Consider the following 114779-nt stretch of genomic DNA (forward strand, 5'->3'; position numbering starts at 1 on the left):
TCCCAAACATGGCCATCCGATGTTGAGAGCGAGGCATCTCCCCTTTCAGATTGGATTGCAAGAGCGCAATCAATGGCTAGCCTGCATGTACCAGGCAATCAAAGACTGCGGCATTGAGGGTTCGCTTGCAGCGCACCTAGAGGAGTCTTTTTTTAAGACTGCCGACTGGATGAGAAACCAAGCAAATTAGTTTTCACCATCTGTCGGTGGATCATTAATCCAGTTTCGCCCCGGCCTGCTTTACGGCTTTTGCCCAACGTGGCATTTCTCCCGCTAAAAACTGAGTAAATTGGCTGGCGTTGAGATAGGCTGGATCGGCACCTTGCTCAATCATTCGCTTTTGAACCTCGGAAGATTCAAGGGTCTCCTTAAATGCCTGGCTTAATTTATTGACAACCTCAGAAGAAGTTCCTTTAGGGGCTAAAACTCCATAAAAGCCCACCACCTCTAAATTGGCTATTCCAGTCTCTATCACTGTGGGCGTATTTGGCAAGGCAGGATTCCGCTTTGCGCTAGTGACGGCCAATGCCCTCACCTTACCTTGCTTTGCATAGCTGGCGGCCTGAGGCACAGACTCTGCCATAAACTGGACATGGCCAGCAATCAAGTCAGTGAAGGCTGGCGCGCTTCCTTTAAAGGGAATGTGAACCATAAATATTCCAGTCTCGTTTTTTAACATCTCGGGGACTAAATGAGAAATGCCACCGTTACCAGCGGAACCATAATTTAACTTGCCTGGGTTCGCTTTTGCATAAGCAATAAACTCTTTTAGGGTTTGCGCCGGTACATCGCGATTAACTATCAAAGCCAAAGGCTGTTGCGCTGTTCGGGCTATGGGCTGAAATTCTTTTAGAGTGTCGTATGAGGTCTTGGTATACACGGCGGGATTAATCACCATAGTGCCAGTATTAGCAAGCAATAAGGTGTAACCATCTGCCGGTGATTGCGCGACAAACTGCGCCCCTACAGTCCCGCCTGCACCAGACTTGTAATCTACGATAACCGTTTGACCTAGGGAGGTTTGCAGCTTGTCGACCAAAAGTCGCATGTGAGCATCAAGAGGCCCGCCGGCAGGAAAACCGATAATTACCTTAATGGGCTTATCTGGATAGACGGCATGGGCGCTATTGAGCCCTAAAAATAAAATTAGAGCTTCTAATAATTTGCGTAAGGTCATGAGTTTTGCCATTGATAGGCTAGGGTTAATTAAGTACACTTTACTTTAACTTGATTGATACGAGACGTCTATGTTTGAAAGTTTTTTTCAGCTCCTTAGCGACCCAAATGCCTGGATCGCCTTCCTCACGCTATCAGCCCTAGAAATTATTCTTGGTATAGATAACATTATCTTTATCAGCGTTATTGCCAATAGATTGCCCTTAGAAATTCGAGAAAAAGTACGTCGTTTTGGCCTAATGTTTGCGCTAGTAACACGCATACTTTTATTACTAAGCCTATCTTGGGTTATGACTCTGACTGAACCTATTTTTGCTATTGCCAGTCATGCAATTAGTGGACGAGATCTTATTTTATTGCTAGGTGGCTTCTTTTTAATATGGAAGGCATCAAAAGAAATTTATATTGAAGTCGAGGCTGGAGAATCTGCAAGCGAAGATTTAAGCGATGAAGGGGCAGTTGTGAAAAAATCTCTGGCATCGCTATTTTTAGCATCTGTAATTCAGATCGGCATTCTAGACATCATCTTTTCACTCGATAGCGTGATTACCGCGGTCGGTATGGTTGATGAAATTGGCGTCATGATTGCGGCCGTGCTAGCCTCTGTAATAATCATGTTGTTTGCAGCCAAGTCTATTGGTGACTTTGTGCATCACCACCCCTCTATCAAGGTACTAGCACTTTCTTTCTTAACGGTTGTTGGCGTAGTACTGATTGCCGAAGGGATGGGGGTGCATATACCCAAGGGATATGTCTACGTAGCGATGGGCTTCTCATTAGTAGTCGAACTGCTTAATATTCGCTCTAGAGGAAAGAAGAAGTAAAGGCATTAGGCTGATGAGGCCTAGTACAAGACATACACTACAGAGAGTGTGCGCAGGCAAATCCACTGGCCCACGCCCATTGAAAATTGTGGCCGCCTAGGTGGCCTGTAACATCTACACACTCTCCAATAAAATATAAGCCAGGATGATTGCGTGCCATCATAGTTTGACTATCTAGCGCTTTAGTATCAACACCACCTAACATCACCTCTGCCTTTTTCCAGCCCAGAGTTCCAGCCGGCTTGACTGACCAATTACTAATCAGTTCTTTTAGAGTTTGACGATCTTTTTTGGAGACTTCTGCCCATTTACGCCCTAGAAGATTTTTTTGCTCGGCAAACGCCTTAGCAAGTCGCATTGGCATTACTGAGGCCAGAATATTTTCAGTAAGCTTAAGGCGATTGTCTTCATCATTAAATAAATCATCGCAATCAAATTGACCATTAGCCTCAACGGCCCCCAACCAGTCAATATGAATTTGCTCACCTTCAGTCCAATAGCTACTGGCCTGAAGTACTGCGGGCCCAGACAAACCTTTGTGGGTCAGGAGTAAATCCTCGTTAAAGCGACATGCGCCATAACGGCTTCCCTTCGATCCAGAAGCAATGCGGACAGGCAGACTTAAACCTGCTAACTCAATTAAGTTCTCAAACTCACCTGAAGTAAAAGAGAGGGGAACTAGTGCAGGTCTTGGCTCTACAACCTGCAAACCAAATTGCTTGGCAATATCCAAGGAGTAAGCTGTAGCCCCAATAGCGGGAACAGGCAGTCCTCCAGTGGCCATAACCACTGACTTGGTACGCTCTATGCCAACATTAGTCTTCACTATCCATTCATCAGCCTCTTTCTCGATAGTCTGAATAGTTTCTGGATAACGGATTTTTACGTTGCCCTTAGCGCACTCACTAAAGAGCATTTCAATAATTTGCTTAGCTGAATCATCGCAGAATAATTGCCCTTGATGTTTCTCATGATGGGCAATACGGTAAGACTGAACTAACTTAATAAATTCAGAGGATGGATAGCGAGCCAATGCGCTTTTGACAAAATGGGGATTGAGGGATAAAAAATGGCTTGGATTGCTGTGGATGTTGGTGAAGTTGCATCTACCGCCACCACTAATGCGTATTTTTTCACCCAGTACATCAGCATGATCTAGTACTAGCACCCTCTTTCCCAACTGACTAGCAACACCGGCACAAAAAAGTCCAGCTGCGCCCCCACCAATGACGATGGCATCCCATGTTTTATGCGCCATTTATTTAAAGCGCTCCATCACTTCTGCTGGTAACTTCAGTTTAAGCATGTGCATGTGGGTATAGGCCTGACGGAAATTTCGTGTCATTGAAATCATCACGGATGCAGTCCATGCAAAAGCAAACATGCCTGAAAATGCGATGATGATAGCTAGCATTTTCCAACCATTGGGCAGTAGATCATCCATAAATCCCATGGCCGTATAAGTACTACCGCTAAATAAAATACTCTGCCCTAAATCTGGTAATAAATTAAATAGCCAAAGTGAAATGCCCCAGAGCATAATTTCGAAAAGATGCACTAGAAATAAGCACGTGACGCTGACATAAAAAATCAATGCCACAGAGGAATATCGGTGCTCTGACAAATGAAGAAAAGACTTCACTTCGTAACGTTTTGCAATTTGCAGTAATGCAATACCGTGAATAAGCATTACCAGCATCAGCATGGCAAAGCCCAGAAGATAGGCGGGGAAATCGAATTCGGTAGCAAGTGAAATAGTATTAGTAATGGTCATAGTGGGTCACAGAAAGTCCGTGCGATCATTTTACAGGCTCATAGAAACGGCATACTCAAACCAATTGATACCAGTTGCAAATGACAGCCCAAGCTGCCTCAGCAGTTTCGACAAAGTGAATTAACTCAAGATCTTTACGATCAATAACGCCCATCTCCAGCATCTTCTCAAAATGAATTATTTCACCCCAAAAAGCGCGGCCTACCAAAATAACTGGAAAGCGATCTACTTTTTTAGTTTGCATTAAGGTCAGGACCTCAAAAAGCTCATCCAAGGAACCAAATCCACCTGGATAAGCAACAATTGCCCTCGCTCTCAGCATGAAGTGCATCTTGCGAATTGCAAAATAATGAAAGCGAAAACTTAATCCTGGCGTAATGTACTCATTGGGATGCTGCTCTCGCGGCAAGCTAATGTTAAATCCAATCGTCTCATCTCCCGCTTCGAAGGCGCCTCGGTTGACAGCCTCCATGATTCCAGGCCCTCCACCTGTAGCAATATGCAATTTATTGCTACTATCAGATTGAGTGTGGTTATAGTTCGCAACGATGACTCCAAACTCTCTAGCGGAATCATAATATTGAGAATGTAGTAGCGCCTTATTCGCGTCTACAATTGCGGCTGACGTTTTAGCGTTTATCTCCATTGCTTTTGCTGTTTCCGAGCTAACAAAACGAGTAGAGCCAAAAACGGTAATGGTGTGATCAATCCCCCGTTCATGCAGCAAAATTTCTGGCTTTAGCAGTTCCAACTGAAACCGTAAACCGAGCGTTTCTCTACGCAGTAAAAAAGCCTCATCCTCAAAAGCAAACTGATAAGAATCTTCAGATTGATCCTCCTGAGTCAGACTTTTCTGCATACTTAAGAATTCTGTAATCGTTTGGGAATTGTGTAGGGGCAGCTTTGAGCTCATAAACGACCTTTAAAAATCAGTATTACTACCTATAATTTTGCATTATTTCAACATCTGATGCTGTTTCAGATTTACTGAATGCCTACCAAGCGTTAGTATTGAGAAATATTAACTAAATCCAAGGAAAAGCAATGAGCAACCGTTCAATCATCATTATGGTACTGGTATTAATCGGTGCCACAGCCTATTTACTCCTAAAAGGTGATGGCGACATTGATATGGGTGGCGAAAAACATGGTGCCGAAGCAGCGCATATGGAAGAAGCGAAAAAAGACATGCCAGCAACGCCTGTAGCACCTGTAGCAGATCCAAAGAAATAATCTTTACTCAAATAGATTAACCGCGGTTTACCGCGGTTTTTTTATAACTTTATATGTGACCTGATCATGATGAAGACTCTACTTACTGCGGCATCACTTTTATTTTGTCAGCTGACATTTGCACAGGTCACCACTCCATCTAAACCTATACCGAATATTTCTATGGCCAAATCTTTAGCTCCTACAGGGATCTTACGTGTTGGAATTAATTTAGGGAATCCAGTAGTCGCCGGCTCCTCGGACAAAACAGAGCCCCAACCCAAGGGTATCTCTATTGACATTGCAAGAGAGATTGGAAAGCGGGTGGAGCTACCCATTGAGCTCATTCCTTTTAAAAGTGCCGGGGAAACTGTAGAGGCTCTTAAGCTAGGACAGCTTGATCTGATCTTTGTAGCAATTGATCCAGTTCGGGGTGCCGATATTATGTATACGCCCGCCTATATTCAAATCGAGGGGAGCTACTTAGTTCGAAGCTCATCCCCCATTACTCGAAATGAACAGGTGGACAGTGTAGAGAGCGCAATCGTGGTCGGCAAAGGAAGTGCTTATGACTTATTTTTAAGTCGTGAAATTAGAGCTGCAAGTCTTGTGCGTGCGGCTAACTCTCAAAGTGTTGTAGATGATTTTATGTCTGGTAAAGGAAACGTGGCGGCAGGGGTAAGGCAGCAGTTAGAGAATGATGCTAAACGGTATACAGATTTGCGAATCCTTCCAGGCCGATTCATGGTGATTAATCAAGCTATCGGAATTCCTAAATCAAATAAAGATGCCGAAAAAAATAGTGCCTACTTAGGCGTATTAATTCAAGAACTGAAAGCCTCAGGATTTATTGCTCAGGCTATGCAGCGCCATGGTATCGCCGGCGCTAAGGTAGCCGAATAATTTTAGGCGCCAGGGACGATACTCAGTACATGATTGATTCGATTGCACCACTAGATGCGCTTGGGCTAGTAGCCCACTTACATCGTTTGCCCTCAGAGCATAAGGGCATGGCTGGCAAGGTTTTACTGATTGGTGGTGCGCCGGGTATGGCTGGAGCACTTCTACTTGCTGGTAACGCTGCACTCCATCTTGGTGCTGGCTGGACTATTTTGGAAATGTTCGATCCTGCTTCCGCTCATGCTTATTCCGAACAGGCTGAGTTAATGGTGCGATTGGCCAGCTTTGAGGCGACTAATCAGCTTGCTGCTTCAAAGCCTGATCTCATTGCCATTGGCCCTGGATTAGGATTCTCTGATCTCGCTAAAGAATGGCTAAGTGCAGTACTGCGTTATCCCCAAATTCCCCTAGTGATTGATGCTGATGCACTTCATCTAATTGCAGACACACCTGAGTTTTTAACGCTCCTAAGACAGCGTAACGAATCATTTCCCAATCAAGTTGTATTAACTCCGCATCCTGGTGAGGCAGCTCATCTACTTGGGAATACCGCCCAAGCAATTCAGGCAGATCGTCCCGGATCATTAGCTAAGCTCGTACAGCTCACTAGGTCAATCGTAGTATTAAAAGGTCAACACACCCTACTCGCCTCACCAACGAACCAAGCATTGCTATGCCAACAAGGTAATCCAGGTATGGCAATCGGTGGAATGGGTGATGTCTTAACGGGAAGCATTGCGGCTATCGCAGCACAAGGGCTTCGTCACCACATCAACTTATGGCAAGCAAGCTGCATTGGTGTTCAGCTCCATGCGACTGCGGCAGATAAGCTAGTAAAGCAAAATATAGGCCCAATTGGGCTTACCCCTTCCGAGGTCACTCTAGAGATGCGGAATCAGGTCAATAAGCTGTTATAAATTGTCATGCATTCCACAAGTAGAAAATTTCAACGTCGCAGCTACCTTTTCGGCATCAGCATGGCTGGCCTGGGATCTATTCTCTTTTCCGGAAAAGCGATATTAGTCAAACTAGCATTTACTCAGGGAGCCAATGCTGAAACGCTTATTGCATTGCGGATGCTCATGGCGCTGCCACTCTTTTGGGTTATTTTTTGGTGGAGCACCCGCAAAAAAATACTATCGACCCTAAGCCTGCGTGACCAACTTAAAATATTCGCCCTAGGCTTTATGGGCTATTTTTTATCAAGCTACTTAGATTTTCTTGGGCTCCAATATATATCCGTTGGATTAGAGCGAATTGTCTTGTATCTGACCCCAACGCTTGTCTTATTAATTTCTTATTTTGTTTTAAAAAAATCCATCAGCCACCTTCAATGGTATGCCTTAATTGTGGGATATCTTGGTGTCATAGTGGTGTTCATACAGGATGCCAGCTCGACTGGCTCGATGGCCTTGATTGGTATGCTGCTGGTATTTGCGAGCGCCTGCGCATACGCAATGTACATGATCGGCTCTGGAGAAATGGTGAAGCGAGTTGGTAGTGTGAGGCTTGTGGTGTATGCCAGCTCAGCCTCTGCGCTCCTGAGTGTGATTCAAATTCTGATTTATGAACCTATGGCCGTGTTTATACAAAGTTCACAAATCTATTGGATTAGCTTGCTAAATGCGAGTTTGTGTACCGTCATCCCAATGCTGCTAATCATGATGGCAATCAATCGAATTGGCTCACCCCTGGTAGCGCAGGCTGGAATTTTGGGGCCTGTATCCACCCTATTTATGGGTTGGGCGATCCTATCGGAGTCAATCACTTGGACTCAGATAAGTGGCATGGGATTAGTAATGGGAGCGGTCTGGTTACTAGTGCGCAATGATTCCACTAAAAGCACGGCGAATCATCCAGCCCCAGATCCTATCCGAGAATTAAATTGAATTACTGAACGGCAGCGGACCCTAAAGCAGGCTGCGTCTTTTTCTTGGCATTTTTCTTGGTGCTTTTCTTAGCTTGCTTATTAGCCTTCTTTTGCGCCTTCTTGGCAGTCTGTTTCTGCGCCTTAGTATCTTTTTGTGCTTTTTTCTTAGCAGCTTGGTCAGGTTTGACTGTCGAAGTCGGCTCCGGTGCTACCGAGGGAGCTACTGGAGAATTTATCGGGGCTGCATCCGCTGCCACTGCCATTAAAGGTGTCAACCCAATCGAGGCAGAAATTAGCGCCGCTAAACTCAGTTTGCTTAGGCTGGATTTCATTCTTAACTCCTAAAAAAATAATCGTGTTTTGATAATACCGAATTATTTTCCTCAAATGCCTGATTTAAAAGATGATGTGTATCGACGCATAATCCAGTCCAGCTCAATCTACCTATCTGACCTAGCCTAAGGACCTCACATAACCCCGCCTGCATGCAAAGAAAAAGCCGTCCTAAGACGGCCTTTTTGGCGAAAGAAATGCAGTACCAAATTTATGCAGGCTGCGCTTCCATTTCTACAATCTGTTCCAAGGCTGTTTCGAGGTGACCAACAGTACGATCTACATGGGCTAACTTCTCAAGACCAAACAAACCAATACGGAAAGTGCGGAAATCGGGACGCTCATCACATTGCAGTGGAACGCCAGCAGCTGTTTGCAGGCCCAATGCAATAAACTTTTTACCAGACTGAATCTCAGGATCAGTGGTGTAACTCACTACTACACCTGGAGCCTGAAAGCCTTGGGCAGCAACCGATTCAAAGCCCTTTGAGACCAACAAAGCCCGTACCTTATTACCCAGCTCCTGTTGCTTTTGTTTGAGATCAGCAAAGCCCAGAGCCTGCGTTTCCTTCATTACATTACGGAATATTTTGAGTGCGTCTGTTGGCATTGTTGTGTGGTAGACATGGCCGCCTTTTTCATAGGCCTCCATGATTTGTAGCCATCTTTTCAAATCCATTGAAAAGCTGCTACTTTGTGTTTTTTCAATATGCTCTCTTGCTTTTGCGCTCATCGCAATCAGAGCGCAGCAAGGCGAACTGCTCCAGCCTTTTTGTGGAGCAGTAATCAGTAGGTCAACATTACAGGCTTTCATATCTACCCACATTGCACCTGAAGCGATGCAATCGAGTACAAATAAACCATTGACCGAATGAACGGCCTCACCTACTGCTTTGAGATATTCATCAGGCAGAATAATTCCAGCTGAGGTTTCTACATGGGGAGCAAAAACAACCGCTGGCTTTTCTTTCTTAATAAAAGCGATGACTTCCTCAAGCGGAGCTGGGGCAAATACGCCCTTAGCACTATCCTCTAATTGCCTACCTTTAATAACAGTAACATCTTGGGTGATGTTGGCAAGATCAAATATTTGAGTCCAGCGATAGCTAAAGTAGCCATTACGCAATACCAGGCACTTTTCATTATTTGCAAACTGACGGGCTACTGCTTCCATGCCAAAAGTTCCGCTACCAGGAACAATAACCGCCGAGCTTGCGTTGTAAGCATCTTTGAGGACACTTGAGATATCCACCATGACTTTTTTGAATTCTTCAGACATGTGATTAAGGGATCGATCGGTATACACAACCGAAAATTCCATAAGTCCATCTGGGTCAACATTGGGAAGTAAGCCTGGCATAGTAATTTCCTAGTAATGCGTAAATTGAACCTCAATAATACCGATTTAAGGCATTTTATGCATTAAACCCCCTAATATCGGCCTGCAAACGTCTTTTCAAGAGGGTTAGCAGTTAATGTTTCGACCGCCCGGTGGAGGAGACCAAAATACCCACAAGAATGAGCCCAAAAGCGAGGCCATGAAAAAGCTGGGGTGGATCACCCAGAATTGCTGCAGACAGCAAGGCGGTAAATAAAGGAATGAAATTAGCGAAAAAAGCAGCAACCGTTGGGCCCGCTCCGTTCACCCCGAGCCCCCAGCATCGATAAGCGATTAAGGATGGGCCAATCGCCACAAAAAGGATCAAAGAACCAGTCCAGTAGTTCAGATCTATAAAGGCATGCCCAGAAGCAATTTCCACTCCATCAAATAGCAGAGTCCAGAGAAAGCCAATCATCACTTGCGCCATTAAAAACTCAGCCCAGGGCCATTGGCGCTCAGAGCTCGTGCCTGGACGGCCAATCATCCAGCTATAAAACGCCCACAAAATAGTTGCCAACATAATGAAGAGATCGCCCATCACCAGCTCCATGCTCAATAAGCTTGCAGGCTCTCCGCGACTTAAGACCACAGCAACGCCCAATAATGAAACAATTGCCCCAATCAATTGAAGCAAACTTGGCTTCGCTTGATAGCAGACTGCACCAATAAAAAGCATCCAAATGGGCATACTTGCCCCGATTAAGGTCACATTAATGGCAGTGGAAGTCTGCAGAGCAAGGTACAGGAGTACGTTATAGCTGCCCACACCGAGCAAGCCGAGCCATAAGAACCGCTTCTTGTTCAGCCATAAAGCGCTGCCAGGCCTAAATATGCGCCACCCCAGGGGTAACAACATGAATGCAGCTAAACCCCAGCGAACAGCGCTTAGGGTTACAGGCGAGACACTTCCAACTAGCGCCCGTCCAACAATTGCATTACTAGCCCACAAAAAGGTAGCCAATAATAAATAGAAGACGGTCGAGACTGTTAATTGGGGCATTTTGGGGTGCAATTGTCAAAAGTAAGGGTTTAGGAGCCCAGGAGCGCTTTACCTTAACATTGTAGAAACAAATGCTCTGCAACACGAAGGTTGCTAATATAGATGTAATTAATACATGGCCGCTTAACATCAAAGGTTAGCGGTATAACAAAGGATTATGAGTGGCAATCATCACCAATATTGAAGACTTACGTGTATTGCACCAAAAGCGCACGCCGAAGATGTTTTATGACTACGCAGACTCAGGCTCTTGGACTGAGTCTACTTATCGAGCGAATGAGTCTGATTTTCAAAAAATCAAATTGCGACAGCGTGTGGCAGTCAACATGGTCAATAGAACCACTCAGACAACCATGGTTGGGCAAGAGGTAGCTATGCCAGTTGCTTTGGCCCCAACCGGCCTGACTGGCATGCAGTGTGCTGATGGTGAAATTTTAGCGGCTCGGGCAGCGGAAAAATTTGGAGTCCCCTTTTGCCTATCCACTATGAGTATTTGCTCTATTGAAGACGTGGCAGAACACACAACAAAACCATTTTGGTTTCAGCTTTATGTCATGAAGGATCGCGGCTTTATTGAGCGATTAGTGGAGCGCGCCAAGGCGGCTAAATGTTCTGCCTTGGTCCTCACTTTAGACCTGCAAATTTTAGGGCAACGCCATAAAGACCTTAAAAATGGCTTATCTGCACCACCTAAACTGACTATTGCCAATATGTTCAATATGGCTACTAAACCACGGTGGTGTATGGGCATGGCAATGACACCGCGCCGAACATTCCGAAATATTGTTGGGCACGCAACAGGTGTTGGCAACATGTCCTCGCTTTCTTCTTGGACTGCAGAGCAATTTGATCCGGGGCTTAACTGGGGTGATGTGGAATGGATTAAAAAACTGTGGGGTGGAAAACTCATCATCAAAGGCATTTTGGATGAGGGTGATGCCCGATTAGCTGCTGACTCTGGTGCCGATGCATTAATTGTTTCGAATCATGGCGGCCGTCAACTCGATGGCGCAATTTCAAGCATCAAAGCTTTACCTGGAATCGTGGATGCCGTAGGTAAGGATATTGAAGTGTGGATGGATGGCGGTATTCGCTCTGGCCAAGATGTTCTTAAAGCCTGGGCACTAGGCGCACGTGGCACCATGATTGGCCGCCCATTTTTATATGGCTTAGGCGCCATGGGCGAAGCTGGTGTTACCAAATGTTTGGAAATTATCCATAACGAACTAGATATCACAATGGCATTTACTGGTCACCGCGATATTCAAAACGTCACCAAAGATATTTTGTATCCAGGGACTTTTTAATATTTCTCATCTTGTCAATTCCCCTCTACTAGTCTTTGGAATTTCTACGGCAGTGCTGTCGGGATCGGTATGGTTAGGTAGTGCCGTGCTTAGTAGATACCGCACAAAGGATACGGAGACTTCTGCTGACTTAGGCGTTATTCAAGCAGCCACCCTAACCCTTCTGGCACTCATCATTGGCTTTACCTTTTCGATGGCTATTGCCCGATATGATCTCAGGCAGACCTTAGAGGAGGCGGAGGCCAATGCAATTGGTACAGAATTTTTGAGGGCTGATTTACTGCCTGATAAGAGCGCAGAAACAGTAAAGTCACTATTGATTAGCTACTTAGATCAACGGATCTTGTTTTATTCCAAACAAGATTCTGAAACAGCTAAGCAAATTAACCAGCGCACACTGGCACTGGAAAAGGCGCTCTGGAAGGAAATTCTACCTGTAGCACGTACGCAAACAACACCGACCATTGCACTTACTGTTTCCGGTATGAATGATGTCATTAATTCTCAAGGCTACACTCAGGCGGCGTGGTGGAATCGTATACCCACTGCAGCCTGGTGGTTGATGGCTGCCATGGCAGTTGGAGCCAATGTGTTAGTTGGATTTGGGGCCCGAAACTTTAATCACAACATCACGCTCTTCATGATTTTCCCAATCATGATTTCAGTCGCCTTCTTTTTAATTGCTGATATTGATAGTCCAAGAGGTGGAGTGATCCGCATTGATCCTCGAAACCTAATTGATCTTCAGCAGAGTCTGCAAAGCATCAATCCCGGTGCCGTATCCTCAATAGATCGCAAAAGATGAAAAAAGTAGTGGACGTATACAAAAATCGAGGTCGCGAACTCATCTGGACCTATGTGATTCACTTAAATAACGATAGTGAATTTCACCCAGCGCAGATTGACTTTGAGGTAGAGGCGCTACGCCTTTCGCAACTTGACAAGCGAGGTCCTGCGAGCGAACTTAGTGCCAAGGCCCGATTATCTGTAAGATAATTTTCAATTCATATTAACTTTTTTATATTTTATGAAGCCCCTTACAAAAAAAGCCAAAATAGCGATCACATGGACCATCTTAATGACCGTGATTGGAACTGCCGTCTTACATCAATGGCAGTTTTTTGCCATGGGCCTAGCATCTATTGCCCTACTTTTAATTGCGAATCATTACGACCTACTAAAAGATCCTGAAGATAAAAAATAAGGCCTCCATCTTTCGATGAAGACCTGATACACTCGTGCAAAATAACGAACTGCTCAATACTTACAAAGCAGGATAGTCGGTATAGCCTACCTCAGCACCGCCGTAGAAAGTGGCTCGATCATATGCGTTCAGAGCCGCACCCGCCTGAAAACGCTCCGCCAAATCTGGATTGGAGATATATAAACGTCCGTATGCTACTGCATCAGCTAAACCAGCTTCTAAAGCAACCTCCCCCATCGCTTGATCATAGCCACCAGCGCTAATTAATTTTCCTTGATAGGCGGCACGAAAAATTTCTGACGTAATTGGTGCAGCTGCATTGGAATCGTCATTGCCTCCTGCGGAGGTTGATCTTGGCTCAATCATATGCAAATAAGCCAACTGATAACCATTCATTTTTTCAATAACTGCATTAAATAAAGTCATTGGATCACTGTCGCTAATATCGTTAAAGCTGCCATAAGGAGAAAGGCGCACACCAATACGATTACTTGCAAAAACAGTAGTAACCGATTCAATAACCTCGCAAAGTAAGCGTAAGCGGTTTTCTACTGAACCGCCATATTGATCGGTACGGTGATTTGTCTTATCCTGCAAAAATTGATCAAGCAAGTAACCATTAGCCGAATGAATTTCAACGCCATCAAAGCCCGCCGTCATCGCATTGTGGGCTGCTAGTGCAAACTCTTTTACCAGTCGAGCAATATCTGCTACTGTCATTGCGACTGGAGTTTCATAATCATGGAGCTTCCAGTCAGCACCATACGTTTGGCCAGTAGGTGCCAATGCAGATGGGGCCTCTGGTAAACCTTGCTCAGCATGCAAAGAGGAATGAGAAATACGGCCTACGTGCCATAACTGCGCCACAATCTTGCCGCCCTTGGCATGTACTGCCTCTACTATTTCTTTCCAAGCAGTGGTTTGCTCAGCAGAGTAGATCCCCGGGGTGGCGGGATAGCCTTTACCTAAAATAGAGATTTGCGTTGCTTCGGTAATGATGAGTCCAGCACCTGCTCTTTGACTGTAATAGGTCTTAGCTAATGGATTTGGTACATCACCTTCGACAGCGCGCATTCTGGTCAATGGCGCCATGACGACGCGATTGGATAATTCAATAGCCCCTAAATTGATGGGAGTAAACATAATTTCTTTTCCGGACATGGCGCTCTTTCTGGTTGTGCTAATAAAAATGATTGGGTTTGCAGCCGTCGAGAAAGTTTCCTCTAGCTCGGCCACAAAAACTACTTAACTGGATTCTTTACTCCCGTGCGAGTCTTTTTTAAAATACCACTGAAAAGATCTTGAATGCGCTCGGAAAATACTTGAAACTCTGCTGCATGTGCTGTTGAAGCGCGGGCAACGAGTGCAATCACCCGCTTAGGTGCAGGCAATGCTAGCGGTCGCGCCACTAAACTACTGCCGTTTAGTAGGCCTCCTTTTACCGCCATCTCTGGCAATAAGGCAATTCCCATACCTGATTCCACCATTTGTAAGAGTGTCAGCAAGCTGGTAGCCTCCATCCCATCAGCGTTACGTATATCTGAACGTTTGCAGGCTTGCAACGTATGCTCTCTTAAGCAGTGCCCTTCCTCTAGGAGTAATAAGCGCTCTGCCATTTTGGCTGGCAGTTGAATTTCTTTACCTTTGAGTGCGGGATCATTTTCTCTGGCAACCAAGTAAAACTCATCATCAAAGAGTTCTTTTACTAATAATCCTGAAGTATCGTAAGGAAGTGCAATGAGAGCAAAGTCTAATTGATGCTCAGCCAGCCTTACCAATAAATTAGCCGTTAGATCCTCACGTAAGGCAATCTTTAATTCTGGGAAACGCAAGCGAATATCTGGCAACACATTAGGCAGTAAAAATGGTGCAATGGTTGGAATAACGCCTAGCCGGATTGTTCCAGCCATTGGCTTACCCGCAGCAGCTGAATACTCCACCAAATCCTCTGATGCAGCCAAGATCGTCTTTGCCCTGAGTAGGATCTCGCGACCAATCGGCGTAATCGCCACATTCTGTCGATCCCTCTCCACTAAACGAATACCCAAGCCCTCTTCCAACTCCTTTAATCCCGCACTCAGGGTTGATTGGCCAACAAAACAGGCTTCTGCAGCTCGTGTGAAGTTCAACTCCTTGGCAATGGCTACAAAATAGCGCAGTTGACGTAATGAGGGTAAGTTCACCATGGTTTACAACACTCTCTATAATCAATCTATTAGTCAAATAATATCACCGTTATTGATCGGTATTATCGCTAAAGCTAATTTAACGCTTTTTTAGGGAGCTTCGCCTTGGATTCAGTTCATCAAAATACATCCCCTGCCATCATCATCATTGGTAGCGGTTTGGCCGGTTTTACTGTTATTCGCGAAATTCGCAAACTGGATAAGAGCACACCAATCACTCTCGTAACGCGTGAACCGGGCTACTCTTATTCAAAGCCGATGCTCTCTACTGCGATTGCTGGTAGCAAGCTAGCTGATCAGCTGATATCTGGTAGCGCCGAAAGTATGGCAGCCCAACTTGAAATCACCATTCTTAGCGCGACTGAAGTCACCTCCATTGATACAGACAAACAAACAATTGCAACAAGCAAAGGCGTACTACCTTATAGGAAATTAGTGCTGAGTTTAGGCTCGGATCAGATTCGCTTACCCCTACAAGGTAATGCAGCACATGAAGTGATTACCGTAAATGATCTTGGTGAATATGCCCAATTTCGCCAAGCGATCGCTGGAAAAAAGAAGGTGGCAATATTAGGTGCAGGACTGATCGGATGTGAGTTCGCAAACGATCTTGTTTTGGGATCTTTTGAGGTTGATGTCATTGACCTAGCCCCACAAGCTTTGAGCCGACTACTGCCAGAGGAAGCCGCACATGCGCTCCAAAATAAATTAAGTGAAGCGGGTGTTCGCTGGCATTTTGAAACCACGATCCAATCAATTGACCGTGAATTAGAAAATCTACGTATTACCTTAGCCAATGGCAGCACCATTGATTGTGATACGTTTTTATCTGCCGTAGGACTGAAGCCGCGTTTAGAGCTAGCTAAAGCAGCAGGGATTGATACTGGACTAGGAATAAAAGTAAATCGCCATTTAGAAACCAGCGCCAAAAATGTATTCTCCATTGGTGATTGCGCAGAAATTGATGGCTTAGTGCTGCCTTACGTCATGCCAATCATGCAGGCTGCCCGTGTACTTGCGCCCAACCTTCTTGGACAAGAAGCAATTCTGAGTTATCCAGCGATGCCTGTTATGGTGAAAACACCTGCATTGCCCACAATTGTTTCTCCTCCAGCAAAAGAAGCTAGCGGCAACTGGAAAATTAAAACCATTGAGGGTGGTCTCGAGGCACGCTTTGAATCAAGCGACGGCCAATTACTCGGCTTTGCCCTACTAGGCTCTGCTACCACTCAACGCGCAGCGCTCACTAAAGAACTACCGCCTATATTGCAGTAAATGTCCGTAGCCAAGTTAACTAACGGACAAGCAGCGATCAAAAAAAGGAAAAAGGGAGCAAGAAAAAAAGAAAAGGCCCGCATGTAAATTGCGGGCCTTTGTCATATCAATAAAAACTTAGTACAACAGTTACTTATGAAGCGACTACAAACCAAGTAGTGTTGTGCGATTGAACAATCATCAAAAACAGCATTGGGATAGAAAGCAAGGTATTCAAGCGAGACGTCAGCATAGCAACGCGTGCAGATTTTGCCTTTACCTCGGGCTCAACAACAACCATACCTAAGGCCCTTTTTTGATTGGGCCAAATAATGAACCACACATTAAAAGCCATCACTAATGCGATCCACATACCTAAACCAATAGCCCTAAATGGTGCTTGCAAAGTAAATGCTTGATGCGCATAGCCATTCAATACCGCCAAAATCAAACCGCTAAGCACAGTAAATAATGCAGCCCAGCGGAACCAAAATAACGCTGTTGGCGCAATAACTTTAGTGATCGCGGGTTTTTGTTCATCTGGAATTTTAGACATGGAAGGAATCTGCACAAAATTAAAGTACCATAGGAGTCCCACCCACATCATGGCAACCATGACATGGATCCAGCGGAACAAAAAGGGCAATTCAATTGAACTTACATTCCCGCCTAAAGCAAAAATAATGAGCACCAGTAATACAAAACCAGCAATGACGGTACGACTCAGCGAAGTCAATATTGATGACATAGCTACCCTGTAGACTTTAAATTGAACACATTACTTTAAGCAAAATTTTGGCTCGCAAAATCCCAATTGACGACGTTCCAAAAGTTTTCTACATACTTTGGACGTGCATTGCGAGTGTCGACATAGTAAGCATGCTCCCAAACGTCACAAGTCAGGAGTGGCTTTGAGTCAGTTGTGAATGGTGTAGCTGCGTTACTAGTAGAGGCTAAATCTAAAGTCCCGTCTGCTTTTTTAACGAGCCAAGCCCAACCAGAACCAAATGTTCCAACAGCGCATTTTGTAAACTCTTCCTTGAATTTATCAAATGAACCCCACTTTGCATTGATCGCATCAGCTAAGGGGCCGGTAGGTGTTCCGCCACCATTTGGCTTCATACTATTCCAATAAAACGTGTGATTCCACACTTGAGCAGCATTATTAAAAACGCCGCCGGCTGCCTTTTTAACGATCTCATCTAAAGGCGCATTTTCAAACTCAGTGCCTTTGATTAGATTATTTAAATTTGTTGCATAAGCTTGGTGATGCTTGCCGTAGTGAAACTCAAGCGTTTCTTTTGAAATGAATGGTGCTAATGCATCCATAGCATATGGCAGTGGAGGTAATGTATGTTCCATTATTTTTTCCTTTTAATTGAATTTGATAACTGGCCGTAGTGCTCAGCTTTGTAGTTACTATAGTCGATTATGGTGTTTTTGTTTAGACTACTGAGCAGTCCAGCCCCCATCCATATTCCATGCTACACCACGCACCTCAGAGGCATCTGGGCCACATAAAAATACCGCTAGAGCAGCCAATTGCTCTGGAGATACAAATTCGCCTGAAGGCTGCTTTTCAGATACCAGAGCATTTTTTGCCTCTTCATTTGAAATACCTTCCCGCTGTGCACGCGCATCTACTTGTTTTTGGACTAAGGGGGTCAATACCCAGCCTGGACAAATCGCGTTGCAGGTAACTCCTGTTTTGGCGTTTTCCAATGCAATCACTTTAGTTAAGCCAATAATGCCGTGCTTAGCAGCAACATACGCAGCTTTTTGTGTTGAGGCGACTAGGCCATGCACCGAGGCGATATTAATAATACGACCCCAGTTTCGTTTTTTCATACCCGGAAGTGCGTGATGGCTCGTATGGAAAGCGGAGCTTAAGTTAATAGCAATAATGGCATCCCATTGATCGGCTGGAAAATCTTCTACATTGGCAGTATGTTGAATGCCAGCATTGTTGATCAAAATATCGAGCGCTCCAAAACGCTTTTCAGTTTGCTTAATTAAATCCTCAATTTGATCAGGCTTACTCATATCTGCGCCGTGATAATCCACCTCAACTCCACAGGACTTAATCAAGGCAATAGCGGCATCTTTCTCGCCAAAACCGTTGGCCATAATGTTCACCCCCTGCTTGGCTAATGCAACGGCCATAGCCAAACCAATACCGCTGGTCGACCCGGTAACGAGTGCTGTTTTACCTTTTAATGAAAACATAATTTTTTCGCTATTTAAATAAATATCATGCATGTTCGAAGTGCAACTTTTTGTATCAACTAACTTTCGATATTACAGGATAGTGTTGTCAAATTTTTCCAAGTGCCTTCAGAATCTTTTCGCAAGTAATAGGCTGATCAAACACAGCCACACTAAATGGCGCCAAAGCATCATTGATTGCATTTTGGACTGCCCCTGGTGCTCCAGCAGTGCCGGCCTCACCAGCACCTTTAGCCCCAAGCTTAGACGACTGCGTAGGAGTCTGCACGTGCGCAACTTCGATATCCGGCATTTCATTAGCCATCGGCACCAGATAATCAGCCATACTGCCATTGCGCAAAAGCCCACTCTCGTCATATAAACACTCTTCAAAGAGAACGCCCCCGATGCCTTGAACAATGGCACCACGCACTTGCTCATCAACTAACATTGGGTTTAATACACGCCCACAATCTTCCACTGCCCAATGTTTTAATAACTTCACAAACCCAGTATCAGGATCAACCTCAACATAAGAGGCCTGCACGCCATTGGTAAAGATAAAGGGATATTCTTTTTGAGTGTAGTGACGGGTCACCATTAAGTCTGCAGAAAAACCAATAGGCAATGTATCGGTTCGGAAATATCCAATACGTCCAATCTCGCTAAAAGGTAAAAGTGTCTCCCCAGTAGCTTTATCTAAAACATTGCCGCGATAGACCGACAGTGACTCTGAGGATTTAGTCAAAATAGCGCCAGCGAGCTTTAAGATGTTCTCCTGAAGCGCTTGGCAAGCCAACAAGACTGCTTCGCCGCCAACACCAGCCCCCCGTGAGGCCCATGTACCACCACCATAAGGGGTTACATCAGTATCCCCGGTAATAATACGTACATCCTTAATAGAGATCCCTACTGCATCGGCGGCGATTTGCGCATATATGCCTTCTGTACCCTGGCCCTGCTCACCTACTCCAATTAATACTGAAACGACACCGCTGGGATCTAGTCTTGCAGTGGCTCCGTCCTGGGAGGCAATACGTGCTCCGCCTACGCCATAAAAAGCTGGGCTAGGATTCGTTAACTCGATCAGAGTTGCAAAACCGATGCCACGATAAATTCCTTTTTTACGTAACTCAGCCTGCTCTTTACGCAAGGCCGGATAGTCAATCATTTTTTCAATAGTACGTAAACATTGCTCATGCGATAACACTTCCAGTTTGATTCCAGAAATTCCGGTGCAAGGATAGGCATCATCCGGAATGACATTACGCTTGCGAAACTCCAGCGGATCCATCTTGAGTTTTTGCGCCGCTAAATCAACCAACCCTTCCGTTACGGCACAGGCAATTGGGTGGCCTACACCGCGATACTGGCAAGTAGGTGTTTTATTTTGAAACACGACATTAAGCTTGGCACGGTAATGCTGATGCTTATATGGGCCGCCCACTAGATTCACGACTTGATTACCCTCAATAGCACTCGTTCTTGGAAACATCGAATATGGGCCGATAGCCGTTAGATCATCGATCTCAAAGGCCAAAATATCACCCTCTTTGTTGGCGGCAATACGCCCTTTTATACGATGCTCACGTGCATGAATATCACTTGTAAAAGACTCCAAACGATCTGCTACAAATTTTACTGGGCGACCCAACATCATAGCCAAGCCTACTGTAGCAAAATCATCCGGATAGGCATGGACTTTTATACCAAATGATCCGCCTACATCTTTACAAATTACCTGCACGTCTGATTCGGATAATCCAAACTGACGGCAATACAAATCTTGCATCATGTGGGGCGCTTGCTGAGAGTGATACACAACCAGGCGGCGGTCACCCGGATTGTAGTCAGCGATTTGACAACGTGGCTCTAGCGTCACTCCAGTATGTCGACCAAACCCAAAAGTAGCCTCAGCAACAATATCTGCACTAGCAAACACCTCATCAACACTACCGACATCCAAAGTACGGGTAAAGCATAAATTATCCCCAAGCTCTGGGTGAATTAATGGTGTGTCTGCATCTAACGCTGTTTCCATAGAGACAACTGCAGGAAGTTCTTCCCACTCCACCTCAATATGCTGTAAAGCATCTTCGGCTTGAGCGCGCGTCTCGGCAACCACTGCGACTACTGGCTCCCCTTGCCAACAAGCTCGATCAATTGCAAGTGCATATTGTGGAGCAGATTTCATGCCAACTAAGTGCTCTAAAGTGGCAACCCAAGGCTTGCACAGTGTCGCCATCTGCACACCATCGACAACAGCTAAAACACCTGGCATCCCTATAGCGTGTTCGGTATGAATTTTTCCAATCTTCATATGCGCGACTGGAGAGCGCCAATACACGACGTGACCCATTCTAGGCAGCTGGATGTCGTCAACATAAGTGCCTTGGCCCTCAAGTAGTCGACGAGCTCGATGTCTAGGCTCGCTATTACCAATGTAGCGCTGATCATTTGTAACTGGATCAAGCATCAACCCCTTGAGATCTGCTGGCTTATTCATAATCTATCTTCCAATCACCTTAGGCGTGAGAAACAACGGGTTTAATTTTTTCACCCTTCAGTCGCGCTTCTAAAACATCCATAATCGCACTCACAATAGAGTGATACCCAGTACATCTGCAATAGTTTCCGGAAATCCACTCGCGCACCTCTTCACGCGTAGCGGTGGGTTGCTTTTCAATTAATTCAGCAGCAGCAAGCAGCATGCCCGATGAGCAGAATCCACATTGCATGGCGTTATGGCGCATGAATGACTCTTGTAAGTCTACTAAGGCACCACTTTTAGTTAATCCCTCAATGGTCTCTACGACTCTCCCATCAGCTTGCACGGCTAAAAATAAGCAGCCACGAATGATCTGCCCATCGACCTTTACGGTACAGGCGCCACAAGCCCCGTGCTCACAGCCTAAATGAGGACCTTTCAAAAAAAGGTCCTCCCTAAGGAAGTCAACCAAATGCTGACGTGGTTCAACTTCAGCTGTAATGGAGGCTCCATTAACAGTCAGCGTAATTTTTTTCTTGATAGTCATATCAATCTCCGAACTGAATTTATAACTTAAGCAGCGAGGTGCTTTAAGCCGCGCTCTAATAAAACGCCAATTAGGTGCTGTTTTGTTTCTACACTGTTAGTGATGTCCGCAATAGCATCAATCTCAGCTCTCGCAGCCACAACAGCGCTGGCGATCACTTCCGGCGTGAGCACTTTACCGTTAACTAATGTCTGAGTCTTGAGTGCCATTAGCGGGGTAGATGCAACCGAAAAGAAAGTTAAAGCGCAATCACTTATTACATCTCCTTGCTTTTGAGCAACAGCGGCAAGGCCAGCAATGGCATAGTCGCCGTGGCGCCTTGCTAGTTCATGAAAATAAAATACTTGATTTTTATCAGCAATCGGAATCTCTGTCGCTAGTAAAATCTCATCCGGCTCTAAGGATGTTGTGTAAAGATCGATAAAGAAATCTTGCGCTGAAATACGACGCTCACCACCGGGGCCTACGATAATCATTGTGGCATTTAATGCCAAACTACAAGCAGGCCATTCGGCTGCTGGATCACCGTAAGCCAAAGAGCCGCCCCAGGTACCTAAGTTGCGAATTGCCCTATGAGCGATATGTGGCGCCGCAGCCTTTAACAGTGGAGCATGTTTAGCCACCAACTCAGAATCTTCTATTTCAGTATGAGTAACAAGCGCGCCAATACGAAGCTGGTTACCAACCAAAGAAATGCCTTTAAGTTCATTGATGCCGCTAATGTCAATCAATATACCTGGCTCAGAGAGGCGCATATTTAGCGTTGCCAACAAAGTCTGACCCCCTGCTATTAATTGTCCATCATCGCCCGCCTCGGCCAGCAAAGACAGAGCCTGAGCTAAAACTGTTGGTTTTATATAATCAAATGCTGCTGCCTTCATTGGATTTCCCCTGCGACTTTTTATCGATGTAATCTATTTTTAAATTTTGGTATCAGACTCGAGAGTTACCACTTCACCACCGACTTCTTTTGCAAATTTCTGAAAAAAATCATCTGCAATCTTTTTCGCAGATGCGCTGATGAGTCGACCGCCGATCTGACCCAGTTTGCCTCCAATAGAGGCCTCTGTTGTGTATGAAACTAAGGTGCCTCCATCGACCTGCGATAACTCTACTCGTGAACGGCCCTTAGCAAAACCTGCCGCTCCACCAGACCCCTCAAAAGTCATGGAACAGGACTTATCAGGAATCACGTCGCTCAAAAACAGTTTTCCTGAAAAGCGGGCTCGTACAGGCCCAATCTTGAACATGACCTTCGCATGGATCTCTTCGGGCGATATACGATTAATCTCTTCGCAGCCTGGAATCGACTTAGCCAAGACGTCAATATCGTTCAAACCCCTCCAGACATCGGGGATCGGAGCAGCAATCAGTTGTTCGCCATTAAGTTCCATCACTTCTCCTTGGGGTTTGTACGAATAGAGTCTTATCGACCAATTGTTCAACAATGTACCATTATTTAACTTTTGGTCAATAAGACCAAATTCGGATAAACCCTGACAAATATGAATTTGACTTACCCAATTAGGTCTCTTGGCTTATGAGCTTGAATTTAGATGACGCGCCTCTGAATCTGGGAGCTGATGACTCAGCTGCTGCAACAATGCCCGCACGGCGCAGAATGAGCGCCACCGATCGAAAGCGCCAATTGCTGGATGGAGCAATCAAGTACTTTGCACGATACGGAATTGAAGGTCAATTAAGAAATTTAACTAAAGATCTTGGAGTTACTCATACACTGCTTTACCATTATTTTCCAACCAAGGATGCTTTAATCAAAGCGGTCTATCAGGATGTGTTTGAATCACGCTGGAAGCCTGAGTGGGAGCAACTGCTCGATGATCAGAAACAATCACCAGAAGAAAAGTTCAATGCTTTTTATGTGGACTACTCCAATACAGTTTTAACTTACGAATTTGTACGGATTTTGATCTTTTCAGGGTTGAGTGACCACTCTATCAGCGACCCATTCTTTAAGCTTCTGCGATCTCGCCTACTACCGCGCCTCGTCCGCGAAACACGCAAGTACTATGGATATACATCACGAACCAAGCCAACACAGCGCGAACTAGAGCTACTCATGGGACTTCATGGCGGCATCTTTTATATCGGCATGCGTCGCTGGGTGTATGGTCAAACGATTTATGACTCAAGCAATACCGCTACTGATGAGGAAATTATCCAAGATCGCGTCCGCTCTTATCTTATTTCAGCACAAAATTTATTCTCCACTAAACAAGGTTAACCATGTCTAACTTAAGCCTGAATCATTTTTCAATACGCAGTCTAGAAATCGAAAAGACAACTGCATTTTATAGCGAGCTACTGGGTCTGACTATAGGTCCTCGCCCTGAATTTCCATTTCCTGGAGTCTGGCTTTATAACGGAGATGAAAATGATTGGGCCAATGCGGTGCTTCATTTAATTGCCATTGATAAGAATGATCCAAATGGATTAAAGCAGTACTTAGGTGAACGGGACCCCGCTACTCTATTTGGCTCGGGAGCTGTTGACCATATTGCCTTTTTCGCTACTGGCCTGGCAGATAAGCTTGCCCTGCTTAAAAAAATGGGGACGCCGTTTAAAGAACGCTCTGTCCCTGTTTTGAAGTTACATCAGATTTTTTTAAACGACCCAAATGGTATTGTGATCGAACTCAATTATCCAGCGGAAGAAAAGCTTGCCCTTGATGCCTAAGGTGCATAAAAAAGTTCATGGCTAAAATTCTGATCGTTGGTGGCTCACTGGGCGGCTTGTTCGCAGCAAATATTCTGCTGCGTGCCGGGCATGACGTCACTCTTCTTGAAAAAGCAGCGGGCTCCTTGGATGGTCGTGGCGCCGGAATTGTGACCCATAATGCTTTGGCAGATGCATTACGAGAGGCTGGAATCTCCATCGATAAAAGTCTGGGTATCGCAGTAAATAAGCGGGTAACGCTAGGCGCTGATGGGAATAGTCTCGGGGAAATCCATTTGCCTCAAATTGTGACCTCGTGGAGCAGGCTATATCACCTACTAAGAGAAAACTTTCCAAGTGAGCGCTACCTGCAGGGGAAAAATGTCACCTTTATTAGTCAGAATCAACATCAGGTTGAAGTGAAATGTGCGGATGGGTCAAGGTATGAGGCTGAACTCTTAATCGCCTCTGACGGCATTCGATCGGCGACGCGCACTTTTATGGCCCCTAGCATTCAGCCTAAATATGCGGGTTATATTGCATGGCGGGGAGTATGCGATGAAAGTCATCTTTCAAATTACACGCTAGAAACCCTATTTAATTATTTTGGATTCTGTCTTCCTGATGGCGAGCAAATGCTGGGTTATCCAGTTGCGGGTCAAGGAAATGACACCAGACCCGGAAAAAGACGCTACAACTTTGTATGGTACAGGCCAGCAGGCGAAAATAAGGAATTAGTAGATCTACTGACTGATGCTGATGGTAAATATTTTCCTACCGGCATCCCTCCTTTGAAAGTCTCTTGGAGACATATTGCAGCTATGCGAGAGCAGGCTCGAAACCTACTGGCACCTCAATATGTCGAGATTATTGAAAAAACAGCCTCTCCTTTTTTGCAGCCTATTTATGACGTTCGCTCCGAACAAATTGTCTTTGGCAGGATTGCTCTAATGGGTGATGCCGCTTTTATAGCACGCCCTCATGTTGGTATGGGCGTCACCAAAGCCGGAGATGAGGCAATGTCAATTGCAAATCATATTGCTGCATTAGGGGCAACCCCTGCTGCATTGGATGCCTATAGTAATGAGCGGCTATCGATGGGGCAGCAGGTAGTTGCTCGAGCTCAATATCTCGGTCGCTACATGCAGGCCCAAAGCAGCAAGCTGATGTCAGATGATGGCGGCCTAAAAAGAAATGCATCTACGGTGATGGCCGAAACAGCCATCGACATCAGTGCATTACTAGCAGCAGGTAATGCAGTTCCAGAACCCCGGCATTAAATTCGCAGTAGATTTATTTTATTAAGCAGCTATTCAGTTAGTATTTATGCAATAAAAAGTATTTTTATTAATTAACTGTTTTAAATGGAGGAGACAACCATGAAACAAAAAGTAACGAATCAAACCAGAAGAAAAATGATAATCGGTGGAGCTACTGCAGCAAGTACTCCGCTTTGGATTAATTTAGCCACTGCACAATCTGACACGATTAAAATCGGATTTCCAACACCTTTAACTGGCCCCTTTTCTGCTGAAGCTCAAGATCAAGTAAAAGCAGCGGAACTTGCGATTAAAGAATTTAATGACGCCGGTGGTTTTAACGGTCGAAAAGCAGAATTACTAGTAAGGGATACAAAGCTAAATCCAGGAGAAGCCGCCACCAGAACGCTAGAGCTTATTGAAAAAGACAAGGTGAATTTTGTGGTCGGCTCATTATCAGCCGCCACTCAACTTTCAATCAATGCCGTCTGCAAGGAGCGTAAGGTGCTCTTTAACTCTATCAGCCAATCAGATGCTATTAATGAAGCAAAGGATTGGAGTCCCTATACCTTCCATGAGGCACTAAATCCAACGATGACTGCCGGAGCAGTTGCGCGCTACTCAATACCGCGTTTTGGTAAAAAAATTGTCTTCCTAACTGCTGACTATGCTTACGGCCATGAAATGGTGCGCGCGTTTGAGCGAGCAGGTAAAGAGATGGGGGCAACTACATTAGCAGACATTCGTCATCCATTGGGCACCTCTGATTACTCCGCTTTTTTGCCCCGCATTAAGGCTTTAAATCCGGATATTTTGGTACTGTGTAATTTCGGACGTGACTTATTAAATGCAGCTAAACAATGTACTGACTTCGGCCTGAAGTCCAGCATGAAAATTGTCGCCCCAGTATTGCTCTACACATCTCGCCTTGCTGGCGGACCGGAAGCATTTGAAGGCATCATCGGTGGCACCTCTTATTACTGGGGACTGGAAGATCGCATCCCAACAGCGAAGGTATTTAATGATGCATTCCGCAAGATGTATAACGGATCTGTGCCATCTGATTACGGCGCACTAGGTTATGCTGGGGTTAAGAGTGTTTTGGCATCCGTCAAAATCGCTAAATCCACTGAGGCATTAAAAGTAGTCAGTGCGATGGAGAATCTAAAATACGATTGGTATAAGGGTCCCGAGTACTACCGTAAATGCGATCATCAAGCCGTTCAAACAGTCATCATCGTGGAATCAAAGTCTAAGAATATGAAAGACAAATATGATGTCTTCAATATCCTAACCATTGAGCCCACAACAGAGAAAAATATGCGTAGTTGTGCTGAATTGGGCCATAAGGCTTAAAGCAGAAATCTCGGGGTAGATCATTTGATCTACCCTGAACTCTCCCATACAGCCTCATCGGCCAATGGGAGTCTTTTTGAGTACATATATGACCGGTCTTACATTTGAACTTCTTTGCATGCAATTACTCACCGGAGTTGCTCTGGGCAGTATTTATGCGCTATTGGCTCTAGGCTTATGCCTTATTTTTGGCATGCTCAACGTGGTGAACTTTGCCCATGGGGCCTTTTTCATGGTCGGCGCATTTATGGGCGTCTATTTTTTAGGCGTTACCGGTAATTTTTGGTTTAGCCTGGTTCTCACGCCCTTAGTAACCGGTGGGCTTGGATTACTTACTGAGCGATTTTTAGTGCGGCCACTATATGGACGCGGTTTGGACTACCCCCTATTGCTCACCTTTGGCCTCTCTTACGTGCTCATTGAAGCCATGCGCGTCATATTTGGTATTGAAGGCCTTCCTTCAGTAACTCCAGATGGATTAAAGGGTACGGTAGATGTGGGATTTGGGTTCTTTCCTAAATATCGCCTCTTCTTAATTGCTGCAACCGCTCTAATTATTTTTGGTGTTTGGTTTTTAATACAAAAAACTCGCTACGGTTTGATCATCAAGGCGGGCGCCGCTGATCAGGAAATTGTAAAGGTGCTTGGCGTTGATATTGCCAAAGTGTGGCTTTTAGTTTTTGGTCTAGGCTGTGCAATTGCCGGCCTCTCTGGAATATTGGCCTCACCTACTCGCTCTGTAAATCCTGAGATGGGTATTCCTATTCTTGCAGAATCTTTTGTTGTCACTGTGGTGGGTGGCTTAGGCTCACCCCTAGGTGCAGTGGTTGCTGGATTACTCGTGGGCGTTGTTTACAGCATGACCTCACTATTTTTTCCTGACCTCTCTGAACTGTCCATTTTTGTATTAATGGCAGTAGTGCTTCTAATCAGACCACAGGGCTTATTCGGCAAAGCAGGAGCAATGGGTTAAACCACAAAAATATATGAATTCACTATTTCAATTGATTGCTCGTCACCGCGTTCTAGCAAGCAGCCTTTTTTTGATGGCCTTTCCTTTCATCATGCCGTACGAGGCCCTCGCTATTAATATTTTGATCTTTGGTCTATTTGCCATGGGATTCAATCTACTTTTTGGCTATATGGGCATGCTCTCATTTGGGCATGCGGCCTTCCTGGGGATTGGTAGTTACCTTACGGGTATTGCAATCGTGCACTACTCCATGCCATGGGGGGCGGCAATTGCGATTGGCGTCATTGGTGCAGCAATAGGCGGCCTAATGATGGGCTTTCTAGCTATTCGCACTCGAGGAATTTATTTTTCGATGGTTACGCTTGCTTTAGGCCAGATTGTTTTTTATATTTTTTATAAAGCAGAAAGCTTAACTGGTGGAGAAAATGGGTTGAGGGGAGTTCGTGTAGATACTTTCAATATCCTGGGCATTCCAGTAGATTTCTTAAATCCTTTGATTAAGTACTACATCATTCTCTTCTTTGTCATTCTGGCAATCTGGTTAATTTCTCGCATCTTAAATTCGCCTCTTGGGGCAGTGATGGAGGCAATTCGTGAAAATGAAAAACGGGCTGCTGCCTGTGGATTTGATATTACCCGGACAAAACTTTTAGTATTCATCCTGTCAGCAGCCATTTGCGGCTTAGCAGGCTCCTTAAGGGCTCTCCATCTTTCAATTGTGCCTATCGACTCACTAAATTATCTTCAATCAGGTCAAGCTGTAATGATGAGTATCTTGGGCGGAATGGGCACTTTCTTCGGGCCGTTCATTGGTGCTGCAGTGATGCTTTACCTTGAGGATGTGGTGACCACTTTTACTAGGCATTGGATGGCAGTAATTGGATTAGTCTTTATGTTCTTTGTTTTATTTTTTCCAAAGGGCATCTGGGGAACAATATTAAATAAGCTTAATCAAAACCAGGACTCTAAATAATGGATAGGCTGAATCAGACCCCTATTTTAGAAGCGCGAAATATTGGCAAGAACTTTGGGAAATTCAAGGCACTGCAACATGTTTCGACCAGCTTTATGCCTGGAACCCTCACCGCAATTATTGGCCCTAATGGTGCGGGTAAAAGTACTTTTTTTAATGTATTAAGCGGAGCGTTTCCACCATCAAGCGGCGAAATATTATTTAACGGTAAGGATATAACCGGCTTACAGCAGCATGAGTTTGCTCGTATCGGTATTTCTAAAAGTTTTCAGATTACCAATATTTTTAAGCAGCTGACGGTTCATGAGAATGTCAGGGTTGCAGCTCAAATGGAGACTTCGCGCTATAACTTTTTGCGTAATGCGCAAAGCTATCCCAAACCTATTGAGCTAGCTGACCAATTACTACGCCGAGTCAATCTGGAGCACTTAAGCAATAAGAAGACAGGCGACCTTGCTCATGGACAACAACGCGCACTTGAAATTGCTATGGCGCTGGCCTGTGACCCCAGTCTTTTACTGTTGGACGAGCCAACTGCGGGTATGTCACCAGAAGAGACGCTGGTTATGATGGATTTAATTCGCACCCTTTCTAACGAAAGAACCGTAATTTTAGTAGAGCACAAAATGAAGCTCATCATGGGGCTGTGTAAGCGCATCATCGTCTTACATCATGGTGAATTTTTGGCAGAGGGCTCTCCAGAAGAAGTTCAAAATAATGCTGAGGTGCGTCGTGTGTACCTAGGCCAGGGCTAAGAGGCTTACTTATGTTGCGTGTTGAAAATTTAAATGCCTGGTACGATCGGAGTCATATTCTTCAGGGCATTTCCTTAGAGGTACATAAAGGAGAAATTGTTACCTTAATGGGCAGGAATGGCGCTGGTAAAACTACTACCCTGCGCTCCCTAATGGGCCTTCTTTCAAAAAAGGAAGGCCAGGCCACTATTGACGGAATATCATTCTTAGATCTACCCGCACATGATCGCTACCATCTAGGTTTAGCGTACGTACCAGAGGATCGCCGCATTGTTCCAGGGCTTACCGTTAAAGAGAATCTTGAGCTTGGTGTCATTGCTAAAAAAAATCATGGTGATATGAGCGCCTTAGTAGATGAAATCGCAGAGACATTCCCGCGCCTCAAAGAGCGCTTGGGTCAAGATGGCACTTCTATGTCTGGTGGAGAGCAGCAAATGCTGGCCATTGCAAGAGCCATGATTGGCAAGCCTAAGGTCATCCTTCTGGATGAGCCTTCCGAAGGGATCATGCCAGTATTGGTTGATGAAATGTTCGAATTGTTCGCCAAACTAAAGCAGCAAGGTCTGACTATTTTATTGGTGGAACAGAATGTGCAACAGGCACTAAAAATATCTGATCGTGCTTATATTTTGGATCAAGGCGAAATTGTTTTTCATGACACTGCCCAGAATTTACTTAATAATGACGAAATTCAGCAAAAATATTGCGCCGTCTAAGTCCTCTGGTTTAGTAAATGCCAACCCAGCGTCCCAGTAGATGCCAAAAACTCATCGGTAAGAGCGTTAAAAGCCAGGTAATCGTGACATAGCGAAGAAACTTTCCGATAGTCATGTAAATCAAGCAAGGCATCCAAGCCAATCTCAGCCAACCGGCCGCTAAACACAAGGGATCGCCTAAACCAGGGAGCCAAGAGAGCAGCAACATCTTCGGGCCTCTAGCCTCCAACCAACGCTGCATTCGACCATTTGTGGGCCCCTTAAGGGATTCAAAACTATTCCGACTGAGAAGCCCAAGCCACCAGTCAAGCATGCCACCTAAGGTATTACCCACGGTCGCCACAAAAATAGCTACCCAATATAAATGAGGGTTAATGGTGATGTAAGCAAATAAAATAGGTTCAGAACCAATTGGAATCAAAGTAGCTGAAATGAAGGCGCTTATCAACACCGCAGGCAAGCCAATCGAAGGCATACCAAAGAAATCAAAAAAATGAGCAAGCATCAGGTCCATAAGGGCCTATTTTGAACTAGTTTCGGTATTTCACGCTATTTTTGATTCTTGCTTACACTAGAGACTCTGATTCAAAATTAACCTTTTATTCTCTGAAAAACTGATGAGCCACCCTATTCCCAAGCCAGACCAATATCAAGATATGCGAGAAGCCTTGCGCGACCTTTGTGGGAGTTTCGATTCAGCCTATTGGCAAAAAGTCGACCATGAGCGTGCCTACCCAGAGACATTCGTAGATGCAATGACATCCGCTGGTTGGTTGGCCGCCCTCATCCCGGAAGAATATGGAGGATCAGGCCTAGGGCTTGCTGAAGCTTCAGTCATCATGGAAGAGATCAATTTTTCTGGAGGTAATGCTGGTTCTTGCCATGGTCAAATGTATAACATGGGCACTCTATTGCGCCATGGTTCAGATGCGCAAAAGAAGCTCTACCTGCCACAAATTGCCAGCGGCAAATTACGTCTTCAGTCGATGGCAGTAACTGAGCCCAGCACTGGTACGGATACCACCAAACTGAAAACTACGGCTGTAAAAAAGGGGGATCAGTACGTCATTAATGGTCAAAAGGTATGGATCTCTCGTATTCAGCATTCTGACTTAATGATACTTTTGGCCCGCACCACTCCACTAGCAGAAGTGAAGAAAAAGTCTGAGGGAATGTCGATTTTTATCGTCAACCTCAAAGATGCCATCGGCAAGGGAATGGAAATTCAGCCAATCGCCAACATGGTGAATCATGAGACGAACGAAGTCTTCTTCGATAACTTAGAAATCCCTGCCGAAAACTTAATCGGCGTGGAGGGGCAAGGATTTAAATACATACTGGATGGCTTAAATGCCGAGCGTGTGCTGATTGCTGCAGAATGTATTGGCGATGCTTATTGGTTTGTGGATAAGGCACGGCGCTATGCAAACGAACGCGTTGTCTTTGATCGCCCGATTGGTAAAAATCAGGGCATTCAGTTTCCTATTGCCGATAGCTTTATCGAAACCGAAGCAGCTAACCTCATGCGCTTTAAAGCTTGCGAACTATTTGACAACAATCATCCTTGCGGGGCTGAGTCGAACATGGCGAAATATCTTGCAGCAAAAGCCTCCTGGGAGGCCGCAAATGTTTGCCTGCAAACCCATGGTGGCTTTGGTTTCGCAAATGAATATGACGTTGAGCGAAAATTCAGAGAAACGCGTCTTTATCAAGTGGCGCCTATTTCTACCAACTTGATTTACTCGTATGTTGCAGAGCACATCCTTGGTCTGCCCCGCTCTTTTTAAGTGGTCTATATTTTTCTAACTAATTACGCCAGGGTATGAGCACCAACATATGAACACCCGACCTTTAGATGGTATTACCGTCATTTCTCTTGAGCATGCGATTGCCGCCCCTTTTTGCACCCGTCAACTAGCCGACCTTGGTGCTCGCGTCATTAAAGTTGAACGTCCTAGTGCCGGTGACTTTGCTCGGGCCTATGATGAGCGTGTCAATGGCATGTCCTCGCACTTCACTTGGGTGAATCGCTCTAAAGAAAGTTTGACTCTGGATCTAAAGCAAGCATCGGCATTAGAGGCACTCAAGACCCTTCTCAAAACAGCGGATGTGTTGGTTCAAAATCTAGCCCCCGGTGCAGCTGCCCGTATGGGGCTGACTGCAGAGCAGCTACATAAAGACAATCCTAGATTAATTTTGTGCGACATCTCAGGCTATGGCAACAATGGTCCCTATCGAGATAAAAAAGCCTACGACCTTTTGATTCAAAGTGAAGCAGGCTTCCTATCAGTTACAGGCACCCCTGAAACACCCAGTAAGGCAGGTAATTCCATTGCGGATATTGCTGCCGGCATGTACGCGTATACGAATATCTTGGCAGCACTTTTGCAAAGAGATAAAACAGGTAAAGGATCTACTATTGATGTATCCATGCTCGAGTCTCTAAGCGAGTGGATGAGCTATCCGCTCTACTATGCTTATGAGGGCGCAACTCCGCCTCCTCGTAATGGTGCTTCTCATGCCACGATTTATCCTTATGGCCCCTTTCAGGCAGGTGATGGTGGCACAGTCATGCTTGGTTTACAAAATGATCGTGAGTGGGTACAGTTTTGCGAAGTAGTTCTAGAAGATGCTGAGCTCGCCAAGGATGAGCGCTTTGATCAAAACTTTAAACGCAATGAAAAACGAGAGGCATTATTAGTGATTATTGATGCCTGCTTTAGTCAGCTCACTACAGCTCAGGTGATTGCTAAATTAGATCAAGCTCAAATTGCCAACGCCCGTTTAAATGATATGAACGGCCTTTGGAAGCACGAACAACTTCAAGCGAGAGACCGCTGGGTTGAGGTGGGATCACCGGTAGGCCCTATATCTGCCATGTTACCCCCAGGAAAAAATAGTAGTTATGCCTATCGGATGGATGACATCCCCTCAGTAGGTCAGCATACCCAGAGAATCCTATCAGAGATTGGCATCCCTGCAAACGAGATTGCATTAATGCGAGCTCAGGGCGCTATTTAACCTAAAAGTTAAAGTAATGGTGATGTTAAGTGGGCTGCATTTTCTAGGAGCACACGCCAACGTGGCCGCTTGCCCCAAGCTGTTGGATCGACTCTGTCGGACAAGGCTAAGTAAGACTCAATTAATTTCTCTAGAGTGGCGCAGAATGCCTCGTTATAAACAATTAAGCTGATCTCAAAATTCAGGCGTAAGCTTCGTTGGTCAAAGTTGACTGATCCGAAAATAGCAATACGTCGATCGATTAATAAGCTCTTCGTATGCAACAGCCCCCCATGAAATTCAGCGATTCGTACGCCAGCCTGCATAAGATCCGCGTACAAACTACGACTGCTCCAGGCAACTAATTTTGAATCATTCAATTTGGGCACAATCAAAGTAACGATCACACCTCGTCCAGCGGCGGCCATCAGTGCCTGCATCAATCCATCATCGGGGCCAAAATAAGGCGTAGTGATAGTAAGCTCCTCTCGTGCATCCATAATTGCAGAGAGTAAGACCTGATACAAAACATCATCACGATAAACTGGGCCCGATGAAAACTCTTGGGCCAATACTTTACCTTCTAACGGCATTGGGGCTGGGGCTAGCGTATTAAAGTGATTAATCTTTGGGTTATCAACACTCCAGTCAAAAGCAAACGTCAACTCAAATTGTGATGCTACAGGACCCTCTATTCTGACCATCGCATCAACCCATTCACCCACTCCCGAATCTTGCTTAAAAGTGCGCGGGTCAACCATATTCATACTGCCAGTCCACACAATGGCGTTATCAACTACAAATATTTTTCGATGAAGCCTCAGATCAGCACGGCGGAACTGAAAGCGGCCGATCTGAATAGGTAAAGCTTCGGTTATTTCGATGCCAACACTTTTAAATCGCGCTGGCCAGATCGATTTAAACCAAATCTTACTTCCCAAGGAATCCAATAGTATTTTGCAGGCTACGCCTCTTTTAGCGGCAGTAATCAAGGCCTCACATACGCGATCTGCATCACCTCCTAAAGCCCAAATATAAAATTCGAGATGCAGCGTGTGCTTGGCCTGATTGATCTCGTCAATAAAATGCTGCAAGATTTCAAGTGAATTTGTGTGCAGCTCAATCTTATTCCCTGCAATAACGGGAGATCCATTGTTAGACTCCGCCAAAAGACTAAGCGCCCTTCCCTCTAAGGGTAACTGATCTCTGTCTTGGAGATATCGTTGGCGCATGGTCTCAGAAATTAATGAGTACTCTCGCTCCATACGAATAATCTTGCGTGTGAGCTTTCGACCTACAGGGCGCTCGCCTATTAATATATACAAGGCAATGCCAACCAAGGGAAATAACACCACAATCAGAAACCAGGCAATAGCGACACCAACTGGCCGCCTTACTGAGATCAGGCGAAATCCAAAAATGATTACGATAGCTGCATGTAGCGCAGGTACCCACAGCAAAGAGAATCCAAAAATAGAACTTAAAAGGTAATTTAAAATACTCATGAAATCTCCAGCTCCGCAGTAATACCTAAGTGATCAGATAACTTTAACCACTCATGCAAAATTTCTGCTGAATGAATTTTTAGGCCTCGGACATAGATACGGTCCATCGGCAATAATGGCTTCACGCTAGGAAACGTTTTTGCTGGCGATCCTGTGAGAGCCTCAAAGACTTCGCTAAAGCCAGCCTCTCGCATCGGGACACTAATACGATTGCGCCAGTCATTGAAATCACCCGCCACAATGGTAGGGCCACCTTGCGCAAGAGAATCTATGTAGCGAATAATCTCTACTAATTGTCGCTCTCGACCACGCTCAAATAATGCAAGGTGTACACAAAAGCAATGGATTGGTGTCGATACCCCCTCAAGATAAGTGATGCTATGTAATAAGCCTCGCCGCTCAAACCGATAAGCAGAAATATCGTAGTTTTCGCCCTTATGTAACGGTCTCTTGGACAGAATGGCGTTGCCATGATGCCCATCTAGGTACTCTGCGTTTTTTCCGTAATGCCAATCATGCCAAAAATCTTCACATAAAAAATGGGTGAGCTCTGTTGATGGCCACTGTCCAAATCGTTTAATCCGCCCTCGATGCTCCTGCTGAAGCTCCTGCAAAAAAAGTAAATCCGGGTGGTGAGTCCTCATCTTTTGACGCAGCTCATAGATGGTTGACTTTCGATGTAAGGGAGATACACCCTTGTGCACGTTCATGGTCATGACACTAAAACGAACAGTCAGGTTTTGCGTCATGAGAGCTGTCCCGCTGCAATCTGCCGCCGCATTCGGGCTAAGTAGATCTCACCTTCAACCAACTCTTGGCATTGCATGCATTTGTTACAAATGGAAGCCTGTTCGCGCAAATCCTCAATAGAACTGATAGGATGCGCGTCCAAGTAGACACGTAGATCTACGTCAAGCACCTCATTACAGAGGCAGATCACTTCAGCCATGAAGGCAATCAATGGTAAATATTTGCATATAGCCTATTTTGCCATCCCCTTGATAAAATCAGGCCCATGTTTATAACTTTTCAAGATGCTTTTGGACTGCTAGCGCAACTCGATGCCGCTGTGGTTGGCATTGTCCTCGTCTCTCTACAAGTGAGTCTGACCGCCCTGGTCTTCGGGGTTCTGATTGGCTTACCTGTTGGAGCACTACTGGCAACGGAAGAATTTAGGGGCAAAAAAAGCATCACCGTGATGCTCAATACGCTGATGGGAGTCCCCACCGTCATTGTCGGCGTAGTGGTTTACCTTCTACTGACGCGTTCTGGCCCCCTAGGATCATGGGGGTGGTTATTTACACCTAAGGGTATGATTTTGGCTCAAATTATGCTCACAGCACCCTTAATTGCAGCCCTAAGCCGTCAATTAATAGAAGATTCCTGGAGAATTCACCGAGATTCATTCAGGGCCCTGCGCTTACCCAGGATTGCCTCTTTAAAGTGGCTTATTTGGGATTGTCGCTTTTCACTCACGATCGCAGTTTTGGCTGGATTAGCTAGAGCAATATCTGAAGTGGGCGCAGTCATGATTGTCGGTGGCAACATTGATCGCTCCACGCGCACAATGACCACCGCCATTGCCCTTGAGACTAGCAAGGGAGATCTCCCTTTAGCTTTAGCCCTTGGCATCGTCCTTTTAGGAATTGTTTTACTAGCGAATATCTTCACCTTTATTGTTCGACAAATTGCGGAGCGAAGATATGGTTAATCCAGTCGAGGCATTTGATCGCTTCGTTGAACTCAAGAACATCATCGTTAAAAGTGATGGGCGCATCATCTTGAATATTCCCCACGCCATCATTCCTACAGACCGAATTTGCGCTTGTATTGGCCCCAATGGCGCGGGCAAGACGACACTTTTAAAGCTCATAGATGGGCTCATTAAGCCAGACTCTGGAAGCATTGTGCATTCGTCAGGCAAAATCAGATCTGCTTTAGTATTGCACCATACGCCCATGATTAAAGCTTCAGCTAGAGCCAATATGGCGATAGTTCAAGATGTTGACTCTGCAATTGATGCTGCGACTATTGATGCAGTCATGATCAAAGTGGGACTCAATCAGCTAGCCCGCAGCCCCGCACATAAACTATCAGCCGGCGAAAGACAAAAGCTCTGTCTCGGTCGCGCTATATTACAAAAGCCTGACCTTGTCTTATTAGATGAACCAACAGCCAATTTAGATCCAATGACCACAGAACAGGTCGAAGAAATTGTTCGTCAGTTTAAGCAACAAAAATCAGATGTTATTTTTACGTCGCATCAGCTTGCACAAGTACAAAGGCTCGCTGAGTACGTTGTATTTATTGATAGCGGCGAAATAAAAGAAAAAGGACCCGTAGGTCCTTTCTTTTCCAACCCACAAACACAAGCAGCGAAACGCTACCTGCATCAGGAATTATTAGCTTAGCAAGCAATCACTTGGCAGCTGCTGGTGCTGGTGCAGCTGCAGTTACTGGCGCTACGAATGGTGGCGGTGCCACACAAGCAGCAGGGGCTGCAGTTCCAGGCATTCTAAATTGATCTGCGACCTTATTCTGGGCGAGACAAAGTTTGAAAGCGCCTACCTTGTCTCCATAGGCAGTTTTAGCCTTGGCAAGGGTAGCAGCTTCCTGAGCTTCTGGAGTCAGTGGAGGCAAAGCAGCAAATACAGTTGCTGACGCCAAAGAGCAGAGAGTGAGAGCAATGATTTTTTTCATAGCTTTTCCTTATTTATTAACCTTGTTGTACCAGAGCTCATGGTGCTCTTTAGCCCAAGTTGCATCTACAGAGCCAGTTCTCATACCATCCAATGAGCCTTGCATACCGATAGATCCAATATAGATGTGCCCCATCGCCATCGTAGTCATCAGGATCGATGCGCTACTGTGAACAATGTTGGCGATTTGCATCGTTCCGCGGATGTATTGCACTTCCATGAACGGTACGATCATATCGAGTACAAAACCGGATGAGGAAATTACCAAGCCCAAGAAAGTCATGCCGAACCAAAACCAGATCTTCTCACCGAAGTTAAAGAACCCAGCAGGTACATGCTTGCCGCTGAGGATTCCACCGAAAGACATTAACCAAGCCATGTCACCTTCACCAGGGATATTTTTTCTGACTAACAGCAGGAAGAAAATAATAATACTGAGAGTAAAAAGTGGGCCTGAAAAATTATGAATATTCTTGCAAACCATCAAGAAAGAGCCGTAAGCAACTCCACCCATCAACGGCATAGCAAAATACTTACCGTAAAGAATCAATAAACCAGTTAATGCCAGGCCAATGAAGCTGTATGCCATTACCCAGTGAGTGAGGCGCTCAAGAAAACTGAAACGCTTAATCAGATTTCCAGACATCGGCTCATGCAACTTAATTGGGCCCTTAACGATATACATTGCAACGATACCAAAGAAGGCCAATGCCATTAGCCATCCGCCGTAGACAGTGATGATTCCATTGCGAATCACTCTCCACTGCTCACCTGAACGTTGAATCAAGACACTAGCTTCTTTGTCAGGAATACTGACAAAGTTGTAAGGGTCGCTATTCGCTGTGGTGAAAATAGAGGGGTTCGCAGGCTGGGATTGAGCTTGAGTTCCATTTGCCAGGCTATTTGGATTCGCCGGAACGGAAAGTGGGAAATCCACTCCACTAGGAGAAGGCAATGGCGCCATTGGTGCTCGCTCAGCAAAACTGGAGCCGCTCACTAAGGCCAGGGATAAGCCTGCTGCCATCACTAATGAGCTTAGGGCTTTAGAAAATGATTGATTCATACTAGTATCCTTAAACGTTTTCGCTTTATTTATTGTTATTTAAAAGATCACTTAACGCGACTGTATTCATTTTGTTTCTGAGTACGCTTCTCAATCGACTCTGTCCAGCTTGCATCATTTCCAGGCTTCCAGTTTTTTGTCATGAAACCGTTATCAGCACCCATGTACGGGGCGACATCAGGACGCTTTGCCGCCTTAGCTGCAAGCTCAGGTGGTTCCGAGCAAGCAGTCAACAAAGACGCTAACGCTAAGCAAAGCCCAAGAGTTTTTAAATTAAATTTCATTATTTAGCTCCTGGAATCTTGGCTGCTGCCGTAGGTTTAGGATCCGGAGTACCTGGACCACCGTAAGCTGTTGACCATCCAAAAAGATTATTACCAGTAAACCGACCATTCGCTTCACGGGCAGCAACACGACTATTGAAGATGCCGCTAATCACTTCGCTGTCGCCACCAATCAAAGCCTTGGTTGAACACATCTCAGCACAAAGCGGTAACTTACCCTCTGCTAAGCGATTACGTCCATATTTCTCAAACTCAGCAACACTGCCATTTGCCTCTGGGCCGCCGCTGCAGAATGTACATTTATCCATCTTGCTACGAACACCGAAAGCGCCTGTGCTCAAGAACTGAGGGGCGCCAAATGGGCAAGCAAACGAACAATATCCACAGCCGATACAGATGTCTTTGTCATGCAAGACAACACCTTCGTCGGTGCGATAGAAACAGTCTACTGGGCAAACAGCCATACAAGGCGCATCTGTACAGTGCATACAGGCAACAGATATTGATTTCTCTTTACCAATAATGCCGTCATTGACGGTGACTACTCGGCGACGATTTACGCCCCAAGGCACTTCGTTATCGTTCTTACAGGCGGTGACGCAACCATTGCACTCAATACAACGCTCGGTATCACAAATAAATTTCATTCTTGCCATGATGTTCTCCTGACTTTAATTTTTTAACTTAGGCAAATTTTTCGATTTGGCACATGGTGGTCTTGGTTTCCTGCATCATAGTTACTTGATCGTAACCATAGGTAGTTGCAGTATTCACAGACTCACCTAAAACAATTGGTGCAGCACCTTCTGGGTAATACTTTCTGAGGTCAGCACCCTGCCACCAGCCAGAGAAGTGGAATGGTACGAATGCGGTTTCAGCATCAACACGCTCGGTTACCATCGCACGAACTTTGATCTTGGCGCCCGTAGGTGATTTCACCCAAACGTAGTCCCAATTCTTAATTCCTCGATCTGCAGCTGCTTTCGGATTAATTTCCACGAAGTTTTCTTGCTGCAATTCAGCCAACCAAGGATTAGAACGCGTCTCCTCTCCTCCGCCTTCATACTCAACCAAGCGACCTGAGGTAAGGATAATAGGAAACTTCTCGTATAACTTCTCTTTCAAGTTCTGATCTTGCACAGTCTTGAAAAGCGTAGGCAAGCGCCAGAAGTTCTTTTTGTCTCCAGATGTTGGGTACTTGCGCATCATGGGTTCATTGGTACTGTAAAGCGCCTCGCGGTGAACCGGAATAGCGTCTGGGAAATTCCAAACGACCGCGCGTGCTTTGGCGTTACCGAATGGTGAGCAGCCGTTTTTCATTACTACACGCTGGATACCACCGGATAAGTCAGTCTTCCAATTTTTACCTTCGGCAAGCTTCTTCTCATCATCGGTCAACTGGTCCCACCAGCCAAGTTTCTTCACTAAAACGTGATCGAACTCTGGGTAACCTGTTTTGATCGCCGATCCTTTTGAATAGGAACCATCTTCTGCCAACAGATTGACACCATCTTTCTCAACACCAAAGTTAGCGCGGAAGTTACCGCCGCCTTCCATGACGCTCTTGCTGGTGTCATACAGATTTGGAGATCCAGGATGCTTAATGGCAGCAGTACCGTAGCAAGGCCATGGCAAGCAATAGTAATCGCCAGTCGTATCGTAACCAGATACAGGATCGACACCGCCACGTGACTTCAAAGTCAGCGGATCAAAATTGCCAGCCATGCGCATGTGTGCTTTGATGCGCTCTGGTGTTTGACCGGTGTAACCAATGGTCCAGCATGAGCGATTAATTTCGCGCAAGATGTCTTCAATCTGGGGCTCTTTCCACTGCTTACCCGCAAACTTAGAACTTTGCATTTTGTAATTCTTGGAAAGCTCTTCACCAAAACCAAGGCGGTCAGCAAAAGCTTGCATGATCACGTGGTCAGGCACAGATTCAAACAAAGGATCTATTACTTTCTCACGCCACTGAATAGATCGGTTGGAAGCCGTTACAGAACCTTGTGTTTCAAACTGAGTGGTAGCTGGTAACAAATATACATTTCTGTTTTTGTTAACTGTATTGCCTTCAGCTGGAGGCATGGCCGCCATTGCAGCAGCAGCCGTTGGGTATGGATCGACAACCACTAACAAGTCAAGCTTGTCCATAGCGCGCTTCATGTCCAAGCCGCGAGTCTGTGAGTTAGGTGAATGACCCCAGAAGAACAGACCCTTGACATTAGTCTGCTGGTCAATCATGTCGTTCTTTTCAAGAACGGCATCCACCCAGCGAGAAACTGTAGTGCCTGACTTTTCCATCATGTCAGGAGCATAACGGCCCTTAATCCACTCGTAATCAACGCCCCAAACTGAAGCAAAGTGCTTCCAAGATCCTGTAGCAAGACCGTAATATCCTGGCAATGAGTCTGGATTAGGTCCAACATCAGTTGCACCTTGCACGTTGCAGTGACCGCGGAAAATATTCGTTCCGCCACCAGATTTACCCACGTTACCTAAAGCCAATTGCAAAATACATGAAGCGCGAACCACAGCGTTTCCGGTGGTGTGCTGGGTTTGACCCATACACCAAACAATTGTACTTGGACGATTTTTAGCCATGGTTTCGGCTACTTTATATACCTGCGCCTCTGGAACGCCGCATGCCTCTTCAACATTCTTAGGCGTCCACTTCTCCATCACCTCTTTACGAATCTGGTCCATGCCGTATACACGGTCATTGATGTACTTCTTATCTTCCCAGCCGTTATTAAAGATGTGATACAGAACACCAAATACAAAAGGAATATCTGTTCCGGAACGAATGCGTACGTATTGATCAGACTTTGCTGCTGTACGGGTATAGCGTGGGTCTACAACCATGACCTTGCAACCGCTCTCTTTGGCATGCATCAAACTCAACATCGACACTGGATGAGCTTCAGCAGCATTTGAACCAATGTACAACGCCGCCTTAGAATTCATCATATCGTTGTAACTATTGGTCATGGCGCCGTAGCCCCAGGTGTTTGCTACACCTGCAACTGTGGTTGAGTGACAAATACGTGCCTGATGGTCTGTGTTGTTGGTTCCGAAGAAGGAAACCCACTTACGTAACAAGTAAGCTTGCTCATTACTTTGCTTAGAGGAACCAATGAAGAACATCGCATCTGGTGAATACTTTGCACGAATGTCTTTCATCTGAGCAGAAATCTCTGTCAGCGCTTGATCCCATGAAATTTTTTGATACTTTCCGTCAACCAGCTTCATTGGATAACGAAGGCGGAATTCACCATGGCCATGCTCACGAAGAGCGGCGCCCTTTGCGCAATAAGAACCCATGTTGATTGGGGAGTCAAAGTTAGAATCTTGACGCACCCAGACACCATTTTCTACTGTGGCGTCTGTAGAACAACCAACTGAACAATGAGAACATACGGTTCTCTTAACTTCGATCTTACCTTTACCGTCCAGCATTTCTCTAATACCGGGCTCAGCAACTGCTTTTTGAACAAAACTCAGTTGACTTGCAGCTATTCCGGCACCAACACCCACTCCTGATCGCTTCAGAAAAGTTCTGCGGTCCATGGTTGGTACAGCCGCTTTTAAACCACGAGATAGGCTACCAATCAAATGAGAGGTTGAGCGGCTACTTTGTGGAGTATTGGATTTACGAGTCAGACTCATATTTTGTCCCTGAAAAAATGATGATTAATTTGTATGCAGCGGTAAAAATTCAGACTTCAATTCAAATTTTGGTTGTTTCGTAATACTTGCGAATGTGTGCAGAAAGCTGATAGCCCTCATCCTTAGGCTTGACAGTGCTACCAATTTCCTGAATAACAGCCTTACCGATCGCTGTTTGGGAGGCAACTGCAACGGCGCCGACAGTAGCACCCGCTCCGATAAAAAACTTCCTTCGTGAAGGCTTGTTTGCTTCGGCAACTGCAGTGATAGATTTAGTGCTCATCTTATGCTCCCAATTAGTACAAATTTAATTTCGACAGTTTATCTTGTAATTGCATTTGTGACATATTTGTTAATTTAACTTAACCAACAAATTAAAAATGCTAGGGTATTCCCTTAAGTCAAGCCACCTTTAGATCATGTCAAAACTTTGCGCCTCAATCGCCAAAAACTCTCTCGTCAAAGCGGAGACTGAGTGATACAGGGGCATCTCGGGAACATCCTCAATCGCATCACATAATTGGTCGTACCAAGGCAGAATATGCTCAGTAAAAAAGACCCTTTGTTTTGTAAGGTTAGATATTGCAACATCGTCACCAGCAATTAAGTAGCGCATGACTTCGCACAACGCAGAAATATGATCTTCCGTTTCCGTAATTTCCTCTGCGGCCTCTAAACCAAGCTCCATGAGCGCGCTACGAATACTGACTAAAGGCCTCTCGTTTAAGTAGCCAGCCATATAAAAGGATCCATTCAGAATGACATTGGGGCGCCCTACGCTAATGAAGTTAGCGTCAAACTCATTACGCCAGACTTCGGCGGAGTTGCTTTTGGCCGCTTCGACTAAGTTATTCCAAACTCTAGATAAAGATGCCCCTTCAGCATAACCATCCTGACCTTCGGGCACCGAGGCCACAATTTGGTCCAAAAGCACTTGATCTGGTGGAAGATGAAAAAGTCTAGCAATCAAGCCATATAAATCAGCGCGCGCCAGGTCTTCCGGTAATCCAACATCACCTACCTCCGTTGAGGCATGCTCTGCAGTAGCCATCTCTTTTAATTGTTCGCTCATTATTCTTTATTCTTTATTCTTTATTCTTTATTCACCATATCGACTACCCGACAGTCACTACACATTTTCAAACGCTCTAGTGCCTCACCTGAGAAGGCGCTGTGGGCACCCAACTTGATCAGCATTAAATCGATCATTTTTGAAGTACCAAATACCTTGCCGCAACTGACGCAGTGAAAAGGCTTGGTCTCGTTGATTTCTACTTTCTGCTTACGTTGCTCCACAGTTAATAGGCGTGGCGCCAGCACTAAAGCTTGTTCAGGACAAGTTTGAACACAAATACCGCATTGCACACACTGCTTTTCAATAAAGGATAGTTTGGGTTCATCTAAGTTATCCAATAGCGCCCCTTCAGGGCAGCTACCAACACAAGACATGCACAGGGTGCAGGCATCTTGGTTAATCTTCAGTCCGCCTAAGAAGGAAGAGGATGGCAACACTACTCCCGCTGCAGGTAAGGGTGTTTTAGCCTGTTTTTGCAAATGCTCCAACACGGCCTCTATCGTTTCACGCTTTTGGTTACCCAAGCCAAAGCTGGCGGGAGAACAAACCGCTGGTAATGGGCCGCGCTGCCGCAACTTAGCCATCGCCGAAGAAACAGTTTGCAGATCATGAATTGAGTCAAGCTGAATCAAAGCAATTCTGCTGTCAAAGCCATAGGCGGCCAAGATTGCGTTACCAAGAGCGCATTGCTCTTCTAGGGCAGCCCGGTAAGACGGATCCTCGTCGCCAGTAAGCAACAAAATCACTTCACCAAAGCCATAGGCTAGTGCGCCCAGCCAAAGATCCAATCCTGTTGAGGCAATATGCTCAATACCATAAGGTAGTACATAGGATGGCAGGCCATCAAACTGTTTTGGGCGAAGATGCGCAGAACGCCCCAAAGAGTCCATTAACTGCGTGCCCACCGTGAGTGTATGCAAGAGCAAGGAGGGGGTAACCGCTTGCTTAAACTTGGCACTCTCCGCCCCAAAAACATTAGCTAATAACTTCAATTCTTTGCCTTGGTGCGCAACACTAGGGTAGTTGTAGCGCATGGCACCAGATGGACAGACCGTCGCACATGCTCCACATCCCATACACAAGTTGGGATTTACCTCTACGCTACCTTGGCCGTTCTTAAATAGAGAGCTAATGGCACCGGTAGAGCAAGCGTCAATACAAGCGTTACACCCTACTTTGCCATTGCGGCCATGAGCACAGACTTTTTGGTCATATGCAAAATATTTTGGCTTTTCAAACTCGCCTACTAAAGCCAATAGCTGATTGGCAACCAATGCTTGCTTTAGCGGATCTGGACCAGGCGCAAAGTATCCTTGCGGGGTTTGGCTCATTCGCATCTGTGGATTAATGCGCAAATCCATAATCACATCAAATTCAGAGCTACGTTTGCGATCTACGCGATCAAATGCGATTGCGCCGATGCCAGCGCAGGCAGTTACGCAAGCACGATGAGACTTGCATTTGTCCAAATTAATCTGGAATGCGTCATCGATCGCGCCCTCAGGACAAACCTCGACGCAGGCTCCACAGCGGGTACACATTTCTGGGTCAATGGGGTTTTGTAATTCCCAATCCACAGCAAACTGCCCAAGGTAACCGTCTAATTTTGTCACCGCGCCCGTATAAGTCGGGAAATTTCTGGCAATAGGCAATGCGCCAGGCTCAGTGCACAGAACTGACACATCTAATGAACTACTCAGTTTTTCAGCCCAGGATAAAGCTTGGTCTCCAGACCCAATGATCAGTAAGCGTCCCTGGCTTTCGTAATTCACTACCGGAACTGGCTCTGCCTCTGGCATATCCGCCAAAGCCAATAGGGCTGAAATCTTTGGTCCAGAAATTTTAGCCTCTTGCGTCCAGCCTGCAATTTCACGAATATTGACAAACCGTAAGGGGGCAACCAAGGCCTTTTCAGATTGCTCTGCTAACTCACTAAACAAGGCGCTCTCCTGGGTACAGGCAATGATCAATTCCTCATCACCATTCATGGCTTTCATCGCCAAACCCACTTCTTGTCTACACAAAGCAGTGTGAATCGGCATACCCAAGACCTTGGAATCCAGAGGCATGGTGCCATTACAGTTGCAAACTAATTTTTGACTCATCAATATTCTTCTTAACTAATCTTCTTATCCGCGGGGATTAAATCGGGAACAACTACCCCGCCGCTAACAGGGGAATGTGTGGATGTTATATCAGTCTGCGCGGATGGGGGCAAGATAGCCTCACTTGACTCAGATGCTGGTATTGAAGATGCCACCTTAGCATCATCAAACTGATTGATATCCACAGCACTCTGAGCACTCCTAGAGTCGTCAGTATCTTTACGGAAGATATTGAGCATGTCTGATTGCACCATCCGCTTGAGCATTTCCAATGGAATGGGGTCTGGCTTGGAATAGTCGTCAATGTAAATGTCTAAACCATCCATCACGTTAAAGTGTGGATCGGAAAACATTTTCTTCATAGCGGCTTGTTGAACGGCTGGATCGACGCTGGGATCCATAAATGCTGAAAAATCAGGGGCAAAACGATCCATTTTGTCCGCATCCTCTAAGGTCATTGGAGCTGCTGTTTCTTGCGGTTCAGCAGAATCAGTCACTACCGAGGGCACGCTGACTGGCTCAACCTGAGGCACAGCCTTCTTTTCAGGCTCGAGTTGCTCCCCCGATTTGCGACGCGACCAGCGACTTAAAAAACCATCCGCCATCAGTCCTCTGCCGAGCGATCGGCACCCCTGAATGATGCTGGACGATGACGTTTTTTTGGCTCCGGCCGGTAATGCTCGCTGACATACTCCTCCAGCCATGAAGCATGTTCTGCGCTAAGAGGCACGTTGTCGACTGATTCTCCGCCGTCTAATAAGCGCCCTGCTTCGTTGTAGCTGACACAAATGCGATGAGGTATGGCAAAGGTAGGCTCTGATTTGGCAAGCTCAATGGATTGGGCGTCTACGTAGCGCTCAATATCTTCCTCCAGGCGCCACATGACAAACCAACATGGTTTTTCCGAAGAGAGATTTAGGTAATAACCCTCCGCCTCATCTGGAAAGAGGTTTAACTCATAGCCCGTAAAAAGCCAAGACTCCCCCTGCTCATCACGCCCTAAAAACTGGCCAGAAATTTGATTGGACGGATTGCCTTCAGTCGTAAACTCTCCAAAATCAGGCAGCACCTCCTGCGGCGCCCAACGAAAGGTAATCCAAGGGTTATCAATAAACTGCTTACGCATCAGCACTGCAAATCGCATATAGCCTTAAGTATTCTGAATAACGATGCTCGGAAATTTACTGCTCATGTCTTTTGAAAGGCTGGCTACCTTAATGGCAACGCGTCTTGCAACCGCTTTGTAGATGTCACTAATGACCCCATCAGGGTCAGCCACTACAGTAGGTCGGCCCGCATCTGCATGCTCGCGTATAGATAAGTTCAGAGGCAAAGCTCCCAAGAAATCAGCGCCATACTCTTGACACATCTTTTCCCCACCACCAGAGCCAAATATGTGCTCCTCGTGCCCGCAACTCGGACACACATAGGTGCTCATATTTTCAATAATCCCGATAATAGGAACTCCGACTTTATCGAACATCTTTAAACCCTTGCGCGCATCCAATAGCGCGATGTCTTGCGGAGTGGTCACGATCACTGCACCTGTCACTGGAACCTTTTGGGCTAGGGTTAGCTGAATATCTCCGGTGCCTGGTGGCATATCCACAATCAAATAGTCCAAGTCGCGCCAGCGTGTTTGACGTAATAGCTGCTCTAGCGCAGAGGTAACCATCGGGCCACGCCACACCATTGGCGCATCATCATCAATCAGAAAGCCAATCGAGCTCGCTTGAAGTCCGTGACCCTGCATAGGTTCAATCGTATTTTCTTCAATGGACTCTGGTCTACCAGTAATGCCCAGCATCATTGGCTGACTAGGTCCATAGATGTCTGCATCCAGCATGCCTACTTGGGCACCCTCGGCTGCTAGGGCTAAAGCAAGGTTCACTGCAGTAGTCGATTTACCAACACCGCCCTTACCGCTAGCCACCGCAATAATATTTTTTACGCCTGGCAATAACTTCACGCCACGCTGTACTGCATGGGCCACAATTTGACTACTCACGTTCACACTGACATTTTTAACATCGGGTAAATCACGCAGCACACCAATCACCGATTTGCGGATGGAATCAAATTGACTTTTAGCAGGATAAGCCAAGACGATATCAAGAGTGACATCACCCCCCTCTACGCGTAAATTTTTTACGCTTTTTGCCGTCACAAAATCTAATTGCGTATTTGGATCGATCAGACCCTTTAATGCCGCTTGAATAATTTCTACAGTAACCGCCACTGATGTCTCCTATGACAAACATGCCCCGAGGGGATTCTTAAGATGCTCTATTGAAATGGAATACATACAACAAAATTGCGCTTAGCTTAACCGCACCCAGATAAAGCTGCCCGAAGGTGTGGCAATTAAATACATTGAACCTTATTGAACTACCGGAAACCCAGCCTCTGTGACGATCTGGGTTAGCAATTGCGCTGCCAGTACAGACTGAATGCTGACTAACTGGGTAGTAAGATCAACCTCTACTACAGCCTGAGGGTCTTGCGCTTGAATAGCTCGGGTAACCGCATTTACACAACCGCCACAAGTCATTCCTGAAGCCTTAAGTTTGATCATTCTGCCCTTTTATCTGTCTGGGAAATGCTAAAAATGCGTTATTTGAGTCCATACTAGAGATTATCTTCTATATGAACCAAGCAGAGCATACAAATTCAGAATTCTTCACCCTTGATATTGGAGGCATGACCTGTGCTTCCTGCGTCAGTCGGGTTGAGAAGGCTTTATTAAAAATTCCAGGGGTAGAGGCCGCTAGCGTCAATCTAGCGACTGAACAGGCCAGAATACGCATTCAGAGGGGCTCGATCAAACTGCCAGAAATCATCAGTCTGGTTCAAAAGACTGGCTATGAGGCTAAAGAGAGCGCGCCGGCCGGCAATATAGGCCAAGGGGAAGCAAAGACTACAAAGTCACTTTGGGCTTCAGATGGCCTTGGCAGAGTCTTGCTAGGCTTTCTACTTTCAGCGCCACTGGCCCTACCAATGCTAATAATGCCCCTAGGTTTTCATTGGTCATTACCCGGCTGGTGGCAATTTGCCTTGGCTACTCCAGTGCAATTTGTACTGGGTTGGCGTTTTTACAAAGCTGGCTATCAATCCCTAATGGCTGGTGCCGGCAATATGGATTTATTGGTAGCACTAGGAACAAGTGCAGCGTATGGACTGAGTCTTTATTTGCTCATGTCATCTAGTCATACGCATGAACTGTACTTTGAGGGCTCTGCCATCATTATCAGCATGGTGTTGTTAGGTAAATGGCTAGAGGCAAGGGCCAAAAAACAAACTAGTGAAGCAATTCGGGCACTTCAAAAACTATGGCCCGAGCACGCAAAAGTACTCCGTCAAACGTTTGAGCTACCAAGTGGTAGTGGTAGTGGTAGTGGTAGTGCCAGCATTAAGTCAGATCAATATCGTGATCTGCCTCTGAGTCAAGTACTTCCAGGCGACCGAGTATTTATTCTTCCCGGTGAGCGCATTCCGGTGGATGGCATCATTATTTCTGGCACTAGTCATATTGACGAAGCTCTACTCACAGGTGAAAGTGAGCCAGTTAAAAAGTGTATCGGCAACCAGGTAATTGGCGGCGCTCTGAATGGGGAAGGCGCTCTCATCGTGGTCGCACAAGCAGTCGGAATTGAAAGTGTGCTGTCACAAATCATTCGCTTAGTTGAAGAAGCGCAAACGCAAAAAGCCCCGATTCAAAAACTCGTTGATCAAGTCAGTGCTATTTTCGTACCTACCGTCATTCTTTTGGCAGTACTAACGGGAATTGGAAACTGGCTTTACCTAGATTCAGTATCAATTGCCTTATTGCGAGCTGTCTCTGTTTTGGTAATTGCCTGTCCCTGCGCTCTAGGCTTGGCAACGCCAGCTGCCATCATGGCTGGGACGGGTATCGCAGCGAAGTTTGGCATTCTGATCAAAGACCCGCAGGTCCTAGAGCTTTCCCATTGCTTAGATATCGTCGCATTTGATAAAACAGGCACACTGACTGCTGGTAAGCCTAGACTGATTCATTTCCTGCCATTTGATTTAGCACTCAACAATCCAAATGATATTTTAGCGACCGCAGCGAGCCTGCAGTTGGGAAGCGAACATCCCTTAGCAAAAGCACTAATTGATTATGCAAAAGATCAGCAGGCACTTCTCATCTCCGTTACCAACAATATGGCACTACCAGGCATCGGAGTAGAGGGCATACCAATCTCAGGATTTTTTGCAAACCATCGCCTGCGCATACAGAGTATTAACTCCTTAGAGGGCACTCCTGAATTTCAGAGAATTCTCGAAAAGGCACAACCCTACTTTGATCAGGGACAAACGGTTTCAGTGCTAATGGACTTAGGCTCACATGCTGATGTTGTTATTGCTACTACTGCTGTCGATGTTGCTATTCCAGTTGCTTTGTTTGCTTTTGGCGATGAACTCAAGCCCGGATCAACGCAGGCTGTGACTGCATTAAAAGCCTTAGGCATTCGTACTGTCATGATCTCTGGTGATAACTTGGCGGCCGCCACTCGAGTAGGTCAAGCGATTGGAGTCGATGAAGTATTTGCGCAAATTATGCCAAGTAAGAAAGCAGAAATTATTCAACAACTACAGACCAACATTGCGGGCAATAAACATTACGTCGCAATGATCGGCGATGGTGTCAATGATGCCCCTGCATTAGCCATTGCCGATGTTGGTATGGCTATGTCGACTGGCACTGATGTAGCGATGCAGGCAGCAGGCATTACCTTAATGCGAGGTGATCCCGGCCTGGTTGCGGATGCTATTGAGATCTCCAAAAAGACCTGGAATAAGATTCGTCAAAATTTATTTTGGGCATTTGCCTTCAACACAATCGGCATTCCGATGGCGGCACTGGGATACCTGTCACCGATGCTCGCTGGCAGTGCGATGGCCCTTTCCAGCTTTTGTGTTTTGAGTAACGCACTACTTTTAAAACGCTGGCACCCTAGACATTATTTTTGAATCTTACGAATCAACTCAATATCGCCGTACAGTGCACGTGTTTCTGATTTGGTATTGTCTGTGTCGGTCAGCAAAGCAATCCCAATAACATTGCCTGGCGCTTCTCCATAAGCTTGCCTGTAATCAGCAGCCAAGTCCCGATCATGCTTACGCCACTCCCCTAAGTTCTTCCAACCGGAGTCAACCACAATCATCTTGACTCGTGAGGTGTGCGCATTATCAAGTACGGCATTCGCTGGGTTTTTACCGGACCATATATACATCAGTGTGGCATAAGGCATTTCTTGCCCACTAATTAAATTAGCCATCTCAAAGTTCAGCTTTTCTTTTAATGAGAGTGCAGATTTATTACCGTCAAAGGCTACTAATATTCTCAGCGGTGCGTCATCTTGCTGACTCTGCGCATTATCAGCTTGAGTAATTTCTTCTACTGCCTTCCACTCCCACTGTAACCAAAGATTTTGTGCCGAACGTGGACGCAACTTCACTACAAGACCGGAGGCAGATGTTTTGGAGCTCGCCGAGAGGACAGTTCTGCCCTGATAGCTCTCTAAGCGATAGACGGTATTTTTCTTGTAGGGGGCAATACGATAGAAATTCCATCCACCGGGCATTCCCTCACGGGGCTTCTGGGCAGAAAATTTCGGTAAATCCTCTTGCGCAGGCAACTGATCCACATGAAGTGCCTGGCCTGACTCGTTTTCTATGGAATTACTAGTAAAACCCGCACAGCCCACCAGCCATAACGTGGCAGCAATGCTGAGGATGAGGGGGTACTTTTTCAACATATTCGTCATTGTCCCAAAGAATGGAGGGCAGTGCGTCTAAAATCACCCGATGCGTAATCGATCTCCTTCAAGCTGGGCGGCAACCGCCATTTGTATCGCCGCAGTGGTGCACTTTGCCCTTGGCTTTGCCATTGAATTTTCAGTTGATGAAGCGCATTACGCACTATACGCACAGCATTTAGCCTGGAGCTACTTTGATCATCCACCATTGGTCGGCTGGATACAGTGGCCTCTTGTGTCTTTGACTTCTTCCGAGGGCATCATCCGACTAATCCCCGAATTGCTTTGGGTCATCTCTGCCTATTTGGTGTACCAAGTCACCCTAGAGGTTCATCATGTGATTCAGGGCCGAAATGCTGGCTACTTAAGCACCGCGCTACCATCAGCAAATGTATGCGGCCTCATAGCTGTGCTATCCATCATTGCAGCACCTTTGCCGCATGTTCTCGCCATTGGCCTGCTACCAGACACACTACTGACACCGCTGAGTTTAGGCCTGCTCATGATGGCCCTTCGCTGGATCAGAAAAGATTCCTTTTCGACTGCCGATTGGATGTTAACTGGCCTGCTCTTAGGCCTAGCGGGAATGAGTAAATATACTGCTGCGTTTACGACCTTTGCATTGCTTGCGGTACTTTTAGTGACCCCCAAAAAACCCTGGCTTAGCACATTCGGCTTCTGGTTCGCAGCTGGCATCGCTTTAATTGTCATCAGTCCCATGCTGTACTGGAATTGGCTAAATGATTGGATCTCATTCAAGTACCAAATTGCCCACGGTGGAGGAAGTACTTGGGCTTGGCGAAGAGTTGGGGCTTTTATTGGACTGCAGATTGCCTGCTTTGGCCCGCTATTGCTCATGGGTTCGTTTATTTTTATAAAAGATTGTCTTCGCTCCCAGCGAGCAGTCTTACTTGCTCTGCTCAGCTTCTTTTTGATCCCATTTACCATTTTCGCCACTCTATCCGGTGGGGGCAGCCTTCCACATTGGACAACGCCAGCCTGGTTTTGCTTAGCCCCCTTTGCAGGAATCGGTCTAGCTAAAGCCTGGGCTATACAGCAGCGTCTAGCCATTCGACTACTGCTCATTACGCAATTGATGCTTTGTCTGCTCGGTTTTGCTTTTGTCCTTGCTGGAGGCATCAGTTCAGCCGCTATCAAATCCAATCCCATTGCTGATCTCTATGGATGGAAGCTGGCTGGCCAAAAAGCGGCTCAACTTGCACAAGCCACCAAAGCAGAGGGAATTGCAGTGCAAAACTGGACTTTGGGTAGCAGAGCTGCCTGGTATGCCAGCCCACTGCCGGTTTTTGTTTTGGATCAACGAAAAGATCAGTTTGATCTATGGTTTGGTCAATTACCAGTGGGGGCTAGCGCTCTATTAGTAGGATGGTCAGGAATGGTCTTTAGTCCGCCAGTGGGGGGAAATTGGGCCTTTGAGCACTGCGAACCCTTAGACAGACTTGAGATCTTGCGCTTCGGGCAGGTTTTATCTACATTTGAATTTAGCCTGTGCCGTAACTGGCGGGATGGCAGCCAAGCCCCTTGATGCACCCAATTGGATACCTCAGGCTCACAAGGCATTATCCTTAGGCTATGAGCACATTACCCCAATCCACCCCCAAAGCAACATCTGGGTGGAAAGCAGCCCTAAAAAAAGCCTGGCCCACGATTCGCGTTCTTCTATCTATTGCACTTCTATGGAAAGCAACGAGCGGGATCGATTGGCACGCCCTATTCCATACTGAAATTCAGATGCAACCATGGTGGTTTTTAGCTGCCGGCCTCACGATGTTAAGCGCCTTTATTTGTGGTGGATTACGCTGGGGATTTCTGATGCGAGCGGTAGGATTTAACGCCAGCTTGAAAAATTATGTTGCCTTATATTTTGCTGGTGGCTTAATTAACCAAGGCTTACCTAGCACCTTAGGTGGGGATAGCTATCGCGCCATCACAGCAGCACACCTTAATAGCAGCGGAAAATTAATACAAGAGAAGGAGCTCAATAAAGAGCTTCATCACTCAGTTGACCTAGAGCACGCTAACCCTAAATTACGTCTGAGCTTTTCAATGGTGTTGGTAGATCGCTTGCTCGGTCTAGCAGGAAATAATTTATTAGGTGGAATTGGCCTCATACTTGGCGGCGCTAGTTTAGCGGCTTGGGGAGAAAAGCTAGGCTACGTGGTCACTAGCTTCATGATACTTGCAGGTTTAGCAGTTTCAATCGTGCTCGCTTGGGGTCCCACACGCCATTTGCTGCAGTCACTACTTAACAAGCTGCAAATGAACCAATCAATGCCTGGCATCAAACTGGCCTTTTCATGGCCAATGAATATTGCACAAGCTGTTTTTGCTATTGGCATCCATGCACTTACTATCTTGACGCTTTTATTCTGCCTCAAGGCTTATGGTGTTGATGCCCCCATCGAAGGGCTGATGATCGGCTTACCAGCACTGAGCTTATTGCTGATGCTCCCCATTAGCATTTCCGGCTGGGGTCTTCGAGAAGCGACCCTCTCCTCAGTTTTGGCTTTATGGGGCGTTAACTCATCGATTACTGTATTGGCTTCTATTAGCTATGGCGCCATTACTGTATTGGCGGTTTTACCTGGCGCCTATCTCTTATTAAAACGGAATTAACTCTTTAGAGTCTGACTATGAGTATTAGCGTAAATACAATGCGTGCCATTGATCACTGGGTTGGAGTGCCACTGTGTGCAGCTGTTAGCCCAATAATCGCCTTGATTGATGGCATTAAAAATATGGTTACCGATTCGTCTGGGCCACCCAAGAAACTACTGTTCATCGAGCTATCGGAAATGGGTAGTGCGATCTTAGTTGACCCAGCTATGCGCAACGCCCAAGCTCGTGGCGCCGAACTCTTTTTTCTGATCTTTAAAAGTAATCGCGCAAGCCTCACCCTATTAAATACCGTAAAGCCTGAAAATATTTTTACCATTGACTCCTCCAGCTTAGGAGGTCTAATAAAAGATACATTGCGTTTTTTAGTAGTGGCTCGCAAGCACCGTATCGACACAGTGATTGATTTGGAGTTGTTTTCTCGCTTTACCGCCCTACTAACCGGCCTTTGTGGAGCCCGTCGTCGTGTGGGCTATCACATCTTTCATGGTGAAGGTTTGTGGCGCGGATTTATGCTGACTCGAAAAGTACACTACAACCCGCATATTCATATTACTAAGAATTTTCTGTCTTTAATTCATGCTGCTTTTGCTACCGAAATTGAAGTCCCATTTAGCAAAATTCATATTGCTGATTCTGAAGTACGCCTCGCTCAGGCAGTCATTGAGCCGGCCGTGCTACAAAAAGTCCGTGAGCGTATCGAAAAACTAAGCCTTGAGGCTGGACTTACCTTTACTCAAGGCAAACAGCGCATCATTTTAGTCAATCCCAATGCAAGCGATCTATTGGTTCAAAGACGTTGGGCACAACAGCGTTTCTCAGAACTGATCATAGAACTAAGTCAGCGCTACCCTAGTGATTTAATCTTAATTACTGGATCGCCAGCTGAATTTGACTACGTCGAAAAAGTACGCTGCGTTGCGAATGTCAACAACGCATTGAACTTTGCAGGTCAAGTTAGCTTTGCAGAATTACCACCGCTTTACACCTTATCGGATGTGATGGTCACCAATGACTCTGGGCCAGGCCACTTCTCCGCCGTTACTTCACTAAGAACGGTAGTGTTATTCGGACCAGAAACACCAGCACTGTATGGTTCGGTAGGTAAATCTATTGCCATCACCGCCAATCTTGCGTGCTCCCCTTGCGTCAGCGCAGCCAATCATCGCAAAACACCGTGCCATGACAATAGATGCATGCAAGCGATCACCGTCACTCAGGTGCTTGAAAAAATGATGCACCAACTCAATGAAGCGGATCAAGAAAAGGCTCGTGCAGTTCCGTGACTGAGCAGAAAAACTCAGCAGTTGCAATTGTGAATGCTTGGGCATGGCTCCTACCCTTATTGCCTCTCGGTTTGGCAGTCGCCATTTATTTTGGTGGGCTACAAACAGCTACATTTTTATTTGTCAATCACTACACCCAACTCCTTCCGGATGTAGTTTGGACCTGGCTTACTTTTCTTGGTAATGGCTGGGGCATTTTTGCACTGTGTTTTCCGCTACTGTTATTGGCTCCTAGGCTATTTGTTTCGAGCCTCTTTGGCGCTGCTATTGGTGGATTAATTAGTCAAACACTCAAGCTGCTCTTAAACCTACCGCGTCCTAGTAGCGTCTTGCCATTAACGGACTTCTATCGTGTGGGTGAGCCCCTGCTTCACAACGCAATGCCCTCAGGCCATACTTTGACTGCTTTCGCAGTTGCATCAGGTATTTACTTTAGCGCTGACAAAGATAAACGATCTAGCCTGTGGTGGATCTTTGTCATAGCATCATGTGTTGGCTTATCCCGTAATGCACTTGGGGCCCACTGGTTAACCGACGTCTTAGCTGGTTGCGCAATCGGTGTATGGTCTGGCATGATTGGAGCGCTACTTTCTAGCTACATTCCAAGTGCGCAGTTGGCTCCCAGTAAAATTGGGCCTCGCCTGTTGTCACTTGCAGGCATTGGCATCACTTATGTATTACTAACCCAAGTGTTAGATTCCCCCCTAAATGCATCTTTACAATACGCATGCGTTGCTTTGATTGGTATCACTCTTATGCTATTGATTCAAGCTCAAAAAAACAAAGGCATCTAAGAATGATGGGGATATTGAATTATGTTCAGTTATAGACATGCATTTCATGCGGGTAGTCATGCTGACATCCTCAAGCATTATGTATTGATCCATTTGGTGAAATACCTGCAAGAAAAACCTGGCGCATTAACGCTGGTAGACACCCATGCGGGCGCTGGAATATATAGCCTCATAGATGGCTTTGCAAAAGTGAGTAATGAGGCTGATGGCGGTATTTATCGCCTCATTCAGTTTATCGAGAAACAAATCAGCTTAGGACACTCTTTAAACGAAGATATTACTCATTATCTAGACTTGATTCGTAATGAGAATACGCAGGGCAATATCGAACTGTATCCCGGCTCACCTTTTATCTTAGCGCGGTTGCTAAGACCGCAAGATCGCCTTAAATTATTTGAGCTGCACCCCAAAGAAATTGATATCTTGCGCCAAAACATTGCTCAGCTACCCCAGGCAAAACAAATCGATATTTATGCAGCAGATAGTTTTTCAAGATTAAAGGGGCTGCTTCCCCCTCCTAGCAGGCGGGGACTGGTCTTAATTGACCCCTCCTATGAAGATAAACAAGACTATCGCTATTTAGAGGCGGCTATGGGAGAGGCGCTACAGCGTTTTGCAACGGGTTGTTATGCTATCTGGTATCCGGCGCTATCTAGAAGAGAGTCAGCTGAACTACCGGACCGCATGAAAAAAGTGGCTGCTAACCATATGCGCTCTTGGCTTCATGTTGAATTACGGGTTGAACATGCACCCAAAGAAAGACGTCTTCAAGCCAGCGGTATGTTCATCATTAATCCACCGTGGACATTAGAAAAGAATCTAGCGGATAGTTTGCCTATCTTGACCCAAGCTCTGGGCCAAGATAGCAGCGCTGAGTTTTTATTAAAAAGCTTTGAGGCTTAGTGAGCTTAGTGAGCCTAGTGGGCTTAATGGGCTAATTAAGCTTGTTAAGCTTAATCGCGCACCGGAATCAAGATTTCATTACGACGCAGGAAAGGCAGTGTCCAGGGAGGGTTGTAGCGGGCGAACTGAGGCTCACCCGTTATTTGTAATCCCTTTAATTTAATCCAAGCTTCTAAAGCCTGAGTTTTCTCAAGCACCTTGTCCTCACTATAAAGTCCTGAAAAAACCAACACTGCTTTCTTTTCTGCGGGTAACTCTCGTATTTTGACCTGCGGATTAATGGGCTTAGGCAAGCTAGTGAGGGTGTATTCCGCGGGCATCACAAACGATACCGTCCACTGTTGTGCCCCAGCCTGACTCTCTTTATCCGCCTGAATTCCTACAGGTGCAGTCATTGCAATTTTTGCATTCTGAGCTTGGGTATTCATTTCTATGCCAACAGGAGCCGTCATAGCAATGGTTTGATTGACTTGATTTTGTCCAAAAATATAGGCTGCAATCAGCCGAAATCCTTGGCTTGAGGCGGCATCCATATCTCCAGTAACCTTAACCTGCGCGATGATTTGCGGTGCATAGCTACGCAACTCAAACGATTCAGACTTTTCTAGAAGAGAATATTTTGGTTCTTCAGTGGCCATGACATTACCCGTAATGAAAAGACTGGTGAGAAAAAATAATGCCCTCATCGGGTGCTCCCTCTCAAAAACTACTACCACTTAGACTGAATATGAAAACCAGTTTGATCAAACTCAATATGGGCACGGGCACCTACAGGCAATGTCAGCTTTTCAGATTGATGCCCAAAAGGTAGGCCCGTCAAGATCGGAATATGGCTTGGAAGACGACTGCGGATGAGCTCAATAGCAGCATCTAAGTCATAACCACGATCATGATCATAAAGGCGGTATGCAGAAAAACCGCCCAATAAAACTGCGCCTTGATTAGCCAATATACCGGCATCGAGGAGTTGCATTAACATTCGCTCAATACGATACGGATGTTCATTGACATCTTCCAAAAATAGAATGCCACCCTTAGTCTTTTCCAGGTCAGGCAGATAAGGTGTGCCCACTAAACCCGTGAGTACCGTAAGGTTTCCGCCCCACAATATTCCAGACAGACTCTCTTTCGGTGGCCGACCTAAGTAAGATTGCACAGCTTTGACTGTGAATTCCAGTCTTCGCTCAGTAATGGCGGTCTTGAATTGCTTCCACATCAATGCATTGGGGGTAACCCCTTTACCCTGATCTTCTTGAAAGGCAAAGTCAAAGTTCAGCATTGGGCCTGCCAAAGTTACGGCACCAGTCTTTGTTAGCATTGCTAATTCAAAAGCAGTGAAGTCACTATGACCACAAATTTGCAGCCCATTTTGGATATTTTTTGCAATCGCATCCCAATGAATCTTTGGGAGTAAACGATGAAGGCCATAGCCTCCACGCATTGCCATGACGGTAATATTTGGAGGGAGTGTTGCAAGCGCATTGATCTCCGACAAACGCTCAGCATCTTCTCCAGCAAAGCGCTGGTGAACTCGACTCATGCAGGCTGCATTGAGTACCTCTACACCTTGCGAGATCAGCCACTGTATTCCCGCTAAAGGGGTACTGGTATCTAAGCTAGCCCCTGAAGGAGCAATCAAATGAATCTGTTTCAACGTCGCTCCCGAAAGAAATCACGCAGTATCTGACCGCACTCTTCACCCATAATGCCACCTTCGACTTGGGTTTGATGATTAAGCTGCTTTTCTGAAAATAGATTGAGGACGCTCCCAGCAACCCCAGTCTTGGGATCGGTCGCTCCAAACACTACCCGATCTAGTCTGGCATGCAGCATTGCACCAGCACACATGGTGCAGGGCTCTAAAGTCACATATAGCGTAGTACCTGGCAAGCGATAATTCTTTTCTAATAGAGCCGCCCCTCTTAGCACCATCATTTCTGCATGAGCACTTGGGTCGCTATTGGTAATCGGCTGATTAAAACCACTTGCGATGACTTGGCCATCGCGAACTAAGACTGCACCAACCGGCACTTCGCCTGCTAATGCAGCAAGCTTAGCTTGATCGAGCGCAAGCTGCATAAATTGATGATCGATCTCAACTTGCATAGCGCACTTTATGAATGGGTAACGTCAGCCCAGCAATTTGGCGTCTCATAAAGACGAACCGCAGAAAGAATAAGGCGCCCGCTAAACGCTTGCTCGAAAACAGGGCACAGTATTTTAAATGCTGTACTCGCTAAATTTTCAACCGTGGGTACACATTCCATCATGACCGTCTTATGGTTAGGTATGGAATTGAGATAGTCTACTAGCCCGGCATCTTCTTTGGCCACTAAAAAGGCATGATCCCAAGGCTCGACAATATGCTGAGTAGCAAGTCGCTTGATATCACCAAAATCCAAGACCATACCATCGTCGGCTTTACCGGGATGGTCTGCCATGGCTCCCGTTAAGGTAATTTCAATTGCGTAACGATGGCCATGCAAGTGACGGCATTGCCCATCATGATTCGGAATGCGATGACCAGCATCAAACTCCAGACGTCGGGTAATGGAAATGGCTTCTGGTGCTGTAATCATATTTTTTATTCTCTTTAAACGCAGATTATTTACTACCGAATACCAATGACCTTATGTGTCTGCACACTCAATCGCCATAAAGGACGCTTCTGGCAAAGGCTTACTGCTAAAGCCATGTTTTCTTTAAGTTGAGGGCCATCCATTGCCTGCAAAAAACGATTGCGATAATCCATTCCCTCAAAACGGGCTAATAGACGCTCAATCGAATCATGCCCCAATTGCGGAATCACCAATTTTATTTCATCGGCCTGCAAAACAATTAAGTTTGATCCCGCCTTAGGGCTGACGCAGACCCAATCGACACCCTTGGGAACTTTGATCGTGCCGTTAGTCTCGATTGCAATTGAAAACTGTTTAGCGTGTAAAGCCTCAATTAACAAACTATCTAACTGCAACAATGGTTCACCGCCAGTAAACACCACATAGCGTTGCTGAGGTCCCGCTGAAGTGCTTGCCCAGGATGCTTCAATCGCATCTGCCAACAGGGCGGCATTGTCAAACTTTCCACCTCCGATACCATCGCTACCTACAAAGTCAGTGTCACAAAATTGGCAAATTGCTGAGGCGCGATCTTCCTCGCGGCCACTCCAGAGATTGCATCCAGCGAAGCGACAAAAGATAGCGGCACGGCCGGCGTGAGCGCCCTCACCTTGGAGGGTTGGGAAAAGTTCTTTTACGGTATACATCAATGTTTTTCTATAGCTAACATACCGGAGCTCTAGTACTCCAGCAGAACTCTATTATCAGCTAATAAGGGCTGCTTTAATGTGGCTTACGCAGATCACTTCCAGGAAACGAGCTCCCACTGCAGATAATCTTCCCAAAGGGCGTTATTCCAGCGCATTCCACCCCATAAATAGCGTCCAAAGCTACGCCTAATGACCCAGCGACCAATTTCTGGAGAGAGCCAGACATCCTCGTATCGTGTATTAGCCACCCTAGAGAAATCATTACTCGTAAAAAAAGGCATTTCATTACGGTACAGCAGCACATTAAAGTCTCCCGCAGGCACACTAACACGCTGCCATTCAATAGCATCGATATTAAGCCCCCAGTAATAGTCATTATTGGGATAGTCCAGCACCTGATAGCGACTACGATAAAAGCCTGACCATCCACCCACCAATTGCTCTGGCCATAATGGGGTAGTTTGCAAAAATCGCTGGGGTGGACTCCAATGCGGATCTTGCAAAATGAAACCCCAAGGCTCTTGAATTTCCTCTGGAAGCACTCCAGTCCTCAAACTAGTTCGCGCAATCCTAACCTGCGAACCAACAGCGATAACAGTTTCTGTAACGACATCAACTAATTCTTGATTAAACACATTGCGAACGTTATAAACCCACTGCTGCCCTACCTGAGGCGGCCGTACTTGGGTAACGCTCATTGGCTGAGCTATCGGAACGCCTTCAGGGTAAGGCTGAGAGGAAATGCATGCCGCTAAAAAGGCTGGCAGCAGCAAAATCCAAAGTCTACCGAGGATTTTCATTTACTGGTACGCAGAAAGTTCCCATCGATAACTCCCTTCCAAAATAACAGCGCCAATCTGCCCCTGTATTTGGTAAGAGCCCGATGCCTCACGAGCTACCCACCGGCCAATCTGTGGGGCAAACCAAACCGTTTCCTTACGAATGCAATCTACCTTATTGGCATCGTCACTCTCATAGTTGATTAATGTCTGAAAGCGTAAGGCAACAAATTCACCAGCAGGAACTGTAATTTTTTCCCAGCCTTGAACACTCATGTATTCCTGCCAGTTGAGTCTAGACTCGGGATATCCTGCGACGCTATATTGGGTGGTAATTTGCTTTGCCCATACAGTAGACAGCTGCTCTGGCCATAAGGGTAAAGAGGGGCTGAAATTAAGCAGTCGTGGCCATTGTGTATCAGTTGCCACCATGCCCCATGAGGCCTGAATTTCACTAGGCAGACGATCACCACTAGCCGTTACTCTATCCAGCGTGATCATTGGGGATAGTTTTGTAAGCTTCTCAGTAATGACGTCCAATGTTTTCCCACTAAACATATCTTTCTTGATATAAGTCCACGATTGCCCTAACTGAGGCGGGCGAATAACAGGAAGTGGCTTAGGCTGACTAACGGGTATCCCGCGCTCATAAGAAAGGCCTGTGCAAGCGACCGGCAATAAAGCAGCAGAGGCCAATAGTGTTCGACGTGTCAGGTTCATTTAATCCCCTTAATAAGATTGATAGATGAACTTCATTTACGAATATCCTAACAGCTTAGCAATTTTGCTTTTGCTGATGGTCGTTCTTGGCATATCAGCCAAATCAAACCAGGTATGAACATCTTCATCAAATCCAATGCCATGCATGAAGTTATAAATGGCTTTTTTTAAGCCTAAACCTAAAAGATCGTGATCTACTCCACTAGGGTCGATGAATGAAACATCATTTTTGGCAAAGCTAATGGGGGGTTGTGGCACAAGTGAGATCCCATATTCTTGCGGATCCCTTCCGACGGGGGAATGGACGGTACAGGTAAAGCGATGAAAGAAGCCACTCTGAATACAGCCATTTTCAAAGAATTGACGAACATATTCCAAGGCGTCAACCGTTTCTTGAACGGTTTGCGTAGGAAAGCCATACATCAGATAAGCATGAACCAAAATACCCACATCTGAAAATGCTTTAGTAACTAGTGCAACCTGATCTACTGAGACCCCTTTTTTCATCAGATCAAGCAATCTATCAGATGCCACCTCCAGTCCACCAGACATCGCAATACACCCACTCTGCGCTAGTAACTCGCATAGTTGCGGTGTAAAGGTTTTCTCAAAACGAATATTTCCCCACCAAGAAATAACTACCCTACGTCGAATTAATTCCTCAGCTAGGGCCTTCAATATTTTTGGCGGTGCAGCCTCATCAACAAAATGAAACCCCGTCTGCCCTGTCTCAGCAACAATCGCCTCAATACGATCCACCAAAAGACTTGCTGAGGCAGTTTCATAACGGGCAATATAGTCCAAGCTCACATCGCAAAAACTGCACTTCTTCCAGTAGCAACCGTGGGCCACGGTGAGCTTATTCCAACGACCATCACTCCAAAGTCGATGCATCGGATTGAGCATATCCAAAAGCGATAGATAAGAATTTAGTGGCAAACCATCCCATGTTGCCGTCCCCACGTCCTCAAAAGGAATATCAGACTCTTGCCAGTGCATATACCTCACCTGACCCTGAGCATTACGAATATAAGTACGGACCAGTCTCTCGGCTGAGCGCTTTCCATTCAAATGCTCTAACAGGGCAAGTAAGGGGCGCTCCCCAGAATCAAGCGTAATAAAGTCTACAAAGTCAAAGATCCGTGGATCCGTTAGTTCACGTAACTCGGTGTTGACATACCCACCCCCTAGCCCAATATGAATACTGGGATAGTGCAATTTAATAGTTTGCGCAATACGAAGCGCAGCGTACATCGCACCAGGAAATGGAACTGATAAGAGCACTAAAGTAGGCTGATGTTTCTCAATGACGCCCATTGTCAGCATGCGCAGGTGGTCATCCATCAATGTTGGACTTGCAGCCAAGGCATCTGCCAGGGGGGTAAAGGTAGGCTGACTACCCGCTAGCGATTCGGCATAGCGTACAAACTCAAAGCGATCGTCGACTGCATCGCGAAGAACATCGGATAAGTCATTAAGGTAAAGCGTTGCTAGATGACGCGCCCTATCCTGTGATCCCAGGGCGCCAAATGCCCAAGCTAATGAATCGCCTGGATTTTCATCTTCCTCATCATCAAGACCATCATCATAGGAATCCAAAGAGGAAAAGCGTGGCCCCTCGGGAAGTAAGGTTCGACTATTAATGCGATGGGCCAATGTGCTATCACGCCCTTGCAAAAAAGAAATCACTAAGCCAATTGTGCTTTGGTATTGCTCAATATAATCTAAGAAGAAATTGACACTGGCGCTACGCTGCGCTTCAGCCAGCTTCAGTGCAGCTGATTTAATCTCTTCTAAACCATCGGTAGTAAAAAATCCCAGTACCAATGCCAGCGCAAGATCCTCCTGAACGGCATCAACATTACGCGATCTTAAAAAACCAGTGAGATAGGCTGTTGACGGGTAAGGCGTATTGAGCTGCGTCATTGGGGGAATGAGGCTGAGGACTTTCATGCAGGGACTGCTTCTTTGAGAATGTCCAATTCTTGAGCAGTAAACCCAGCCCGCTCTCTAGCCTCGAAATTAAATGGGCCCCTTAGAACTGGGGCGCAGTACTTTCTGGCCAACTCCCGATAAGTTGTTATAGGGGATAGCTTATCTTTGGAGCATAAATAATTGAACCATTGATTACCAATCAGCACATGCCCCACTTCATCTCGCAAAATAATATCTAAAATATCCACAACTGCGTGATCTTTAATTTGAATAAAGCGATCACGTATCGCTGGAACTGCATCTAAGCCGCGAGCCTCCATCGTTCTGGGAACGAGCGCCATTCTGGCGATCACTTGATCAGAGGTCCTCTCAACCATTTCCCATAAACTATTGTGAGCCGTAAGATCTCCATAGTAAGAGCCCAATGATCTTAGGTGCCCCTCAATCAAACTAAAGTGGTACGCCTCTTCTTTGGCAACCTTTAACCAGTCTTCGTAATATTGCTGGGGCATCTCAGAAAAACGTGCCAGCGCATCCAAAGCAAGGTTTAGCGCATTAAATTCTATGTGTGCGAGTGAGTGCAATAGTCTGATCCGCCCCTCGGGCGTACTCATCGATCTTTTGGGAGCCTTTTGAGGGGAGACTAATTCTGGTTTCTCTGGTCGACCCGGAAGTACAAGCCCATCAAAATGAATCAATGCAGCAGGGCTTAACTCAACTCGCTGCTGGTGATAGTCATCAAACAATTGCTTAATCTGGCTGACTTTCTGGCCTGGATCAGTCAGCAATAGCACTTGAAGAGCGGAGTGTCGTAATTCAGGCATCTCTGTCAGCGAGTTGAATTACGTTATTCCCACTCAATTGTGGCCGGTGGTTTTCCACTGATGTCATAGACAACACGATTAATTCCACGTACTTCATTGATGATGCGATTAGATACCTTGCCCAGCAATTCATAAGGTAGATGCGCCCAATGAGCAGTCATAAAGTCTTGCGTTTGGACTGCCCTAAGTGCCACTACATATTCATAGGTTCTGCCATCACCCATCACACCAACGGATTTGACGGGTAAAAATACAGCAAAAGCCTGACTAGTCAGGTCATACCAAGATTTTTGGCTTGCTTGATCGACGGTATTGCGCAACTCTTCAATGAAGATCGCATCAGCACGTTGCAATAGATGGGCAAATTCCGCCTTTACTTCCCCCAGAATACGAACACCAAGACCTGGGCCTGGGAAGGGATGGCGATAGACCATCTCACGCGGTAAGCCTAAGGCAACCCCAAGCTCACGCACTTCATCTTTGAACAATTCACGTAATGGCTCAAGCAGCTTGAGGTGCATATCTTCAGGCAAACCACCCACATTGTGATGGCTCTTAATCGTATGCGCGCCCTTCTTACCCTTGCCAGCAGACTCAATGACGTCTGGGTAAATAGTGCCCTGAGCAAGCCACTTGGCATTTTCAATCTTGCCAGATTCAGCTTGGAAAATCTCTACAAACTCTTTGCCAATAATTTTACGTTTAGCTTCCGGATCTGCAACGCCAGCAAGCTCAGACATGAATTTCTCTTTGGCATCCACACGAATCACTTTTACACCGAGGTTACGGGCAAACATCTCCATCACCATATCGCCTTCGTTCAAACGAAGTAAGCCGTGATCAACAAAAACACAAGTTAGTTGATCACCAATAGCACGATGAATCAGCGCTGCTGCAACACTGGAATCAACTCCACCCGAGAGTCCCAAAATCACTTCATCACTACCGACTTGTTTACGAATATGCTCAACAGCTTCGCTAATGTAATCACCCATTACCCAATCTGGCTTACAAGCGCAGATCTCATGGACAAAACGCTCAATGATCGCGGTACCTTGCAATGTATGCGTCACTTCTGGATGAAACTGAAATGCATAAAATCGACGTACTTCATCAGCCATACCGGCAATCGGACAGGACTGCGTAGAAGCCATCAATTGGAAAGTGGGGGGCAGCGTCGTAACGGAATCGCCATGACTCATCCATACTTTCAGAATACCGTGGCCTTCGCTAGTCGAAAAGTCCTGGATATTTTTAAGTAAGTTAGTGTGACCATGCGCCCTCACTTCTGAGTACCCAAACTCACGCGCCTTCCCTAAGGATTCAGCCGAAGCAACAGCCCCGCCCAATTGAGTTGCCATGGTTTGCATGCCATAGCAAATCCCCAAAACGGGAACGCCTAGCTCAAATACAATTTGGGGTGCGCGAGGGCTGTCTGCCTCAGTTACTGAGCTTGGACCCCCAGACAAGATAATGCCCTTGCCGCCCTGCTCTTGAATAAACTGGCGAATAAATTCTGGGTCACAATCGTAGGGGTGGATCTCAGAGTACACCCGAGCATCACGAACGCGTCTGGCAATGAGTTGGGTGACCTGTGAACCAAAGTCGAGAATCAGTATTTTGTCGTGCACGGCAGCAACAGCCTTAATCAATATGGTAATTCGGGGCTTCCTTGGTGATCTTCACATCATGCACATGCGATTCACGCACGCCAGCTGAGGTTATTTCCACAAAATTCGCTTTTTCATGTAACTCGTCGATCGTCTTGCAGCCAAGGTATCCCATTGAAGAACGAATACCGCCTGTCAACTGATGCAAGATCGCCAGAACGCTACCTTTGTAAGGCACTTGACCTTCAATGCCCTCTGGCACCAGCTTCTCAGCATTGGCAGCGCTAATGTCGCTCTGAAAATATCGATCTGCAGAACCATCAGCCATTGCGCCTAGCGAACCCATGCCGCGATAGCTTTTATATGAACGGCCTTGATAAAGAAATACTTCCCCAGGCGCCTCTTCAGTGCCAGCGAACATACCACCCATCATGACCGAACTAGCACCTGCAGCCAATGCTTTTGCCACATCACCTGAATAGCGAACGCCACCGTCCGCTATTAATGGAATACCCGTGCCCTTCAGTGCTGCAGCCACATTCACAATCGCTGAGATTTGGGGAACACCAACACCAGCAACAATTCGGGTGGTGCAAATAGAACCGGGGCCGATACCTACCTTGACACCATCGGCGCCGTGGTCGGCAAGCGCTCTAGCAGCTTCGCCAGTAGCAATATTTCCACCAATCACCTGAATATGAGGATAGTTTTTCTTAACCCATTTGACACGATCTAAGACACCTTGACTATGGCCGTGAGCAGTATCAACCACCAATACATCCACGCCAGCACGAACGAGGAGTTCGATACGCTCGTCATTATCAGGACCCACACCAACCGCAGCGCCTACGCGCAATTTACCCTCGCTGTCTTTACAAGCGTTCGGATGCTCAGTAGCCTTCAGAATATCTTTTACAGTGATCAATCCACGTAGCTCAAATCGATCATTGACAACCAAGACTCGCTCTAGGCGGTGTTGACTCATCAAGCGCTTAGCCTCCTCTAAGGAGCAACCCTCTTTCACAGTGATCAAACGATCACGTGGCGTCATCTTGGTTTTTACCGGCGCATCTAAATCTTCTTCAAAGCGTAAGTCACGGTTGGTGATAATGCCCACCACTTCTTTGCCCGTTAACACTGGGAAACCAGAAAAGCCATGCTCTCGAGAAAGCTGAATCACCTGACGCAGAGTGGCATCAGGGCTAATCGTAATAGGATCGCGTAGGACGCCAGATTCATATCGCTTGACTTTAGCCACTTCACGCGCTTGTTCCGCCGGCTTTAAGTTCTTATGAATAATGCCAATTCCACCTTCACTAGCCATGGCAATAGCCAAGCGGCCCTCAGTAACGGTGTCCATAGCAGCAGACACCAACGGTGTATTGAGTGAAATATCTCGAGTTAGTTTACTTGCCAAGCTGGCATCTCGAGGAAGTACCGACGAGTAAGCCGGTACTAGGAGCACATCATCAAATGTGAGTGCTTTTTGAATGAGTCGCATGCAAAACCCCTAATCGCAAAAACAGATTATAGCCTTCTAGACTTCCTTTTGGCCGCGGCCGCTTGGAATTTAGCATCTTGGTTCTGATTGGCTTTCTTACGGCGAACGGTCTTGGGGTCAATAAGCAGTGCTGAATAGAGCTCTAACCGGTCTCCAGCGTAAATCGGGCTATCCCACTCCTTACGCTTACCAAAAACACCAAAACACCCTTTTCTGGCTAATGCAGGATCTGAGGGACTCTCGGCAATACCCGCCCTGAGTAAGGTCAGGCCAACCGTTGGGACCTCATCTGGGGTCAGAGTCAATACAAATGGGGTCGGTATTGGAGCCCCCAACCTGGCATCACAAATCAGGATTTCTAATGACTTATTGCCCATCAAGGTCTTCAGCGCGCTTTACGAAACAATCCACAAAAGTACCCGCAATATGACCGAACACAGGGCCAATAATCTTATCCAATATGATGCTCTTGAACTCCCAGTGGAGCTTGAACTCTACCTTGCAGGCATTTTCTTTCAGGGGAATAAAGTTCCATTGCCCTGAAAAATGCTTAAAAGGCCCATCCACAAAGACCATATCGATGGTTTCGGGTCGGTGGTTTACATTCCGAGTATGAAAGTACTGTGTAATACCCTTAAATTGGATGTTGATTTTGGCGTCTAAGATGGTTTCCGATTGCTCGAAAATTTCCACTCCGCCGCACCAGGGCAGGAACTCTGGGTAACGAGCAACATCCGTTACCAGGCCATACATGCGGTCGGCTGACTGGCCAATTAATACGGTCTTGTATACGTCTGCCATAATCGATCTTGAGAAGCTAAATAAATATGAGTATCGTCGATAACAAAAAAGCCTTCTTCGATTATTTTGTCGAGGAACGGTTCGAGGCAGGTCTAGTGTTGGAAGGTTGGGAAGTTAAAGCCATCCGCGCTGGTCGCGTGCACGTCAAAGAAGCGTATGTTGTCATTCGTCAGGCGGAGCTATTCCTGATTGGCTGTCACATTACCCCCCTACTCTCGGCGTCAAGCCATATTGTTCCGGACAGCACTCGTACTCGCAAGCTCTTGCTCAACGCTATTGAAATTAAGAAGCTCATTGGCAAGGTAGAGCAAAAGGGCTACACCCTCGTTCCACTCAATTTGCATTTCTCCAAAGGTAATGTGAAGTGCGAAATTGGTTTAGCAAGGGGTAAAAAGCAGCATGACAAACGGGCCGCTACCAAGGAACGGGAATGGGAAGTACAAAAAGGGCGTATCGCTAGAGGCGATTTGAATGCCTAGTTAGATCTTTATGCACTAATATGGTGCGCAAAGAAAAAGCCTAGATTTTTTGTCTAGGCTTTTTTGTTAGATCGATTTGTGTGTTGATCTCAAAGCGTGATGTTTTACGCCTCGGACTTACCCAGCATTTCCCAAGTAGCGACGACACTGTCAGGATTGAGTGAGATAGAACTTATCCCCTTCGCCACTAACCAACGGGCAAAGTCAGGGTGATCCGAAGGTCCCTGGCCACAAATACCGACATATTTATTTTGCTTGAGACAGGCCTCAATAGAGCGAGCAATCATGAACTCGACTGCAGGGTCACGCTCATCAAAGTCAATGGCTAATAACTCCATTCCAGAGTCACGATCTAATCCAAGGGTTAATTGAGTCATATCGTTAGAGCCAATCGAGAAGCCATCAAAGTGCTCTAAGAACTGATCCGCCAAGATGGCATTGGATGGAATCTCACACATCATGATCAGGCGTAAGCCCTTCTCGCCACGTTTGAGACCCAATTTAGCCATCATATCGATGACTCGCTCCGCCTGCTTGATCGTGCGTACAAAAGGAATCATGATCTCTACGTTATCTAGACCCATATCCTCGCGTACACGCTTCATTGCCGCGCACTCCATAGCAAATGCCTCGCCAAAGTCTGCGGATACATAGCGGGAAGCGCCACGGAAACCAAGCATTGGGTTCTCTTCATCTGGTTCGTAGCGGGAGCCACCAATCAGTTTCTTGTACTCATTTGATTTGAAGTCTGACAGACGGACAATCACTGGTTTTGGATAAAAAGCGGCAGCAATCGTAGCTACACCTTCAACCAATTTATCTTCATAAAACTGACGAGGACTTGCATAACCGCGTGCAACGCTTTCAACAGCACGCTTTAAGTCCGGCTCAATATTGGGATACTCTAAAACTGCACGAGGATGGACGCCGATGTAGTTATTAATGATGAACTCAAGGCGAGCTAAGCCAACCCCAGCATTTGGAATTTGACAGAAGTCAAAAGCTAACTGAGGATTACCAATATTCATCGTAATCTTCACTGGAATTTCTGGCAAAACACCGCGAGAAATCTCAGTAACTTCAGTATCAATCAAGCCATCATAAATGTGGCCCTCATCACCCTCTGCACAAGACACGGTAACCATCATGCCGTCTTGCAAGTGCTCTGTGGCATCACCACAACCTACTACAGCAGGAACACCCAGCTCACGCGCAATAATGGCAGCATGGCAAGTACGCCCACCACGGTTAGTCACAATCGCTGCTGCCCGCTTCATCACTGGCTCCCAGTTAGGATCAGTCATATCAGCTACCAACACGTCACCTGGCTGCACTCGATCCATTTCGCTAGGATCACGAATGATTCGTACCGGTCCAGCACCGATCTTCTGACCAATCGCACGACCTTTGGCTAACACCTTAGAGCTACCTTTTAACTTGTAGCGCATCTCTACTTGGCCAGCAGCTTGACTCTTCACAGTCTCTGGGCGCGCTTGCAAAATATACATACGGCCATCTTGACCATCTTTGCCCCATTCAATATCCATTGGGCGACCGTAATGCTTTTCAATAATCACAGCGTATTTAGCTAACTCTGTAATGTCTGCATCCTCCAAGGAGAAACGATTACGCATTTCTGGAGCAACATCCACCGTCACTACTTTTTCTGCGGAACCTGCAGGTGCAAATTGCATCTGAATGAGTTTTGAGCCTAATGAACGACGAATAATCGCCTTCTTATCAAGCGCTAAGGTAGTTTTAAAAACATAAAACTCGTCTGGGTTCACTGCACCTTGCACAACGGTCTCACCAAGACCGTAGCTTGAAGTAATAAATACGACATCCTCAAAACCAGACTCAGTATCTAAAGTAAACATTACGCCCGCTGCACCTAAGTCAGAGCGCACCATCCGCTGAATACCCGCCGATAGGGCTACTTCTGCATGAGCAAAACCCTTGTGAACACGATAAGAGATGGCGCGGTCGTTATAAAGAGAGGCAAATACTTCACGAATCTTTTTAAGAACATCGTCGATCCCTTCCACATTCAGGAAGGTTTCTTGTTGGCCAGCGAAAGAGGCATCAGGCAAATCTTCTGCGGTGGCAGAAGATCGCACAGCAAAGGATCCATTACCCGAATCATCCAATTGCTTGAATGCTGCACGAACTTCTTCATCGAGGCGAGTTTGAAAAGGGGCAGTCTCAATCCATCCACGAATTTCTTTACCGGCCTGGGCTAAAGCGCGCACATCATCAATGTTTAGATTCTCTAAACGCTTCTGAATCCGCTCGGTTAGATTGTTATGCGCCAAGAAGTCCCGAAAAGCCAAAGAGGTTGTAGCAAAACCCGTTGGCACTCTCACACCAGTGGCAGATAACTGGGAAATCATCTCTCCTAATGACGCATTTTTACCGCCGACAGACTCAACATCTGTCATTCGGAGTTGCTCAAAAGGCAAAACATAGGCATTCGCTACATTGCTATTTTGTTGCTGTTGGTTGGACATAAAATACTCTCTTAAGGTAGGAAAACTGGTCAAGCGGCGGCATAAAATGCGGCATACTTCAACAACTTCATATTGTAGTGCTGACCACGTCCGATAGGCCAAACTGATGTCTACCCAAACCCGCATTGTTTTTATTGTTTCTGACGGCACTGGAATTACTGCTGAAAACTTCAGTCAGTCCATTTTGGCGCAATTTGAGGCCACTTTTAAGCACATTCGCGTTCCTTTTGTGGATAGCACTGAAAAGGCCCATGACGCCGTCTCTAGCATCAACCAAGCCGCCTCAAAATACGAAGTCCCGCCAATTGTGTTCACCACCTTAGTGAACCCGCAATTGAATCAGATTGTTGGGAAAGCCAATGGCTTGATTTTGGACATGTTCCAAACTTTTGTGGCGCCCCTAGAGCAGGCTTTAGGCATTAAATCGACTCACGCCATGAATCGCCTCCACCATAATGCTGATACCGAAGCTTATAAAAACCGCATTGAGGCCATTAATTACTCCCTCGCTCATGATGATGGTCAATCTAATAAAAACCTGGCAGAAGCAGATGTCATTTTGGTGGGCATATCGAGAGTGGGAAAAACGCCAACCAGCCTCTATTTAGCAATGCAGTATGGAATGAAGGCGGCTAACTACCCCCTGATTCCAGAAGATTTTGAGCGTGGACAGTTACCAAAAGACCTCATTCCCTACCGAAGCAAAATTTTTGGCCTCATGATTGATGCTGAACGGTTATCTGAAATTCGGAATGAGCGCCGCCCAGGAAGCAATTACGCTAAATTAGAAAACTGTCGCTACGAAATTAATGAGGCGACTGCCATGATGAAAAAAGAATCAATACCTTGGGTAGTCACTACCAGTAAATCGATTGAAGAGATCGCAACTACCGTTCTGCAATCCATAAAATCCGATAAAACGATCTTAGGTTAACCCCGACGCACGCGGACCGTTTCAAATAAACAAATCGCCGCTGCAGAGGAAACATTAAGAGACTCTATTCGAGGATCCATCGGAATCGAAACGCCTTTTGCTTGTGCTAATAAATCTTCCGATACCCCATGGCCCTCGCTTCCCATCACCCAGGCTACTGGATGCATGAGCACTTGAGGCATATTAAATAATTCTAAAGAGGCATCAGCTGTCGCGGCTAAAAGTGGCGCAGTCACTGCGCTGAGTACCTGCTGGCTTGACCAGCCCTCATGGATATCTAATAATCGATGGGCCCCCATAGCGGCACGCATTACTTTGCTAGACCATAAATGCGCACAGCCAGAGATTGCGACAACTTGTGTAAAACCTGCTGCTGCTGCGGTGCGAAGCATTGAGCCAACATTGCCAGCATCTTGTATACGATCCAAAATCAGAAGGTCGCCCGATAAGGTCGCTACCGGCTGTCGCGATGCAAAACTAGATTTAGGTAAATCTAAAAATCCAGCAACGTGCGGTGCATTGACCAAGTCACTCACCAGATCCCACAAACCCTTATCTAATTGGTACACCCGCGTTTCCGGGCAAATCTCTACATGGTCATAAACGGCCTGAGAAATTTCTGGATTTTGCAGGCCCAGATCAGAGGTTATCAATGTATTTAGCGCAGGGTCACCAACCCAGGTTTGCACTAAATGAATCCCTTCAAGCAGAGTATGCCCCGAGGTCAGTCTGGCTTTTTGACCTTTTGGACCTGCAGTCTGTAAAAGGCGGATTTCCCGAAGTAAGGGATTATCTTTGGAGCTGATAAATTCTATTTTCATGGCTTCATTATCGACTATGCAGCACCAATACTTTACGCACAGGCGAGAAGCTACGCCGATGCTCTTGACATACCCCAAACTGCTGCAAAGCTGCAAAATGGGCTGCGGTCGGATAACCCATATGCTTAGCAAAGCCATACTCAGGGTGACGTTCATGCAACTGCATCATTTGACGATCACGAGTCACTTTGGCCAAAATAGATGCCGCTGATATAGCTGGCTCCTTAGTATCACCCTTGACTATGGCCTCTGCCTCAATGGGGAGGTTTGGACAGCGGTTACCATCAATCAAAGCCTTATCTGGCCAAGCACCTAAACGCGTTGTTAAATCTTCAATGGCACGTCGCATTGCCAGCATTGTTGCCTGCAGAATATTGATTTCATCTATCTCTGCGGCGCTCGCCTCACCAATACCCCAGGCCTTTGCCTTGAGCTGGATTTGCTCAAACAGAAATTCTCGGCGCGAGGCCGATAAAGTCTTTGAATCTTTTAATCCTTCGATTGGATGATCAGGGTCAAGCACCACAGCGCCCGCAACTACTGCCCCAGCCAGCGGGCCACGGCCAGCCTCATCTACTCCACACACCCAGATTAAGCCCATGCAAATATGCTCACGCCGTAACCGAATGCTTGCCAGCGGCAATTGTTTGCGCAACCGCCTGGGCAACGAGTAAGCCGGTAGGTCGCCGTAAGGTCTCATGAATCTCAGAAAACCGAGTTGCTAATGCACTTACCTTCGCTGGATGATTAAGCCAGTCAAGCAAAGCACTCGCTAATTTTTTAGGGGTAGCCGCCTCTTGCAGCAACTCCGGAACTAGAAATTCACCAGCCAAAATATTGGGTAGACCCACGTAAGGTAAATACCCCTGACGTTTCATAATTTGCGCAGTTAACCAGGGCACCTTATAAGAAATCACCATGGGCTTTTTCCATAGCGCTGCTTGTAGGGTCGCCGTTCCACTTGCAATCAGCACCACATCAGATGCCTCAAGGATAGCGTCGGCCTCACCATCAATCAAAACAATATGCAGATCAGGATTGGTGTTAAGGGCTTGCTTGAGCAAAACCTCGAGCGGCTCACGTAAACGCGGTGTAGCCACCGGAATTAAAAAATGGAGCTTCTGCCCTTGCATCTGCTGAGCAAGCTCAACCATGGTTTCAAAGAAAATAGGAGCAATCAATTCGATCTCGGAACTACGACTACCTGGGAAAACGGCAATGATAGTTCCGTCTAGTTGATTTATAGAGCAATCAAGTAAATCGCTTATTTTTTGCTTAGCTAAGGAAGGGTTTGGCACAAGGGGGATTTCGCTAGCCAAGGGATGACCAACATAAGTGGCACTGATTCCTGCCCGCCCATAAATATCGAGCTCGAATGGAAAGATACAAAGCATTCGCTCAACGGCCTGCTCGATTTTTTTAATTCGCCCTGCACGCCATGCCCAAATGGAAGGAGATACAAAGTGTAGTGTCGGGATGCCTGCTTTACGCAAATTGAGCTCAACCCCTAAATTGAAATCAGGTGCATCAATGCCCAAATACACATCGGGGCGACCCTCGCCAAGAAGGTAGGCGATCAACTCGCGTCGCAACTGCAGTATCGCTGGCAGCTGCTTAATTGCCTCAACGTAGCCACGCACACTCAATGTCTCCATCGGCCAATCCGAGCGCAAACCCTCAGCCTGCATACGAGACCCGCCAATACCAAAAACGTCTAAGTTCGATGTATCCGGAATCTGCCTAAGCGCACTTAATACCGGGGCTGCCAGTAAATCACCCGAGGGCTCTCCAGCAACACAGGCTAACCTGAACCTAGACACCATTTTGGGTACTAGGCCAGTCTCTATCGCACAATGCCGCGCGTAGATGCGGCAATAAAATCATGGAACTCGGCTAGTTTTTCAGCGGTGACAAGATCAGCAGCATTAGCAACAACCATTTTCTGTATCTCTACCTTAGCCTCTTCAAAACTCAGGCCATCTTTATAAAGAACCTTATAGGCCTGCCGTAGTGCGGAGATAGTATCACTTGAAAAACCGCGACGCTTTAATCCCTCCACATTAATACCATGTGGAGAAGCTTTATCTCCAGCCGCAATGACAAAAGGAGGGATATCTTGGACCAAAGCAGAGGCACCACCTAACATGGCATGCTGACCAATCCGCACAAACTGATGTACGCCTGACATACCACCCATGATGACCCAATCACTCACCTGCACATGCCCTGCAATTTGGGCGTTACTGGAGAAAATAGTATTGCTACCAATCTGACAATCATGCGCGATATGCACATAGGCCATGATCCAATTATCGTTTCCAATACGCGTAATGCCCTCATCTTGGGATGTGCCGGTATGAATCGTGGTGAACTCCCGGACTGTATTGCGATCACCAATAATCAATTGAGTGGGTTCACCGCGGTACTTCATATCTTGTGGAGGCCCGCCAATGGCTGAAAAATGAGCGAAAGTGTTCTCCTTACCAATAGTGGTGTAACCCTCTATTACGGTATGTGAACCAACCTTACATCCAGCACCAATTTTGACGTTTGGACCAATCACTGAATAAGGGCCAATCTCAACATCACTAGCAATTTCAGCTTGGGGGTCAACTATGGCAGAAGCATGAATCCGAGTCATCACAGGCCCTTCGTACGAACTGCACATGTAATATTCGCCTCAGCAGCAAGCTCTCCGTCTACGGTGGCCTTTACCTGAAATTTATAAATTCCGGCGCGCTCACGCTCCAGGGTAGCAGTCATGATTAACTGGTCGCCTGGCAGCACTGGTTTCTTAAATCGAGCGCCATCAATACCGGCAAAATAGTAAACCGCATCCTCGGCACGCTCTTCCGAAAAAGTTAGCAGCGCTGCAGTTTGGGCCAACGCCTCAATAATTAACACACCAGGCATCACTGGAAAATCCGGAAAGTGCCCCTGAAAGAACGGCTCATTCATCGTGACATTCTTAAGAGCAGTGATACTTTTACGCGGCTCAATTTCCAGTACCCGATCAACCAACAAAAAGGGATAGCGATGCGGCAATAATTTTAGGATCTGATGTATATCGATTGCGATAGGTTTGCTCATTTTTTTACCTGCATATTAAAGTTGGTCAATTGTTGTCGGCCAGGACGGGCAACGCTGTTATTAGATTCCGTAATTAGATTCCGTTATTGGATTCTGCTGAACGTTACTCTGCAGTATTACGCTTATCGAGCAGACGCAAACGCTGACGTATTTTATCGAGCCCACGAAGAATGGCTGCATTCTTTTCCCAAGCGCTATGCGGCATCGACGGATAGACACCCGTAAAGTGCTGACCAGGTTCAGTAATCGAGCGAATAATCGAGGTGTTGCCAGAGACTGTTGTTCTATCCGCAATCGTTAAATGACCAGCAAAATTGGCAGCTCCGCCAATAATGCAGAAGTGCCCAATTTTGGTACTCCCTGATATAGCCGCACATCCAGCAATCACACAGCAGTTACCAATAATTACGTTATGCGCAATCTGAACTTGATTATCAATTTTTGTGCCACTTCCAATAATCGTATTACTCATTGCGCCTCGATCAATAGTGGTGGATGACCCCACCTCTACATCATCGCCAATGACTACCGTACCAGTCTGTGGAATTTTGACCCATTCGCCGCCCTTGGCGGAAAAGTCGGGAGCAAAACCAAAACCATCGGCGCCGATTACTGCTCCGCTATGAATGATGCAACGCTTACCAATAGTGATATCGCAATAGATCGACACGTTTGGATAAATCAAAGTATCGTCTGCAATTTTGGCATTTCGGGCGATGCTGCTATTACCCAACACAACTACGCGCTCCCCCAGGATCACGCCCGCTCCAATATGAACAAAAGGCCCAATATGACAAGACGCAGGAACCGTCGCTTGTGGATCGATTACAGCGCTCCCATGAACACCTGACTTATACACAGGCGCGTGTAACTGAGCAAATGATTGGGCGAACCGGGCAAACGTTGCATAAGGATTCTTAGCAACAAAATACACCCTAGACTGATGTTGAGATCCAGGCTCTTGCTGGAGGAAGTCTAAATCCGCCTGACTGACGATCAGAGCGCCCGCTGAACTATCAGCTGCAGTCTTACGATAAAGCGGATTTGAGAGAAAAGATATTTGATTTGGCTGCGCATTCTCAAGGGGCGCAAGGCCCTCTAAAAGAAGGGAGCCGTCCCCCACCAAGCTTACTTGAAACTGTTCGGCCAGGTCGAGGGCGGTAGGCATGCGAATTACTTAAGGTTATTCAAGGCCTTGATGACATCATCAGTGACATCGACCTTAGGATTAGCGTAAGCAGGATCCTGAATAATCACATCAATTTTTCTCTGATCAGCAATGATCTTGAGGGCTTGATTTGCTTTTTCAGCAATCTTTGCACGCTCTTCAAAATTCCGCTGATTCAGATCCTCAGTGTACTCACGCTGCTTACGCTGGAGTTCGCGATCTTGGTCAGCTAATTCTCGCTGGCGACGCACACGATCTGCTTCAGACATGACCGCTGAATCACGATCTAACTTTTCTGCTGCAGATTTAATTTTTTGTGCGCTGTCACGAATTTCATTCTGACGCTTCATAAATTCGTTTTGGAGCTTAGTCTGACTAGCTTTTGCTAAATTAGACTCATTAAATACTTTCTCAACGTTCACAGCTGCGATTCGAGTTCCTGCATCTTGCGCAAATGCCTGTGGCAGCGCGAGTGAGGATAAGGCTGCTAACAAGCCCACCTGAATCCATTTGGTAGATTGATTAAATTTCATAACACTTTCCTTGAACAATTAAAACGCCGTACCCACCTGGAACTGCAAACGCTGAATATTATCCGTTGGTAACGATTTGATCGGAATACCATAACTGAACTTCAGCGGCCCCAGTGGTGATATCCATGATAAACCTAAGCCATAAGAATAGCGTAAGACCAAATTAATATTCTCACCAAATACATTACCGCCGTCTAGGAAAGTAAATACCCGTAAAGTCTTATCGATGCCAGACCCAGGGACGGGGACCGTATATTCAATATTGGAAACAATCTTGGACTGTCCGCCAGTAGGCTGATTTCGTCCGACGAAAGTATTGTAATAAGTGGGGCCAAGCGAGCCTGGAGCATAGCCACGAACCGAACCGATACCACCGACGTAGTAATTCTTGGTAATCGGGAACGGCTTATTGCCGTACGCCTCGCCGTAACCAACCTCACCGTTAAAAGACAAGATATTGCCCTTAGAAAATGAGTGGTACTTTTGGTACTGCCCGAAGATTCGGTAGAACGTTAAATCTCCCACAGGGGTGCCCACTTCAGCAGAAAGTTGCTGAAGAGATCCGGTAGATGGAATTAATGCGCTATCCCGCCCATCACGAGACCAACCTACTGTCAGCGGGACGTTATAAGTCTGCAACCGTCCAGGCACTGTTCCACCGTAGCTTGTTACGTAGTTTTGATATGGAATTGGTGTATTTTGCGTTGCATAAATACTAAATACCTCAATACCCGTACCAAAAAACACCCGATCGACTTCTGTATAAGGCACGCCAAATTTAATATTTGAGCCAACAGTCTTAATTTGATAGTCAGGGTCGCCTACATAATACAAAGGCTTGGATGATCGGTAGTACAGATCGGTGTAACGGCTGATGCCGTCTTCCGTAAAGTATGGGTCGTAGTTTGATAAGGCCAAACTTTGATTAATCTTACCCAAAGAGGCGTTTAAACCTACCGCAGTTCCCGTACCAAAAGCATTATCTTGATTGATACCAGCAGACAGGATTAACTTTTCCGTTGAAGAAAATCCAGCGCCGATCGTTACAGCGCCCGTGGGCTTCTCGCTAACCTTCACATTGACGTCAACTTGATCGGGCGAGCCCGGCACATCCTGAGTGGCGACATCTGTCTCGGTAAAGTAACCGAGTCGGCCTAAGCGCTTTTTGGATAAGTCAATCTTCTCACTATCAAACCATGAGCTTTCAAACTGCCGCATCTCACGACGAATCACCATATCGCGTGTTTTAGCATTTCCAGTGACATTGACTTGACGTACATATACGCGACGCCCTGGATCAACGACCAAGGTAAGGTCGACCTCACTTTGGTCGCGACGAATATCTGGCTGGGGATTGATCGTAGCGAAGGCGTAGCCATAAGAACCCAGCAGATCAGCGATAGCCTTGGTGCTTTCAGTTAACTTAGCAGAAGAAAATGTATCGCCGGGTTTGAGCGTGACTAACTGCATGAACTCCGCCTCTTTGCCTAGCAACTCACCGGCCAAGCGAACATTCTTAACCGTGAATTTATTGCCCTCACGAATACTAATGGTGAGGTAAATGCCTTTTTTGTCTGGGGTAATTGAAACCTGAGTCGATTCAATCACAAACTCAAGATAACCACGGTTGAGATAGTAAGAGCGAATATTCTCTAAGTCTGCCGTCAATTTTTGCTTGGAGTACAGATTATCTTTACTGTACCAAGATAGCCATCCGCCGGTTTTTAGCTGCATCTCGCTTTTGAGAGTGCCTTCACTAAAGACGCTATTGCCAATAAAGTTAATTTCTTGAATTTTGGCTACTGGGCCTTCATCGATATTGAAATACACCGCCACTTGATTTCGCTCGACTGGGGTCACTGTAGCAACTACCTCAGCGGCATACATACCTTTGCCGACGTAGGCGCGCTTAAGCTCTTGCTCTGCCTTGTCAATGAGGGCTTTATCGTAAAAGCGGGCTTCTGCAACGCCTACTGCTCTTAAGGACTTTCGTATGTTTTCCTGCTCAAACTCTTTCATGCCCGTAAACTCGATCCGGGAAATTGTTGGGCGCTCTTCAACAATCACGATGAGTACGTTACCCTGAGCCTGAATTTGAACGTCACGGAAAAAGCCAGTGCTGTAAAGCGCTTTAATTGATTCAGCACCTTTTTCATCAGTAAAGGTATCGCCAACTTGAACGGGCAAATAACTAAAGACAGTTCCGGGCTCAACGCGTTGCAAACCCTCGATACGAATATCTTTGACTACAAAAGAATCCGCTGCATGAGCATACGTAGATAAACCCGCCAGAACAATCAATGTAATTTGGGTCAGCAAACGGGTTAACGCACGAAATGGAGTGTTATGAAAATTCAAGGTGAGAGGTAGCGTTGCAAATCGTTAAACAATGCCAGCAAAGAAAGAGAAACTAACAGCAAAAAACCCACTTTTTGGAGCTTTTCCTGCATTGGTACTGAAATGCGCTTTCCAGCAAGCAACTCCCATGCATCATACAGGAGCTGACCCCCATCTAGCATTGGTAATGGCAGTAGATTGAGAAGACCAATGCTGATGCTCATGAGCGCCAAAAAGGCAACAAATGGTTGCCACCCTACCTGCGCTGACTTTCCAGCCATATCAGCAATACTCAAGGGTCCCCCAAGCTGATTTAAAGCAGTAGTGCCAGTGAACAAGCCCATCATGAGCCGCAAGGAAACCTTGGTAATTAAGTAAACCCGCTCGCCAGCAAAAGCAATCGCGTCTAAAGGCCCTAATTTGAGCTCAATCAAATCAGGCGGAGAAGATACTTTAGGCAAAATACCCAGGGCCTTAAAGGGGTCTGTTTCGGGGCTAATTCGAGGTAAATCCTCGCTTTTAAACACTTTGCTTACTCTCGATCCCCCTGGGGTCTGTATCTCCAAAGCGAAGCCCTGCTCTGCTGTTATTGCATCCATGAGCAACCAACGCAGTGCATTCCAGCTAGACACTGCATCAAACTGCTCAAGAACACCGCCATTCACTTGATCCGAAGAAAGATACTTCCAACCAATAACCTGGTCACCTTCAATTAGCCCTATTTTTGCCGCAATCGATTGTTCTGCAGGCGCCTGCAGGCGAGCAGGTAATTGAGGGACACCACTCACGTAAATTATTGAAAATAAAATGACAGCCAGCAAAAAATTGGCCAATGGCCCGGCCGCTACGATGAAGGATCGCTGCCATAAGCGCTTACTGTCAAATGCTTTAGCTCGATCTTGTGACGAGATTGACTGCTCGCTATCGCGCCCATCTAATAATTTAACGTATCCGCCTAAGGGAATCGAAGCAAGAACCCACTCCGTGCTGTTCTTAGCGCGATAGGTATAGATTGGCTTTCCAAACCCTAGGGCAAAGCGCAGCACTTTGACGCCACACAAACGTGCCGCTAAGAAATGGCCATACTCATGAAAACTGACTAACACACCCAGTGTTACTAAAAATGAGGCTAGGGTAATTAAAGCTTGCATTGATAACTCACTTCAGGGTTTGAATCATTTGACTCGCCATTTGGCGTGCTTGCGCATCCACTGCCAAAATCACCTCAAGGGAGTCAGCCGGGACACAAGCGAGGGAATCGAGTGTTCGATTTACCACTTCGGAAATCTGGAGATAGGGAAGACCCGTATCTAAAAAAGCTGCCACTGCAATTTCGTTAGCTGCGTTAAGAATCGTAGGCGCAGTACCCCCTGCCTTGGCAGCAAAAAATGCTAAATTCAAACAGGGAAATTGACTTAGGTCTGGATCTGAAAAACTAAGACCCGCTAATTGCGTCAAGCTAAGGGGAGCAACACCGGCATCAATCCGCTCTGGCCATGCTAATCCATAGGCGATGGGTGTGCGCATATCTGGCTGCCCCATTTGTGCAAGTACCGAACCATCGCGATAACGCACCATCGAATGGACAACGCTCTGCGGATGAATCAATACTTTAATTTTTTCTATAGGTAAGCCAAACAGCCAAAATGCCTCAATGACCTCCAGGCCTTTATTCATCATCGTTGCTGAATCTACTGAAATCTTTTTACCCATGACCCAGTTTGGATGCGCGCAAGCCTCCTCTGGAGAGACCATCGCTAAATCTGCCACTGACCGATCTCTGAATGGCCCACCTGAAGCCGTTAACCACAGTTCTTCTACGCCCAAATGTTCGGCAGGTGCCTTAGTAAATCCAAATGGCAGGCATTGAAAAATCGCATTGTGCTCGCTATCAATCGGTAATAGTTCTCCACCACCATCCTGCATTGCCTGCATAAACAAATCACCGGACATCACCAATGCTTCTTTGTTCGCAAGCAACACTCTCTTGCCCGCTCTTGCAGCTGCCAAGGTCGGGACTAGGCCTGCAGCACCCACGATCGCCGCCATAACGGTATCACAGCCCGACTCTGTCACCGCAGTCACTAGAGATTGCGGACCATACAAAATTTGGATACTACTGTGCTGATTTTGCAGTAAGGTGCGCAAACGAGAAGCGCCCTCAGCGGTTCCCACTACGGCAATATCAGGTTTAAATTCCATACACTGCTGGGCAAGGCGCTCGATTTGTTTTTCCGCAGTCAGTGCTACAACCTTAAAGCGCTCTGGATGAGCACGAATGACTGCTAAGGTATTCATACCGATCGATCCAGTAGACCCTAAGATAGCCACCTGTCGACAAACCATTAAATCAACCCAGCAAGTAATGCGGCAATTGGCATCGTAGGAAGTAAAGCGTCAATACGATCTAAGACTCCACCATGTCCAGGCAACAGAAAACTGCTGTCTTTGACGCCAGCTAAACGCTTTAGTTGAGATTCAAAAAGATCGCCAAAGATGCTAAATGCAGCCAGTACAGTTACCATTAAAAACATCGGTACCCAGCCAAACCGAATGGCCCACGCCCCAAATAAACTATCGCCGAGCGGTAAGTAGACTACGCACAAGAAAGCATACAGATAGCACAGCAAAAGCCCACCAACTGCACCTTCAACAGACTTACCGGGACTAATATGAATGGCTAACTTATGCTTGCCAAACGCTTTTCCAACAAAGTAAGCGCCAATATCGGCAACCCAAACCAATGCAATGCTCGTCAATAGAAAAACGAGGCCTAACTCGCGCAAAAAAATCAAGGCAAACCAAGTGGCTGGCAGAATAATGAGGCCAACGATGCTGTAGAAAGCTTTGAATCTCTGAAAGGGAAGATCCATTCCTTTAGCTAAAATGAATGGTGCGATAAAAAACCAAAACAGTACCGCTATCATCAAAAGAGAGAACTGCCAGGCAACTGCTTGCATCCCAAGTAAAAAAAGAATGACTACCAAGCAGAACAAGGCATAAAGCACTGCAGCCCATTTAGCCTGAGGGGCAATCATACGACTCCACTCCCATGCTGCAGCCGTCAATGCAATCAAAAAAAATACACCCAAATAAAATGCCGGCAACAAAAACAAAATAGGTAAAAGTACGGCCAGCAAAACAGTGGCAGTGATGATTCGGGTTTTTAGCATGGCGAGATTAGGCTTAGATATTTAAATGGCATCGCTCATTGGCTGAGTGGCCAACTGTGCACTTGTACGACCAAAACGACGTTCGCGCTGGCTAAACCATTTAAACGCTTGATGAAGTTGCATCTCATCAAAATCAGGCCATAAGGTATCCGTGAAATATAACTCGGTGTAAGCAAGTTGCCACAACAGAAAGTTGCTGACCCGCTGTTCGCCACCGGTGCGAATGAATAAATCTGGCTCAGGGGCATATGCCATCGATAAATGGGGTTGCAGCAGTTCTTCTGTAATTTGATCGGGCTGCAAATCAGGGTTACCCTCCAAGCATTTACGCATCGCCTGCAAAATATCCCAGCGGCCACCATAGTTCGCTGCAATGGTCAGCGTTAAGCCCTTACAAGCAGCCGTTTTTTGCTCAGAAAATTGCACCATCTCTTGAATGCTGTCATCAAAGCGGCTTAAATCACCGATGAGTCTGAGGGAGATATCGTTCTCAGCTAGGTGTGACACTTCGCTTTTCAAGGACCTCAAAAAAAGCTTCATCAAAAAACCCACCTCTTCGGGTGGCCTACGCCAATTCTCAGAGCTAAAAGCAAAAATAGTGAGGTACTCGACCCCTAGTTTTCTGCACTCTTGAACTACTTTACGTACCGCACCAAGACCTTCGGAATGACCTGCCACACGCGGCATAAATCGCCGACTAGCCCAACGCCCGTTACCATCCATGATGATAGCAACATGTCGAGGAATTGCACTTACCTCAGGGACAACTTGAGTTGAGCTAATATGCCGGGTCATCAAGATGGATTAAAAAGATCTCATTGACGACTAAACCGTCATGATCTCTTTTTCTTTTTCCGAAACAAGCTTATCAATGTCGATCACTGCACGATCTGTCATCTTCTGAATCTCGTCGGTTGCACGGCGCTCGTCATCTTCGGAAATTTCTTTATCCTTAGTCAGTCGCTTAAGGTGCTCGTTAGCGTCACGACGGAGATTGCGCACGGCAATCTTCGTATCTTCACCTTCATTTTTAACCACTTTAGTTAAATCACGGCGACGCTCTTCCGTTAATGCAGGCATTGGAACGCGAATAATTGTTCCTTGTGATGCTGGATTTAAACCTAAGTCAGAATCCCGAATCGCTTTTTCGATCGCACCTACCATTGTCTTTTCAAATGGCTGGACGTTGATTGTCCTTGCATCAGCCAAGCCTAAGCTAGCCACTTGACTCAAAGGCGTTGGATTGCCGTAGTAGTCAACTTGAATGTGTTCGAGAATCCCCGGGTTAGCACGGCCAGAGCGAATTTTTGCCAAATTAGATTTCAAAGCCTCGAGAGACTTCTGCATCTTTTGATCGGTGTTTGTTTTAATTTCTACTGCGGACATCAAGCCTCCTATTAAACGTGAACTAAAGTGCCTTCTGGCTCACCTCGCACCACGCGCATTAAAGCGCCTGGCTTGAGAATCGAAAATACTTTGATTGGTAATTTACGGTCACGACACAATGCAAAGGCAGTAGCATCCATGACTTGTAGATTTTTGATGAGCGCCTCATCAAAAGTAATTGTTTTATACAGAGTAGCGGTAGGATCCTTCATCGGATCTGCACTATAGATGCCGTCCACTTTAGTTGCTTTAAGCATAATCTCCACGCCCATCTCTGCACCACGTAATGCCGCTGCTGTATCGGTAGTAAAGAATGGATTTCCTGTTCCGGCAGCAAAGATGACTACCTTGCCTTCACTCAACGCACGAATTGCCCGGGGACGAATGTATGGCTCTACCACTTGATCCATTCTGAGGGCGGATTGAACGCGCGCCTCAATCCCTTTTTGACGCAAAGCATCTTGCAACGCAAGGGAGTTCATCATCGTGGCAAGCATACCCATGTAATCAGCAGTAGCGCGATCCATCCCTGCAGCTCCACCGGCTACACCGCGGAAGATATTGCCTCCACCAATCACGATTGCCAACTCAACACCGCTCCCGACCACTTCAGCAATTTCTTTCACCATTGAATCAATGGTGACTGGATTGATACCAAAAGCATCATCACCCATGAGGGCCTCACCAGAGAGCTTTAAGAGAACACGTTTGTAGGCTGGCATCGTTTTATTTTCCGTAATTTGCCAAGCAACATACTTGCTCAGCTTATTGATCTTTAAGTAGTTTTTAATACTCTGCCCGAATTATAAAGGGCTTACTGCAGATCAAACAAAAGGGCATGGAAACCGAAGATTCCATGCCCTTTTGAGCAATACAGACTTCACTGGGTGCAACCCAGCAAAATAGACCCTTGATTAAGCGCCTTTGGCAGCAGCTACTTGCGCAGCTACTTCGGCAGCAAAGTCATCTTGACGCTTTTCAATACCCTCACCCACAACATACATCGTGAAGCCTTTAATCGTTGTATTTGCAGCTTTAAGCATTTGCTCAACAGTTTGCTTGTCGTTCTTAACAAAAGTTTGATTCAATAAAGAAACCTCTTTGAGGTATTTCTGAATAGAACCTTCAACCATTTTCTCAACGATCTCGGCAGGCTTGCCAGATTCTGCAGCTTTTTGAACGGCAACACTGCGCTCAACAGCAATCGCTTGCGCTGGCACATCAGCAATCGACAAAGCCACTGGCTTCATCGCAGCAATGTGCATTGCCACATCTTTTGCAGCAGTCTCATCGCCCTCGTACTCAACCATCACACCAATACGCGTGCCATGAAGGTAGGAAACCAATTTACTACTGCCAGAGAAACGCTTAAAACGGCGCGGCATGATGTTTTCACCGATCTTACCGATCAATGCACTACGAATGACGTCTACCGTAGAGTCGTTCAATGGCAAAGCAAGTAAGGCTGCGACATCAGCTGGATTCTTCTCGGCAATCAACTTAGTACATGCGCTAGTAAAGGCTAAGAAATCATCGTTCTTAGAAACGAAGTCAGTCTCACAGTTCACTTCAAGCAAAGCCCCAGAAGCACCGTCAATATAAGAAGTCACAATGCCTTCAGCGGTAACGCGGGAAGCAGCCTTACCAGCCTTACTTCCCAACTTCACACGCAGAATTTCTTCAGCTCTAGCCAAATCACCATCAGCCTCAGTTAAGGCTTTCTTGCACTCCATCATCGGGGCATCAGTTTTGGCGCGTAACTCGCCAACCATTGCAGCGGTAATAGCGGCCATTATTCAGCTTTCCCTTCTTCAACAAGCTCTTCTTCGCCTTCTTTGATGGCGGTCAACACAGCTTGAGTAGAGGCGGCCTTACCCTCAAGAATCGCATCAGCGATACCACGAGCGTACAGCAAAACGGCTTTACTAGAGTCATCATTACCAGGAATAATGTAATCAATACCTTCAGGTGAGTGGTTGGTATCTACAACAGCGATCACCGGAATACCCAGCTTGATAGCTTCAGTAATAGCAATCTTGTGGTAGCCAACGTCCACTACAAAAATAGCATCTGGAACACCATTTAGATCCTGAATGCCGCCGAGTGCCTTTTGTAATTTGTCGAGATCGCGATCATTGGTCAAGGCTTCTTTCTTAGAAAGCTTTTCCCAATCGCCTGCTTCTTTAGCAACAGCCATATCTTTTAAACGCTTCAAAGAGCCTTTAACAGTTTTGAAATTGGTGAGCGTACCGCCCAACCAACGGCTATCGATATAAGGCATTCCAGCACGAGTCGCTTCTTCAGCAATGATCTCGCGCGACTGACGCTTGGTACCAACGAATAAGATAGTTCCACGATTAGCAGCAATTTGTTTTGCAAACTTCAGGGCATCCTGAAACATTGGCAATGTTTTTTCCAAATTGATAATGTGAATTTTGTTGCGATGGCCGAAAATATAAGGGGCCATTCTTGGGGACCAGAAACGGGTTTGGTGACCAAAATGGCAACCGGCTTCAATCATTTGGCGCATTGTTACTGACATAACATCTCCTAAGGGTTTTTTCTAAGATTAAGCCCTAGCTGCGCTAAAAAACGCCACCCTGGAAGGCCTAACCTGCGATTTCAGTCCAAAAACGGTACTGATTTATAAATTATAGCTTAAAGATCAAGGGCCTGGCCAACGTAGCCCAGCAACATCAGTTATAAACCCAACCTTAAACACGCCAAAATGACACACTTGCCCATTAATTGAGCATTCAAGATCTCCCAAAAAATGCCAAGTCGTTGATAATCGAGCTATGAATAGTGTATTTACAGCCGAAAAAGACATCCAAGGGATGCGCGAAGCTGGCCGCCTAGCCAGTGAAGTTCTCGACCATGTCGCGCCCCATGTCAAAGTGGGCGTCAGTACAGCAGAGCTAGATCAGATTTGCCATACTTACATGCGGGATGTTCAAAACACCATTCCGGCACCATTGAATTATCAGCCACCAGGCTATCCACCATTTCCAGCCTCTATTTGCACTTCAGTAAATGATGTGATTTGTCACGGCATTCCTGGAGAGAAGATTTTAAAAAGTGGGGATGTTGTTAACCTAGATATCACTGTGATTACCCCGGGCGGTTACTACGGCGATACCAGTCGTATGTTTATGGTTGGCGAGGCTTCGGTACTGGCTAAACGTCTCACCCAAATTACCTTTGAATGTATGTGGCTGGGCATTGCCCAAGTCAAGCCCGGTGCATCGCTGGGTGATATTGGTCATGTTATCCAAACGCATGCTGAGAATGCCGGTTACTCAGTAGTGCGCGAATATTGCGGCCATGGTATCGGCCAAGTCTTTCATCAAGACCCACAAATTCTGCATTACGGTAAACCTGGTACTGGTGAGAAACTAGAGATGGGCATGACTTTTACGATTGAGCCCATGATTAACGCAGGCCGCCGTGAGATTCGAACAATGCCAGATCAATGGACTGTAAAAACAAAAGATCGCAGCCTCTCAGCACAATGGGAACATACCTTGCTAGTCACTGCAAATGGTGTTGAAGTGCTCACTTGGTCAGACGGCAGCAATCCTCCACCAGATTGCGTGAAAAATCTTGCCTTCAGACCAAGCCTCATCAGCGCTTAATAAGCGCTCAATAAACGCTTAATCACATGATTGCCGACATAGCAGGTTTAAAAGCAGCGCGTAAATCCGCCTATATCGATTTTCGAGAGCATCAAGCAGTTGGCAGGCTCACAAAAAAATTATGCAAGCTGAGCAATGAATTACTGATTAATCTTTGGAACACGTCTGACCTCAAAACAGATGCAGCATTGGTTGCAGTAGGCGGCTTTGGAAGGGGCTCTCTTTTCCCCTACTCTGATATTGACATCTTGATTCTGCTACCTGCAGACAAGAAATACTTTGAAGATGTATTGGCATCGAAAATTGAAAAATTCGTAGCGCAATGCTGGGATACTGGCCTTGAGATTGGCTCGTCGGTTAGAACGGTAGCTGAATGTATTTCAGAGTCGGAGCAAGATATTACTGTTCGCACCTCTCTTTTAGAATCAAGACTCATTTGCGGTAAAAAGTCGCTCTATCAAGAATTTAAATCGGTCTATCAAAAAACCTTAGACCCGAAATCATTTTTTCAAGCGAAATTAGCTGAGCAAATTCAGCGACACTATAAGTATCAAGATACCCCTTACTCATTGGAGCCAAACTGCAAGGAGAGTCCAGGGGGCTTACGTGATCTGCAAGTCATCTCCTGGGTTAGTAAGGCAGCTCACTTGGGCAATACTTTTAAAGATCTTAATATTGCTGGTTTAATTACGCAGCGAGAGCTTACAGAACTCAATCGCAATCAACGCTTTCTTGAAACACTGCGTGCAAATTTACATTTACTAGCTGGTCGTAGGCAAGATGTGCTGGCCTTTGACTTGCAGGCTCCGTTAGCAGCCATGATGGGGCTTGAAGAAGAATCCTCAAGACTTGCTAGTGAAGCCATCATGCGTCGCTATTACTGGGCAGCAAAGGCCGTCACGCAGTTAAATGATGTCTTGCTCCAAAACATTGAAGCGCTACTTTTTCCTCAAGAATCTAAAACCACGCATACTATTGCTGGCGAGGGTAATGCTGGTTTTATTGAACGTCAAGGTGTCTTGGATATTACTGACCTACAACTCTTTGACAAACATCCAGAGCAGATTCTTCGTACCTTTTTGGTATTTGCGCAAACTGCTAACGTAAAGAGTCTATCAGCCAATATTTTTAGAGCGCTGTACAACGCACGCCAAAAGATGGACAGCGCGTGGCGTAAAGACCCAGCCAATCGTGCACTCTTTATGCAGATTCTTCAAGAACCAGATGGTGTGAGTCGAGCCTTCCAGCTGATGAATCGCAGCAGCGTATTAGGGCGCTACTTACCCGCTTTCAGAAAAATTGTTGGGCAAATGCAGCACGATCTATTTCACATATACACAGTCGATCAACATATTTTGATGGTCTTACGTAATGTGCGACGCTTTATGGTGGTCGAGCATACCCATGAGTTCCCTTTTTGTAGCAGCCTGATTGCCAACTTCCAAAAACCCTGGCTCCTGATCGTAGCAGCACTGTTTCATGACATTGCGAAGGGACGAGGAGGCGACCACTCCGCCCTGGGCAAAGCTGATGTCCGCCAATTTGCTAAAGACCACGGTATAGACAGGACCGATACTGAACTCTTAGTTTGGCTAGTAGCCGAACATTTGAACATGAGCCAGTTTGCTCAGAAGCAAGACATCAGCGATCCGGAGGTCGTTCAAGCTTTTGCCCAAAAGATGGGTGACGAGCGCCATCTTACTGCGCTTTACCTACTCACAGTCGCAGATGTCCGAGGTACTAGCCCTAAGGTTTGGAATGCCTGGAAGGCGAAGTTACTGGAAGACCTTTATCGAGCCACTCTCAGAGTATTGGGTGGAGCCAAGCCAAATGCCTCATCAGATCTCGCACTTCATCAAGAGGAGTCCAGGGCGCAGCTTCGACTCAACGGTATTGAAGATACTAGCTATGATGACCTTTGGGGGAAATTGGATGTGGCTTTCTTTTTACGCCAAGAGGCGTCTGATATTGCCTGGCTTACCCGACATCTATTTGATAAAGTCGACAGTGCTATTCCAGTGGTACGCGCCAAACTCTCTTTACATGGAGAGGGTCTACAGGTCGCAGTCTACGTTAAAGACCAAGAGGATCTGTTTGCTCGAATTTGCGCTTACTTTGAACGTCATGGCTTCTCAATTTGGGATGCCCGCGTTCATACAACGCGGCATGGCTATGCTTTAGATACCTTCCAAATTTCGGGGAGTAATTTAGTGGATGAAGGTGGTAGTTATCGCGATTTAATTACCTTAGTAGAATACGAACTCACTGAAGCTTTACAAAGCAACAATCCCTTGCCTCTTCCCAGCATGGGACGTCTCTCTAGACAATCCCGCACCTTCCCAATACAGCCGCGAGTACACATGATGCCTGACGAGCGAGGTCGCTACTATGCTCTGTCAATCTCAGCAAGCGATCGCACAGGATTGCTCTATGCCATCTCTAGAGTACTAGCAAAACATCACGTTTCGCTACACACTGCGCGTATCAACACTCTAGGTGAGAGAGTAGAAGACGTCTTGTTAGTTGATGCTGCCAACTTGAGTAAAAATCCAAAGCTACAAATTCAGTTAGAGACTGAGCTCTTAGAAACTTTAGGTACGTAATTTCTCGAGGGCTCGTCTTACACGGCTATTCTCAACAGCATCAAAAGCAATCCATGCTTGCTCCATCTTTTCTGTTGACGTTTTTATCTCCAGAACACGCAGGCTAAATAAGAGGTCAATATCTAAATGCTCACCCTCGCCTTTTTGAGGATTAGCGGGAATCATGTGAAGGTCAATATCCAGAGGAGTATTGGAGTCAGGAGCATCTGCGACACATACCACCCCTGTTTCCTCATAGACTTCACGGATAGCAGCATCGATGGGCGTTTCTCCAACATCAATATGACCCCCCGGCTGAAACCACTCCTTAATGTATGGATGAAAGATTAATAACACCTTTTCTTCATGAATAACCAAGCCACTAGCCGTTATATGACCATGTGTGTTGTTTCGTGCAAAAGGGTTTAAAGAATTCAAAATTCCGTGAGCTTTAGCTGTAATCTCAGGATTCATTAAAGATAGATCTAATTTTGTAAAACCCATATTAGATTTATTCCTATGCAAGACCTATTATCAAAAATATAGCCATTAGTAAAATCGAGGTTATCCATAAGCAGTCTGGGCAACCAAACCCTTCGCTGAAGAAGAGATACCGAAAACCTGCAATATAGGCAGGAATTTTTTATTACTTCAGCAGCTCCAGCATAGCTGCCTCATCTATCACAGCAATACCCAGTTCTTCTGCTTTTGTGAGTTTGCTACCGGCGTCTGTTCCCGCCACAACATAGTCTGTTTTCTTAGAGACCGAGCCTGCTACTTTAGCCCCTGCTTTCTCAAGTAAGTCTTTTGCTGCATCCCGTGTCAGCATTGGAAATGTCCCTGTTAATACAAAAGTTTTGCCAGCGACTGCTGCGCTGATTACTTTCTCCTCAACCGAAAGCTGCATGCCAGAGGCGAGTAATTGCTCAATGACCTCCCGGTTATGAGGCTCCTCCATAAAGCTAGTAATAGAATCCGCAACTACTGGACCAACATCTTTGACCATCAGCAGATCATCGAGTTGAGCCTCCATCAGCGCATGCATGGATTGGTAGTGATTAGCCAAATCTTTAGCTGTAGTCTCACCCACATGACGAATACCTAAAGCAAAGATAAATCGGGCTAGGGTCGTTTTACGAGATTGATCAATTGCGGCAATCAAATTATCGGCAGACTTCTCACCCATGCGCTCTAAATTGGCTAAGGCGGTAAAGCCTAAGCGATAGAGGTCTGCGGGGGTTCTTACTAGATTTTGATCGACTAGTTGATCGACAATCTTCTCACCCAAGCCTTCGATGTCTAAAGCGCGTCGATGTGCAAAATGTATTAAGGCTTGCTTACGTTGCGCTTGACAGAATAAGCCGCCGCTACAACGTGCAATTGCCTCGTCAGCCAGTCGCTCGATATGAGAATCACATACGGGGCACCTTGTAGGCATCACAAATTGTCGTGTATGTACCGGTCTGCGCTCTAGAACTACAGAAACTACCTCTGGTATAACATCGCCTGCACGGCGGACAGAGACAGTATCCCCAATCCGCACATCCTTACGCTTGATCTCATCTTCATTATGCAAAGTGGCATTGGTTACAGTCACTCCACCGACCTCTACAGGAGATAGTCGAGCGACAGGGGTAATTGCTCCAGTTCGCCCTACTTGAACGTCAATACCCAAAACAATTGTTAAGGCCTCTTGAGCTGGAAATTTATGTGCCAAAGCAAATCTGGGTGCTCTTGAAACAAATCCTAGTTGAGTCTGTTCAGCAAAAGAATTGACCTTATAAACTACGCCATCAATGTCATAAGGCAGAGCATCTCGCTTGGCACCGATCTCGTTATAGAAGCTCAGAATTTCTTCTACAGATTTCAGTACACGCCGCTCAGTACACACCGGTAAACCTAGTTTGACATAAGCATTCAGTAATTGCTCATGAGTTGAAGGTAACCACGATACTGGCTCTAAAGCACCAAGGCCATAAGCAAAGAAAGACAGTGGGCGCTTAGCAGTAATTTTAGAATCGAGTTGTCGCAGGCTACCAGCAGCCGCATTACGAGGATTGGCAAATTCCTTCTCTCCGCGTGCAGCTGCTTGTTGATTCATCTTCTGAAAGTCTTTAAGGTACATAAAGACCTCGCCGCGCACTTCTAAAACCTCAGGAATATTCTCGCCGATGAGTTTTAAGGGTATGGCGTGAATAGTTTTGATGTTGGCGGTAACATCTTCACCACTTGCACCGTCACCACGTGTTGCGGCTCGAACTAAAATACCGCCTTCATAGCGAAGTGAAATCGCCAATCCATCAAACTTGAGCTCCCCAGCGTAATCTACTTGACTGATTCGAAGCCCTTCGCGACAACGCCGATCAAAGGCAATCAGCTCAGTCTCTTCAAAGGCATTATTTAAAGATAACATCGGTACAACATGGGTAACGGAGTTAAATTCTTTTAAAGCGCTGCCTCCCACTCGCTGAGAGAGGGAGGCAGGCGTAATCCATTGCGGATGCGCCAGCTCAATGTCTAGCAATTCTCGATATAAATGATCATATTCGCTATCGGGAACAATGGGGTTATCCAAAACGTAGTAAGCATGCTCTAAGCGTGCCAGCTCGGATTGCAAAAAAGCGTAGCGATCCGCTAAAGACATCGGGCTAGAGAAAGCCAAGATAGTTACCTAGCTAAAAAGTCTGCTGGCGGTAGAAGATCCCGCCAAAACTCCGCCCTTTTCAAGATTGGCATACAAACCATCGAGATGCTGACGAATACTGATTACAGCCGCAGCTGTCAAATTAATTCCATTGTCATCCACTATGCGACCATGTGCCGCCTGAGCAATCTCAACGCCCTCTTTGAGCATGCGCTCAAATGCCCTCTCACCTACATCAACCAAAGGAACTTCAAGTAATAAAGTCACTTGTTTTACTGCAATATTCGGATCTAATTCAGCGCAACTAAAAATAAGCTTATTGTTGCTAAAAAATTCATAGCTTCGACCGCCTCTCGCTAACTTAAAACCATGCTGGTGCATTAATAAATCGAAGTTAGCCCAAGGATAGGCGTCATCAAACAGCACATTAATGCCGAGCTGGATATCACTTTCTGCCGCCAATGTATCTAAATCTTTAGCGCTCTCAAGCATTGTTGTCACGCTGGGCATATCAATTTGAGAGTCCAGCATTTCTGCCAAAGCCTGCGCTCTTGAGCAAAAGTTGGATAGCTCTAAGACGCCGATGGGACCACGGCGGCTTGCCAATTGAATGGCTAATTGCAGCTCCGTGTAAGAGGCCTCTGCATTCAATATCTCCCAATTTGCAACCGCATCGGTATCGTAGTGAAGGCCTTCGCACATCCAACGTGCATCAGACTGGGTCGCATTAAGACGCCAGGCATCAATTTCGGAAAGGATTTCAGCACCGCTAATCGCTTGATCGAACCGCAGTGAAATGACACAGTCGATCCTCGGATCAATAGAAAATATCTCTGGATTAAGATCACCAGATAGCATCGAGATCGCTGTGTTAGACCCCAATAAATCCTCTGCATCGCCATCAGGAAGGCTCTGCCCAAAAGAGGGCTCACGAGCAAAACGATCACCTGCGGAAGGCTCATCAAAACTAGCAGCCTTGCGACGAGCTCGGGCATGCTTTACATTGAACCCTACTATCGCCACCAACAGTAATACACCTATAGCAGCCAAAGCGAACTGCAAGTCAGACAAACCAAGCATTGTCATGATTTGCTCTATATTCACTTAAGCTGCCTCCACCATTGATACCGCAGAAGAAATATCCACCGCAACAATGCGAGATACGCCCTGCTCTTGCATGGTCACTCCGATAAGCTGGTGTGCTATTTCCATCGTAATTTTATTATGAGAAATAAACACAAACTGGGTCTTATTTGACATTTTGGCAACCATCTTGGCATAACGCAAAGTGTTGGCATCGTCTAATGGAGCATCAACCTCATCGAGCAAACAGAACGGCGCTGGATTGAGCAAAAAGAGAGAGAACACTAAGGCAATTGCCGTGAGGGCTTTTTCACCACCGGATAGCAGATAGATTGAACTATTTTTCTTGCCTGGAGGCTGTGCCATTACTTGCACACCAGAGTCTAAGATTTCGTCGCCGGTCATGACTAGCTCCGCATGTCCGCCACCAAAGAGCTCAGGAAATAATTTACCAAAATGCAAATTCACCTGATCAAAGGTGCCTTGCAAAAGATCGCGGGTTTCCGCATCAATCTTTGCAATCGCATCAGTCAAGGTCTGCATCGCCTCGTTTAAGTCAGCAGTTTGTGCATCTAAAAACTGCTTACGTTCTCGCGAACTCGAAAGCTCATCTAGGGCGGCCATGTTTACTGGTCCCAAAGCCAAAATCTCCGCACTTAAACGAGTGACATCGCTTTGTAATACACCCACCTTCAGATCCGAACTAAAACTGGACTCTAGAGCAAGTAAATCAGCCTCAGCATCTAAGAGTAAAGTTGCAAATTGCTCAAAGTTCAAGCGCGCTGCTTGCTCTCGTAACTGCAAATCTACTACCCTATCACGCATAGGCTGGAGACTTCGCTCAATTTGCATACGCGCCTCATCAGCCTGGCGCAGTTGGTGCAATACCGCATCTTGTTCCGTACGCGCGTTGGACAACAAAGCTTCACGCTCACTGCGAGTCAACAATAAACCTTGTAATTTTTCTTGCGCTTGCTCATCACTCAACATCTCAAGCTCTTGCTCCGAACTTGCTTGTTTGTCCTGAATCTCCATAATCTGCACACGTGCAGTGCTTTGATCGCGCTGAAGATCAACAATGCGCTGTTGTAATGAGCGGGTTGCAAATGCCGCCTCTTGAGCCGACATCTCCGAACTACGTAAGGACTCTCGTAAATGATCGCGCTCTTGAGTTGCTAACGCTAACTTTTCCTGGGCCATTGCAAGATCATCTTGCAAGCCCTGCTTAGCCTCTTCTGACTCGATTAATTGGGCAGCAGCTTCTTCTTGCGTTAGCGCAAGTTGCTCGATCTGTTGAGCTAACTCCGTCAACTCACCCTGAATTTGCTCTGCACGTTGACTGTATTTTTCTTCCGCCTGAGTCAGCTGCATTCTTTCTACTTCGAAACCATGCACCTCTTGCACAGCTTGCTCAGCATAAATACGGGTTTGCTCGGCAGATTGGTGTGCGGCTTGATAATTAGATGCGCATTGATCTAGCTCACCTTGTAACTCACTTTGAATGAGTTGTTGTGCCCGCAATTGCTTCTCAAGACCTTCCATCTCTTGAGCGCGCGCCAACATGCCAGCCTGCTCAGAGTCTGCAGCATATAGCTGAACACCTACACGACTAACTAGATGGCCCTGTTGGGTGACAAGTGCGCCACCAGCCGGTAATTTTTCACGGCGATGCAGCGCATCTTCCAGAGAATCGGCAATGTAAATCTTATCTAGCCACTCTTGTAATACTGCAGCAACCCTGGGAGCTCCTGCACTTTGAACCCGCGTGAGTAATGGAACAAAGTCAGCTGGAGCAGCAGTATGTGCTGGAGCAATCTCATCCGCCAACAAAATGGCTAAGCGACTGGGTGGTGCATCGTTGGCTAGTGCCAGTGTTTCTTGTACGCTTTTGGCAGTCACTGCAGCCAAGCGCTCGCGCAAAACAGACTCAAGAGCGGCCTCCCAGCCAGTTTGAACTTTTAATTCTTGCCATAGGCGCTTACTTTCCTTTAGGCCCTTACTCTCAAGCCACGGACCAATCTTGCCTTGAGCTTGAACGCTTGCCTGCAATGCTGTTAAGGCTGTCAATCTAGCCTCAGTTTGTGCCAATTCTTGATTAGCCAGCTGAATTTGCTGTTGCGCTGTGTTGCGCGCCTCGTCTGCAGCGGGAACACGTTGTTGTGCCTCCCCTGCTTTTTGCTTTGCTTCATCTACCTTGCGCTGAGCCATTGCGTGACGATCTATTGCCATCGTCAATGCTTCCGCATCCGGTCTACGCATACCCGATAACTCTGACTCAAGACGGGCATCACGCCCTTTGAGCTCCTCTAACTGAGTTGTAATTGCTTTAGCGCGCTCACCTAAACTAGCTAATCGCTGATCGATCGTTGCCAACTGTTCACGAGCATCATTCAGATCACGCGCATTGAGTTGGTAGGCCTCTTCACGACCCGGCATCTGCTCTTGTAGGCCGGCTAAATTAATTAATAGCGATTGTTCAGTCTGTGCAGCTAAAGCAAGCTCTTGCTCAGCAGAGCGCTGTGCTTGCGCAGCATCTGTTTCTTGTACAGTCCAACGCTGTAATTGCGCTTGTAGTTCTTGGGTTTGTTGCTGCAAACGCTGACGCGCTTCTTGCACATACCGAATCTGAGATTCCACCTGGCTTACATCAGAATTGGTTTGGTACAACTCACCTTGTGCTAAAGACACCCGATCTTGTAAAGCGTACTGCTCTGTACGCATAGTCTCAAGCTCGGTTTCTGCATGGCGCAACTTTGCAATTTGCTCTTCCAGGCCTACCTGGGTTTCACGAATACCGTTTGCATGACGCTCCTGCTCTTTACCAGACTCTGTTTGACGTACAAACCACAAAAGCTGTTGCTGTGACTTCATTTCCGTAGAGAGGGCGGCATGACGCTCGGCTACAGTAGCCTGTTTTTCTAAGCGGTTTAGCTGTTGATCAAGCTCACGAACGATATCTTCAACACGCACTAAATTCTCTTTAGTGTCCTCTAGGCGCGAAGCCGTCTCTTTGCGACGTTCTTTATATTTAGAAACACCAGCAGCCTCTTCCAAGAACACGCGCAACTCTTCGGGCTTTGATTCCAAAATACGGTTGATAGTGCCCTGCCCGATGATGGCGTAGCCTCTTGGACCCATACCTGTACCCAAGAAAATATCCTGAATATCTTTACGACGAACAACCTGATTATTCACGTAATAGCTAGAGTTACCATCTCGCGTTAGTACTCGCTTGACACCTAACTCGGTAAAAGCACTCCACTGCCCTTGAGCACGCCCATCTGAGTTATCAAAAATAAGTTCAACACTGGCACGCCCTGAAGGCTTGCGTAAACCAGAGCCGTTAAAAATAACGTCTTGCATCGACTCGCCGCGCAATTCACTGGCACGTGACTCACCCAGTACCCAGCGGACAGCATCAATAATGTTTGATTTTCCACAGCCATTCGGACCCACAACACCAATCAACTGACCTGGCAGCTCAAAATGGGTTGGATCGACAAATGACTTAAAACCAGAAAGTTTGATAGATTTAAGTTGCACGGCGTACTTTGCAGGGTAAAAAGAGGGTGAAGTAAGGGGTAACTAAGCTGATACTAATACTAAGAAGATGATAGCAAGCTTGAGTATCTAAGCACGGGTTTTTGCCTCCCCGATATAATGATTCATGTACATTCAGGGGTAAAACCCCTTAACAATCTGATAGTTAACCGAAAAGTATGAGCCAAACACCACAAAGCATCATCGAACAAGCCTGGGAAAACCGGGCTAACCTATCCCCAGAGGCCGTTTCTGGAGAAATCCGCAATGCCGTAAATGCCGTCCTTGAGGGCCTCAATACCGGCAGTATTCGGGTAGCTGAGCGTCAAAGTGTGGGTAAATGGGAAGTAAACCAATGGGTCAAAAAGGCCGTTTTGCTCTCCTTCCGCCTAGAAGATAACAAAGTCATGGGTGCTGGCGGATATACCCAGTTCTACGACAAGGTGCCCAGCAAATTCGAACATTACACCGCAGAAGACTTTGCAAACGGCGGTTTTCGTGTAGTGCCTCCAGCGATTGCTCGTCGAGGCTCGTTTATTGGTAAAAATGCTATTTTGATGCCTTCCTACGTCAATATTGGCGCCTATGTCGGAGAAGGCACCATGGTTGATACTTGGGCTACGGTTGGTTCCTGCGCTCAAATTGGTAAGAACGTGCACCTTTCTGGTGGCGTTGGCATTGGCGGTGTTTTGGAGCCAATTCAGGCTGGCCCAGTCATTATTGAAGATAACTGCTTTATTGGCGCTCGCTCAGAAGTGGTTGAGGGCGTAGTTATTGAAGAGAACGCCGTTCTTTCAATGGGCGTCTATATTGGCCAGAGTACAAAAATTTATGACCGCGAAACTGGTGAGGTCCATTACGGCCGCGTGCCTGCTGGCTCTGTAGTGGTTCCCGGCTCCTTGCCTTCCGCTTGCGGTAAGTACAGTCTATATGCTGCCATCATTGTGAAAAAAGTTGATGCTCAAACTAGAGCTAAAACGGCTATTAATGATCTCTTGCGCGACTAATCTAAGCTAAATCTAATGAGTGCCACCCTCGAACTAACAGAAGCCCTAATCGCTTGCCGCTCGGTTACCCCAGCAGACGGTGGCTGTCAGGATCTTATTGCCAGCCGACTACAGGCGATTGGCTTTCATACGGAGAGTGTGGTCAGCGGTCCCGAGAATTTTCAGGTAACCAACCTTTGGGCCATTAAAAAAGGCACTGCCGGAGATCAAGGTGTAGTGCTGATGTTCGCCGGCCATACCGATGTTGTTCCTACCGGACCCCTAGAGAAATGGACAAGTGATCCGTTTACCCCCACTATCCGCGATGGCATGCTGTACGGACGTGGTGCGGCGGATATGAAAACTTCTCTGGCAGGGTTTGTCGTAGCGACAGAAGAATTTATACTGACGCATCCCAATCATAAGGGCACGATTGCATTTTTGATTACCAGCGATGAGGAAGGTCCGGCCAATGATGGAACAGTCATCATGTGTGAGCGTCTGCAAAAACAGGGGCAACGCGTGGATTACTGCGTTATTGGTGAACCCACCTCAGTTGATCAACTAGGCGACATGATTAAAAATGGACGCCGCGGCTCCCTCTCTGGTAAGTTGCGCATCAAAGGGATTCAAGCGCATATTGCCTATCCGCACCTTGGAAAAAATCCCATTCACTTATCTGCGCCAGCGATTCAGTCTTTAGTTGAAACAGAGTGGGATCAAGGCAATCAATATTTTCAACCAACCAGCTTTCAGATCTCCAATATTCATGCAGGTACAGGCGCCAACAATATTATTCCCGGTGAATTGGCATTGGATTTTAATTTCCGTTTCTCAACAGAGAGTAAGCCCGAAGAGTTGCGTAGTCGCCTAGAAAATATTTTGAGCACTGCCGGTCTTGACTTTACTATTGACTGGACTCTTGGTGGAAGCCCCTTTATTACTGGCGATGGCGCTTTGGCTGGTGCGCTGCGTAAAGCCATTCAATCTGAAGTGCATATTGATACTGAGCTATCTACTACCGGCGGGACAAGTGATGGACGCTTTATCGCAAAAATCTGCAAGGAAGTAGTAGAGTTTGGGCCACTGAATGCCACTAGCCACAAGATAGATGAATGCGTCATTGTTGATGATGTGGTGCCACTCAAAAACATTTTCCGCAACACGCTTGAACAGCTAGTCGCTTAATTCACTTTATCCTTCTGATCATGGACCCTGACCCTTCTCAACTTCCGACGCTGGATCAATGCATTAACCAAGTTGCAACACTACTAGAGGCTGCTGACCTACATTATGGTCATGGTGCCATAGATGCCCAAAGTGAAGCCTTATGGATTGCTAGTAAACAACTTGATTTGAGCCCTACTGTTGCCCTGGATCATTTAGAGCAAGTGCTGAGTGCCGAACAGCTTGCTCAATCACTGGAAATTACTCAAACCCGTATTCAAACTCGTAAGCCACTAGCTTACATTTTAGGTGAAGCATGGTTAATGGGTGTGCCTTTTTACGCCAGCGAACAGAGTATTGTTCCGCGCTCATGGATTGCTGAATTGATTGTGGATGGCTCATTAGAGCCTTGGCTACCAGCCGATGGCAAGGCATTGGATCTGTGCACGGGTAATGGCTCCTTAGCAATATTACTGGCCTTAGCCTGCCCTGATATTCACGTCAGTGCATGTGATGTTAGCCTACCCGCATTAGCGGTAGCTGCTCGAAATCTAGATCGTCATAAGCTAAACACACAAATAGAGTTATTTAGCGGAGATCTCTGGGATGCATTGCCTGAACCCTACGATGGCAATCGCTTTGATCTCATCATCTGCAATCCGCCTTACGTCAATACCCACTCGATGAATGCTCTTCCTGCCGAATACCATGCAGAACCTGCACTGGCATTGTCTGGTGGTGACGATGGGATGGACCTCATACGGCGAATTATTGCTAATGCCCCAGACTATCTTTCAGAGCGCGGCGCCATTCTGATAGAGATCGGCAATGAGTATGAGTACTTTAAGAAAGCCTTCCCCCAGATTCCCGCTATTTGGATGGAGATATCTGCTGGAGATCAGCAGGTACTGTTAATTCAGGCGGAAGATCTGCATTAATTCCAGAGATTGGCGTCTAGCTAATCTCGCCTAAATAAGATAATTCCGATGAAAATTAGAATAATCATATTGCTTCTAATACTACTAAAGTTATCCAATAGCTTCGCTGGGGAAGCAGTAGATTCCTTCATAGATACCGCACAATACGATGATGGTGACAAGATTCCATACCTACAAACCGCTGTCGGCTCCACATTACCTAAGTATGTTTTGATAATGATGCCCGGTGGAAACGGCATCATGAACATTAAAAAGAATGCAGATGAAACAATCTACTTCCAAAGCGGAGGAAATTTTTTAATTCGCTCAAGGGGTCTTTTTGCTGACGATGAATTCAGAACCATCAGCATCGATGGAGATCGAAGTATCAAGCGTATGCGCATAGTAATAGCTGACCTTAAATTAAAATTCCCGAATGCCAAGATTTATATTGTTGGAACTAGTCGCAGTACTTTAGCGACGATGCATCAATCAGAAAATATGGATGGTGAAGTTAATGGGTTTATTCATACTGCATCCATGGGCTCGATTAGCGGACTAGATACTAGAAAAAGTAAGAGTAAAAATCTCATTGTTGCCCATAAAAATGATGGCTGTAGACTGACTCCAGCATCCTCCTCTATTGAGAATCACGATACCTACGGCACAGATTTAATTCTGATGGAGGGGGGAATTAGCGAAGGTGACCCCTGTCAAGCTTTTGGCCATCACGGCTTTAATGGCATTGAAAAAGAAACCATACGAAATATAAAAGCCTGGATAAAAAAATCCTGAGCGCTTTAGCTTAATTCTGCCGCCGCTGAAATCGCCTGATCGATACGTTCAACTGGAATAACTGTTAAGCCAGCAATTTTTGCCTTGGGCATATTGGCCTTCGGAATAATGGCAATTGTAAAACCTAGTTTTGCGGCCTCTTTTAAGCGTTCTTGACCTCTAGGACATGGACGAATCTCGCCGGCTAAACCTACCTCGCCAAACACAATCAGCTCTTTCGGAAGTGCCTTATTACGAATCGAGGATTGAATGGCCAGTAGCACCGCTAAGTCAGCCGCCGGCTCTGATATCTTGACCCCACCCACCGCATTTAAAAACACATCTTGATCAAAACAAGCAACACCAGCGTGGCGATGGAGTACTGCTAAAAGCATTGCTAAGCGGGCTTGATCCAAGCCAACTGCCAGCCTTCTAGGATTCGGTATGTGTGCGGTATCTACCAGCGCCTGAATCTCTACTAGCAGAGGACGACTACCCTCTTGCGTTACTAAGACGCAAGCACCAGGCACCATCTCAGCATGTTGCGATAAGAAGATGGCTGACGGGTTAGCAACCCCACGCAAACCCTTCTCGGTCATCGCAAAAACTCCCAGCTCGTTGACCGCACCGAAACGGTTTTTAATTGAACGTACCAATCTAAAAGAAGAGTGAGTATCACCTTCAAAATACAAAACAGTATCAACAATATGCTCAAGTACTCTAGGGCCCGCAAGATGACCATCTTTGGTCACATGACCCACCATCAATACACAAATACCGCTAGATTTAGCGGCTCTCGTTAATTGCGCAGCACACTCGCGAACTTGCGCTACGGAGCCTGGCGCAGAACTCAACGCATCAGAATATAAGGTCTGTATAGAGTCGACCACTAACACCTGTGGCTTCACGGTATCCATAATGGCTAATAGTTTCTCTAGCTGAATCTCTGCTAATACTTCTAACTGTGGGGCATTTAATGCAATACGTTTTGCACGCAATGCAATTTGAGCGGCAGACTCTTCTCCGCTGCTGTAAAGCACATTCATACCCGCAGCACTCATCTCTGCTAAGGCTTGTAGTAGTAAAGTGGACTTTCCAATACCAGGATCACCACCAATTAAAACGACACCACCGGGGACTAAACCACCACCAAGCACCCGATCAAACTCCTCCACACCTGTACTAAAGCGCGGTAAATCTTCAGCGCTTATAGCTGACAGTTTTTGACGAGGCAAAGATTGGGCTAAGCCCTGAAATCGAGAATTTGAACTTACTTCAGGCACGCCCTCCTCGAGGGTGTTCCACTCCTGACAAGCGGGACACTGTCCTTGCCACTTTGCAGAAGTACCACCACAAGACTGACAGATATAAACGGTTTTAATTTTGGCCAAGGTATTAGTCGAGCTGAGTGCCCGCTTTGTTTTCTTGAGCGCGCTTAGGGGCATCCTGGCGCCGCTTCTCTAAATCCGCTGCACGAGCTGCGGCTGCTTTTTGTTTTTCATCAAACTCTTGTTGATTGGCTTTGCGCTCAGCTGCTTTTTCAGCGGAAGCCCGCTCAGCAATCTTTGCGGCATCTCGCTGGTCTTTAATACTAGTTCGCAATGCCCGCTGAACTGTATGTAACTCAAGCTCTTGAGCGCTGATAGGGTCAATTTCTTTACGATATTGCGTGCGCGAGTCTCTCAGGCAGCTGTTCACCCAGTAGCGCTGATAACACTCAGTATTGGCTTTATCCCAGCGATACTTTGCCCAATCACGCTGTAACTCCAACTCACCCTCAATTTTGTTGAGCTGCTCTAGCTGAGCCTCCTCTGCAGGCGTAGCAAATACAGAGCCACAGAAGGCGCAAGAAAAAATGAGCGCCTGAAAAGACAAAATCAAGCGAAGCACGATGAATCCCCTCAAATTTCCACCTTAGCGCCAAGCTCAACCAAACGATTTGCAGGAATCTTAAAGAAGTCTGATTGACGACCCGCATTTTGATACATCCAGCAAAATAAGCGCTCACGCCATAAAGCCATTCCTGGGGCTTCAGTGGAAACAATGGTGTCGCGCGATAGAAAGAAAGAGGTATCCATTAGGTTAAAAGAAAGCCCTGAAGACTTTTCAATTAACTCGATAATCTTGCCCATATCCGGCGTCTCATTAAAGCCATAAACAGCACGCACAACATAAATTCCATTACCAAGATCGCGTAGTGTGATGCGCTCATCATCTTTCACATAGGGTACATCCCAAATACTAACCTTTAGAAAGAATACCCGCTCATGCAGCACATGGTTATGTTTGAGATTGTGCAAAAAAGATACCGGTAAATAGTCTACATGTGCCGTCAGGAATATGGCAGTGCCCTCTACTCGATGTGGCGGATTTTTCATTAATACTTCGATAAAACCCTTAAGCTCTATACCCTCCTCAACAGCTCGCTTACGGAGTAGCTGACGGCCCTGATACCAGGTCATTAACAGCAAGAAGCAGGCGGCACCCAGCAATAATGGGAACCACCCTCCTTCCATAATTTTTAGCAGGTTTGCAGTCAAAAAAGCCAAGTCCACTATTAAGAATGCACCAATTACCAAGGTGACTAGTATTGTGTTCCAGCGCCAAACTACCCTCATCACGATAGCCGCTAAAAAAGTCGTCACAATCATGGTTGTTGTGACTGCAATACCGTAGGCTGCAGCTAAATTAGCCGACTCTTTAAAAGCTAGCACCACTGCAATGACAAGTACTAACAATGTCCAGTTCACTATGGGCATATAGATCTGACCAATTTCACGATCGGACGTATGGCGAACTTTCATGCGAGGAACAAAGCCCAGCAAAATCGCCTGGCTCGTCATTGAAAAAGCACCTGATATAACTGCTTGCGATGCAATTACAGTTGCCAGTGTTGCGAGAATCACTAAAGGCAAGACCAAAAATTCTGGGACCATCAAAAAAAATGGATTAGAAATCGTTTCTGGATTGTCAAGGAACATGGCTCCTTGACCAAAATAGTTCAACATCAAACAAGGCATCACTACAAAGAACCAACCCATTCGGATAGGCTTGATGCCAAAGTGCCCCATATCCGCATATAAAGCCTCCGCACCAGTTAATACCAAAAAGACAGCGCCAAGAACAATAAAACCCTGTAAGGCATGCTCAATTAAAAACTGAATGGCATACATTGGGTTTATTGCCGCAAGAATAGCCGGATTTTGAATGACCTGATAGAGACCCATCAAACCGATTGCTGCAAACCAAAGAACCATGATGGGTCCAAAAAGCTTGCCCACTACTTCGGTACCTGTCTTCTGGATCAAAAACAGAGCAGTCAAAATGACAATCGTTAACGGAAGAATAAATCGCGTCAAATCTGTCGAGATCACCCCTAAGCCCTCAACCGCAGATAGAACTGATATCGCTGGCGTAATAATGGCATCCCCATAAAACATGCAGGCGCCAAAAACACCCGCCATGATGATAAGAAGTGAGCGCTTTGAATTGGCTGGGGTTGTACGTAAGGCTAGAGCCATTAAAGCTAAGATGCCACCCTCACCGTGATTGTTCGCACGCATAACGAATAGAACGTACTTTAAAGACACAACAATCGCGAATGCCCAGAACACCATGGAGATCACACCATAAACAGCATCTGTAGAAAAAGGAATACCATGCTCCGTACTAAAACATTCCTTTAGCGCATACAGAGGGCTAGTTCCGATATCACCAAAGACTACGCCAATAGCAGCGAACATTAGAGAAACTGAAGCCCCTTTTCCATGCGATTGATCCCCGCGAGAGATGTCCACTGGCCTAAGCAGAGATGATTCTGAAAATTCAGGATTACTGACCGACATAAACAACTCTTTTCATGATGTTGGGTAGCAACATGTTACTCCTTATGCGGTATGACTCAGAGTTGAATTTCACCCATAAATTTGCTTCTTTTTTACTCTAATTACAGGAATATCTCGACAGGCACTGTCAAAAAATGCTAGAATAATGCTTCAGACGCGGGGTGGAGCAGTCTGGCAGCTCGTCGGGCTCATAACCCGAAGGTCGTAGGTTCAAATCCTGCCCCCGCAACCAGTATATATAAGGCTTCTAGGTCAATCGGCTTAGAAGCCTTTTTACTTTTCTGAAGTGTCGTAGACACATCGTAGACAAATTTGTGTAATACACACCTACTTTGCCCTTCGATTCCGCCTCTCAAACTCAATAGCTTCATCAAGAATTATCTTTTGGCGTTCTTTTTCTTGAGCTTTGTTGATTAATTCTTTGCCTGTAATTACCTTACTGTCTTTTAGAAGGCTCTCAAGGGTAGGCTTACTCTTCTTCTGGGAATCGCTCATAGGTTGTTCCTACAGGTTCAGGATTTAACTTGCTCGCCCTTCTTAGGGCATTTCTTTTCTCATCCTCTTGAAACTCTTTCCTCCATGCTTTGAAGTCCTCCTCGAGAGAGGTAAGCGGTTTGGGATTTAATTTGGCGAAAAATTCAATATCGTTCATTCTATTTTTTCTTATTGAAGATTTCTTCTACCAGTACTCTGTCCGTTTTGGTCGTAGTAATTAATCGTATTACCATTTTGAACTGCTCTACCAGTGCTTTGGCCGTTTTGATTGTAATAGTTAGTGGTGTTCCCGTTTTGCTCAGCCCTTCCTTGGCTCTGCCCGTTCTGGTTGTAGTAGTTCGTTGAGCTGCCTTGCTGAATTGCTCGACCTTCAGATTGACCGTTCTGATTGTAGTAATTGGTTGAGTTTCCCTGCTGTACTGCTCGACCTTGGTTTTGACCATTTTGGTCATAGTAACTAGTCGTATTGCCCTGCTGGGTAGTTCTACCCTGACTCTGCCCATTTTGGTTATATAAATTTGTATTGTATTGGGCTGCTACGCAAGTGTTAAATCCTATCAAAACCAGAGCTGCCATAAGAATTTTATTATCCATAATCCACACCTTTAATTTGTATGTTTGGAGACTAACGCAATAATTCCATTGAATCTATACTTTTACCACCCCTTAACTGTTGGCGGCTGGGGCGGCTGTCTTGGGGTATTTATCACAGTGTTTGGCTGCATAGGCGTTGGAGTGGCAGTATTCGAGCCTTGGTATGCGCCATTTGGTGAATAGTAGTTTGTCTGCCCATTGTCAGTTTGTGATGAGCCTATATTTTGACCTTGAGCGTTATAGGTACTGGTAACCCCACTTGGAGATGTTTGACTGTAGCCTTTGTATTGTCCATTGGCATCATAGATAGCCTGAGCAAAGCAATTAAATGAAATGAAGAGAAACAAGCAGGGTAGCTTTATTTGCATGGAAAGGTCTTAATTAATTTCTTCATTAAAAATAATTCAACTGGCAAATCAAGATAGGCTTTATTAACCCCGGTAGATTGGGATTCGATATCAGCTAGCTCAGCATTGAGTAACTCAAGATAATTTTGACTATTTAAAGACATTACTCTAGTTTGGCAAAAAAGAGGCTGGCGTTTTTGTAACTCTAACTCTGTATTTGCCCAACCAAATCCAGTTCCCACGGCCGATAAATACTGAGTCATCTCTGAAGAGGACTTCATTTTTTTATAGTCTTTTACGGTGATTTCAGCATAACTTGTAAAAGGATAAAGGCAGAAAATTAAGACTGCAATAAGTTTCATTTTTTATAAGCTCCCTTTTCACACCAGTATTTAGTGGATACATTAGGTTGACTCTGAAATAGCTGCGCTGCAATTTGGCAGTTATCTTGGTTGTATGTTTTGAATTTGGCATCCCTAGAGTCATCTGAATCAAAGGTAGCAATATGGATTCTCAATTCAGGAAGGCCAACTCCCGTCCTATACAGCGTATAAATATCATCATTACCACATGCAGTAAGACTAAGTGTGGCTAATATAGAAATTAAAAGTATCTTCATTTGGGTATCTTATCCCGTGGCACTATATCCATCAAGCCCAGATTATTGGTGGTATGGCAAAACCCTCACCAACGCATGCAGGAAACCCTGTTTTAGTTAAATTAGGGGGTTCAATTAAGGCCATCAGGGAGGCAAAAGGACTTTCCCAGGAGTCTGTTGCCTTAGTTAGTGGAATAGACCGCTCTTATTTTGGTGGCGTTGAGAGGGGTGAGTACAATGTTGCTGTCATAAACCTTGAAAAAATAGCTGTAGCACTAGGGGTATCCCTAAAGGATTTATTCAAAAAGTAGCCCCAATATTCATAAATGTATGGGTATCATATCCATCACATGAATAAATATATTTGGCTAGTTGGCCCCATCTTAATGCTCTCAAGCTTTAGTACTTCTGGGCAGTCGACAGTTTCCTTAAACTTACTTTGTCAAATAAATGGTGAAATTACCTCTATGGCTGTCAGTGGTGTTACTACTGTTCCAATAAAAGATACCACCATGTCTATTTTGGTTGAAAAAGGCGTAATTTCAATTAGTGACGGTCAAAATTACTTTTCAAATAAGATGCGAGCTGCATTTTCTCAGGATACTATTTTTGCAAGTGACGAGTGGAAGCAAGGCGATAACGATAATAGAAAGCAATATTTAGAGATAAATAGAAATACCGGGATGGTAAGGGTAACGAAAGATATTACTTTTGAGAATCCAACAATCGTCCTAAGCGCAAAAGCATCAGGTAATTGTGAAAAGCTAGCCAACAAGAAAAAGTTTTAAGATGAAACTGAAGATACTCATTGCCTTCTCAGTTTATGCCTTGATAGCATGCGCCCAAAAACCTATTATTTGGGACAACCCAAATGCTAGCCAACAGCAGTTAAATAGGGATAATGGCGAATGCACTCAATCAGCGCAGATTTATACGCCACCAAGAGTAACGCCTCAGCCAGAGGGACAAATGGTTAGTGGGCGATATGTAGCTCCATCATGGAGTCAACAATTAGCCGCCACCTTAGGTAACACACCTGGCGGGTATTCGACAAATCAAAATATGTATGTTGGCTGTATGCAATCACGAGGCTACATGCCTCGTCAGGCTAGATAAAAGTCTATCCCTATGCTTAAAAATAAAGGCTCAGAATTTACGGATAAGGAAATATTAGAGGGATTGAACCACACCAATCAGACCTTAATCCGTCACAACTTACCCCTAATGACCTTAGAGCAGTATATGGAATCATTGGCAAACCCTGTTTCAGAGGAAATACTTCCCAGATATCTCTATAGACCAAACAAATGACTACCTACCAATACAACTTAGAGCTTAATGACAGCGAAACTCTGTATTTAGATGACCTGCTTAAATTTGCTGAAATCTACATTAATTCAGATGCAGAGGGTAGGGCTGATATTAAAGTATGGAACTTACATCAAGGTGCGGTTGATGCGCTTCGTGCAAAGCTAAGCGCCTCCCATAAAGATGCAATCCTGACAAGTACTTCTAGCGCATGTAGGTAAGCTTACTTACACCATATAAATTTAGAATCGGTTGTTTTACGCACTCGCTTGAAGAATTGCTCCTTAGTCTCATTTTCAGCCCTTGTAAGCCCATTGGCGTGTTTCCACTCGCAATCAGCCCAGCCATAAAAGGTGACTTTATCTTCTTGAGGCTTTAGTTTGGCCTCGAGTTTTTCAATGCGATTAGCGAGGCTCACTTTAATGTCTTCTGATGGGCATATTCAAGCTCTGAAAGCCTTTTCTCCAAAAAGACTAGCTCATGGGCTTTGAGAATTTGCGTGAGGATGTAGATGTACCTGGTGGCTTCCTGCGTAGGTATCTTAGATGACCTAGCCTCACGATAGACTTTGGACATTTCTCGCCTGACATCTTCGCTTGTAGCTAGATTTATGCGAGGGGTATCAACATCATCAACAACCATATTTACAATACCTCGAGCATTTTTTTCTATGCAGACTTTTCCCATGTCTAGCCTTTTGATGCTCTTAGATAGTCCGTCGATATATCAGGCGCATCCTCATAATCAGAAACCCATTCGCTGGTGCTTTGTTTAGATACATCCTTCTTTACAAGCTGATTTGAGTTAATAGAACTTGATTTAATAGAAGCTAAATTGATATGACTTAAAGAACCTTTAGGTGCACCTTCAGGTTGACCTTTAGGTAACCTTATCTCTTCTCGCTTCTCTTTTTTAATCTGTGCCCCTTTTTCGCCACCTGCCCGCTGTTTCTCCCGCTTTAACTCAAACCCTTCTCTATATTCTTCAAGCTCTGTTGAAATAAATTGGCCATTTACCTCTATAAAAAAGGCAGTTTGGTATTTAGTAAAGAATGCCTGCATTTCGCCCTCGGTAAATCCAAGAATTTTTGCCATCTCGCTAAAGTCAGAGGGAACGCCACCATTGACCCAGCATTCCATGTAGATGGAAATCCAAAGACCTCTTTCTGCCAATGACATTAATCGATAGGGGCGGCTAGCTATGATGTTTGCTGCATAAAGGGGGTAATAAGGAACGGTCTTCATTGCACCACTCCTTCAAGCATCTCTACAACATTCTGAGACGGCCAAAGCAGCTTATTCCCAACTTTAATTGGCCGAATTCCGTAGCAATGGCCGAAAAGACAATGATTTTTTCTAACAGTTTGGCAGGTAATTCTAAAAGCATTTGCGAACTCGTTAGTGGTCAATTGACGGGACTCAGCACTAATAAGCTCTTGATTATTAGAGTAATTTATTAAATCTTTAGATAAATTTTTCATGTCGTTCCTCAAGCAAATAAGATAAATCTCGCTAGACAAACTAGCGAGGAATACCGTTTTGTTGAGGCGACACACACTGGTCAAAGTGCTTTTCGGTCTTTGCCGAATGTCAGTTCTACTTACTAAAACCGCATCGATTTGGTAATTGCACGGCTGATGATTCCGTAGATGCCTCTCCTTACACTTCAGAATTAATCCGAAGTAATCAGAAGTATTTGTAGTCTACACAAATTTTAAAAAAAATCAGGTTTTTTTATCATCTATTTATAAAAAACAGATATTGGCTTAATTTTTTCATGTGCATTAGAAGGCGAAAATTCAACGCCAGCCTGCTCTAAAATCCATGCTTCATACTTAGATTGCCAAATACCCAATAGTTCAATGGGACGGCTTTTATAGTGCTTTTCAGCTGTCGCACTTGGGCTATGCCCCGTGATTTGTGCAACCACTCCTATTGGCATTTCAACCCACTCAGCTAGGGAGATAAAACTGCGCCTTAATCCATGAATCGTTACATGAGGAAGTCCCGCTAGAGCTAGAGCCTTAGCATGAAAATGGGCGGGCTCAACAATGCGCCCACTCTTAGAGTCAGTACTACTAAATACCCACTCATTGCGCCTCTCTAGCCTACCAAATAGTTCCTTTAAATAAGGAGTTAAGGGAATCCTCCTTATACCGTCAGCCTCAACTTTATCTCGGATAAAAATAGTGTCAAACTGAAAATTAATATCTACCCATAGTAAGTGAGCCATTTCTTCACGCCTTGCGCCAGTCAACAGGAGGCATTGTAGATAGCCGCTTGCACTCTTATTGCCAAGGGAGCAAACCGCCTTGAACCATGCTGATAGCTGAGCCTTATCAAGCGAATCAAATCTTTTGCTTTTACGGCTAGGGACTTCATCGCGTAGCTCTTTGTTTTCTACTGCCTTTATATCCATAAACTTTGCATACTCAGGGCGTAGAGCACACCACCGCCAAAAAGCTCTAAACATCTCAAAGCCCTGCCTTGCATTATTAGCCCTTGTAGTGGCCTCAACCTTTTGCCAGCTTGCAAGTGTGGCCGGATTAATATCAACCATCCGCTCTTGAAGCAGGGGATAAAGAACGCCTTGCTTTGTTAATTCTTTACTGCGCTTTCTTATTTCTCCGCCAGCTTGCGTTAGATTCTTATGGTCTTTTAAGTGGCGAGCCCCCCACTTCTTGCCCCGCTCAATATGCTCGCGGGTCATTTTGTCTTCTTGATATTTGATGTACTCATTCCATGCAGTTTTTACTTGAAGCTTTTTAGCTAGCCCTTCCGCCTTCTTTACCAAAACCTCATGAGCCTGCTCAATTGCCTTAACTACTGGGTCAATGCCTTGGTCAGCCTCACTTTTGAGTCGTCTAGCTTCATTCTGGGCATCACCTAGCGCCCATGTCCTAAGGTCGCCAATAGTGACTCGTCTAGGAGAGGTTCGCCCGCTAACGCGCCCTTCAAAAATATATGTCTTTCTACCTGTTGAGCTAACCCTTACCCCCAAGCATGGCGTCTCTAAGTCCCAGTAGAAGAATTGCTGCTTGCCAGACTCACATTCAAACCCCGCAACCCGCCCTGCTGTAAATTTGATTTTATTGGCCATTTTCAATTATCCGTAGACATACCGTAGACAAATAATAGCAATATATGGGAATATTACGCAACACTAAAAAACTGATAATATCTATTAAACCTATTACTTATATAGTTTAAATGAGTTTTAGTAATTTTTAGGAATATTTATAAATTGTTGTTTTTACGGGCTCATAACCCGAAGGTCGTAGGTTCAAATCCTGCCCCCGCAACCAGTACATAAGGGCCTGATGTCGATTAGGTTCTCTAAACCATCAAACTGCAAAGTTTGGTGGTTTTTTTATTGCCTGCAATCAAGTTAATGGTTGTAAAACACCTCAATTCAATAACAAATCCATATCACCCTCTTGAGCGGTCTATCCGTAAGTACAGCTAACTAGGTCTGAAAAATATCCATTTAATAGACTTGGCCAGTCAAAGGAAGAAAAAAGTATCGCCCTAGGAGTGATTCAAGGGGAGGGGGAAATTTTAAATGGTTTTTATAAAGCCTGTTATAAACTTTATAAATAATAAAAATAACTTTCATATGAACTTTAAAAACCACTTAACTGAGATTGCTGTTTGCTTTTCACTTTACTGGATATTTGTTGCCCCCTTGTATTTTATTCCCGATCTCAAAAGTGGACCGCTTACCTTTTATCTCTTTCTACCTGCCGGGGTAAAGTTATTTTCGATCTTAGTATTTAAATGGCGAGGCTTAGTAGGCACTGCATTGGGAACTTTTACCCGCCTTACTTATACAGACCCTACTCAACCACTCATAAGCTGGCTAATCGTTTCGGTTTCTGCAACCTTTGCCATTTATCTCGTGGTTGAGCTTGGACTTCGGTTGATGAGGGTGGAAAGGGATTTATCAAATTTAAAATACTTACAAATAGTGCTACTAGCACTCGTAGCAAGCATTATTAATGGATATGTTTTTTCCTATGGAGTGAGTGCGCTCACTATTGGGCAAATGAGCGCAGATTTATTTCATAGTGAGTTTCTGACTGTCATGGGAAATTTTGCTGGCAATGCTGCATTTGTATGCTTATTAATGTTAGCCCTCAAACAAAAGACAGTCATTGCAGATTTCATCAACAGGCTCCAAAAATAATATAAAATCCACGAAGGACACTCTCTACATAACAACAATAATCAAAGACAACTTGTGCCGAACAAGTTAATAAATAAAATGAACCAATCCTCATACGCTCGCTTTTTAAATTACATCAACACGATTGATGCCAAGAGCACTGCTAGCAAGCTTGACTCTATTGAAGAGGCTTTGCTTAATGAAGTCATGGTCGCTGACTCGAATGGGCAGAATGTCTTAACGGGGGACTTACTGAAACTTGAGCACATCAGCTCTCAAGCTACATTACACGGCAGAATCAAAAATTTAGTGTCTTCTGGTTATTTAAACCATAAAGTCGACACTGTTGATGGAAGAAAAAAATTCCTTGTCCCCACTAAATTAGCCTTTAAGCGCTACGAAATGCTATCCAAGCTAATGGCTCGGGCTATCGCTAGGTAGTTAACCAACATCCAGAGTCACATAAGTGGTGTGGACAAACACTGCAATGACTACTGGTCAGACTTGTCCGTCACCCCGCAACCAATACGGCATAAGCTATGATTTTTACAGCCTAAGTATCAGGCTGGTTGCAAGCAATCGCAATACGACCTGGGGCACCCTCCAGCAATACCAATAAAGTTAGCCCCATACAGCCCACTAAAGTTACTGAAGTGAAGGTCAGATAATCCTAAAATCTAATATTCAAGTCAAGCATAGCAAGACCTTCTTTACATTAAGCCCAAAATGCTTTTAGTCGATCAAAATCCGCATTCCCACGTTCGAATCCGTACTTCAGGTATGGGCCGATGAGTTTAGGATTCATGATGTTATCTACACGCGAAATGCCAGGGGGAAGGCCGGCACTTACGTGAATGGTATCCGTGCCATTTGCCTTTAAGATTCTGATCTCTTCTAGCAAGGTGTCGAGCATGCCAGAAGTTCTTAGGCCTTGAGTCACTTCGTTGCGAGTGCCGTCCCCCAAAGAGAATACAAGCGCTTTCTTAACACCAGCAATCACATCAGAGTGCGTGCTCGTCTGGCAAATACCGCCATCCATGCAAAGGCGGTCCTTTAAGAAAGTTGGTC

The 114779-nt window shown here is 45.9% G+C and carries 121 protein-coding genes and 1 tRNA gene (2 of these 122 only partly in view); 44 read left to right on the top strand and 78 right to left on the bottom strand.

Annotation, left to right across the window (positions count from 1 at the left end):
- Positions 1–190 carry the 3' portion of a group II truncated hemoglobin gene (locus B0G85_RS01750; protein WP_100378714.1) on the top strand. 200 nt of this gene lie to the left of the window's left edge, so only the last 190 of its 390 coding nucleotides appear in the window; the start codon falls outside the window, past its left edge; the stop codon is at positions 188–190.
- A 24-nt stretch (positions 191–214) separates the two neighbouring features.
- On the opposite strand, the gene B0G85_RS01755 is transcribed toward B0G85_RS01750, so the two are convergent.
- Entirely contained in the window at positions 215–1177 is a 963-nt protein-coding gene (locus B0G85_RS01755; protein ID WP_232725894.1) for a Bug family tripartite tricarboxylate transporter substrate binding protein, read from the bottom strand.
- A 70-nt stretch (positions 1178–1247) separates the two neighbouring features.
- Between B0G85_RS01755 and B0G85_RS01760 the strand changes: the two genes are divergently transcribed.
- Complete coding sequence (locus B0G85_RS01760; protein WP_100378716.1) at positions 1248–2000, top strand: TerC family protein; 753 nt, start codon at positions 1248–1250, stop codon at positions 1998–2000.
- 37 nt (positions 2001–2037) lie between these two features.
- Here the strand turns inward: B0G85_RS01760 and B0G85_RS01765 are convergent, their stop codons facing one another.
- Genes B0G85_RS01765 through B0G85_RS01775 form a run of 3 tightly spaced genes read right to left on the bottom strand, consistent with a single transcriptional unit; the run spans position 2038 to position 4687 of the window.
- Positions 2038–3258: a BaiN/RdsA family NAD(P)/FAD-dependent oxidoreductase gene (locus B0G85_RS01765; RefSeq protein WP_100378717.1), complete on the bottom strand. Its 1221-nt coding sequence runs from the start codon at positions 3256–3258 to the stop codon at positions 2038–2040.
- Positions 3259–3774, bottom strand: coding sequence for a hypothetical protein (locus tag B0G85_RS01770; RefSeq protein ID WP_100378718.1), 516 nt, complete (start codon positions 3772–3774; stop codon positions 3259–3261).
- Positions 3775–3829: 55 nt separating this feature from the next.
- Complete coding sequence (locus B0G85_RS01775) at positions 3830–4687, bottom strand: LOG family protein (protein WP_100378719.1); 858 nt, start codon at positions 4685–4687, stop codon at positions 3830–3832.
- A gap of 131 nt (positions 4688–4818) precedes the next feature.
- Between B0G85_RS01775 and B0G85_RS01780 the strand changes: the two genes are divergently transcribed.
- The 4 genes from B0G85_RS01780 (at position 4819) to B0G85_RS01795 (ending at position 7775) form a co-directional block, all read left to right on the top strand.
- Entirely contained in the window at positions 4819–5007 is a 189-nt protein-coding gene (locus B0G85_RS01780; RefSeq protein WP_100378720.1) for a hypothetical protein, read from the top strand.
- A gap of 66 nt (positions 5008–5073) precedes the next feature.
- The gene (locus tag B0G85_RS01785) at positions 5074–5889 is read left to right on the top strand and encodes an ABC transporter substrate-binding protein (protein ID WP_232725895.1); all 816 of its coding nucleotides are present in this window, start codon (positions 5074–5076) and stop codon (positions 5887–5889) included.
- A 29-nt stretch (positions 5890–5918) separates the two neighbouring features.
- Positions 5919–6803: an NAD(P)H-hydrate dehydratase gene (locus B0G85_RS01790; RefSeq protein WP_198508673.1), complete on the top strand. Its 885-nt coding sequence runs from the start codon at positions 5919–5921 to the stop codon at positions 6801–6803.
- Positions 6804–6809: 6 nt separating this feature from the next.
- Entirely contained in the window at positions 6810–7775 is a 966-nt protein-coding gene (locus B0G85_RS01795; protein ID WP_100378721.1) for a DMT family transporter, read from the top strand.
- A gap of 1 nt (position 7776) precedes the next feature.
- On the opposite strand, the gene B0G85_RS01800 is transcribed toward B0G85_RS01795, so the two are convergent.
- From B0G85_RS01800 to B0G85_RS01810, 3 genes are all read right to left on the bottom strand, one after another.
- On the bottom strand, positions 7777–8088 hold the full coding sequence (locus B0G85_RS01800) for a protein tyrosine phosphatase (RefSeq protein WP_100378722.1): 312 nt from the start codon (positions 8086–8088) through the stop codon (positions 7777–7779).
- A gap of 212 nt (positions 8089–8300) precedes the next feature.
- Entirely contained in the window at positions 8301–9449 is a 1149-nt protein-coding gene (locus B0G85_RS01805; protein ID WP_100378723.1) for an aminotransferase class V-fold PLP-dependent enzyme, read from the bottom strand.
- A 112-nt stretch (positions 9450–9561) separates the two neighbouring features.
- The gene (locus B0G85_RS01810; RefSeq protein WP_100378724.1) at positions 9562–10470 is read right to left on the bottom strand and encodes a DMT family transporter; all 909 of its coding nucleotides are present in this window, start codon (positions 10468–10470) and stop codon (positions 9562–9564) included.
- Between the two features lie 161 nt (positions 10471–10631).
- On the opposite strand from B0G85_RS01810, the gene B0G85_RS01815 reads away from it, so the two are divergent.
- From B0G85_RS01815 to B0G85_RS10310, 4 genes are read left to right on the top strand one after another with little or no spacing between them, the layout of a single operon-like run.
- Positions 10632–11777 (top strand): alpha-hydroxy acid oxidase, encoded by a 1146-nt coding sequence (locus B0G85_RS01815; protein WP_100378725.1) that lies wholly within the window; start codon positions 10632–10634, stop codon positions 11775–11777.
- A gap of 52 nt (positions 11778–11829) precedes the next feature.
- Positions 11830–12582, top strand: coding sequence for a bestrophin-like domain (locus B0G85_RS01820; protein ID WP_462938382.1), 753 nt, complete (start codon positions 11830–11832; stop codon positions 12580–12582).
- A complete protein-coding gene (locus B0G85_RS01825; RefSeq protein ID WP_100378726.1) occupies positions 12579–12773 on the top strand; it encodes a hypothetical protein in 195 nt (64 codons plus the stop codon). The genes B0G85_RS01820 and B0G85_RS01825 overlap by 4 nt, the downstream gene beginning before the upstream one ends.
- A gap of 31 nt (positions 12774–12804) precedes the next feature.
- Positions 12805–12981, top strand: coding sequence for a hypothetical protein (locus B0G85_RS10310; RefSeq protein ID WP_198508674.1), 177 nt, complete (start codon positions 12805–12807; stop codon positions 12979–12981).
- Between the two features lie 60 nt (positions 12982–13041).
- Here the strand turns inward: B0G85_RS10310 and B0G85_RS01830 are convergent, their stop codons facing one another.
- Together B0G85_RS01830 and B0G85_RS01835 are read right to left on the bottom strand one after the other, a co-directional pair.
- On the bottom strand, positions 13042–14142 hold the full coding sequence (locus tag B0G85_RS01830) for an alkene reductase (RefSeq protein ID WP_100379145.1): 1101 nt from the start codon (positions 14140–14142) through the stop codon (positions 13042–13044).
- Between the two features lie 80 nt (positions 14143–14222).
- A complete protein-coding gene (locus tag B0G85_RS01835) occupies positions 14223–15167 on the bottom strand; it encodes a hydrogen peroxide-inducible genes activator (RefSeq protein WP_100378727.1) in 945 nt (314 codons plus the stop codon).
- A 105-nt stretch (positions 15168–15272) separates the two neighbouring features.
- Between B0G85_RS01835 and B0G85_RS01840 the strand changes: the two genes are divergently transcribed.
- Positions 15273–16442 (top strand): NAD(P)/FAD-dependent oxidoreductase, encoded by a 1170-nt coding sequence (locus tag B0G85_RS01840; protein WP_100378728.1) that lies wholly within the window; start codon positions 15273–15275, stop codon positions 16440–16442.
- Between the two features lie 133 nt (positions 16443–16575).
- Here the strand turns inward: B0G85_RS01840 and B0G85_RS01845 are convergent, their stop codons facing one another.
- The 7 genes from B0G85_RS01845 to B0G85_RS01875 form a co-directional block, all read right to left on the bottom strand.
- Positions 16576–17169, bottom strand: a complete 594-nt coding sequence (locus tag B0G85_RS01845) for a urate hydroxylase PuuD (RefSeq protein WP_100378729.1) — start codon at positions 17167–17169, stop codon at positions 16576–16578.
- 35 nt (positions 17170–17204) lie between these two features.
- A complete protein-coding gene (locus B0G85_RS01850) occupies positions 17205–17783 on the bottom strand; it encodes a superoxide dismutase (RefSeq protein WP_100378730.1) in 579 nt (192 codons plus the stop codon).
- Between the two features lie 87 nt (positions 17784–17870).
- A complete protein-coding gene (locus tag B0G85_RS01855) occupies positions 17871–18647 on the bottom strand; it encodes a 3-hydroxybutyrate dehydrogenase (protein ID WP_100379146.1) in 777 nt (258 codons plus the stop codon).
- Between the two features lie 88 nt (positions 18648–18735).
- On the bottom strand, positions 18736–21132 hold the full coding sequence (locus tag B0G85_RS01860) for a xanthine dehydrogenase family protein molybdopterin-binding subunit (protein ID WP_100378731.1): 2397 nt from the start codon (positions 21130–21132) through the stop codon (positions 18736–18738).
- 19 nt (positions 21133–21151) lie between these two features.
- A complete protein-coding gene (locus B0G85_RS01865; RefSeq protein WP_100378732.1) occupies positions 21152–21661 on the bottom strand; it encodes a (2Fe-2S)-binding protein in 510 nt (169 codons plus the stop codon).
- Positions 21662–21687: 26 nt separating this feature from the next.
- On the bottom strand, positions 21688–22542 hold the full coding sequence (locus tag B0G85_RS01870; RefSeq protein ID WP_100378733.1) for an FAD binding domain-containing protein: 855 nt from the start codon (positions 22540–22542) through the stop codon (positions 21688–21690).
- 39 nt (positions 22543–22581) lie between these two features.
- Positions 22582–23055, bottom strand: a complete 474-nt coding sequence (locus B0G85_RS01875; protein ID WP_100378734.1) for an SRPBCC family protein — start codon at positions 23053–23055, stop codon at positions 22582–22584.
- 146 nt (positions 23056–23201) lie between these two features.
- On the opposite strand from B0G85_RS01875, the gene B0G85_RS01880 reads away from it, so the two are divergent.
- The 8 genes from B0G85_RS01880 to B0G85_RS01915 all read left to right on the top strand — a co-directional run bounded on the left by B0G85_RS01880 (position 23202) and on the right by B0G85_RS01915 (position 30369).
- Positions 23202–23906 carry a TetR/AcrR family transcriptional regulator gene (locus B0G85_RS01880; protein ID WP_100378735.1) on the top strand — a complete coding sequence of 235 codons (705 nt, stop codon included), beginning with the start codon at positions 23202–23204 and terminating at the stop codon, positions 23904–23906.
- Positions 23907–23908: 2 nt separating this feature from the next.
- On the top strand, positions 23909–24358 hold the full coding sequence (locus B0G85_RS01885; RefSeq protein WP_100378736.1) for a VOC family protein: 450 nt from the start codon (positions 23909–23911) through the stop codon (positions 24356–24358).
- Positions 24359–24375: 17 nt separating this feature from the next.
- On the top strand, positions 24376–25617 hold the full coding sequence (locus B0G85_RS01890) for an FAD binding domain-containing protein (RefSeq protein ID WP_100378737.1): 1242 nt from the start codon (positions 24376–24378) through the stop codon (positions 25615–25617).
- A 99-nt stretch (positions 25618–25716) separates the two neighbouring features.
- A complete protein-coding gene (locus tag B0G85_RS01895; protein WP_100378738.1) occupies positions 25717–26952 on the top strand; it encodes an ABC transporter substrate-binding protein in 1236 nt (411 codons plus the stop codon).
- Positions 26953–27028: 76 nt separating this feature from the next.
- Positions 27029–27925 carry a branched-chain amino acid ABC transporter permease gene (locus tag B0G85_RS01900; RefSeq protein WP_232725897.1) on the top strand — a complete coding sequence of 299 codons (897 nt, stop codon included), beginning with the start codon at positions 27029–27031 and terminating at the stop codon, positions 27923–27925.
- 13 nt (positions 27926–27938) lie between these two features.
- Positions 27939–28898: a branched-chain amino acid ABC transporter permease gene (locus B0G85_RS01905; RefSeq protein WP_100378740.1), complete on the top strand. Its 960-nt coding sequence runs from the start codon at positions 27939–27941 to the stop codon at positions 28896–28898.
- Positions 28898–29653 carry an ABC transporter ATP-binding protein gene (locus tag B0G85_RS01910; protein ID WP_100378741.1) on the top strand — a complete coding sequence of 252 codons (756 nt, stop codon included), beginning with the start codon at positions 28898–28900 and terminating at the stop codon, positions 29651–29653. The genes B0G85_RS01905 and B0G85_RS01910 overlap by 1 nt, the downstream gene beginning before the upstream one ends.
- An 11-nt stretch (positions 29654–29664) precedes the next feature.
- Positions 29665–30369 carry an ABC transporter ATP-binding protein gene (locus B0G85_RS01915; RefSeq protein WP_100378742.1) on the top strand — a complete coding sequence of 235 codons (705 nt, stop codon included), beginning with the start codon at positions 29665–29667 and terminating at the stop codon, positions 30367–30369.
- A gap of 10 nt (positions 30370–30379) precedes the next feature.
- On the opposite strand, the gene B0G85_RS01920 is transcribed toward B0G85_RS01915, so the two are convergent.
- A complete protein-coding gene (locus B0G85_RS01920; protein WP_100378743.1) occupies positions 30380–30883 on the bottom strand; it encodes a YqaA family protein in 504 nt (167 codons plus the stop codon).
- A gap of 103 nt (positions 30884–30986) precedes the next feature.
- On the opposite strand from B0G85_RS01920, the gene B0G85_RS01925 reads away from it, so the two are divergent.
- Both B0G85_RS01925 and B0G85_RS01930 read left to right on the top strand, forming a co-directional pair.
- Positions 30987–32156: an acyl-CoA dehydrogenase family protein gene (locus B0G85_RS01925; RefSeq protein WP_100378744.1), complete on the top strand. Its 1170-nt coding sequence runs from the start codon at positions 30987–30989 to the stop codon at positions 32154–32156.
- Positions 32157–32205: 49 nt separating this feature from the next.
- Complete coding sequence (locus tag B0G85_RS01930) at positions 32206–33390, top strand: CaiB/BaiF CoA transferase family protein (protein ID WP_100378745.1); 1185 nt, start codon at positions 32206–32208, stop codon at positions 33388–33390.
- An 8-nt stretch (positions 33391–33398) separates the two neighbouring features.
- Here B0G85_RS01930 and cls read toward each other — a convergent pair whose 3' ends face one another.
- From cls to B0G85_RS01945, 3 genes are read right to left on the bottom strand one after another with little or no spacing between them, the layout of a single operon-like run.
- Positions 33399–34874: a cardiolipin synthase gene (gene cls, locus B0G85_RS01935; protein ID WP_100378746.1), complete on the bottom strand. Its 1476-nt coding sequence runs from the start codon at positions 34872–34874 to the stop codon at positions 33399–33401.
- A complete protein-coding gene (locus B0G85_RS01940) occupies positions 34871–35623 on the bottom strand; it encodes an endonuclease/exonuclease/phosphatase family protein (RefSeq protein ID WP_100378747.1) in 753 nt (250 codons plus the stop codon). The genes cls and B0G85_RS01940 overlap by 4 nt, the downstream gene beginning before the upstream one ends.
- Entirely contained in the window at positions 35620–35823 is a 204-nt protein-coding gene (locus B0G85_RS01945; protein ID WP_100378748.1) for a hypothetical protein, read from the bottom strand. Before B0G85_RS01945 ends, B0G85_RS01940 begins: the two co-directional genes overlap by 4 nt.
- A gap of 66 nt (positions 35824–35889) precedes the next feature.
- On the opposite strand from B0G85_RS01945, the gene B0G85_RS01950 reads away from it, so the two are divergent.
- A complete protein-coding gene (locus tag B0G85_RS01950; protein ID WP_100378749.1) occupies positions 35890–36585 on the top strand; it encodes an ABC transporter permease in 696 nt (231 codons plus the stop codon).
- Positions 36578–37285, top strand: coding sequence for an ATP-binding cassette domain-containing protein (locus B0G85_RS01955; protein ID WP_100378750.1), 708 nt, complete (start codon positions 36578–36580; stop codon positions 37283–37285). Before B0G85_RS01950 ends, B0G85_RS01955 begins: the two co-directional genes overlap by 8 nt.
- A gap of 7 nt (positions 37286–37292) precedes the next feature.
- Here B0G85_RS01955 and B0G85_RS01960 read toward each other — a convergent pair whose 3' ends face one another.
- The 12 genes from B0G85_RS01960 to B0G85_RS02015 all read right to left on the bottom strand — a co-directional run bounded on the left by B0G85_RS01960 (position 37293) and on the right by B0G85_RS02015 (position 48341).
- Complete coding sequence (locus tag B0G85_RS01960; protein ID WP_100378751.1) at positions 37293–37574, bottom strand: hypothetical protein; 282 nt, start codon at positions 37572–37574, stop codon at positions 37293–37295.
- Positions 37575–37583: 9 nt separating this feature from the next.
- Positions 37584–38636, bottom strand: a complete 1053-nt coding sequence (locus B0G85_RS01965; protein WP_100378752.1) for a formate dehydrogenase subunit gamma — start codon at positions 38634–38636, stop codon at positions 37584–37586.
- Between the two features lie 47 nt (positions 38637–38683).
- Positions 38684–38920 carry a hypothetical protein gene (locus B0G85_RS01970; RefSeq protein ID WP_100378753.1) on the bottom strand — a complete coding sequence of 79 codons (237 nt, stop codon included), beginning with the start codon at positions 38918–38920 and terminating at the stop codon, positions 38684–38686.
- Positions 38920–39576, bottom strand: a complete 657-nt coding sequence (gene fdh3B, locus B0G85_RS01975; protein ID WP_100378754.1) for a formate dehydrogenase FDH3 subunit beta — start codon at positions 39574–39576, stop codon at positions 38920–38922. Before fdh3B ends, B0G85_RS01970 begins: the two co-directional genes overlap by 1 nt.
- 28 nt (positions 39577–39604) lie before the next feature.
- Positions 39605–42586 carry a formate dehydrogenase subunit alpha gene (locus tag B0G85_RS01980; RefSeq protein WP_100378755.1) on the bottom strand — a complete coding sequence of 994 codons (2982 nt, stop codon included), beginning with the start codon at positions 42584–42586 and terminating at the stop codon, positions 39605–39607.
- A gap of 61 nt (positions 42587–42647) precedes the next feature.
- Positions 42648–42869, bottom strand: coding sequence for a formate dehydrogenase (locus tag B0G85_RS01985; protein ID WP_100378756.1), 222 nt, complete (start codon positions 42867–42869; stop codon positions 42648–42650).
- A 129-nt stretch (positions 42870–42998) separates the two neighbouring features.
- Positions 42999–43658, bottom strand: a complete 660-nt coding sequence (locus B0G85_RS01990) for a TorD/DmsD family molecular chaperone (protein ID WP_100378757.1) — start codon at positions 43656–43658, stop codon at positions 42999–43001.
- A gap of 20 nt (positions 43659–43678) precedes the next feature.
- Positions 43679–45766 carry a 4Fe-4S binding protein gene (locus B0G85_RS01995; RefSeq protein WP_100378758.1) on the bottom strand — a complete coding sequence of 696 codons (2088 nt, stop codon included), beginning with the start codon at positions 45764–45766 and terminating at the stop codon, positions 43679–43681.
- A gap of 11 nt (positions 45767–45777) precedes the next feature.
- On the bottom strand, positions 45778–46371 hold the full coding sequence (locus B0G85_RS02000; RefSeq protein ID WP_100378759.1) for a DUF3306 domain-containing protein: 594 nt from the start codon (positions 46369–46371) through the stop codon (positions 45778–45780).
- Positions 46371–46892, bottom strand: coding sequence for a DUF3305 domain-containing protein (locus B0G85_RS02005; RefSeq protein ID WP_232725898.1), 522 nt, complete (start codon positions 46890–46892; stop codon positions 46371–46373). The genes B0G85_RS02000 and B0G85_RS02005 overlap by 1 nt, the downstream gene beginning before the upstream one ends.
- A gap of 24 nt (positions 46893–46916) precedes the next feature.
- The gene (apbC, locus tag B0G85_RS02010) at positions 46917–48005 is read right to left on the bottom strand and encodes an iron-sulfur cluster carrier protein ApbC (protein ID WP_100378761.1); all 1089 of its coding nucleotides are present in this window, start codon (positions 48003–48005) and stop codon (positions 46917–46919) included.
- Between the two features lie 141 nt (positions 48006–48146).
- The gene (locus B0G85_RS02015; RefSeq protein ID WP_100378762.1) at positions 48147–48341 is read right to left on the bottom strand and encodes a heavy-metal-associated domain-containing protein; all 195 of its coding nucleotides are present in this window, start codon (positions 48339–48341) and stop codon (positions 48147–48149) included.
- Between the two features lie 71 nt (positions 48342–48412).
- Here B0G85_RS02015 and B0G85_RS02020 point away from each other — a divergent pair, with 71 nt between their 5' ends.
- On the top strand, positions 48413–50758 hold the full coding sequence (locus B0G85_RS02020) for a heavy metal translocating P-type ATPase (protein WP_100378763.1): 2346 nt from the start codon (positions 48413–48415) through the stop codon (positions 50756–50758).
- On the opposite strand, the gene B0G85_RS02025 is transcribed toward B0G85_RS02020, so the two are convergent.
- Positions 50749–51546: a DUF3047 domain-containing protein gene (locus tag B0G85_RS02025; protein ID WP_100378764.1), complete on the bottom strand. Its 798-nt coding sequence runs from the start codon at positions 51544–51546 to the stop codon at positions 50749–50751. The genes B0G85_RS02020 and B0G85_RS02025 overlap by 10 nt on opposite strands.
- Positions 51547–51595: 49 nt before the next feature.
- Here B0G85_RS02025 and B0G85_RS02030 point away from each other — a divergent pair, with 49 nt between their 5' ends.
- From B0G85_RS02030 to B0G85_RS02050, 5 genes are read left to right on the top strand one after another with little or no spacing between them, the layout of a single operon-like run.
- Positions 51596–53092 (top strand): glycosyltransferase family 39 protein, encoded by a 1497-nt coding sequence (locus tag B0G85_RS02030; protein WP_100378765.1) that lies wholly within the window; start codon positions 51596–51598, stop codon positions 53090–53092.
- A gap of 47 nt (positions 53093–53139) precedes the next feature.
- Positions 53140–54183, top strand: coding sequence for a lysylphosphatidylglycerol synthase transmembrane domain-containing protein (locus tag B0G85_RS02035; protein ID WP_100378766.1), 1044 nt, complete (start codon positions 53140–53142; stop codon positions 54181–54183).
- A gap of 17 nt (positions 54184–54200) precedes the next feature.
- Positions 54201–55469, top strand: coding sequence for a glycosyltransferase family 9 protein (locus tag B0G85_RS02040; RefSeq protein WP_100378767.1), 1269 nt, complete (start codon positions 54201–54203; stop codon positions 55467–55469).
- A complete protein-coding gene (locus tag B0G85_RS02045; RefSeq protein WP_100378768.1) occupies positions 55466–56263 on the top strand; it encodes a phosphatase PAP2 family protein in 798 nt (265 codons plus the stop codon). The genes B0G85_RS02040 and B0G85_RS02045 overlap by 4 nt, the downstream gene beginning before the upstream one ends.
- A gap of 21 nt (positions 56264–56284) precedes the next feature.
- Positions 56285–57166, top strand: a complete 882-nt coding sequence (locus tag B0G85_RS02050; protein WP_100378769.1) for a 23S rRNA (adenine(2030)-N(6))-methyltransferase RlmJ — start codon at positions 56285–56287, stop codon at positions 57164–57166.
- A 50-nt stretch (positions 57167–57216) separates the two neighbouring features.
- Here B0G85_RS02050 and B0G85_RS02055 read toward each other — a convergent pair whose 3' ends face one another.
- From B0G85_RS02055 to B0G85_RS02115, 13 genes are all read right to left on the bottom strand, one after another.
- On the bottom strand, positions 57217–57852 hold the full coding sequence (locus B0G85_RS02055; RefSeq protein ID WP_232725899.1) for an SOUL family heme-binding protein: 636 nt from the start codon (positions 57850–57852) through the stop codon (positions 57217–57219).
- A gap of 23 nt (positions 57853–57875) precedes the next feature.
- The gene (locus B0G85_RS02060; protein WP_100378770.1) at positions 57876–58820 is read right to left on the bottom strand and encodes an LD-carboxypeptidase; all 945 of its coding nucleotides are present in this window, start codon (positions 58818–58820) and stop codon (positions 57876–57878) included.
- The gene (gene tadA / locus B0G85_RS02065) at positions 58817–59272 is read right to left on the bottom strand and encodes a tRNA adenosine(34) deaminase TadA (RefSeq protein WP_100378771.1); all 456 of its coding nucleotides are present in this window, start codon (positions 59270–59272) and stop codon (positions 58817–58819) included. Before tadA ends, B0G85_RS02060 begins: the two co-directional genes overlap by 4 nt.
- An 8-nt stretch (positions 59273–59280) precedes the next feature.
- Positions 59281–59745 (bottom strand): 6-carboxytetrahydropterin synthase QueD, encoded by a 465-nt coding sequence (queD, locus tag B0G85_RS02070; protein WP_100378772.1) that lies wholly within the window; start codon positions 59743–59745, stop codon positions 59281–59283.
- 32 nt (positions 59746–59777) lie between these two features.
- Positions 59778–60434: a 7-carboxy-7-deazaguanine synthase gene (gene queE / locus B0G85_RS02075; RefSeq protein WP_100378773.1), complete on the bottom strand. Its 657-nt coding sequence runs from the start codon at positions 60432–60434 to the stop codon at positions 59778–59780.
- 92 nt (positions 60435–60526) lie between these two features.
- Positions 60527–61234, bottom strand: a complete 708-nt coding sequence (locus tag B0G85_RS02080) for a hypothetical protein (RefSeq protein WP_100378774.1) — start codon at positions 61232–61234, stop codon at positions 60527–60529.
- Positions 61235–61933 carry a hypothetical protein gene (locus B0G85_RS02085; protein ID WP_100378775.1) on the bottom strand — a complete coding sequence of 233 codons (699 nt, stop codon included), beginning with the start codon at positions 61931–61933 and terminating at the stop codon, positions 61235–61237. It abuts the gene before it with no gap.
- Positions 61934–61969: 36 nt separating this feature from the next.
- Positions 61970–63886: a B12-binding domain-containing radical SAM protein gene (locus B0G85_RS02090; RefSeq protein WP_100378776.1), complete on the bottom strand. Its 1917-nt coding sequence runs from the start codon at positions 63884–63886 to the stop codon at positions 61970–61972.
- Complete coding sequence (locus B0G85_RS02095; protein WP_100378777.1) at positions 63883–64692, bottom strand: ferritin-like domain-containing protein; 810 nt, start codon at positions 64690–64692, stop codon at positions 63883–63885. Before B0G85_RS02095 ends, B0G85_RS02090 begins: the two co-directional genes overlap by 4 nt.
- 23 nt (positions 64693–64715) lie before the next feature.
- Entirely contained in the window at positions 64716–66323 is a 1608-nt protein-coding gene (gene guaA, locus B0G85_RS02100) for a glutamine-hydrolyzing GMP synthase (protein WP_100379148.1), read from the bottom strand.
- A 13-nt stretch (positions 66324–66336) separates the two neighbouring features.
- Entirely contained in the window at positions 66337–67803 is a 1467-nt protein-coding gene (gene guaB, locus B0G85_RS02105; protein WP_100378778.1) for an IMP dehydrogenase, read from the bottom strand.
- A gap of 26 nt (positions 67804–67829) precedes the next feature.
- On the bottom strand, positions 67830–68180 hold the full coding sequence (locus tag B0G85_RS02110; RefSeq protein WP_100378779.1) for an RnfH family protein: 351 nt from the start codon (positions 68178–68180) through the stop codon (positions 67830–67832).
- Positions 68170–68604 (bottom strand): type II toxin-antitoxin system RatA family toxin, encoded by a 435-nt coding sequence (locus B0G85_RS02115; protein WP_100378780.1) that lies wholly within the window; start codon positions 68602–68604, stop codon positions 68170–68172. Before B0G85_RS02115 ends, B0G85_RS02110 begins: the two co-directional genes overlap by 11 nt.
- Before the next feature lie 26 nt (positions 68605–68630).
- Between B0G85_RS02115 and smpB the strand changes: the two genes are divergently transcribed.
- Positions 68631–69083, top strand: a complete 453-nt coding sequence (gene smpB, locus B0G85_RS02120; RefSeq protein ID WP_100378781.1) for an SsrA-binding protein SmpB — start codon at positions 68631–68633, stop codon at positions 69081–69083.
- 104 nt (positions 69084–69187) lie between these two features.
- On the opposite strand, the gene ppsA is transcribed toward smpB, so the two are convergent.
- Positions 69188–71590 carry a phosphoenolpyruvate synthase gene (ppsA, locus tag B0G85_RS02125; RefSeq protein ID WP_100378782.1) on the bottom strand — a complete coding sequence of 801 codons (2403 nt, stop codon included), beginning with the start codon at positions 71588–71590 and terminating at the stop codon, positions 69188–69190.
- Positions 71591–71696: 106 nt separating this feature from the next.
- On the opposite strand from ppsA, the gene ppsR reads away from it, so the two are divergent.
- On the top strand, positions 71697–72524 hold the full coding sequence (ppsR, locus tag B0G85_RS02130) for a posphoenolpyruvate synthetase regulatory kinase/phosphorylase PpsR (RefSeq protein ID WP_100378783.1): 828 nt from the start codon (positions 71697–71699) through the stop codon (positions 72522–72524).
- On the opposite strand, the gene B0G85_RS02135 is transcribed toward ppsR, so the two are convergent.
- From B0G85_RS02135 to rpsB, 16 genes are all read right to left on the bottom strand, one after another.
- Positions 72521–73345, bottom strand: a complete 825-nt coding sequence (locus tag B0G85_RS02135; protein WP_100378784.1) for a TrmH family RNA methyltransferase — start codon at positions 73343–73345, stop codon at positions 72521–72523. The two genes, ppsR and B0G85_RS02135, sit on opposite strands and share 4 nt — an antisense overlap.
- Positions 73346–73352: 7 nt before the next feature.
- Positions 73353–73946 (bottom strand): ribonuclease HII, encoded by a 594-nt coding sequence (gene rnhB / locus B0G85_RS02140; RefSeq protein WP_198508675.1) that lies wholly within the window; start codon positions 73944–73946, stop codon positions 73353–73355.
- Positions 73947–73956: 10 nt separating this feature from the next.
- The gene (gene lpxB, locus B0G85_RS02145; protein WP_100378785.1) at positions 73957–75168 is read right to left on the bottom strand and encodes a lipid-A-disaccharide synthase; all 1212 of its coding nucleotides are present in this window, start codon (positions 75166–75168) and stop codon (positions 73957–73959) included.
- A 20-nt stretch (positions 75169–75188) separates the two neighbouring features.
- Positions 75189–75986 carry an acyl-ACP--UDP-N-acetylglucosamine O-acyltransferase gene (gene lpxA, locus B0G85_RS02150; protein ID WP_100378786.1) on the bottom strand — a complete coding sequence of 266 codons (798 nt, stop codon included), beginning with the start codon at positions 75984–75986 and terminating at the stop codon, positions 75189–75191.
- Positions 75986–76435 carry a 3-hydroxyacyl-ACP dehydratase FabZ gene (gene fabZ, locus B0G85_RS02155; protein WP_100378787.1) on the bottom strand — a complete coding sequence of 150 codons (450 nt, stop codon included), beginning with the start codon at positions 76433–76435 and terminating at the stop codon, positions 75986–75988. The genes lpxA and fabZ overlap by 1 nt, the downstream gene beginning before the upstream one ends.
- Before the next feature lie 103 nt (positions 76436–76538).
- Complete coding sequence (gene lpxD, locus B0G85_RS02160) at positions 76539–77603, bottom strand: UDP-3-O-(3-hydroxymyristoyl)glucosamine N-acyltransferase (RefSeq protein WP_100378788.1); 1065 nt, start codon at positions 77601–77603, stop codon at positions 76539–76541.
- Between the two features lie 5 nt (positions 77604–77608).
- On the bottom strand, positions 77609–78136 hold the full coding sequence (locus tag B0G85_RS02165) for an OmpH/Skp family outer membrane protein (RefSeq protein ID WP_100378789.1): 528 nt from the start codon (positions 78134–78136) through the stop codon (positions 77609–77611).
- A gap of 18 nt (positions 78137–78154) precedes the next feature.
- Positions 78155–80455 carry an outer membrane protein assembly factor BamA gene (gene bamA, locus B0G85_RS02170; RefSeq protein WP_232725928.1) on the bottom strand — a complete coding sequence of 767 codons (2301 nt, stop codon included), beginning with the start codon at positions 80453–80455 and terminating at the stop codon, positions 78155–78157.
- A gap of 35 nt (positions 80456–80490) precedes the next feature.
- Positions 80491–81624 carry a M50 family metallopeptidase gene (locus B0G85_RS02175; protein WP_100378791.1) on the bottom strand — a complete coding sequence of 378 codons (1134 nt, stop codon included), beginning with the start codon at positions 81622–81624 and terminating at the stop codon, positions 80491–80493.
- A gap of 7 nt (positions 81625–81631) precedes the next feature.
- On the bottom strand, positions 81632–82819 hold the full coding sequence (gene ispC, locus B0G85_RS02180; RefSeq protein ID WP_100378792.1) for a 1-deoxy-D-xylulose-5-phosphate reductoisomerase: 1188 nt from the start codon (positions 82817–82819) through the stop codon (positions 81632–81634).
- Entirely contained in the window at positions 82819–83646 is an 828-nt protein-coding gene (locus B0G85_RS02185) for a phosphatidate cytidylyltransferase (protein WP_100378793.1), read from the bottom strand. Before B0G85_RS02185 ends, ispC begins: the two co-directional genes overlap by 1 nt.
- A 21-nt stretch (positions 83647–83667) precedes the next feature.
- The gene (gene uppS, locus B0G85_RS02190) at positions 83668–84441 is read right to left on the bottom strand and encodes an undecaprenyl pyrophosphate synthase (protein ID WP_100378794.1); all 774 of its coding nucleotides are present in this window, start codon (positions 84439–84441) and stop codon (positions 83668–83670) included.
- Positions 84442–84471: 30 nt separating this feature from the next.
- Positions 84472–85032, bottom strand: coding sequence for a ribosome recycling factor (frr, locus tag B0G85_RS02195; RefSeq protein ID WP_100378795.1), 561 nt, complete (start codon positions 85030–85032; stop codon positions 84472–84474).
- An 11-nt stretch (positions 85033–85043) separates the two neighbouring features.
- Positions 85044–85754, bottom strand: coding sequence for a UMP kinase (gene pyrH / locus B0G85_RS02200; protein WP_100378796.1), 711 nt, complete (start codon positions 85752–85754; stop codon positions 85044–85046).
- 192 nt (positions 85755–85946) lie between these two features.
- Entirely contained in the window at positions 85947–86825 is an 879-nt protein-coding gene (gene tsf / locus B0G85_RS02205) for a translation elongation factor Ts (RefSeq protein WP_100378797.1), read from the bottom strand.
- On the bottom strand, positions 86825–87574 hold the full coding sequence (gene rpsB, locus B0G85_RS02210) for a 30S ribosomal protein S2 (RefSeq protein WP_100378798.1): 750 nt from the start codon (positions 87572–87574) through the stop codon (positions 86825–86827). The genes tsf and rpsB overlap by 1 nt, the downstream gene beginning before the upstream one ends.
- A 256-nt stretch (positions 87575–87830) precedes the next feature.
- Between rpsB and map the strand changes: the two genes are divergently transcribed.
- Both map and B0G85_RS02220 read left to right on the top strand, forming a co-directional pair.
- On the top strand, positions 87831–88667 hold the full coding sequence (gene map / locus B0G85_RS02215; RefSeq protein WP_100378799.1) for a type I methionyl aminopeptidase: 837 nt from the start codon (positions 87831–87833) through the stop codon (positions 88665–88667).
- A gap of 26 nt (positions 88668–88693) precedes the next feature.
- Positions 88694–91270, top strand: a complete 2577-nt coding sequence (locus B0G85_RS02220) for a [protein-PII] uridylyltransferase (RefSeq protein ID WP_100378800.1) — start codon at positions 88694–88696, stop codon at positions 91268–91270.
- Here the strand turns inward: B0G85_RS02220 and B0G85_RS02225 are convergent.
- The 4 genes from B0G85_RS02225 to smc all read right to left on the bottom strand — a co-directional run bounded on the left by B0G85_RS02225 (position 91259) and on the right by smc (position 98519).
- Positions 91259–91753, bottom strand: a complete 495-nt coding sequence (locus tag B0G85_RS02225) for an NUDIX hydrolase (RefSeq protein WP_100378801.1) — start codon at positions 91751–91753, stop codon at positions 91259–91261. The two genes, B0G85_RS02220 and B0G85_RS02225, sit on opposite strands and share 12 nt — an antisense overlap.
- 142 nt (positions 91754–91895) lie before the next feature.
- On the bottom strand, positions 91896–93893 hold the full coding sequence (gene ligA, locus B0G85_RS02230) for an NAD-dependent DNA ligase LigA (RefSeq protein WP_198508716.1): 1998 nt from the start codon (positions 93891–93893) through the stop codon (positions 91896–91898).
- A gap of 27 nt (positions 93894–93920) precedes the next feature.
- A complete protein-coding gene (locus B0G85_RS02235; RefSeq protein ID WP_100378803.1) occupies positions 93921–94979 on the bottom strand; it encodes a cell division protein ZipA C-terminal FtsZ-binding domain-containing protein in 1059 nt (352 codons plus the stop codon).
- A gap of 18 nt (positions 94980–94997) precedes the next feature.
- Positions 94998–98519 (bottom strand): chromosome segregation protein SMC, encoded by a 3522-nt coding sequence (gene smc, locus B0G85_RS02240; RefSeq protein WP_100378804.1) that lies wholly within the window; start codon positions 98517–98519, stop codon positions 94998–95000.
- Between the two features lie 176 nt (positions 98520–98695).
- On the opposite strand from smc, the gene dapD reads away from it, so the two are divergent.
- The 4 genes from dapD to B0G85_RS02260 are packed head-to-tail and all read left to right on the top strand — an operon-like array spanning position 98696 to position 102381.
- Positions 98696–99523, top strand: coding sequence for a 2,3,4,5-tetrahydropyridine-2,6-dicarboxylate N-succinyltransferase (dapD, locus tag B0G85_RS02245; RefSeq protein ID WP_100378805.1), 828 nt, complete (start codon positions 98696–98698; stop codon positions 99521–99523).
- Positions 99524–99538: 15 nt separating this feature from the next.
- Positions 99539–100690 (top strand): succinyl-diaminopimelate desuccinylase, encoded by a 1152-nt coding sequence (gene dapE / locus B0G85_RS02250; protein WP_100378806.1) that lies wholly within the window; start codon positions 99539–99541, stop codon positions 100688–100690.
- A gap of 20 nt (positions 100691–100710) precedes the next feature.
- Positions 100711–101607 (top strand): 50S ribosomal protein L3 N(5)-glutamine methyltransferase, encoded by an 897-nt coding sequence (gene prmB, locus B0G85_RS02255; protein ID WP_100378807.1) that lies wholly within the window; start codon positions 100711–100713, stop codon positions 101605–101607.
- Positions 101608–101655: 48 nt separating this feature from the next.
- Complete coding sequence (locus B0G85_RS02260; RefSeq protein WP_100378808.1) at positions 101656–102381, top strand: hypothetical protein; 726 nt, start codon at positions 101656–101658, stop codon at positions 102379–102381.
- A gap of 5 nt (positions 102382–102386) precedes the next feature.
- On the opposite strand, the gene radA is transcribed toward B0G85_RS02260, so the two are convergent.
- The 3 genes from radA to B0G85_RS02275 are packed head-to-tail and all read right to left on the bottom strand — an operon-like array spanning position 102387 to position 106103.
- Positions 102387–103751 (bottom strand): DNA repair protein RadA, encoded by a 1365-nt coding sequence (gene radA, locus B0G85_RS02265; protein ID WP_100378809.1) that lies wholly within the window; start codon positions 103749–103751, stop codon positions 102387–102389.
- A 4-nt stretch (positions 103752–103755) separates the two neighbouring features.
- Positions 103756–104250, bottom strand: coding sequence for a hypothetical protein (locus tag B0G85_RS02270; protein ID WP_232725900.1), 495 nt, complete (start codon positions 104248–104250; stop codon positions 103756–103758).
- 11 nt (positions 104251–104261) lie between these two features.
- Entirely contained in the window at positions 104262–106103 is a 1842-nt protein-coding gene (locus B0G85_RS02275; protein WP_232725929.1) for a potassium transporter Kup, read from the bottom strand.
- 257 nt (positions 106104–106360) lie between these two features.
- Here B0G85_RS02275 and B0G85_RS02280 point away from each other — a divergent pair.
- Positions 106361–106437, top strand: a tRNA-Met gene (locus B0G85_RS02280).
- A gap of 237 nt (positions 106438–106674) precedes the next feature.
- Here the strand turns inward: B0G85_RS02280 and B0G85_RS02285 are convergent.
- The 4 genes from B0G85_RS02285 to B0G85_RS02300 form a co-directional block, all read right to left on the bottom strand.
- Entirely contained in the window at positions 106675–106857 is a 183-nt protein-coding gene (locus B0G85_RS02285) for a hypothetical protein (protein ID WP_100378811.1), read from the bottom strand.
- 11 nt (positions 106858–106868) lie between these two features.
- Complete coding sequence (locus tag B0G85_RS02290) at positions 106869–107294, bottom strand: hypothetical protein (protein ID WP_157799263.1); 426 nt, start codon at positions 107292–107294, stop codon at positions 106869–106871.
- A gap of 62 nt (positions 107295–107356) precedes the next feature.
- Positions 107357–107662 carry a hypothetical protein gene (locus tag B0G85_RS02295; protein WP_100378813.1) on the bottom strand — a complete coding sequence of 102 codons (306 nt, stop codon included), beginning with the start codon at positions 107660–107662 and terminating at the stop codon, positions 107357–107359.
- Complete coding sequence (locus B0G85_RS02300; RefSeq protein ID WP_100378814.1) at positions 107653–108003, bottom strand: hypothetical protein; 351 nt, start codon at positions 108001–108003, stop codon at positions 107653–107655. The genes B0G85_RS02295 and B0G85_RS02300 overlap by 10 nt, the downstream gene beginning before the upstream one ends.
- Positions 108004–108313: 310 nt before the next feature.
- On the opposite strand from B0G85_RS02300, the gene B0G85_RS02310 reads away from it, so the two are divergent.
- From B0G85_RS02310 to B0G85_RS02330, 4 genes are all read left to right on the top strand, one after another.
- Positions 108314–108550, top strand: a complete 237-nt coding sequence (locus B0G85_RS02310) for a helix-turn-helix domain-containing protein (RefSeq protein WP_100378816.1) — start codon at positions 108314–108316, stop codon at positions 108548–108550.
- 39 nt (positions 108551–108589) lie between these two features.
- Positions 108590–109027, top strand: coding sequence for a hypothetical protein (locus tag B0G85_RS02315; RefSeq protein WP_157799264.1), 438 nt, complete (start codon positions 108590–108592; stop codon positions 109025–109027).
- Position 109028: 1 nt separating this feature from the next.
- Complete coding sequence (locus tag B0G85_RS02320) at positions 109029–109355, top strand: hypothetical protein (protein ID WP_100378818.1); 327 nt, start codon at positions 109029–109031, stop codon at positions 109353–109355.
- 191 nt (positions 109356–109546) lie between these two features.
- Positions 109547–109768: a hypothetical protein gene (locus B0G85_RS02330; RefSeq protein ID WP_100378820.1), complete on the top strand. Its 222-nt coding sequence runs from the start codon at positions 109547–109549 to the stop codon at positions 109766–109768.
- A gap of 2 nt (positions 109769–109770) precedes the next feature.
- Here B0G85_RS02330 and B0G85_RS02335 read toward each other — a convergent pair whose 3' ends face one another.
- The 3 genes from B0G85_RS02335 to B0G85_RS02355 all read right to left on the bottom strand — a co-directional run bounded on the left by B0G85_RS02335 (position 109771) and on the right by B0G85_RS02355 (position 112646).
- A complete protein-coding gene (locus tag B0G85_RS02335; RefSeq protein ID WP_100378821.1) occupies positions 109771–109965 on the bottom strand; it encodes a hypothetical protein in 195 nt (64 codons plus the stop codon).
- Between the two features lie 271 nt (positions 109966–110236).
- Positions 110237–110791, bottom strand: a complete 555-nt coding sequence (locus tag B0G85_RS02345; protein ID WP_100378823.1) for a hypothetical protein — start codon at positions 110789–110791, stop codon at positions 110237–110239.
- 496 nt (positions 110792–111287) lie between these two features.
- The gene (locus B0G85_RS02355) at positions 111288–112646 is read right to left on the bottom strand and encodes a tyrosine-type recombinase/integrase (RefSeq protein ID WP_100378824.1); all 1359 of its coding nucleotides are present in this window, start codon (positions 112644–112646) and stop codon (positions 111288–111290) included.
- Between the two features lie 462 nt (positions 112647–113108).
- On the opposite strand from B0G85_RS02355, the gene B0G85_RS02360 reads away from it, so the two are divergent.
- Both B0G85_RS02360 and B0G85_RS02365 read left to right on the top strand, forming a co-directional pair.
- The gene (locus B0G85_RS02360; RefSeq protein ID WP_157799265.1) at positions 113109–113732 is read left to right on the top strand and encodes a hypothetical protein; all 624 of its coding nucleotides are present in this window, start codon (positions 113109–113111) and stop codon (positions 113730–113732) included.
- A 78-nt stretch (positions 113733–113810) separates the two neighbouring features.
- Entirely contained in the window at positions 113811–114152 is a 342-nt protein-coding gene (locus B0G85_RS02365) for a hypothetical protein (RefSeq protein WP_100378826.1), read from the top strand.
- A gap of 274 nt (positions 114153–114426) precedes the next feature.
- On the opposite strand, the gene B0G85_RS02370 is transcribed toward B0G85_RS02365, so the two are convergent.
- A protein-coding gene (locus tag B0G85_RS02370; protein WP_100378827.1) for a patatin-like phospholipase family protein crosses the window boundary here: on the bottom strand, positions 114427–114779 show its 3' end. 754 nt of this gene lie beyond the right edge of the window; only the last 353 of its 1107 coding nucleotides appear in the window; its start codon lies off the right edge, out of view; it ends in the stop codon at positions 114427–114429.

It is taken from the genome of Polynucleobacter brandtiae, from assembly GCF_002797575.1.
Taxonomy (GTDB): Bacteria; Pseudomonadota; Gammaproteobacteria; order Burkholderiales; family Burkholderiaceae; genus Polynucleobacter; species Polynucleobacter brandtiae.

Bases quoted from the DNA above. Each gene is read 5' to 3' on its own strand.
- B0G85_RS01770 (WP_100378718.1), bottom strand. From the start codon at position 3,774: ATGACCATTACTAATACTATTTCACTTGCTACCGAATTCGATTTCCCC.
- frr (WP_100378795.1), bottom strand. From the start codon at position 85,032: ATGTCCGCAGTAGAAATTAAAACAAACACCGATCAAAAGATGCAGAAG.
- B0G85_RS01905 (WP_100378740.1), top strand. From the start codon at position 27,939: ATGAATTCACTATTTCAATTGATTGCTCGTCACCGCGTTCTAGCAAGC.
- B0G85_RS01875 (WP_100378734.1), bottom strand. From the start codon at position 23,055: ATGGAACTTAATGGCGAACAACTGATTGCTGCTCCGATCCCCGATGTC.
- B0G85_RS01860 (WP_100378731.1), bottom strand. From the start codon at position 21,132: ATGAATAAGCCAGCAGATCTCAAGGGGTTGATGCTTGATCCAGTTACA.
- B0G85_RS01890 (WP_100378737.1), top strand. From the start codon at position 24,376: ATGGCTAAAATTCTGATCGTTGGTGGCTCACTGGGCGGCTTGTTCGCA.
- B0G85_RS02035 (WP_100378766.1), top strand. From the start codon at position 53,140: ATGAGCACATTACCCCAATCCACCCCCAAAGCAACATCTGGGTGGAAA.
- B0G85_RS02040 (WP_100378767.1), top strand. From the start codon at position 54,201: ATGAGTATTAGCGTAAATACAATGCGTGCCATTGATCACTGGGTTGGA.
- B0G85_RS02295 (WP_100378813.1), bottom strand. From the start codon at position 107,662: ATGCAAATAAAGCTACCCTGCTTGTTTCTCTTCATTTCATTTAATTGC.
- B0G85_RS01980 (WP_100378755.1), bottom strand. From the start codon at position 42,586: ATGAGTCTGACTCGTAAATCCAATACTCCACAAAGTAGCCGCTCAACC.
- B0G85_RS02015 (WP_100378762.1), bottom strand. From the start codon at position 48,341: ATGATCAAACTTAAGGCTTCAGGAATGACTTGTGGCGGTTGTGTAAAT.
- B0G85_RS01795 (WP_100378721.1), top strand. From the start codon at position 6,810: ATGCATTCCACAAGTAGAAAATTTCAACGTCGCAGCTACCTTTTCGGC.
- tsf (WP_100378797.1), bottom strand. From the start codon at position 86,825: ATGGCCGCTATTACCGCTGCAATGGTTGGCGAGTTACGCGCCAAAACT.
- B0G85_RS01915 (WP_100378742.1), top strand. From the start codon at position 29,665: ATGTTGCGTGTTGAAAATTTAAATGCCTGGTACGATCGGAGTCATATT.
- B0G85_RS01760 (WP_100378716.1), top strand. From the start codon at position 1,248: ATGTTTGAAAGTTTTTTTCAGCTCCTTAGCGACCCAAATGCCTGGATC.
- B0G85_RS02275 (WP_232725929.1), bottom strand. From the start codon at position 106,103: ATGTTCGCTGCTATTGGCGTAGTCTTTGGTGATATCGGAACTAGCCCT.
- smpB (WP_100378781.1), top strand. From the start codon at position 68,631: ATGAGTATCGTCGATAACAAAAAAGCCTTCTTCGATTATTTTGTCGAG.
- B0G85_RS02360 (WP_157799265.1), top strand. From the start codon at position 113,109: ATGGTTTTTATAAAGCCTGTTATAAACTTTATAAATAATAAAAATAAC.
- fdh3B (WP_100378754.1), bottom strand. From the start codon at position 39,576: ATGGCAAGAATGAAATTTATTTGTGATACCGAGCGTTGTATTGAGTGC.
- rpsB (WP_100378798.1), bottom strand. From the start codon at position 87,574: ATGTCAGTAACAATGCGCCAAATGATTGAAGCCGGTTGCCATTTTGGT.
- B0G85_RS01950 (WP_100378749.1), top strand. From the start codon at position 35,890: ATGTTTATAACTTTTCAAGATGCTTTTGGACTGCTAGCGCAACTCGAT.
- B0G85_RS01965 (WP_100378752.1), bottom strand. From the start codon at position 38,636: ATGAATCAATCATTTTCTAAAGCCCTAAGCTCATTAGTGATGGCAGCA.
- B0G85_RS01810 (WP_100378724.1), bottom strand. From the start codon at position 10,470: ATGCCCCAATTAACAGTCTCGACCGTCTTCTATTTATTATTGGCTACC.
- B0G85_RS02285 (WP_100378811.1), bottom strand. From the start codon at position 106,857: ATGAACGATATTGAATTTTTCGCCAAATTAAATCCCAAACCGCTTACC.
- tadA (WP_100378771.1), bottom strand. From the start codon at position 59,272: ATGCAAGTTGAGATCGATCATCAATTTATGCAGCTTGCGCTCGATCAA.
- guaB (WP_100378778.1), bottom strand. From the start codon at position 67,803: ATGCGACTCATTCAAAAAGCACTCACATTTGATGATGTGCTCCTAGTA.
- B0G85_RS02090 (WP_100378776.1), bottom strand. From the start codon at position 63,886: ATGAAAGTCCTCAGCCTCATTCCCCCAATGACGCAGCTCAATACGCCT.
- B0G85_RS01870 (WP_100378733.1), bottom strand. From the start codon at position 22,542: ATGAAGGCAGCAGCATTTGATTATATAAAACCAACAGTTTTAGCTCAG.
- prmB (WP_100378807.1), top strand. From the start codon at position 100,711: ATGGACCCTGACCCTTCTCAACTTCCGACGCTGGATCAATGCATTAAC.
- B0G85_RS01835 (WP_100378727.1), bottom strand. From the start codon at position 15,167: ATGGTGAACTTACCCTCATTACGTCAACTGCGCTATTTTGTAGCCATT.
- ispC (WP_100378792.1), bottom strand. From the start codon at position 82,819: ATGGTTTGTCGACAGGTGGCTATCTTAGGGTCTACTGGATCGATCGGT.
- B0G85_RS01865 (WP_100378732.1), bottom strand. From the start codon at position 21,661: ATGACTATCAAGAAAAAAATTACGCTGACTGTTAATGGAGCCTCCATT.
- B0G85_RS02085 (WP_100378775.1), bottom strand. From the start codon at position 61,933: ATGAACCTGACACGTCGAACACTATTGGCCTCTGCTGCTTTATTGCCG.
- B0G85_RS02020 (WP_100378763.1), top strand. From the start codon at position 48,413: ATGAACCAAGCAGAGCATACAAATTCAGAATTCTTCACCCTTGATATT.
- B0G85_RS02030 (WP_100378765.1), top strand. From the start codon at position 51,596: ATGCGTAATCGATCTCCTTCAAGCTGGGCGGCAACCGCCATTTGTATC.
- B0G85_RS02055 (WP_232725899.1), bottom strand. From the start codon at position 57,852: ATGAGGGCATTATTTTTTCTCACCAGTCTTTTCATTACGGGTAATGTC.
- dapD (WP_100378805.1), top strand. From the start codon at position 98,696: ATGAGCCAAACACCACAAAGCATCATCGAACAAGCCTGGGAAAACCGG.
- B0G85_RS02185 (WP_100378793.1), bottom strand. From the start codon at position 83,646: ATGCTAAAAACCCGAATCATCACTGCCACTGTTTTGCTGGCCGTACTT.
- pyrH (WP_100378796.1), bottom strand. From the start codon at position 85,754: ATGCCAGCCTACAAACGTGTTCTCTTAAAGCTCTCTGGTGAGGCCCTC.
- lpxA (WP_100378786.1), bottom strand. From the start codon at position 75,986: ATGACTCGGATTCATGCTTCTGCCATAGTTGACCCCCAAGCTGAAATT.
- B0G85_RS02095 (WP_100378777.1), bottom strand. From the start codon at position 64,692: ATGCCTGAATTACGACACTCCGCTCTTCAAGTGCTATTGCTGACTGAT.
- B0G85_RS01830 (WP_100379145.1), bottom strand. From the start codon at position 14,142: ATGTCCGGAAAAGAAATTATGTTTACTCCCATCAATTTAGGGGCTATT.
- queD (WP_100378772.1), bottom strand. From the start codon at position 59,745: ATGATTACAGCACCAGAAGCCATTTCCATTACCCGACGTCTGGAGTTT.
- B0G85_RS02260 (WP_100378808.1), top strand. From the start codon at position 101,656: ATGAAAATTAGAATAATCATATTGCTTCTAATACTACTAAAGTTATCC.
- B0G85_RS01960 (WP_100378751.1), bottom strand. From the start codon at position 37,574: ATGAAAAAAATCATTGCTCTCACTCTCTGCTCTTTGGCGTCAGCAACT.
- lpxD (WP_100378788.1), bottom strand. From the start codon at position 77,603: ATGCCTACCGCCCTCGACCTGGCCGAACAGTTTCAAGTAAGCTTGGTG.
- B0G85_RS02025 (WP_100378764.1), bottom strand. From the start codon at position 51,546: ATGTTGAAAAAGTACCCCCTCATCCTCAGCATTGCTGCCACGTTATGG.
- B0G85_RS01895 (WP_100378738.1), top strand. From the start codon at position 25,717: ATGAAACAAAAAGTAACGAATCAAACCAGAAGAAAAATGATAATCGGT.
- B0G85_RS01845 (WP_100378729.1), bottom strand. From the start codon at position 17,169: ATGTCATCAATATTGACTTCGCTGAGTCGTACCGTCATTGCTGGTTTT.
- B0G85_RS02300 (WP_100378814.1), bottom strand. From the start codon at position 108,003: ATGAAACTTATTGCAGTCTTAATTTTCTGCCTTTATCCTTTTACAAGT.
- B0G85_RS02050 (WP_100378769.1), top strand. From the start codon at position 56,285: ATGTTCAGTTATAGACATGCATTTCATGCGGGTAGTCATGCTGACATC.
- B0G85_RS01765 (WP_100378717.1), bottom strand. From the start codon at position 3,258: ATGGCGCATAAAACATGGGATGCCATCGTCATTGGTGGGGGCGCAGCT.
- B0G85_RS01930 (WP_100378745.1), top strand. From the start codon at position 32,206: ATGAACACCCGACCTTTAGATGGTATTACCGTCATTTCTCTTGAGCAT.
- B0G85_RS02290 (WP_157799263.1), bottom strand. From the start codon at position 107,294: ATGGATAATAAAATTCTTATGGCAGCTCTGGTTTTGATAGGATTTAAC.
- B0G85_RS01925 (WP_100378744.1), top strand. From the start codon at position 30,987: ATGAGCCACCCTATTCCCAAGCCAGACCAATATCAAGATATGCGAGAA.
- uppS (WP_100378794.1), bottom strand. From the start codon at position 84,441: ATGACCCGGCATATTAGCTCAACTCAAGTTGTCCCTGAGGTAAGTGCA.
- ppsA (WP_100378782.1), bottom strand. From the start codon at position 71,590: ATGTCCAACCAACAGCAACAAAATAGCAATGTAGCGAATGCCTATGTT.
- B0G85_RS01880 (WP_100378735.1), top strand. From the start codon at position 23,202: ATGAGCTTGAATTTAGATGACGCGCCTCTGAATCTGGGAGCTGATGAC.
- fabZ (WP_100378787.1), bottom strand. From the start codon at position 76,435: ATGAGCAAACCTATCGCAATCGATATACATCAGATCCTAAAATTATTG.
- B0G85_RS02310 (WP_100378816.1), top strand. From the start codon at position 108,314: ATGGCAAAACCCTCACCAACGCATGCAGGAAACCCTGTTTTAGTTAAA.
- B0G85_RS02345 (WP_100378823.1), bottom strand. From the start codon at position 110,791: ATGAAGACCGTTCCTTATTACCCCCTTTATGCAGCAAACATCATAGCT.
- cls (WP_100378746.1), bottom strand. From the start codon at position 34,874: ATGAGTATTTTAAATTACCTTTTAAGTTCTATTTTTGGATTCTCTTTG.
- B0G85_RS02225 (WP_100378801.1), bottom strand. From the start codon at position 91,753: ATGGGTTTTACAAAATTAGATCTATCTTTAATGAATCCTGAGATTACA.
- B0G85_RS01825 (WP_100378726.1), top strand. From the start codon at position 12,579: ATGAAAAAAGTAGTGGACGTATACAAAAATCGAGGTCGCGAACTCATC.
- lpxB (WP_100378785.1), bottom strand. From the start codon at position 75,168: ATGGTGTCTAGGTTCAGGTTAGCCTGTGTTGCTGGAGAGCCCTCGGGT.
- B0G85_RS02005 (WP_232725898.1), bottom strand. From the start codon at position 46,892: ATGCGTAAGCAGTTTATTGATAACCCTTGGATTACCTTTCGTTGGGCG.
- B0G85_RS01995 (WP_100378758.1), bottom strand. From the start codon at position 45,766: ATGAGTCAAAAATTAGTTTGCAACTGTAATGGCACCATGCCTCTGGAT.
- B0G85_RS10310 (WP_198508674.1), top strand. From the start codon at position 12,805: ATGAAGCCCCTTACAAAAAAAGCCAAAATAGCGATCACATGGACCATC.
- B0G85_RS01855 (WP_100379146.1), bottom strand. From the start codon at position 18,647: ATGTTTTCATTAAAAGGTAAAACAGCACTCGTTACCGGGTCGACCAGC.
- B0G85_RS02220 (WP_100378800.1), top strand. From the start codon at position 88,694: ATGATTGCCGACATAGCAGGTTTAAAAGCAGCGCGTAAATCCGCCTAT.
- B0G85_RS02315 (WP_157799264.1), top strand. From the start codon at position 108,590: ATGAATAAATATATTTGGCTAGTTGGCCCCATCTTAATGCTCTCAAGC.
- B0G85_RS01790 (WP_198508673.1), top strand. From the start codon at position 5,919: ATGATTGATTCGATTGCACCACTAGATGCGCTTGGGCTAGTAGCCCAC.
- B0G85_RS02135 (WP_100378784.1), bottom strand. From the start codon at position 73,345: ATGAAAATAGAATTTATCAGCTCCAAAGATAATCCCTTACTTCGGGAA.
- rnhB (WP_198508675.1), bottom strand. From the start codon at position 73,946: ATGGGCTTAATCTGGGTGTGTGGAGTAGATGAGGCTGGCCGTGGCCCG.
- ligA (WP_198508716.1), bottom strand. From the start codon at position 93,893: ATGTCTTTAGCGGATCGCTACGCTTTTTTGCAATCCGAGCTGGCACGC.
- map (WP_100378799.1), top strand. From the start codon at position 87,831: ATGAATAGTGTATTTACAGCCGAAAAAGACATCCAAGGGATGCGCGAA.
- B0G85_RS02235 (WP_100378803.1), bottom strand. From the start codon at position 94,979: ATGACAATGCTTGGTTTGTCTGACTTGCAGTTCGCTTTGGCTGCTATA.
- B0G85_RS01985 (WP_100378756.1), bottom strand. From the start codon at position 42,869: ATGAGCACTAAATCTATCACTGCAGTTGCCGAAGCAAACAAGCCTTCA.
- B0G85_RS01785 (WP_232725895.1), top strand. From the start codon at position 5,074: ATGATGAAGACTCTACTTACTGCGGCATCACTTTTATTTTGTCAGCTG.
- B0G85_RS02110 (WP_100378779.1), bottom strand. From the start codon at position 68,180: ATGGGCAATAAGTCATTAGAAATCCTGATTTGTGATGCCAGGTTGGGG.
- dapE (WP_100378806.1), top strand. From the start codon at position 99,539: ATGAGTGCCACCCTCGAACTAACAGAAGCCCTAATCGCTTGCCGCTCG.
- B0G85_RS01990 (WP_100378757.1), bottom strand. From the start codon at position 43,658: ATGAGCGAACAATTAAAAGAGATGGCTACTGCAGAGCATGCCTCAACG.
- B0G85_RS02175 (WP_100378791.1), bottom strand. From the start codon at position 81,624: ATGCAAGCTTTAATTACCCTAGCCTCATTTTTAGTAACACTGGGTGTG.
- B0G85_RS01780 (WP_100378720.1), top strand. From the start codon at position 4,819: ATGAGCAACCGTTCAATCATCATTATGGTACTGGTATTAATCGGTGCC.
- B0G85_RS02320 (WP_100378818.1), top strand. From the start codon at position 109,029: ATGAAACTGAAGATACTCATTGCCTTCTCAGTTTATGCCTTGATAGCA.
- B0G85_RS01970 (WP_100378753.1), bottom strand. From the start codon at position 38,920: ATGAAATTTAATTTAAAAACTCTTGGGCTTTGCTTAGCGTTAGCGTCT.
- B0G85_RS01800 (WP_100378722.1), bottom strand. From the start codon at position 8,088: ATGAAATCCAGCCTAAGCAAACTGAGTTTAGCGGCGCTAATTTCTGCC.
- B0G85_RS01910 (WP_100378741.1), top strand. From the start codon at position 28,898: ATGGATAGGCTGAATCAGACCCCTATTTTAGAAGCGCGAAATATTGGC.
- B0G85_RS01955 (WP_100378750.1), top strand. From the start codon at position 36,578: ATGGTTAATCCAGTCGAGGCATTTGATCGCTTCGTTGAACTCAAGAAC.
- B0G85_RS02165 (WP_100378789.1), bottom strand. From the start codon at position 78,136: ATGAAATTTAATCAATCTACCAAATGGATTCAGGTGGGCTTGTTAGCA.
- B0G85_RS01850 (WP_100378730.1), bottom strand. From the start codon at position 17,783: ATGGAACATACATTACCTCCACTGCCATATGCTATGGATGCATTAGCA.
- B0G85_RS01920 (WP_100378743.1), bottom strand. From the start codon at position 30,883: ATGGACCTGATGCTTGCTCATTTTTTTGATTTCTTTGGTATGCCTTCG.
- B0G85_RS01775 (WP_100378719.1), bottom strand. From the start codon at position 4,687: ATGAGCTCAAAGCTGCCCCTACACAATTCCCAAACGATTACAGAATTC.
- B0G85_RS02330 (WP_100378820.1), top strand. From the start codon at position 109,547: ATGACTACCTACCAATACAACTTAGAGCTTAATGACAGCGAAACTCTG.
- B0G85_RS01940 (WP_100378747.1), bottom strand. From the start codon at position 35,623: ATGACGCAAAACCTGACTGTTCGTTTTAGTGTCATGACCATGAACGTG.
- ppsR (WP_100378783.1), top strand. From the start codon at position 71,697: ATGTCTACCCAAACCCGCATTGTTTTTATTGTTTCTGACGGCACTGGA.
- B0G85_RS02000 (WP_100378759.1), bottom strand. From the start codon at position 46,371: ATGGCGGATGGTTTTTTAAGTCGCTGGTCGCGTCGCAAATCGGGGGAG.
- B0G85_RS02365 (WP_100378826.1), top strand. From the start codon at position 113,811: ATGAACCAATCCTCATACGCTCGCTTTTTAAATTACATCAACACGATT.
- B0G85_RS02115 (WP_100378780.1), bottom strand. From the start codon at position 68,604: ATGGCAGACGTATACAAGACCGTATTAATTGGCCAGTCAGCCGACCGC.
- B0G85_RS02355 (WP_100378824.1), bottom strand. From the start codon at position 112,646: ATGGCCAATAAAATCAAATTTACAGCAGGGCGGGTTGCGGGGTTTGAA.
- B0G85_RS01755 (WP_232725894.1), bottom strand. From the start codon at position 1,177: ATGACCTTACGCAAATTATTAGAAGCTCTAATTTTATTTTTAGGGCTC.
- B0G85_RS01805 (WP_100378723.1), bottom strand. From the start codon at position 9,449: ATGCCAGGCTTACTTCCCAATGTTGACCCAGATGGACTTATGGAATTT.
- B0G85_RS01945 (WP_100378748.1), bottom strand. From the start codon at position 35,823: ATGGCTGAAGTGATCTGCCTCTGTAATGAGGTGCTTGACGTAGATCTA.
- B0G85_RS01885 (WP_100378736.1), top strand. From the start codon at position 23,909: ATGTCTAACTTAAGCCTGAATCATTTTTCAATACGCAGTCTAGAAATC.
- B0G85_RS02080 (WP_100378774.1), bottom strand. From the start codon at position 61,234: ATGAAAATCCTCGGTAGACTTTGGATTTTGCTGCTGCCAGCCTTTTTA.